Raw genomic sequence first — 109,057 nt, 5'->3', positions numbered from 1 at the left:
GACCACGACCGGGGCGGCCAGGGTCAGCGACAGCCACTGCCAGTAGTCGAACTGCCAGGCCGGCACCATCGCCAGCAGGATCACCGGCACGGACAGGGCGACCGACACCCAGAGCCGGGTACGCAGCCCGCGCAGCTCGTCGACCGGCGCGGCCGCGGGTTCCGTCCCCGCGGGCGCCGGCGGCGGCGGCACGACGGCCGTGTAGCCGGTCTTCTCCACCGTGGCGATCAACTCGGCCGGGCTGACCGCGTCGGCGTACCGGACGGTGGCCTTCTCGGTGGCGTAGTTGACGGTGGCCTCGACGCCGTCCATCCGGTTGAGCTTCTTCTCGATCCGGGCGGCGCAGGAGGCGCAGGTCATGCCGCCGATCGCGAGCTCGATCAGGTTCGGGGCGACCGGCAGGGACTTGGCGGTCGATGTCATCGCGGCACCTCCTGTCAGTTGTGCCCGTGCCCGGGCGTGCCGTGCCCGGCGTCGGCGGTCGGCGTGCTGGTCGGAGTTTGCGTCGGCGCGGCGGTCGGGGTGCCCGGCTCGCCCGCGACGACGGTGAACTCGGCGGTGTGCACGGCGTCGCCGTGCCGGAAGTCCAGGTAGAGGCGGTAGCTACCGGCCGAGGGGACCTCCGCGGAGAAGGTGACCGCCGGGCCGGCCGGGGTCCGCCCGTCGCCGGGTGCGCCGTGCGGGTGCACGTGCAGGTACGCCAGGTCGCCCTGCCGCAGCGCCACCAGGTGCCCGTACGCCCCCAGGTAGGGCTGGAGGTCGGTGACCGGCTGCCCGTCCCGGCTGACGGTCAGGGTCAGTTCGGTGGTGCGGCCCGGCTGCGGGACGCCGGCCAGGGTGACGGTGTATCCGTCGACCGTGACGCTGGTCGCCGGCGCGGGCAACGGCCGGGAGTCCAGCGGCCCGGGGACGGTCACGTCGACCCCGAGGGTCAGCGGCTCCCCGCCGGTCGGCGTGAAGTCGGCGAACGCCCGCCAGACGCCGGGGCCGGCGAGCGGCGAGCCGACCCGCCAGGTGCCGTCGGCGGCCAACTCCGGGTGGACGTGCTGGAAGCCGGAGAGGTCGCGGCGGGCGACGATCAGGTGCATCCGCTTGTCGTGCGCCACGTCGTAGCGGGTGACCGGCGCACCGTCCGGGCCGGTGATCCGGAAGGCGAACTCGCCGGTCGGCGCGGTCACCGGCTGCAGGGTGTAGCCGCGGTCGGAGACGAGCAGCCCGCCGGGCAGGTGCTCCGCCGTCGCGCCGGGGTCGGCGTCGTGACCGCCGTGGCCGGTGTCGGCGGGGTCGTGCCGGGCCTCGGCGGCGGGGGCGACGGGGCCGGCCACCTGGCCGACCCCGTACGCCGCGCCGAACACCGCCGCGAGCCCGAGGGCGAAGCCGCTCAGCTTCGTCGCCGTGTTCATGGTGTTACCTCGGTTTCTGTGGGTCGCCGGACCCGTCACGCCCCGACGAGGTCGTATCCGGCCTCGTCCACGGCGGCGCGCACGGTGTCCGTGTCCAACGGGCTCTCACTGGTGACGGTGACCCGACCGGAGGCCAGGTCCACCTGGACGTCGCTGACGCCCGCGATCGCGCCGACCTCGGCGCTCACCGAGTTGACGCAGTGCCCGCAGGTCATGCCCTGCACCTGGTACGTGGTGGTGACCATCGCAACTCCCCTTCCGCGCTTGCCATCCTACTCTTCGGTTACCTCTACCCCGTGGGGGTATCGGCGACACCGGAGGACCGTAGCATACCCCCGAGGGGTACGCTATCCTGGATCGCATGACCGCACCGACGACCCCGACCCGGGGCTACACCGCCAGCAAGGACCAGCTCCTCGCGCGGCTCCGCCGTATCGAGGGCCAGGTCCGCGGCATCGAGAAGATGGTCGACGACGACCGGTACTGCATCGACGTGCTGACCCAGATCTCCGCCATCCAGGCCGCCCTCGACAAGGTGGCGCTCGGCCTGCTCGACGGCCACGCCCGGCACTGCATGCACGAGGGCGCGGCCGAGGGACGCGCCGATGAGATGGCCTCCGAGATGATGGCCGCCGTCGGCCGGCTGATGAAGCGGGGCTGACCGGGACGGACGGCCCGCATGTCGGGTCTTCCGACCCGGCGCCGCCGGCCCCCGAGCGTCGTAGTTTCGGTGGTGGCGACCGGTACCGGCGCCCCCGGCGCACCGGACCGGCCGACCCTCGAACCGACGGGAGGGCGGCCATGATGGGGTACGGCCCGATGATGGGCTGGATGTGGATTTGGTCGCTGCTGGGGCTGGCGGTCCTGGTGGTGCTGGTCTGGCTGGTGGTCCGGCTGACCGGCGGGCGCCCGGACGGGGCTGACGGATCGTCGGCCCGGCGCATCCTCGACGACCGGTACGCCCGGGGCGAGATCGACGAGGAGGAGTACCGGCGCCGTCGCACCGGCCTGACCTGACCGGCGCCTCCGCGCCGGCAGCGCCCCCGTCGATCCGCTGCCCCGCTCACCGGCGCGGACCCGGCCGACGCCGCCGGGTACCCGGACCGCGCACGGTCCCGGCACCCGGCGGTCGGGCTCAAAGCCGGTCGAGGATCTTGTTCATGGTGTCGATCTCCGCCTGCTGGGCCGCGACGATCTGCTGGGCGAGCGCCTTCGCGTCCGGGTTGACGCCTTCGGCCAGCTCGTCCTTGGCCATGGTGATGGCGCCCTCGTGGTGGGCGATCATCATGGTCAGGAACTGCCTGTCGAAGTCGGCCCCGGTCGCCGCGGTGAGCTTGGCCATGTCCGCGGCCGACATCATGCCGGGCATGCCGTGCGCCATCCCCGGCATCCCGTGACCGGCGCCGGCCGACGGGGTCGGTCGGCCCCAGGCGGTGAGCCAGCCGGTCATGGTGGCGATCTCGGGCGCCTGGGCCGCCCTGATCTGCCCGGCCAGCTTCTTGAGCTCCGGGTCGGCAGCCCGGGTGTCGGCCAGCCCGGCCATCTCCACGGCCTGCTGGTGGTGCGGGATCATCAGCTGGGCGAACGTCACGTCGGCGGTGCCGAAGGACGCGGTCGCGCCGGCGGTGGGCGTGCCGGTGCCGCCCATGCCGGGCATGTCGTGGCCGGAGCCGGCGGTCGAGTGGTCGGTGCCGCCGCAGGCGGCCAGGGCGACGGCGACGAGAGCGGTCGCGCCGGCCAGGGCGGCACGGCGCGCGACGGTGCGAGTGAACATGTGGCAGACCTTTCGGTGTCGGAACGTACGCAGCGGACCCGGGACGCGGGTGACCGGAGCGGTCAGCCGCGCCAGGCGCGTCCTATCTGCGCAGCACCGACGCCGTCGCCAGGCGCAGTCCGAGCGGGCGGGGCGGCGGCGCCCGCGGCCCCGGGGAGAGCCGGACCGAGCCGCGGGCGGCCGGGCCGACGGGTCGCGACCCGAGCCGCAGCAGCACGGCGACGAGCAGCGCCACGGCGAACGTGCCGAGCACGGCCAGACACACGCTCCAGCCGGACAGCTCGCCGCCGAGGTGCCCGAGCGGGAGCACCGCGTCGGGCCGGCAGCCGTCGCCAGGGCAGCCGGCGGCCAGCGCCATGCCGGCCGGTGCGGCGACGTGCTCCGCCGCCGGGTGGCCCGTCCGGTGCCCGGCGGACCCGGGCCCGCCGGACCCGTGCGCGCCGTGGCCGAGGGTGTGCATGGCGGCCAGCCCGATCAGCGTGCAGAGCAGCAGCAGGAGCCGGACCCACCGCCCGGTCGTCACCGCCGCCGCCGTACGCACGACGACCACGGTAGCGGGCCAGGCCGTACCGTCCGGGGGGAAGCCCGATTCGCGGTGCGGCGGGCCTCGTCCCCGGCCATCCCACCGTCGCCTGGCTACCATTCGGGCGACGACCGCCGGCCACCGCGTCAGCGCGGGCGCCCGGTCCGGTGAACCGGCCGGCCCGGTGACACGTATCCCGCCTGAGAATCGTTGGGAGAATCGCCATGGGCGCCGACCACACCCGTCCCGCTCCGTCCGCCCCGCCGCGGGTGCGACGGATCCTCGTCGCCACGGTGGTCCCGCTCTTCGTCCTCACCGTGGTCGCCACCCTGCTGCTCTGGCCGCGGCACACCCCGGAGCCGGCACGCGCCGCCGACGTGCCCCGCTACCACGGCACGGTGACCCGGGTGGTGACCGAGCCGTGCCCGGCCGCCGCCGAGACGCCGGACGGGGCACCGGGCGGTTCGGCGGGTCCCTGCGGGACCGTCACGGTCCGGGCCGAGCAGGGTCCGGATGCCGGTCGCGAGGTGCCGGCGCCGGTGCCCGCCGGACCAGGCGCGCCCCGGGTCGAGGTCGGCGACAAGATCGTCCTGGTGGAGCTGGTGGATCCGGCCGACCCGGCGACGAAGAGCTACAACATCGCCGAGCACCAGCGCGGCACGCCGCTGATCTGGCTGGCGGCGCTCTTCGCCGTCGCGATCGTCGCGTTCGGCCGCTGGCGGGGGCTGGCCGCGCTCGGCGGCCTGGTTGCCAGCTTCGCCATCCTGCTGGGCTTCGTGCTGCCCGGGATCGGCGCGGGGCAGCCACCGCTGCTGGTGGCGATCGTCGGCTCGGCGTTGATCATGTTCGTGGTGCTGTACCTGACGCACGGAATCAGCGCGCAGACCTCGGTGGCGGTCCTCGGCACCCTCGGCAGCCTGGTGCTGACCGGCGTCCTCGGCACGATCGCCACGGCGGCCACCCACCTGACCGGGTTCGGCAGCGAGGACGCCACCACCCTGTCGATGTTCCAGCGCGACGTCGACCTGCACGGGCTGCTGCTGGCCGGGATCATCATCGGCTCGCTGGGTGTGCTGGACGACGTCACGGTCACCCAGGCGGCCACCGTCACCGAGCTGGCGCACGCGAATCCCGGGCTGTCCCGGCTCCAGCTCTACCGGGCGGCCACCCGGGTCGGCCGGGCGCACATCGCCTCCACGGTCAACACCATCGTGCTCGCGTACGCGGGCGCCTCGCTGCCCCTGCTGCTCCTGCTCGTCGCCGACTCGCGGGCGGTCAGCGAGATCCTCACGAGCGAGTTCCTGGCGCAGGAGATCGTCCGGAGCGCGGTGGCCACGCTCGGCCTGATCGCCGCCGTCCCCCTGACCACCGGCCTGGCCGCGCTGGTCACCACCGCGGGCCGGGGCGGGACGGCGCCGGCCGACGGGCCGCCGTCGCGTCCCCCCGCGGAGCCGGACGCCGCGCTGGCGGCACTCGGCACCCGCCGCACCGGCACCGACCCGGGCTGGACCGGACCGCGGAGGAGCACGGACACGGCATGGTGACACTCCGGAGCGTCACCGCCGGCGTCAGACGCGACGCTGGTCACGGAGCGGAACGGCGAATTACCGTTTTTAGTCGGCTTACGGACGTAGATCCCGGGGAGGACTCTCGGGTAACCTCGCTGCCGGTCACCGCCGAAGGCGCGCAGCGGCGCCTGCGGTACCGCCGCCCAATCGCCCCACGGCGAACCGGGGACCCAGGTACATGGGGTGAATCCGCGACAGCGGTAGGGACCACTTCCGTCCCGAACCCGTCAGCTAACCCGGTCGGCGGTCGACGGAAGGGACAACTGTGACGGCACCCCTGCGCCGCTGGCTGACGCCCGTGGTGGCCGTGCTCACCGCGTTCGCCATCGTCATCGGCCCGGCTCCGGCCAGCGCGGCGCCGACGACGCCGCCCACCCCCTCGGGGCACGCGGAGGACGGCGACGACAAGCTCATCACCGACGTCATCGAGGCCGCCAACCGCGGCTACCTCCAGGCGAAGACCCGGCTGGCGAAGTCGAAGCGGCGCCAGCTCCAGCTCGCGCTGGAGGTACGCGCCGCGCAGGCCCAACTGGACGCGCTACGTCCGCAGGTGACCCAGATCGCGGCGCAGTCGTACCGGACCGGCCGGATCGGCGCGATGGCGATGCTGCTGGAGAGCAACAGCCCGGACTCGTTCGTCCGGCGGGCCGCCGCGCTCGACGAGCTGAACACGGTCAACGCGCAGAAGCTCGCTGCGGTCACCGCGGCCAAGAACCGCGCCCAGCAGGCCAAGCTCGCGCTCGACACCGAGGTACGCGCGCAGCAGAAGCTGACCAACGCGATGGCCCGGGACAAGGTCGAGGCGGAGAGGGCGCTCGCCCTGGTCGGCGGCAAGGGCTTCACCGGCGGTCTGGTGTCGGCCACCTCGCCGGTCGCCCGGATGGGTCCGGGCCGCACCGCGGACGGCGACTGGAAGCCGGAGTCGTGCACCGAGAACGACCCCACCACCTCCGGCTGCATCACGCCCCGCACCCTGCACGCCTACAAGGAGGTCAAGCGGGCCGGCTTCAACCGCTTCGTCGGCTGCTACCGCCCCGGCGGGCCGTGGGAGCATCCGAAGGGCCGGGCCTGCGACTGGTCGTTGCAGAACAGCGGGTTCGCCCCCTGGCACAACAACGACACCCGGATGTACGGCAACAACGTCGCCGCCTTCCTGATCCGCAACGCCGACCGGCTCGGCATCTACTACGTGATCTGGAACCGGCAGATCTGGTTCCCGGCCACCGGCTGGAAGTCGTACAGCGGACCGTCCGACCACACCGATCACGTGCACATGTCGCTGCTCTGACCGATGACGTACCGGCCGAGGGGCCGCCCCGCCGAATCGCGGGACGGCCCCTCGGCCGTTGCTCGGGCGTTCGCCGGCGGTCAGCCGACGACGGTGGGGGCGGCGCGGTCGATCTGCGCGGGCGGCGCGGGTGGCGCGCCCGCCGGGACGGTGGCCACCGTCCGCGCCTCGCCCGCGCTGAGCCGGTACGACATGCCGGTCACCGCGCACCGCCCGGCTGCCACTGCGGCGGCCAGCACGGCGGAGTTGGCCAGCATCGCCTCGACGGTCTGCGCGATGTGGATGTCGACGATGGCGTCGATGTCCTCGACGCCCTCGGCCGCCGCCCGGCGCAGGCTGGGCACCACGGCGTCCACCACCGCCCCGAGGTGACCGGCGGGGGGCGTGCCGGTGCTGACCGCTTCCCGGGCGGCCTGCACGGCGCCGCACGAGTCGTGCCCGAGCACCACGACGAGCGGCGTGCCGAGCACCGTCACGGCGTACTCGACGCTGCCGAGCACCTCCGGGCCGACGGTGTGGCCGGCGGTGCGGACCACGAACAGGTCGCCGAGGCCGCGGTCGAAAATGATCTCCGCGGCGAGGCGGGAGTCGGAGCAGCCGACGATCACCGCGAAGGGGTGCTGGCCGTCGGCGACCGCGGCCCGGTGGCCGGCGTCCTGGTTGGGGTGGCGCGGGGCGCCGGTGACGAACCGGCGGTTCCCGGCGCGCAGCTCGGCGAGCGCCTGATCGGGAGTGGTCGGGGTCAATTCCCTCACCTCGTCCTCGCGCGAAACGACCTGGTCAGCCCGGCCGGCGGCGGAGGCGGCCTCGGCACCCACGGTCACACGCGGGGCAACGCACGTCAAGATTTACGTGATATGTACTTCATACGTTGAGCGGGGCTTGACCGGCGCACCAGCACGGCCACCGCCGCCCGGCCGGCCCGGCGCCGCCCGGCCGAGGGCAGGGCCGGAAAACCGAACGAAGGGCCATACGATGACGCACATGGCGACGACAGCAGGCGAGAACGGGAGCGGCCGGAACTGGACGTTTCTCACCAACCACGGGCACGTGCTGCTGGCCATCGCGCGCAACCCCACCGCGCGACTGCGCGACGTCGCCGACGAGGTCGGCGTGACCGAGCGGGCGGCCCAGGCCATCGTCGCCGACCTCGAAGCGGGCGGTTACCTGCGCCGCACCCGGGTCGGCCGGCGCAACGAGTACACGATCAACCCGAGCGGCCACTTCCGCCACCCGGCCGAGGCCGACCAGCAGGTCGGCGCGCTGCTCGCGCTGTTCACCCCGGAACCCGCCGGCAAGTCCTGACCCCGGCCCACCCGGGTGGCGGCGGGCCCGGCGCTCCTCCCGGGCAGCGATTTCAACCACCTGACCCCGCTGCGCGGGCAGTGCGACCTGGCCGGCCACGGCACCCTCGTGGCGGGCATCATCGCCGGCCAGGAGGGCACCGGGGCGCCGTACAGCGGCATCGCGCCCGAGGCCCGGATCCTGCCGGTACGGGTGCTGGCCTCCACCGAGCGCACCACCGACGAGGCGCTTCCCGGCGAGATCGCCAAGGCGATCCGGTGGGCGGTGAACCACCGGGCCGACGTGGTCAACCTGTCCCTGGTGACCCTGGACCGGCCGGAGCTGAAGGACGCCATCGACTACGCGCTCCGCAAGCGGGTCGTCGTGGTGGCCGCCGCCGGCAACCGGCAGGAGAACCAGCAGGAGCAGCCCCCGGCATCGCCGTGCTGGCCTCGGTCGGCAAGGGTGGACCGCCGGCGTGCGAGGGTGCACGAGGTCCCCGCTCTGTCCACAGCGCAGGGTGGGGCGGGTCACGTCCGCCGGAAAGATCGTCGAGCTGCATGAGGCGGACCTGACCGATAGGTTGAGGTGGTGCTGCCCGTAGCGTTCGCCCCGGCCCTGTGGGCCGCGACGCTGCGCACCCTGCGGCGGCTCACCCGGCTGGCGGTGACGGCCCTGGTGCTCGTCGTCGGGCTCGGCGGCACGACCGCCGGCCCGGCCGGGACGCCGCGCCCGGTCGCCGACTCCCATCAACCCGCCGCGGTCCGGTTCTCCCCGGCCGCCCCCGCTCCGGCACTCGCCGACCGGCCGGCCGCCGAGGCGGTCACCGGACCGGGCGGCACCCCCGCCGTCCTGCCGGTCACCGCCGCGCCGGCCGTCCTCCGGACGTCGAGCGGTGTCGTCGCAGGTGAGCGGGCCACCGTGCCGGCGGGCGGGCACCCGGCATCGGCCGTCGCCGAACCGGTCCGGCACGTCCCCGCTCCCCGACCAGTCGGCACGACCGACCCGGCGCCCGCCGACCCGGGCCGCGGCCTCGCCGGCCGGCGCGGTCCGCCGCAGGTCTGATCCGGCCGGCCGCCACCGCGCGGCCCGCCGGCTGCCCGCTGCGGCGCCGCTGGTTACCCGCCGACCCGATCGGGTACGGCCGGACAGGGGACCTCGCGCCGCAGCGCACCCCCTGCCCGTCGACCGGGCCACGCGCGTCCACTTCCGACCGATCCACCACGAGGTGCTGGTGATGCAGACCATGTTCTCCACCGTCCTGCCGGACGTCCCGCAGGCCGCCGGGATCTGGCTGGCCCTGCTCGCCGTGGCGGCGATCGCCGTCGCCGCGCTGATCGTGCGCCCAGACCGGTTCCGGTCGGTGTTCGGCGACCGGATCAGCGAGGCCGCGAGGCCGAGCAGCTTCGAGCTGGCCGAGGAGGCCCGGGAGCGGGCCCGGTACGCGCAGGAGGTGGCCGTGGCCGCGGAACGCGCGGTGACCACCGCCGAGCGGCGCCGCGCCGAGTGGCTCGCCGCCCAGGAGGAGGTCGAGCAGACCTGGCGGGCGTACGAGGCGGCGGAGGAGGACGTCCGCCGGCTGGCGGCCGCCGCCGCGCTGCCGCTGCCGCGTACCGTCCGGACGCCCGCCGAGTACGCGGACCGGGAGCGCTGGCTGCACCGGGCGGCGCTCGACGCCCAGTGGCGGCAGGAAATCACGGTCGAGCAGCTCAGCGATATCCTGGGCCACCGCGGGTGGGACCCGAGCCGGCACCCGGTGGAGCAGGAGCTGCTGCTGAAGCGGCTGGTCCGGGCCAACCTGCTCGCCCGGCAGCAGACCGCCCGGGAGCGCGAGCAGGCCGCCTGGCGGGCCGCCGAGCTGGCGACCGCCGCCGCGCGCAGCCTGCGCGACGAGGCGAATGCGGCGACCGGCCGGGTGCCGGAGGCGCAGTCGCTGCTCTCCACCGTGGACCTGTCGGGCGCCACCACCGGCCAGGAGATCGCGCCGGGCAGCCGGGCGGCGACGGAGACCACCCGGGAGACCGCGACCGTGGCCCGCGGCCGGGCCGCGGTGCCGGCGTACTGACCGGCGGCGGCGACCCGGTGGCCGCCACCCGACCGGCGCCTCGGGCCGCCCCGGATCACGCCTGACGGCCCTCGGGCCGCGCCGGTCGGGGGCGCGGTTGGCCGGTCTCCGATAGCGTGACCCTGTGTCCCGCGAGACGTGGATTCTGGTCGTGCTCGCCGCCATCGTCGCGCTGGCGACGCTGGTCGGCGCCGTGCTCCTCGCCGTCCGGCTGGTCCGGGCCCGCCGGCTGCTCGGCGCGCTCGGGGCCGGCGGCAAGGTCGCCTTCTACGGCGCGCTGATCTACACGATCCTGCCGGTCGACGTGCTGCCCGACCCGATCTACCTGGACGACATGGGCATCCTGGCCGGTGCCCTGCTCTACCTCGGCCGGCTGGCCCACCGGCACCGCGCGGCGCAGCGGCGACTGCCCGGTCAGCCGGAGTCTCCGCCGGAGCAGGGCCGGCTCCGCCGTCCCGTGCCATGATCGGGTCCGGGTCGGCGGCCGGCCCGGACCGGCGGACAGGGGGCGGGAGATGGCGGGCGACCACCGGTTGGACGCGTACGACGAACGGGTCATCGCGTTCTTCCGGGAGCGGCGCCTGGCCACGCTGACCACCCTGCGCGAAGACGGGACCCCGCACGTCGTACCGGTTGGGGTCACCTTCGATCCGGCGGCCGGGCTGGCCCGCGTGATCACCTCGGGGACCTCGGCCAAGGCCCGGCACGTCGCGGCGGCCGGCCCCGACGGCACCCCGGTCGCGGTCTGCCAGGTCGACGGCCGCTGGTGGCTGACCGTGGAGGGGCGGGCGGTGCTCCGCCGCGACCCGGAGTCGGTGGCGGAGGCCGAGCGCCGATACGCCGAGCGCTACCGCCAGCCGCGGCCCAACCCGGCGCGGGTGGTCATCGAGATCGCCGTCACGCACCTGCTGGGCAGCCTGCCCGCCGCCGAGGCGTCCGGCACCGCCTGATCGCTGCCCGGCACGCACCAGCTGGCCCCGACGGATCAGGTCCGCCACGAGCGGTATACCGGTCAGTCATAAATATGCCTCTGAGGTATATCGCCCATCAGGCACATCGGTCCGGGTCCGGGTCACCGGCGCGAGCAGTCCGCCTGGATGCCCGGTTTTCGGGCGGCCCGCGTCACGTCGGCGGCGGAATCATGGCAGGACCAGGGCCGTTACATCCTCAGTACGACCGAGCAGGACGGCCGAGCACGACGGCCGAGAAGCCGAGCGCCACTCCCGGTGCTGCGCCTCCGTATCCCGGAGCCGTCAACCCCCGAATGGAGCTTCGACATGAACACGATCATGCGTAACTGCATGCTGTCCGTCGCCGGCCTGATCATGTCCGGTGGTGTCATCGCCGGTCCCGCCGTGGCCGCGCAGGTCGCCCCGGCGCAGGCCAAGTCGGTCGGCTCGGTGACCGCCGACAAGAACAACGGCAAGGGCGAGCGCCGCGCCAACTATCAGTACGAGGCGCAGCCGAACTTCTACTACTGCGGCCCGACGTCGACCGCGATGGCGCTGTCGGCTGAGGGCAAGTTCGTCAGCCTGGACGAACTGGCGCAGAAGCTCGGCACGACCGAGAACGGCACCGATTCGGCCTTCGACATCACCCGGGTGCTGAACGATTACACCGGTGGCAAGTACAAGACCACCGAGATCCGGGACGACGTGGCCACCAAGGAGCAGGTCGAGCGCCTGCGGAACGACGTCAAGACGGCGGTGGACGCCGGTCGCCCGGTCGTCGCCAACGCGCTGGGTTACGCGGTGGACGTCGACGGCGTCCAGCACGGCTTCCCCGGTCACTACGTGACCGTCGTGGAGTACAAGGACGACGGCAACACCGTTATGATCGCCGACCCGGCCAGCCCGGCCGAGCCGGAGTACTGGATGGACGTGACCGAACTGGCCAACTGGGTTGCGGGCCGCGGTTACAGCTCCTGACCCACGAGCACGACCGCCGAAGGGCCGGTCTCCTTGAGCGGGAGACCGGCCCTTCGCCGTGTCCGGCTCAGGACCGTTTCGGGCCGGGCGCCTGGCGCGCAGGTCGACCAACGTCAAGGCCCTCGTGACGGCGGCGGTAGCCTGTGGAGGTGCCACGGCCGGTGATCTTCGACCTGTACCACACCCTCGTGCTCGGCGCCGACGACGAGCGAGACCGGGTGGTCGGCGAGATGGCCGTGCTGGTCGGGGTGGAGCCGGCCGCCCTGGTCGCCGCGTACCACGCCACCTGGCGGGACCGGCTGGTCCGCTGGGACGTGGAGGAGACCGTCCGGATCCTCGCCGGGCGGCTCGGCGGCACGCCCTCGGCCGAGGCGGTGGCCCGGGCCGGGGCACACCGGCGGGCGTTGGCCCGCCGCGTCCTGGCCTCGGTGTCACCGGTCACCCTGGACGCGCTCGACGCGCTGCGGGCCGCCGGCCACCCGCTGGCCCTGATCAGCAACGCCACGTCGGAGACCTGCGAGGCATGGCCGGCGAGCGCGCTCGCCCGCCGGCTGGACGTGGCGGTCTTCTCCTGCGAGATCGGCGTGGCCAAGCCCGATCCGGCGATCTACCGCACCGCCGCCGAGCGGCTGGGCGTCGCGCCGGCCGACTGCGTCTACGTGGGGGACGGCGCCGACGGCGAGCTGGCCGGCGCGTCCGGGGTCGGCATGACGGTGCTGCGGACCATCGAGCACAACGACAGCGACCCGGCCTGGAACGGCCCCGCGCTCGCCACTCTCGCCGAGCTGCCCGCCCTGCTGCGCGGCTGAGCTACCGCTGCCGGAGGCGCCCCGGCCTCCCGCCGGGTCGGGGCGGCGAGCCCGGTCCGGTCGGTAAGCCCCGGTCGGGGCGTCAGCGGGTGAGGATCCGGGCGAGCACGTCGTGCACGTGGGTGTTCGGGTGCTTGCCGGTGAACCGCTCCGCCAGCGGGCCGTAGGCGGTGACCGGGACGTCGACGCCGGTGTGGCCGCTGGTGGTCCAGTCCAGGGTGAAGGTCAGGCTGCTGCCCTTGATCGGGAAGGGGCCCTCGCCGGACTCGTCGGCGGTGCCGGTGTCCTCGATGGTCAGGCCGCCGCACTCGTGGTCACCGGTCACCACGACCAGGGTGTCCGGATGGGTGGCCGCATAGTCGCGGGCGACCGCGACGGCCCGGTCCAGCTCGCCGAGGGCCTGGAGCATCCCGACGCCGTCGTTGACGTGCGCGAACCCGTCGATGCCCTCCTCCTCGACGAGCAGGAAGAAGCCCCTGCTGTTGGTGGACAGGGCGGACAGTGCCTTGGCGGTCATCGTGGCGAGGCTGGCCGGCGGGTCGTAACGGCCGCCCGCACCCTCGCGGCGCGGCTGGAACAGCTCCTCGTTGGCGAAGAGCCCGAGCAACCTGCCGCCCTTGGCCGCCTGGAGCTGGTCGGCGGTGGAGACGTACTGGTAGCCCCTGGCCTCGGCCTCGGTGATCAGGTCACCCTTGGTGCCCCTGCTCGCCTCGGCCCGGTCCTCGGCCGGCCGGTCCGGGTACGCGCCGGCGACTCCCGCGGGCAGCCACCAGTCCTCGCCGCCGCCCAGGATGACGTCCGGCCTGGTCACCTCGAGGTACTGCCGGGCGATCTCGTCCTGGTCGGAGCGGTTCGCCGTGTTGGCGAAGAAGGCCGCCGGACTGGCGTCGGTCACCTGGGCGGTGGTGACCAGGCCGGTGGCCCTGCCGGCCGCCTTCGCCCGGGCGCCGAGGGTGGGCAGCGGGTTGCCGTCGACGTCCACGCTGATCGCGCCGTTGTACGTCCGCTCGCCGGTGGCCCAGGCGGTGGCCGCGGCGGCGGAGTCGGTGACCGGAGTCTTCGGGTCGTTCGGGCTCGTGGTGAGCTGGCCGGACACGGGCAGCTCGTCCATGGTGAGCTGACCGTCGAGGCCGACGAGGTGGAGGCGGGCGGCCTCGCGCTGGGCGGCGGCCATGCCGTCACCGTTGATCAGGATGACGTTGCGGGCCCGGCTCTCGTCCGGCCCGGCGTCCGCCTGCCTCATCCGGTTGGGCAGGATCAGTCCGGCGGCGGCCACCGCCCCGGCCACCGCCCCGGCGATCACCGGGGCGAGCAGCCTGCGGCTGGTACGGAAGGTCACATGTTCCTCCTGGCGGGTGGGGCGCGCTGCGCGCGTCCCACGCATCACCAGGCACCGCCCCGGGTCCTGACGCGCAGGTTAGCGCGAGGCGGTAGCGGCGCGCCGCCGGCTGCGGCTGGACCGAATTCACCAGTGGTCGTTGGTTCGACCGGCGAGCGAGGGGTAATGCCCCGGCAGGCCGAACCGACCGCACCGGTAAGGGGCAGAGATGACCGACGCACAAACCAGGACCGGCCAGGACGTCGTCGACGTTCTGATGACCGACCACCGCGAGGTGGAGGCGATCTTCGTCGAGCTGGAGAGCCGACAGGGGACGCCGGAGCACCGCCGCCAGCTCGCCGATGTGGTGATCGCCGAGCTGGTCCGCCACTCCGTCGCCGAGGAGGCGTACGTCTACCCGGCCGCCCGCAAGGCGCTGCCCGACGGGGACCAGGTCGCCGAGCACGAGATCTCGGAGCACGCCGACGCCGAGCGGACCATGAAGGAGCTGGAGTCGGTGGATCCCTCCGACTCCCGCTTCGACGAGCTGCTCAGCCACCTGACCGCCACCATCCGCCACCACGTGCAGGACGAGGAGGGGGATCTGTTCCCCCGGCTGCGCGCCGCCGTCGCCCGCGAGGAGCTGGTCGAGCTGGCCGGCAAGGTGGAGAAGGCGAAGAAGTCCGCCCCGACCCGACCCCACCCGGCCGCCCCGGACCACCCGCCGGCGAACAAGATGCTCGCCCCCGGCGCCGGCCTGGTGGACCGGATGCGGGACGCGCTGGCCGGCCGTCCCACCTCGATGGCGGAGCTGCGCAAGAAGTAGTCCCGATCTCCGGTCGTCCGATGGCCACGCCCGTCCAGGGGCGTGGCCACCGCCGCGTCAGGGGCTCGGCGGGCGCGGGTCGAGCGGCCGGTCGAAGAAGGTCTCCAGCACCACGATGGTCCGGGTGCCGGTGACGCCGTCCACCTGGAAGAGCCCGCGCAGGGTGGCCTGGAGTTGCTCGGGCGTACCGACCCGGATCTTGACAAGCAGCGAGGCGGGGCCAGCGAAGGCCGAACGACGTACAGCCACGGAGGCGTAGATGACCGAGCGGTTCAGGACGCGGTTCGAGGTGCTCGACGAGCGGTTCCGTCGGGTCAACGGCGACGAGTGGACGCAGTGCCTCTGGACGGGGGGCCGCTGGTTGGAGGGCCCGGCCTGGTTCCCTGCCGGCCGCTACCTGGTCTTCAGCGACATCCCCAACGACCGCCTGCTGCGCTGGGACGAGACCACCGGCCAGGTCGGAGTGTTCCGTCAGCCCGCCGGCTACGCCAACGGCCACACCGTCGACCGGCGGGGCCGGCTCGTGAGCTGTGAGCAGGGCAACCGGCGGGTCACCCGGACCGAGCCGGACGGCACCGACACCGTGCTCGCCGACCGCTGGCGAGGCCGCCGGCTCAACAGCCCCAACGACGTGGTCGAGCACTCCGACCGTTCGATCTGGTTCACCGACCCCAGCTACGGCATCGACAGCGACTACGAAGGGCACCGGGGCGAGAGCGAGATCGGCGGCAACCACGTCTACCGGGTGGACCCGCACGGCGGCGAGGTGCGGATGGTCGCCGACGACTTCGGGCAGCCCAACGGCCTCGCCTTCAGCGCCGACGAGTCGACCCTCTACGTGGTCGACACCCGGGCCCGGCACCTGCGCCGGTTCACGGTGACCGAGAGCGGCACGCTGCGCGGCGGGGAGGTCTTCGCCACCTGCGACGCCGGCTCCTTCGACGGCGTACGGCTCGACGAGGCCGGGCGGGTCTGGGTCGCCGCGCACGACGGGCTGCACTGCTTCGACCCGGACGGCACCCTGCTGGGCAAGCTGCACCTGCCCGAGGTGGTCGCCAACTTCACCTTCGGCGGCCCGAAGCGCAACCAGCTCTACATCTGCGCCTCCAGCTCGCTGTTCAGCCTGCGGGTGAACCTCAACGGGGTCCGCTACCCGGGCTGATGACCCGTCACCCCTCCGGCGCGATCCGGCGGAAACTCTCCACGTCGGACACCACGATGTGCCGGCGCAGATGCCCCGAGCCGATGCACCGCGTCGGATCCACGTGCAGCCGCCACTGCGCCCCGCCGGTCACGCCGTCGGCGTCCATCCGCCTCCCCGGTCCCCGATTGCCGGGGATGGAAACGGCGCTCCCGGACCACCGGGGTGCGGCGGTCCGGGAGCGCGGTGACGTCAGCGCTGGTCGGTGTCCCCCTCGCCGGTCCGCTGCTGCGCCATGTCGACGCCCTTGTCGGTCTGCTCGTCGTACTTGCCGCCGGTGCGCTGGTCGGCCATCTCGCCGGCCTTGTCCAGTCCCTGGTCGACCTGCTTGTCGTGCTTGTCGGCGAAGTCCTGGGCCTTGTCCGTGAAGTCACTCATGTTGGATCTCCCTTCGTTGCCGTCATGCCTTCCCTCGGGCCGAGAGCACAAACGCACCCCGAACCGCCCCGGGGACAAGCGGTCGATCCCTCCGACTCGCGCCGAAAGGGCTCACCCTGCCGTCACCTCGTCGCAGGTCGCCGCTCACCCCGGCCGCACCGACACTGCCCCCGCCTCCCCCCACCCCAAGACCCGCACACATTCACGAAATCAGTGGCTTTGCTGTGCGGGAAAGCCCCTCATTCATGGAAACTGCGGCGAGGTGGGGCGGCGGCTCGGTGAGGGGTGGGGTGTTGGATCGGGGCGGGGCGGGTATCGAGCGGCCACGATCGAGGAGGTCGACGTGATCGAGGACGATGCCGGGCTGAGGCCCGAGGCGACGGTGGAGCGCGCCCGCGCGGCGGGGCCCCGACAGGCGTGGGCCGGGCTGCCCTGGCCGGTCCGGACCGCGGTGACCTGGAGCGCCTGCCTGGTGGTGGTGATCGCCGGGCTGTGGCTGCTGGGCAAGGTGGCCGTGCTGCTGGCGCCGCTGGCCATCGCGCTGGCCGGGACGCTCTTCCTCACTGCGCTGCTCGACCCGGTGCTGCTCCTGCTGCGCCGGCTGCGGGTGCCGTCGGCGCTCGCCGCCCTGCTCAGCATCCTGCTGCTGCTCGGCGTGCTGGTCGGGGTGGGCGTGCTGGTGTGGAACCTGACCGCGAGCCAGTTCGGGGAGCTGAGCCAGCAGCTCGACCAGGGTATGGAACGCAGCCGCGACTTCGTCACCTCCACCCTGCCCATCACCGACGCCCAGCTGGACCGGCTGATCCAGCAGACCAGGGACGGGCTCAGCGGCAGCACCCCGGACCCGGTGGGCGGGGCGCGTACCGTCGCCGAGGTGGCCGGTTCGGTGCTGCTGGCGCTGGTGCTGCTCTTCTTCCTGCTCAAGGACGGCCGGTCGATGTGGCACTGGGTGCTGCGCCGGATGACCGGCCCGAACCGGGCGGTCACCGAGGAGGCGGGCCGGGTGGGCTGGCGGACCCTCGGCTCGTACAGCCGCGGCACGATGATCATCGCGGCGATCGACGCCCTCGGTATCGGGCTGGCGCTGGTGCTCCTCGGGGTGCCGCTGGCGCTGCCACTGGCCCTGATCACCTTCCTCGGCGGGTTCGTGCCGATCATCGGTGCGACGGTGGCCGGCGCGGTGGCGGTGCTGGTCGCCCTCGCCGCGAACGGCCCGACCACCGCGCTGCTCACCCTGGCCGCGGTGATCACCGTCCAGCAGATCGAGGGCAACCTGCTGGAGCCGTTGATCATGAAGCGTCAGGTGCAGCTGCATCCCGCCGTCATCCTGGTCGTGGTCACCGCCGGGACGCTGATCGGCGGCATCGCCGGCGCCTTCGTCTCGGTCCCGATCGCCGCCGTGACCTGGCGCGTCATCGACACCGTCCAGCGCCACCCGCAGCCGTCGCCGCCCACGCCGCCCGCCCAGCCCGCCGCCGGCTGAGCCGGCCCACCGCTGGTTGGCCGGCCCACCCGCCGCCCGAGCCGGCGCACCCCGAGCTGACCCGGCGCACCGCGGGCTGAGCCGGCGCACCCCGAGCTGACCCGGCGCACCGCGGGCTGAGCCGGGCCGGCAGCGGCCGGTCAGGCGGGGACGGCGAGTCGGGTGGCGAACCAGGTGGCGGCATGGTCGGCGACCTGTTCGAGGGTGCCGGGCTCCTCGAACAGGTGGGTGGCGCCCGGGACGATCCGCAGCTCCGCCACGTCGCCCAGCTCGGCCTGCGCCTGCTCGTTGAGCACGATCACCTGCTCGTCCAGGCCGCCCACCAGCAACAGCGTGGGCGCCCGGACCTGCGCCAGGGCGGCACCGGCCAGATCCGGCCGGCCGCCCCGGGAGACCACCGCCCGGACCCGGTCCGGCCGGACGGCGGCGGCGACCAGGGCGGCCGCGGCCCCGGTGCTGGCCCCGAACAACCCCACCGGCAGCGGGCCCAGATCCGGATCCGTCGCCATCCAGTCGACGATCGCGGCCAACCGGTTCGCGAGCAGCCCGATGTCGAAGCGCAGCTCGGCGGTCCGGGCGTCCACCGCGTCCTCGGCGGGGGTGAGCAGGTCGACCAGCACGGTGGCCAGCGACCGGTCGTTGAGCACGTGGGCGACCGCCACGTTGCGCGGACTGTGCCGGGAACTGCCGCTGCCGTGGGCGAAGAGCACCACCCCGGCCGGTCGGTCCGGCACGATCAGGTCGGCCGGGAGGCCTTCGTCGGCCACCGGAATCGTCACCTCACGCGTCTGCATCTTTGCCTCCGCCTCCGCCTCCGCAAACCGCCGGCCGGCACCGGCAACCGGCACCGCATACCCCGGCGGCATACCCCGGCGGCCGGCCCGCTCACCTGTTGCGTTGACGCCGACGGCAAGGTTTAGCGTGACGTCGAGGGCGGGCGAGGGAGGTCGGATGCTGATCGGTGAGCTGGCGGAACGCGCCGGCACGAGCACCCGCACCCTGCGGTACTACGAGACCCGGGGGCTGGTCCGGCCGCGCCGGTCGGCCAACGGCTACCGGGTCTACGACGAGGCGGAACTGCGCGTGGTGCACGAGATCCGGGCGCTGCTGGCGGTCGGCTTCGACCTCGACGACATCCGGCCGTTCGTGGCCTGCCTGCGGGCCGGCAACAGCTCCGGCGACGTCTGCCCGGACTCGGTCGCCGTACTGCGCCGCAAGCTCGCCGAGGTGGACGACTACCTCGACCGGCTCGGCACGGTGCGGCGGCAGCTGCACGACCAGTTGGCCCGCGCGATCGCCCACCGGGAGAAGACATGCCTCAGGACACGGAACAGGCCCGACTGACCACGGTCACCGACGCCACGTTCGCCGCGACGGTGCTGGCCAGCACCCGGCCGGTGGTGGTCGACTTCTGGGCGGAGTGGTGCCCGCCCTGCCGCGCGGTCTCCCGGCACCTGGCGGAGCTGGCCGAGGAGTTCGGCGACGCGCTGCTCTTCGCCGCGCTCAACTCCGACGAGAACCCGGCCACCACCCGCGCCTACGGGGTGATGTCCATGCCGACCATGCTGGTCTTCCGGGACGGCGAGGTGGTCGGCTCGATCGTCGGCGCCCGGCCGAAGAACCACCTCCGATTGAGCTTCGCCCGCCACCTGGAGCGCTGACCGGCCGTTTGCCGCCGGGCCGATCGGGAAGGCGATCAGGGACCGTAGATCGGCGCAGCCGCGCCCCGACGGATCGCGAGGATCGTCATGGCCCAGCAGCAGGACAGGTCCCGGCAGCAGACCACCGAACGGGAACGGCAGGAACGGGACGCCGAGCACGCCCGGAACTTCGGGGACGAAGCGGCCGACGCCCGGACGCCGGAGGATCCGCGGGCGGTGGCGCCCCGGGACGCGGGCGGCCGCCCGTCCAACGGCCGCCAGTTCTGATCGCCCTCGGCGCGTCCCGGCCCACGTGGGCCGGGACGCGCCGCCGCTCAGCTCGAGCTCTCCGGCAGGTGGAGCAGAGGCGCCCGGCCGGGCGGCTGCTCCGGTTGTGGGCCGGACGGGTGGGCCGGCGGCACCGGCACGGTGACCGGCTGGTTGGAGGTGACCCGGACCGGCTCGCCGTGGTGGCGCAGCTCCAGCACGGTGTCCGGTGCGCCGTGCCGCAGCGAGTAGGTCGTCTGGTGCGGCCGGACGTCGACCCGCAACCGCATCGACTGCCACTGGAGCGAGAACTCCAGCCGGCTGAGCCGGCTGGACAGGCGCGGCGAGAAGGACAGCGTCCCGTCGTGGTCGCGCAGGCCGCCGAAGCCGGCGACCAGGGCGATCCAGGCACCGGCCAGCGAGGCCATGTGCACGCCGTCGCGGGTGTTCTCGTTCAGGTCGTGCAGGTCCATCAAAGCGGCCTCGCGCAGGTAGCGGTGGGCCAGCTCCGGGTGGCCCACCTCGGCCGCCATCACCGCCTGGGTGCAGGCCGACAGGGAGGAGTCGCGGACCGTCCGGCGCTCGTAGTACTGGAAGTTGTGCAGCTTCTGCTCGCCGGTGAACGCGTCGCCCCGCCAGTGCATGGCCAGCACCAGGTCGGCCTGCTTGACCACCTGCTTGCGGTACAGGTCGAAGTACGGGTAGTGCAGCAGCAGCGGGTACTTCTCGGGCGGGGTGTGCTCGAAGTCCCATTCCTGCAACCGGGTGAAGCCCTCGACCTGCTCGTGCACGCCCAGTTCCTCGTCGTACGGGACGTGCATGGCGTTCGCGGCGTCCCGCCAGGCGGCAGCCTCCTCCTCGCTGACCCCGAGGTCGAACGCCTGGTCCCGCAGGCGCATGGCGCAGTCGGCGGCGGTCAGCAGGTTCCGCTGCGCCATCAGGTTGGTGTAGATGTTGTCGTTCTTCACCGCGGTGTACTCGTCCGGGCCGGTCACCCCGTCGATGTGGAACTGGCCGTTGCGGTCGTGGTGCCCCAGCGAGCGCCACAGCCGGGCCGTCTCCACCAGCAGCTCCAGGCCGATCTCCTGTTCCAGCCCCTGGTCGCCGGTGACCAGGATGTACCGGCGCAACGCGTCGGCGACGCCCGCGGCGATGTGGAACGCGGCCGTGCCGGCCGGCCAGTACGCCGACGACTCCGGCCCCTCGATGGTTCGCCAGGGGAAGGCGGCGCCCCGGAGGTTGAGGGTCCGGGCCCGCTCGTGCGCCTGGGCCAGGGTGGAGTGCCGCCAGAAGAGCGCGTCCCGGACCGCGGCCGGCTGGGTGTAGGTGAGCACCGGCAGCACGAACATCTCGGTGTCCCAGAACGCGTGCCCGTCGTAGCCCGGCCCGGTCAGCCCCTTGGCGGAGATCGGGCGCCGCTCGGCCCGGGCGCCGGCCTGGAGCACATGGAACAGCCCGAAGCGGACCGCCTGCTGCACCTCCGGGTCGCCCTCCACCCGGACGTCGGCGGCGTCCCAGAACTCGTCCAGGTACTCCCGCTGCGCCCGGCGCAGCCCGTCCCAGCCGTCGAGGCGGGCGGCGGCGAGCGCCGCGCCGACCTGGTCGCGCAGCGCCGGCAGCGAGCGCCGGCTGGACCAGCCGTACGTCAGGTACTTGACCACCCGCAGCGTCTGGCCGGGCTTGAGCACGCAGCCGATGGTGGTACGGACCCAGTCCTCGTACCCCTCGGACTCGATCGTGGTGCGGTCCGGGCCCGCCACGTCGTGCGCCATGGCGGCGCCGACCCGGAGGCCACTGACCTTGGTGCGGTGAATCAGCAACCCGCCGTCGTCGGTGGTCAGCTCCTCCTCGGCCTGCAACGGGGACTCCAGCACCGCGGCCACCCGGGGATCCTTGCTCTGCGCCGGCAGGGTCTCGTTGGCGACCAGCTCGGACTGGAGGATCAGCCGCAGCGGCCCGTCGATCGCCTCGACCTCGTACTGGATCGCGGCAACCGCGCGCTGGGTGAACGACACCAGCCGGGTGCTGCGGACCTTGACGTCCTGCCCGGCCGGCGAGCGCCAGTGCAACTCCCGGTGCAGGGTGCCGGCGCGCAGGTCGAGGACCCGCTCGTGGGAGAGCAGCTCGCCGTACCGGACGTCGAGCGGCTCGTCGTCGACCAGCAGCCGGATCAGCTTGCCGTTGGTGACGTTGACGATGGTCTGGCCGGACTCGGGGAAGCCGTAGCCGGCCTCCGCGTACGGCAGCGGGCGCAGCTCGTAGAACGAGTTGAGGTACGTGCCGGGCAGGCCGTGCGGCTCCCCCTCGTCCAGGTTGCCGCGCAGCCCGACGTGCCCGTTGGAGAGGGCGAAGACGGACTCGGACTGGGCGAGCACGTCCGTGTCCAGCCGCAACTCGCGGACGTGCCAGGGTTCAACCGGATAGGCGCGCTCCCGAATCATGCCGCGGACTCCTCCATCAGCTCGGCCAGGTCGGTGACCACGAGGTCGGCGCCGTGGGCTCGCAGCTCGTCGGCCTGGCCGACCCGGTCGACGCCGATCACGTAGCCGAAGCCGCCGGCCTTCCCGGCGGCCACCCCGGCCTGCGCGTCCTCGAACACGGCGGCGTGCTCCGGGGCGACGCCGAGCAGCTCGGCGCCGGCCAGGAAGGTGTCCGGGTACGGCTTGCCGCGCAGCCCCCGCTCCCGGGCGACCAACCCGTCGACCCGGGCCTCCAGCAACGGGTCCAGGCCGGCGGCGGCGACCACGTCCCGGCAGTTGGCGCTGGCCGAGACCACCGCCCGGCGCAGTCCCGCCGCCGCCGCGGCCTCCAGGTACGCCACCGAGCCCGGATACACCTCGACCCCGTCGGTGTGGATCCGCTTGAGCAGGACGACGTTCTTCCGGTTGCCCACGCCGTTGACCGTGTCCGCCTCCGGCGGGTCCTCCGGCGTGCCCTCGGGCAGCGTGATGCCGCGGGAGGCCAGGAAGGAACGCACCCCGTCGGCGCGTGGCTTGCCGTCCACGTACCGGTTGTAGTCCGGCCCCGGGTCGAACGGCCGGAACGACTCACCGGTGGCGGCCGCCCGCTTCCGCAGGAACGCGTCGAAGGTCTCGGTCCAGGCAGCGTTGTGCACCTTGGCGGTCTGCGTCAGCACACCGTCCAGATCGAAGAGACACGCGGTCACGTGAGCGGGTAGACCCAGCACGGTTCGAATCTATCCACCGAACCGTCCGGGCAAACCGGAATCGCCCGGCGCGTCAGCGGTTCGGGCGCAGTGTCCAGATCACCGTCATGGTCGCGGTGGGCGTCCCGTCCTCGGTGCTGATCTCCACCTCGACGGGGAACTCGGGCCGCTGACCGGCGTCCAGCTCGGCGATCACCTCGTCCGGAGTGCGCCCCAGCCGGGCGGTGGCCCGCACCGGCCCCAGGGCGAGCTTGCGGTACGCGATCTGCGCGGAGACGGCCAACGGCACCGCCCGGTCGAGCAGCTGCCCGAACGCGGCGAGCACCACCGCGCCGGAGGCCGTCTCCCCGAGGGTGAACATCGCGCCGGCGTGCGGGCCGCCGACGTGGTTGTGGGTGGCGGGCGAGTCGGGCAGCCGGACGACAGCCCGGACCCCGCCCGCCGCCTCGGGGGCGACCTCGACGAATTCGAAACCGAGAGTGCGGGCGAACGGCACGGCCTCGAGCATGCCGGCTGCCACCTGGCGCGAGTCGATGGACATACCCAGACGCTACTCGCCGGTAACTTCGCGGGCAAGGGGTTCCGCCCTGGCCGGAGCCTCACCGCCAGCCGACGTCGATCCGGTCGCCCCGCTCGTCGAAGAAGTGCAGCGCGTCCGTCCGGACCTGGACGGCCAGCGGGTGCCCCGCCGACACCGCCGGGTACGGGGCGAGCCGGACCGCCAGCTCCGCCGGGCGGCGGTGGTGCCGGCCCGGGTCGTTGAGCACGCTGGTCCGGTTGCCGCCATCGCTGCTCGGCGCCGAGACCGGTACGTCCGCCGCCCGGCCGGCCAGCCGCTGCATCACCTGACCGAACCGGCGCAGGCCGCGCTGGCCGTTCGCGCCGGGCTCGACCGGGCCGCCCATCTCGTCCACCATGATCGCGGTGGCGCCGATGTCGAGGAAGGCCAGCGACTCGTGCCCGTGGTGCTCCAGGTAGCGGATCCGTCCCTGGAGCACGGCACCCGCGGTGTCCGGGGCGACCGGGGTGAGCGCCTCGGCCCGCATCCCGACCACGATCCGCTCGCCGTGGTAGTGCGCCACCGCCCGGCTGCGGATGTCGTCCCAGGGCAGGTAGAGCGCCTGGTCGCCGAGGTTGAGGGTGACGTACCGGTCGAGGTGGACGTAGACCGAGGCCTCCAGCAGGTTCATCCGCGGGCTGCCGAGGAACGCGGCCACGTAGAGGGTGGCAGGGCGGCCGTACACCTGGGTCGGGGTCCCCACGTCCTGGAGCACGCCCTTGCGCATGATGGCGACCCGGTCGGCCATGGTCAGCGCCTCGGCCTGGTCGTGGGTGACGTAGATGGTGGTGACGCCCAACTCGCGGGTGAGCCCGGAGATCTCGGCGCGCAGTTCGGCGCGCAGCCCGCTGTCCAGGTTGGAGAGCGGCTCGTCCATCAGGAACAGCCCCGGACGGCGGACGATCGCCCGCCCCATCGCCACCCGCTGCCGCTGGCCGCCGGAGAGCTGGCTGGGCTTGCGGCCGAGCACGTCCCCGATGCCCAGGGCGCCGGCCACGTCCTGGATCCGCTCCCCGCGCGGGGCCGGCTCGACCCCGGCCAGCCGCAGCGGGAAGCCGATGTTGTCGCCCACGGTCATGTGCGGATAGAGCGCGAAGTCCTGGAAGACCATGGCGATCTTCCGCTCCCGGGGTGGCAGGTCGTTGGCCAGCTCGCCGTCGAGCATCACCGCGCCGGTGGATGGATCCTCCAGCCCGGCCACCATCCGCAGCACGGTGGACTTGCCGCAGCCCGAGGGCCCGAGCAGCACCATGAACTCGCCGTCGTTGACGTCCAGATTGATGGTGTCGACCGCAACTGTCCCGTCCGGGAACACCTTGGTCACATCCTTGAGTGCGACGGTGGTCACCGTCTCCTCCCCCAGCTCGTCGACCGAACCCGGCAATGACTGTGACCAGGATCATTCGATCAGCACATCGGGTAAACGTGCCATGTTGCACCCGTGACATACCTATTAACGTTCATCGACCACGCCGGATCGATCGAAGCGGCGGTTCGACCGCTCAGGCGGACTCGTCGAGGAAGACCCGGCGGACCACCCGCTCGGCGGCGTGCCCGTCGTCCAGCGCACAGAACCGGGCGCGGAACTGCCGCCGGCACTGCTCGGCCGCCGCCGACCGGACCGCGTCGGTGCGGAACAGGTCGAGCAGCGTGGGAAAGTCCTCAGCCACCGCCCCGGGCGGCTCGGCGAGCAGGTCGAAGTAGACCCCGCGGGCCACCCGGTACGCCGTCCAGTCCGGCGCGTAGACGACGATCGGCCGGTCCAGGACGGCGTAGTCGAACATCGCCGACGAGTAGTCGGTGACGAGCACGTCGGCGGCGAGGTAGAGATCCTCCACCCGGTCGTGGGCGCTGACGTCGAGCAGCTGGCCGACGGCCGGCCCTCGGGGTCGGCGGTCCCGGTCGTGGAAGTAGTGGCTGCGCATCAGCAACCGCCCGGCCGGGCCCAGCACGTCGAGCAGCCGCTCCGGGTCGAACGGCGGCCGCCACCCCGGCAGGTGCTCGCGGTGCGTCGGCGCGTAGAGCACCACCCGCTCGTCCGGGCCGATGCCCAGCTCCGCCCGGACCTTCTGCACCTCGTCCGGGGTGGCCAGCGCCAACCGGTCGTTACGCGGGTAGCCGACCTCCAGCGTGGTGTATTCGGCCGGGTACGCCCGCTCCCACATCTGGGTCGAGAAGCTGTTCGAGGTGACGCTGTAGTCCCACCGGTCCACCCGGCGCAGCAGCTTCGCGAAGTCCATCCCCATCGCGCCGACCGGGTACCGCTGCTGGTCCAGTCCCATCACCTTGACCGGGGTGCCGTGGTGGGTCTGCACGTGCACGGACCCGGGCCGCTTGCGGACGAAGTCCGGGAAGTTGACGTTGTTGACCAGCCAGCGGGCCCGGGCGAGGGCCCGGTAGTAGGCCGGGGTGCCGGCGACGACGTACTCCACGCCGGGCGGGAGCGTGCCGACCCGGTCCCGCCGGACGACCCACACCCCGCGCACGTGCGGGACGAGCCGGCGGGCGGCGGCGTACACGGCGGCCGGATTGCAGGCGTACCCCCGGTACCAGTAGGCGGCGTAGAGGGCGAGGGTCGGGTCGAGCGGCCGGTGCAGCTCGGCCCGGTAGTACTCGCGCAGCGCCGCCTCCCGCGACCGCCGGGCGACCCGGCGAGCCACCGGCAGCACCCGTCGGCGGACCCGCCGCACCGAGCGCCGGGCGGCCTCGCCGGTTTGGTTGGCACCGCGCAGCGCGGTGAAGGTACGCCACCGGCCGGCCGCCACCAGCCGGTGCTTCACCCCCTCGACGCCGGGCGGCACCGGGTACCCGCCGGGCGGCCGGAACCGGCCGTGATCGGCGTGCATCTGGGCGAAGAACGCCGGCCGCAACTCCGGCGCGATCCGGTCGCCGTTGCCGAGCACGGTCAGGTAGTGCCAGATCATCCGCTCGAAGACGGCCGGGCGCAGCTCGACCACCGCCGGCCCCCACCGGTCCATCAGCCGGAACACCCGGTGCCACTGGGCGAACACCTCGAAGTGCCGGTCACCCCGGGTCCGGGTGATCGCCCCGGTCCGCCGCTGCCGGTAGTTCAGGCAGACCCGGTCCAGCACCCCGATCCGCTCGGCGGCCATCAGGGCGGGATAGCTGAACGAGACGTCCTCGTACCAGCCGGGGGCGAAGCGCAGCCCCTGCTCGACGAGGAACCGCCGGCGGACCACCCGATTCCACGCGGTGTGCAGCAGCCGCATGGTCTCCGGCCGGTCCCGCAGCCGGAACGTCGCCTCGCCGGGCGGCTCGGGGAACACGTCGGCCATCGCACTGCGGGTGCCGACGTTGTTCCAGTGCGCCCGGACGTGGTCGACGATCAGCACGTCGGGGCGGGTGGCGAGCAGCCGGTCGGCGACGTGCGGCAGGCAGCCCGGGACCAGCCAGTCGTCGCCGTCGACGAACCAGACGTACTCGCCGACGGCCCGGTCCAGCCCGATGTTGCGGGCCGGACCGAGGCCGACGTTCTCGGTGAGCAGGACCGGGCGCACCCGCGGGTCGCGGGCCGCGTACTCGGTGAGGATCGCGCCGCTGTCGTCCGGGGAGGCGTCGTCGACCCCGATCACCTCGAGGCCGTCGAACGGCTGGTCGAGGATCGAGTCGAGGCACTCCCGCAGGTAGCTCTGCACCTTGAAGGCCGGTACGACGAAGCTGATCAGAGTCATCCCGGCCTGGCCCTCCGTCAGCCCGGCGAGCGGTCACCTCCGCCCACCGGGACCGGCGTCCGTCGGGCGCGGGCCGGCAGCACCACCCAGGCGAGGACCACACTCGCGACGAAAACCACGAGAAGGTACGTACCGAGTGTAGCCAGAGCGATACTCACAATTCCGGCGATTGACGCGACCGCCAGCAGCACCGAGCGCACCTCCCAGCCCAGCGTGGCGGCGTGCAACGGCGGTGCCGCCTGCCGCTTCTCCAGCCGCGCGGTCAGGTCGTAGTGATGCAGGATCAGCACGAAGACGTACCCGAAGATCAGCCACGCCGGCGCCCGGCCCGCCACCCCGACGGCGATCGCGAAGAGATACTCCGCGGCTCGCAGCGCGGCCGGCACCAGCCAGTCCAGCGACCCGGCGTGCGCCGCCCGCGCCCCCTGCGCCCCGCTCAACAGCACCACCAGCGCCGCGATCACCGCCCAGTCGGGCGGCCGGCGCCCGGCGTGGACCGCCCACAGCGCCCACAGCAACAGCACCACCGCGCCCGACGCGCTGACCATCGCCAGCGTCAGCGGCCGGCGCGACACCGGCAGGATCCGGGCCAGCGGGCCGTCGTCGCGGTACAGCGTGGTGTCGACCGTGGTCAGCACCGGCACCCGCATCCAGCGGGCCCGCAGCGTGCGCAGCGCCCCGGTGTACGCGAACGCCAGCGCTCCCCACACCAGCACCGCGCAGAGCGCCACCAGCGGACCGAGCAGCGCGGCGGCCAGCGCGATCAGCGCCCACCGCTCGCCGATCGGGAAGACCACCGTCCGCTTCAGCCAGTACGACACCGAGCCGGTGTCCGCCTGCACCTTCGTCGAGGCGGCGTTCAGCTTCCCGCCGATGCCGCCGGCCTCCCCGGTCGCCGGGCGGGGGCGCCGGGCGGCCTCGTCGTGCAGCACGCCGTACCAGGTGTCGGTCATGTGCCGGACGGTCTGCAGGGTCATCGCGGCGATGGCCAGCGCCCAGCCGTAGCGGAACCCGGCGTGGGTCGCCCCGTAGCCGAGGCCGGCGTAGACCAGGTACTCCTTCGCCCGGTCGGCCATGGTGTCCAGCCAGCCGCCCCAGGCGCTGAAGTGCCGGGTGTAGCGGGCCAGCTGGCCGTCCACGCAGTCGAGCACGAAGCCGAGGTAGAGCAGGACCGCCCCGGCGACCAGTGCGGGCCGCCCGCCGGCGCCGAAGAGCACCGCCGCGGCCACCGCGAAGAGCACCGAGATCAGGGTGACCCCGCTCGGCCCCAGCCCGAGCCGGGCCGCCGCCTTCGTCACGTACGGCGACCAGGTGCTGACGAAGAACGTGGTGAAGAAGTCGTCCCGCTCCTTCACCGAGAGCCGCAGCTCCGCCTTGTCCTCGTCGACCGCGGCCACCGCCGACTCGGCGGCGGTCAGCTCCGCGCCGGTGCTCACCCGGTGCGCCACGAGCAGGCGTACCCGGTGGGCGAAGATCAACGTGCCGCGCGCCGCGAGCTCCGCGAAGAGCCGGTCCACCGCGGACCCGGTCGCCGTTCCCGCGCGTCCGGCCGCCGCCCGGGCGGCGGCGGCCAGGGCCGGCAGGTCGTCGACGCTGACCCGCAGCGCGGCGCCGAACACCCCGGTGGGGTCGGCCAACTCGCCCGGCCGGCCGACCGCGACCACCTGGCCGCGCTCCTCCCGGACCGTGACCTGACCCACCGCCGGCGGGTCGGTGAGCACCAGCGCCACCGTCGGCCCCACCGGGCTGGTCGCCAGGTGCTTGAGTACGGCCGTGTGCGCCACCAGGTCCGCGCCGCTGACCAGCACCGGGCCGGTGGCGGCGGCCACCAGCGCCGCCAGCTCGCCCAGGTCGGCGGCGACCCGGACGTCGTCGCCGCCGGCCCCGCGCCACTGCCCGGCCAGCCGCTCGACCAGGTTCTCCCCGGCACCGGTCGTCAGGCCCGCCGCCGGCGGTTCGGCGGCGAGCACGATCGCGAGCGTCACCGTGGCGCCGCGCTCGCGTAGGCGCCGAGCGCCTCGTCGATCGTCCCGTCGACCACCAACCGGCCGCCGTCGAGGTAGAGCCCCCGACGACAGAACCGGGTGAGGTCCTTTTCGTTGTGTGACACCAGCACCAGCGTGCGCCCTTCCGCGAGAAGTCGCTCGATGGTCGCATAGCACTTCGCGCGGAACTCCGCGTCCCCGACCGCGGTCACCTCGTCCACCAGCAGGACGGGGTGCGGCAGGTGCGCGATCACCGCGAAGCCGAGCCGCACCTTCATCCCCGACGAGTAGTGCCGGACGGAGGTGTCGATGGACCGCTCGACCTGCTCCCCGGCGAACGACACGATCTCGTCGAAGTGCCGGCGCAGGTAGCCGGTGGACAACCCGTGCAGGCCGCCGACCAGGTAGAGGTTCTCCCGGCCGGTCAGGTCGTTGGAGAAACCGGCGGAGAGTTCCAGCAGCGGAGCCACGTCGCCGTGCACCCGGATCCGGCCCTCGTCCGGGATCAGCACCCCGGCGATCAACCGGAGCAGGGTGCTCTTTCCGGTGCCGTTGCGCCCGACCACCCCGACGGTCTCCCCCGCCTCGACCCGGAACGAGACGTCACGCAGCGGCCAGAACTGGCCGGCGGCCGCGCTCCGCCCACCCCGGTGGATGAGCAGTTCCCGCAGCCGGAGCTGACGGCGCCGGTTACGGACGAAGCGGATGCCGAGGCCCTCCGCCTCGATGATCGCCATTCACAGTTCCTTCAGCACGGCGGGTTCGAGCCGGCGGAACGACCACCAGCCGACCGTCAGCACCAGCAGGCTGCCCAGCACGGTGGTGGCGAGCAGCCGGGCGTCGGGGAACTCGTCCGGGTACCAGATCGCGTGGTGCAGCTGGAAGATGCCGACCAGCGGGTTCAGCTCGTAGGTCACCTTCAGCCAGGTGGGCATGCCGGAGTCCCGGACCAGGCTCAGCGGGTAGATGATCGGGGTGGCGTAGAAGAGCACGCGGATGATCAGCCGCATGAACCGCTCGATGTCCCGCATCAGCACGTTCCACGCCGACAGCAGCAGCGCGACCCCGACCAGCAGGACCAACTGAACCGCGACGGCCAGCGGCAGGGCGAGCAGGCTCCAGCCCGGGTGGACCTTCCCGTGCGCGGCGTAGACCGCGGCGATGGCGATCAGGATGGGCAGGCCGGCGGCGTACTCGGCGAACCGGCCGGCGACCCGGCCGATCGGGAAGACCTGCCGGGGTACGTTCATCGTGGTGATCAGCCGGGCCTGGCCGGTCAGCGCGTTCGTCGCCTCGTTGAGCGCCGAGCTGGCCCACATCCAGGCGAAGATGCCGGTGATCAGGAACAGCGGGTACGACTCCGCCGCGTCGCCCAGGTGGCGGCGGGTGGCCCCGGAGTAGAGCACCCCGAAGACGAACCAGTAGATCGCGCCCATGCCGAGCGGCTCGATCAGCGACCAGAGGTAGCCCAGGACCGACTGCTGGTACTTCACCGCGAGGTCCCGCTTCACCAGGATGCGCAGCGAGTTACGGGCCGACCAGAGCGCGCCGACGCCTGACGTCACCGGCCCCTCCTCGCTCGTCGTCGCCGTCCTCCGGGCCGCGGCGCGCGGGGCTCACCCCACCGGGGTCAGCATTCAATCACGTTGACCGCCAGGCCGCCCCGCGCCGTCTCCTTGTACTTGACCTTCATGTCGGCGCCCGTCTCCCGCATGGTCTTGATGACCTTGTCCAGCGAGACGGCGTGCACCCCGTCGCCGCGCAGCGCCAGCCGGGCGGCCGTGATCGCCTTGATGCTAGCCACCGCGTTCCGCTCGATGCATGGGATCTGCACCAGGCCACCGACCGGGTCGCAGGTGAGGCCGAGGTTGTGCTCCATGCCGATCTCGGCCGCGTTCTCCACCTGCTCCGGGGTGCCACCCAGCGCTTCGGCCAGCCCCGCGGCGGCCATCGAACAGGCCGAACCCACCTCGCCCTGGCAGCCGACCTCCGCGCCGGAGATCGACGCGTTCTCCTTGAACAGCACGCCGATCGCGCCCGCCGCCAGCAGGAAGCGGACCACCCCGTCGTCGGAGGCGCCCGGTACGAACCGGGTGTAGTAGTGCAGCACCGCCGGAATGATCCCGGCCGCCCCGTTCGTCGGCGCGGTGACCACCCGGCCGCCGGCCGCGTTCTCCTCGTTCACCGCCAGCGCGAAGAGGGTGACCCAGTCCATCGCCCGCAACGGATCGGTAAAGTCCGTCTCCGCCTCCAGGCTGCGCCGCAGCTCCGCGGCCCGACGCCGCACCTTCAGCCCGCCCGGCAGGGTGCCGTCCCGCTCGCAGCCCCGCTCCACGCACTCCCGCATGACCCGCCAGATCTCCAGCAGCCCGGCCCGCACCTCTGCCTCGGTACGCCAGGACAGCTCGTTGGCGAGCATCACCTCGCTGATCGACAGGCCGGTGGCGGTGGTGACCGCCAGCAGTTCACCGCCGGTGAGGAACGGGTACCGCACCCGGGTGGTGTCCGGGATGATCCGGTCCGCCCCGGCGGCCGCCTCGTCGACCACGAACCCGCCGCCCACGGAGTAGTACGTCCGAGCGCGGACCTGCTCGCCCGCAGAGTCGTACGCGGCGAAGGTCATCCCGTTCGGGTGGTACGGCAGCGACCGGCGGCGGTGCAGCACCAGATCCCGGTCCGGGTCGAAGTCGATCTCCTGGGCCCCGAGCAGGCTCAGCCGCCGCTCGGCGCGGATCCGCGCCACCCGGGACCCCACCGTGTCGGTGTCGACCGTCTCCGGGGACTCCCCCTCCAAGCCCAGCAGCACCGCCCGGTCGCTGCCGTGGCCGTGGCCGGTCGCGCCGAGCGAGCCGAACAGCTCGGCCTGCACCCGGGTGGTGTCGGCGAGGAGCCCGTCCGCCTTGAGCCCGGTGACGAAGGTCCGGGCCGCTCGCATCGGCCCGACGGTGTGCGAGCTGGACGGCCCGATGCCGACGCTGAAGAGGTCGAAAACACTGATCATGGCTGCACTTTCCTCGCCGTCGCACCCCGTTGTGCGGAGTCCGGCCCGGTCGTGCCGACCCTGGTCCGGGCCGGCTGGCAGGGTGCCCGGGGTGTGGGCGCCCGACCGGCCAGCCTACTCCGCCCAGGTCACCCCGCGTCCGCGCCCGCACCCGTCCCCGGTCTCGACCCGGCACATTCCGGCACGGCCCCGCGCCCCGCATCGGCGTGGACCCGGCGGGTATGCACCTACGGGTGCCCGGGTCGCCGATCCTCCTCGGGACCGAGGGCACGGTGGGCGCGCCTGCCTACCGTTGAGTGCAGCGCGGCGGACCGCCGCAGAGTGGAGTACGAGGATGAGTCGCAAACTGGTCCGACCCCGTCAGGGGCGCATGCTCGCTGGCGTCTGCGCCGGCCTGGCGCAGCGGTTCGGCACGTCGGCCGGCATGATCCGGCTGTTGTTCCTGCTGTCGCTGCTGCTGCCCGGCACGCAGGTGATCGTCTACCTGGTGCTGTGGATCCTGATGCCGAACGAGGACCGCTACGACACCCGCTACTGATCGCCCCGAACGCGACGCGCCCGTCCCGGGATCCGGGGCGGGCGCCGCGACGTTGCCGGTCAGGGGGCGGTGTAGGTGACGGTCACCTTCTCGTAGCCCAGCGAGCGGAGCAGCCCCTCCAGCATCTTGCGGGTGTTCTCCTCGGCGCGGGCGCTCAGCCCGCTGTCCCGCGCGGCGGCGGTGATCCGCTCCTCGGCCAGCTTGTACACCTGCTGCTGCCGGTTGGGGTCGCCCTGCACCAGGTCGTTCAGCCGGTTGAGCAGGCCGCGCTGCTCGGCGAAGACGTAGCTCTTCTCCAGGTCGAGGTTGGTCTCGCCGAGCTGCGGCGCGGGGAGCTTGATCTCCACCGACTTGCCGTCGGCGGACTCCACCACCGCCCCGTCGGCGATCTTGGCGAAGTCCACGTACGCCTCGATGCTGCCGGCCCCGACGAAGAGCGTCCGCTCGTTGAGCAGGAACTCCGGCACGTTCTGCCGGTCGTTCTGGAGGTCGACGACCACCTGGAAGTTGCCCTCGGCGGCCACGTACCGGCTGAGGTCGCGGATGGACTTGAGCAGTGGCGGCTGGCTGCGGTCGGTCTGCTCCTTGGCGAACGGGTTACGGAAGTCGGGCAGGATCCCGGTGGCCTGCACGCCGAGCAGCACCACCACCGCCAGCGCGACCGCGCCGAGCACCCCGAGCAGGCCGCGGGCCGGCCCACCGGGCGCCGGCCGGCCGTCGGGCGCCGGCTCGGGTGGGACGTCCGACCGGGCCCGGAGGTCGTCGCCGGTCGGGTAACCGGGAAACTCCCTGGTGGGCTCGTTGATGCCACCGTCGCGGGCCATCGCCCTCACCGTCCTCGTCAGACTTCTCGACTGATGATGACGGTACGTGCCCGGTACGACACCCGCTCGGCGAGCGACCCGAACGGGTGAACCCCCGGGTCAGGCGAACGCGGAAAGCCCGGTCAACCGCTGCCCGATGACCAGCTGGTGGATCTCCGAGGTGCCCTCGTAGGTGAGCACGCTCTCCAGGTTGTTGGCGTGCCGCATCACCGGGTACTCGCCGGAGACGCCGTTCGCGCCGAGGATCGTCCGGCACTCCCGGGCGATGGCGAGCGCCTCCCGGACATTGTTGAGCTTCCCGACGCTGACCTGCTCGGGGCGCAGCTTCCCGGCGTCGGCGAGCCGGCCCAGGTGCAGCGCGAGCAGCAGGCCCTTGTTCCACTCGACGGCCATGTCGGCGAGCTTGGCCTGGGTGAGCTGGAAGCCGGCCAGCGGCCGGCCGAACTGGGTCCGGGTGGTCGCGTAGGACAGCGCGGTCTCCAGGCAGTCGCGGGCCGCGCCGAGCGCGCCCCAGACGATGCCGTGCCGGGCCTCGGTCAGGCAGCTCAGCGGCGCCTTGAGCCCGACCGCCTCGGGCAGCCGGGCGTCCGCCGGCAGCCGGACGTCGTCGAGGGCGATCTCGCCGGTCAGCGAGGCACGCAGCGACATCTTGCGCCGGATCTCCCGAGCCGTCACCCCGGGCGTGTCCATCGGTACGGCGAAACCCCGCACGCCCTCGTCGGTGCGCGCCCAGATCACCCCCACGTCGGCGATCGGCGCGTTGGTGATCCACATCTTGGCGCCGCTGAGGATCCAGTCGTCGCCGTCGCGGCGGGCCCGGGTGGCCATCGACGCCGGGTCGGAGCCGTGGTCCGGCTCGGTCAGCCCGAAGCAGCCGATCGCCTCGCCGGCCGCCAGCGCCGGCAGCCAGCGCTGCTTCTGCTCCTCGCTGCCGAAGCGCCAGATGGCGTACATGGCCAGCGAGCCCTGCACCGACACCAGCGAGCGGATGCCGGAGTCGCCGGCCTCCAGCTCCAGGCAGGCCAGCCCGTACGCGACGGCGGAGGCGCCCGCGCAGCCGTACCCGGTCAGGTGCATGCCGAGCAGGCCGAGCTTGCCGAACTCCCGGGCCAGCTCGCGGGCCGGCACCTGGCCGTCCTCGTACCAGCCGGCGACGTGCGGGCGTACCCGGTCGTCGACGAGCTGGCGCACGACGGCCTGGATCTGCCGCTCCTCCTCGCCCAGCGACGCGTCGATGTCCAGCAGGTCGAGAGGGCTCATGGGGGCCACCTTAACGATTCTTCAGGCGGGCGTCACTCGGCCTGACCGCCGAGCACCAGCACCCGGGCGTGGATCTGGTTGCGCCCCTGGAGCGCCGCGCGCAGCGCCCGGTGCAGGCCGTCCTCCAGATAGAGGCCGCCGTTCCACTGCACCACGTGCGGGAAGAGGTCGCCGTAGAAGGTGGAGTCCTCGGCGAGGAGCTTGTCCAGCGCCAGCTCCCGCTTGGTGGTGATGAGCTGATCAAGCCGCAGCGGACGCGGCGGGATCTCCGCCCACTGCTTGAGCGTGAGGTTGTGCTCCGGGTAGGGACGCCCGTCCCGGACCGCTCTGAAGATCACGGCACGCTCCCCTCCCCCTGGCCCGGCCGGCCACCGGCGCCGCGCCGGGCGACGGCGTGGCACCGCGCGGCGTGGCGGTGATGTCCGTGCCAGCCTAGCCGCCGCCACCACACCGCGTTTTGCTCCCTCATGTCGGTTTCGCTACCGCCGGTACCCTCGGTCGACCGGACGAATCGCGCTCAACTCCACCGGCCCCGGCGGATCACCTCGCCGGCCGGGCGGCGGCCCCGGCGCAGCGACGCCGACCGGTGGTCCGGCGCCCGGTAGCCCACCGTCACCGCGCCGATCGGCTGGTACGCCTCGGGCACCCCGAACGCCTCCCGGTAGCTGGCGAGCCGCTCCGGCGGGATGCCGAAGAAGCACGCGCCCAGCCCCTCGTCGATCGCGGTGAGCAGCATCAGCAGGGCCGCGAAGCCGGTGTCGACGTACCAGTAGGGCACCGGCCAGCGGTCGGCCGAGCGGTCCGCCCACCCCTTGTCCGGCTCGGCATACCGCTCCAGGTACGCCGAGCGGTTCGCGTGCGGCACCACGATCAGCGGGGCCCGGCGCATCCCGGCCAGCCAGCGCTCCCGGCCGCCACCGCCCGGGGTGGCCGCCGTCCAGAACCGCTCCCGGTCCTCCGGCGCCTCCAGCACCAGGAATCCCCAGCCCTGCGCGAAGCCCGCCGACGGGGCCCGCACCGCGTGGTCCAGCAGCCGGTCCACCACGTCGGGCGGGACCGGACGGTCCGGGTCGTAGTTGCGCACCATCCGGCGACGCCGGACCACCTCGGCGAACTCCATGCCGCTGCCCCGCGCCGCTCAGCCGCCCGGCCGGACGCCCCAGGCGCCCCGCCAGCCCTGGCCCGGCTTCAGCACGATCACGTCCTTGCCGGAGCGGAACGCGTCCGCCGGGCAGGTCATCGGCTCCACCGCGACCGAACGGCGGTGCCGCTCCCGGGTGAGGGTGTCGCCGGTGAAGACCTGCCACCAGCCGAACTCCTGATCCGCCCAGATGTGCACGGCGGCCGAGCCGTCCGGCGCGGCGAGGGTCACCGCCGAGCCACCGTCGGCATCCCGGATGACGTCGCCGAAGGCCAGGTCGAGCACCGCGTCGCCGATCGCGCGGGGCTCGGTGAAGTCGTACTCGGTGCCGGCCACCGCGGTGGCGCCGACCGGCAGCAGCCGGCTGTCCAGCAGCACCCGGGTCCGGCCCGGCACCCGCATCCGCAGGTCGTCCACCGCCACCCCGGGCAGCTGGAGATAGGGGTGCATGGAGTAGCCGAACGGGCAGGGCTCCCCGCCGAGGTTGGTGGCCTCGTGCTCGACGCGCAGCCCCGCCGGCCCCACGCTCCACCGGGTGCGCAGCCGCAGCGGCCACGGGTACCCCGGGCTCGGCGGCAGGTCGTAACCGACCGTCACCGCGTCGGCGGTCTGCTCGAGCAGCTGCCAGCGGACCCAGTTGACCAGGCCGTGGATGGCGTTGTGTCGGGCCGGCTCGGTCAGGTCGAGCTGCAACGACCGCTCGCCGAAGGCGTACGCCCCGTCCCGGATCCGGTTCGGCCAGGGTGCCAGCACCTGCCCGGCCGAACCGGGGCAGAGCTCGTCCGCGGCGTACCCGTCGACGTAGTCCACCCCGTCGTGCCGGTACGTCCGCAGCCCACCGCCGACCTCGACGATGACCGCCTCGTGGCCGTCGGCGGCAATGGTCCACTGTGCACCAGATGGTGACCGGTTCGCGGCGTTCTCCATGCCGGCGACCTTAGTCGGTCGCACCCCGTCCCCCGCTGAGGCCCGATGCCCCGTCCCACCCGACGATCGCCCAGGTCATTCCCGGTCGGCACCCGGCGCGGCGGCGGCCCGGTACCGGAGCAGGGCCGGGAAGGCCACCACCAGCAGCACCGCGAGGGCCGCCGAGGCCAGGCCGCCGCCGACCCAGGCGACGCCGGTGCCGAAGCCACCGGCCATCGCGCCGGCCCGCAGGTCGCCCAGGCGCGGGCCGCCGGCGATCACCACGGTGTTCACTCCCTGGAGCCGGCCGCGCATCCGGTCCGGCGCGTAGACCAGCAGGATCGACTGCCGCAGCACCGCGCTGACCAGGTCGGCCGCGCCGGCCACCGCGAGCAGCAGCACCATCAGCCAGAGCTGGCCGGCCAGCCCGGCCGCCGCGACGGCCAGCCCCCAGCCGGCCACGGCCACCACCAGCACCAGGCCCTGCCGGCGCAGCCGCCCGATCCAGCCGGAGGTGAGTCCGCCGAGCATCGACCCGATGGCGATCGCGCTGTACAGCCAGCCGACCGCCGCGCCGCCGCCGAAGCGCTCCAGGGCCACCTCGGGGAAGAGCGCCCGGGGCATCGCCAGGATCATCGCGATCAGGTCGATGGCGAAGGAGAGCAGCAGCACCGGCGTGGTGGTCAGGTAGCGGAGGCCGTCGACGATGCTGGCCAACCCGGCCCGGCGCGGTGAGCCGTCGCCATCGGGATCCGGCTCCGGCGGCAGCGCCGGCATCCGGACCGTGGCCCAGACCGCGGCGCTGAAGAAGAGCATGTCCAGGCCGTACGCGATCGGCAGCGCCACCCCCAGCTGCCAGGTCGCGAAGATCAGCCCGGCGAAGAGCGGCCCGACCACCGAGGCGGCGGTGTAGGTGGTGAAGTTCAGCGTGCTGGCGGCCGGCACCAGGTGTGCCGGGACGAGCCGGGGAATGCTCGCGGTGCGGGCCGCCCCGCTGATCGCGAAGCCCGCCGACTGGAGCGCCACCAGGGCCAGCAGCAGCACCGGGCTGCCCACCCGGAACACGGCCTGGAGCAGCAGCGCCAGCATCGACGCCCAGAGCACCACCTGGCTGACCAGCAGCACGGCACGCCGGTCCCGGGCGTCGGCCGCGGCACCGCCCCAGAGCCCGAACACCAGCAGCGGCAGGAACCCGGCCACGCCCAGCAGCCCGACCCAGAACGAGTCCCGGGTCAGCGCGTACATCTCCACCGGCACGGCCACCGCGGTGAACTGGAAGCCGAGCATGGCGATGCTGCCGCCGAGCCAGATCCGCCGGTACGCGGGCACGCGCAGCGGGCTCAGGTCGATCGCCCAGCGGCGCGCCCCGCGCGGCCGGGCCTCCTGCACCCCCGTCACGGCGCCAGCCGCTCAATGACCCAGTCGCCCGCCTCGGTACGCCGGAACCGCAACCGGTCGTGCAGCCGACTGGCCCGGCCCTGCCAGAACTCCACCGACTCGGGGCGGACCCGCAGGCCACCCCAGTGCGGCGGCGGCGGTATCCGCTCGACGTCGGCGAAGCGCTCGGCCACCGCCTCGTACGCGGCGTCCAGCGCCGTCCGGTCCGGGATCACCCGGGACTGGGTGCTCGCCCAGGCCCCGAGCTGGGAGCCGCGCGGGCGGCTGGCGAAGTACGCCTCGGTCTCGGCCCGGTCGACCCGCTCCACCCGCCCGGCGACGACCACCTGGCGCTGCATCGCGAACCAGGGGAAGACCAGGCTGACCCACGGGTTGGCGGTCGCCTCGGCGCCCTTGCGCGAGCCGTAGTTGGTGTAGAAGACGAAGCCCTCGGGGTCGTACCCCTTGAGCAGGACGGTCCGGCCGCTGGGGCGCCCGGTGGCGTCGGCGGTGCCGACGACCATGGCGTTCGGCTCGGGAAGCGGGTACGCCACCGCGTCGGCGAACCAGCGGTCGAACTGGCGGTGCCAGTCCGGCGCCAGGTCGGCCTCGGAAAGGCCCTGGTCGGCGGTGTACTCGTTACGCATGGCCGCCGGAGCCGCTGTGTCGCCCGTCACGTTCCTCGTCCCCCTCGCCGGGCCGGCCGCGTCCCTGAGACGCTGGCCAGAGCCCATTGCCCAGTCTGGCCGAGCGCGCGAGCTTGTCCACCGCCGGGGATGTCGCGTGCGGCACAGTCGCAGCGGGTCGCGCACTCGGTTACCCAGCAGGCAAGATGTCACGAACACATCCCTGAGGGTCGCCTAAGGTGCGGGGCCTGATCGGCCCGCTCGGGCGCACCGAGCCGGAAGCCAGGAGACGACATGTCCGACTTCAAACCGGGCCTGGAGGGCGTCGTAGCCTTCGAGACCGAGATCGCCGAACCGGACCGGGAGGGCGGCGCGCTGCGCTATCGCGGCGTCGACATCGAGGATCTGATCGGCCAGGTCTCCTTCGGCAACGTCTGGGCGCTGCTGGTCGACGGGCGCTTCGGCCCGGGCCTGCCGCCGGCCGAGCCGTTCCCGGTGCCGGTGCACTCCGGCGACATCCGGGTCGACGTGCAGTCCGCGGTCGCCATGCTGGCCCCGTACTGGGGGCTCAGCCAGCTGCTCGACATCTCCGAGGAGCAGGCCCGCGAGGACCTGGCCCGGGTCTCGGTCACCGCGCTCTCCTTCGTCGCCCAGTCCGCCCGCGGCCTCGGCCTGCCGGCGGTGCCGCAGAAGGAGATCGACAAGGCGGAGACCATCGTCGAGCGGTTCATGAAGCGCTGGCGGGGTGAGCCCGACCCGCGGCACGTCAAGGCCGTCGACGCGTACTTCATCTCGGCCGCCGAGCACGGCCTGAACGCCTCCACCTTCACCGCCCGGATCGTCGCCTCCACCGGCGCCGACGCCGCGGCCTGCATCTCCTCCGGCATCGGCGCCCTCTCCGGCCCGCTGCACGGCGGGGCGCCGTCCCGGGTGCTCACCATGCTGGAGGCCGTCGAGCGCAGCGGCGACGCCGAGGGGTACGTCAAGGGCGTCCTCGACCGCGGCGAGCGGCTGATGGGCTTCGGCCACCGGGTCTACCGGGCCGAGGACCCGCGCGCCCGCGTGCTGCGCCGCACCGCCAAGGAGCTGGGCGCCCCCCGCTTCGAGGTCGCCGAGGCGCTGGAGAAGGCCGCCCTGGCCGAGCTCCAGGCCCGCCGCCCCGACCGGGTGCTCGCCACCAACGTCGAGTTCTGGTCGGCCGTGGTGCTGGACTTCGCCGAGGTGCCGGCGCACATGTTCACCTCGATGTTCACCTGCGCCCGGATGGGCGGCTGGTCCGCGCACATCCTGGAGCAGAAGAAGCTCCAGCGGCTGGTCCGCCCGTCGGCCCGCTACGTCGGCCCGGGCACCCGCAAGCCGCAGCAGGTCGAGGGTTGGAACGCCATCCCGCACGGCGTCTGATCCGCGTACCCGCCGAAGGGCCCCGTCCGCACGGACGGGGCCCTTCCCGCGTTCCTGTGGCGCACGCCTCACCCCAGCCCGCGGGACCAGCCGTCGACCGGACCGGCCAGGGTGCGAGGATGAAGGCCGGCAGTGTCGCCGGACCGGGCCGGATCCCGGTCGCGCCGCGCCCCGCGCATGTCGGCCGTCGATCCGTGTCCGCTGAACGGGCCCGCCCTCGCCCCTGCGGAAGGATCTCGACCACCGTGGCTGACGCACCGATCATCCGGATTCCCGACGACATCAAGCCCGCCGACGGGCGGTTCGGCTGCGGGCCGTCCAAGGTCCGCCCGGCGGCGGTCTCCGCTCTTGCCGACGTGGCCACCAGCTACCTGGGCACCTCGCACCGGCAGAAGACCGTCCGCGACCAGGTGGCCCGGCTCCGCCGCGGCATCGCCGAGTTCTTCGCCCTTCCCGAGGGTTACGAGGTGGTGATCGGCAACGGCGGCACCACCGCGTTCTGGGAGGTCGCCACCTTCGGCCTGGTCCGCGACCGGGCCCAGTTCGCCAGCTTCGGCGAGTTCGGCGCCAAGTTCGCCAAGTCGGTCTCCGATGCGCCGTTCCTGGGCGAGCCGACCGTCCGCAAGGCCGAGCCGGGCACCGCGCCGACCCTGGTCGCCGAGGCCGGGGTGGACGTCTACGCCACCCCGCACAACGAGACCTCCACCGGCGTGGCCGTGCCGATCAGCCGGGTGGCCGGCGCCGACGAGGGTTCCCTGCTGCTGGTCGACGCCACCTCCGGGGCCGGCGGCCTGGACGTCAACGTCGGCGAGACCGACGTCTACTACTTCGCCCCGCAGAAGTGCTTCGGCTCGGACGGCGGCCTCTGGCTGGCCCTGATGTCGCCGGCCGCGCTGGCCCGGGCGGCCGAGATCAAGTCCTCCGGCCGCTACATCCCGGCCTTCCTGGACCTGGTCACCGCGATCGACAACTCGCGGCTGGAGCAGACGTACAACACGCCCGCGCTGGCCACCATCTTCCTGGCGGCCGAGCAGACCGACTGGATGAACGGGCAGGGCGGCCTGTCCTGGGCGGCCAAGCGGACCGCGGAGAGCGCCGGCATCGTGTACGGCTGGGCCGAGCGTTCCGCGGTGGCCACCCCGTTCGTGGCCGACCCGGCGCTGCGCTCCAACGTGGTCGCCACCATCGACTTCGCCGACGAGGTGGACGCCTCGGCGATCGCCAGGGCGCTGCGCGCCAACGGCATCGTCGACACCGAGCCGTACCGGAAGCTGGGGCGCAACCAGCTCCGGGTCGCGCTCTTCCCGGCCGTCGAGCCGGCCGACGTGGAGGCGCTGACCGCCTCCATCGACTACGTGGTCGAGCGACTCTGACGACGCCGTCACGGTGGGTGGCCGCCGGGGCTCCTGCGACCACCCACCGTGATCATCGCCCCAGCTCAGTCGCGACATGCCGGGGTGTCGCATCCCCCACCTCCGGGTAGATGAGCGTACGGTGGTTCGAGACGCCCGGGTGGCCGGCTCGTGGCGTGACGGCCAGCGAAGCGGGACGGAGGCAACGCCATGCGCCCAGTACGCTTCGTCGCCCTCTCCGAGGACGGCCAGGCTCTGGTGCTCGCCGACGAGGTCGGGCGCCTGCTCGCCCTCCCCATCGACGAACGCATCGCCTCGGCGCTGCACGCCGAGCCCGGTGCGGCCCCCCTCGCGGTGGTGCCGACCGCCGCCGACCCGATGCCGTCGCTCTCTCCGCGGGACATCCAGGCCAAGATCCGCTCCGGTGAGTCCGCTGAGGACGTCGCCCGGATCGCCGGCGTGCCGGTCGACCGCGTCCTGCGCTATGCCGGCCCGGTGCTCCAGGAGCGGGCCATGCTCGCCCAGCACGCCCGCCGCACCCGGCTGAAGGGCGCGGAGAAGCCGACCCCGCTGGCCGAGGTGGTCAACGGCCGGCTGGCCCAGCACGGCATCGACACCGAGAAGATCTCCTGGGACGCGTACCGGCGCGACGACGGCACCTGGCGGATCATCGCCACCTGGCCGTCGGGCAAGGCCACCGCGCAGGCGGTCTGGGATCTCGACAAGCTCCGGCAGAACGTCACGCCGCACGACGACATGGCGCAGTACCTGTGCGCCGAGCGCCCCACCCCGATCCTCGGCCAGGAGCCGGCGGCCGAGCGGGGCGGCCACGCGCTGCCCGGCCCGTCGCGCGGCGAGCCCAGCCGCGGCGGGCACGGCCTGCCGGCAGCCGCCGAGCACGCCCGTCCGGGTCGGGACCCGATCCGGGCCGGGCGGGACGCGCTGCTCGCCTCGCTGGACCGGCCGCTCGGCGGCACCTCCGGGCGCGGGCTCGACCCCCGTTCACCGGCCGCTCAGGACGCGCCCCGGCAGCGGGCAGTCGGCGGCGGCGCGGCGGCGCTGCTCGGCGGCGGCCAGGGTTCGGCGTTCGACGACGACTCGGACGCGCCGAAGGAGGTCCCGGCCGTACCGTCGCTGGCGGTGCTGCGGCCCCGACGCACGGGCGCGGCGGCGGCCGCTGGCGGCACCGAGTCGACGGACGCCTCGGGCAAGCCACGCAAGCGGCTGCCGAGCTGGGACGACGTGCTCTTCGGCAGCGGCCCGGCGGCCCGCGAGTCATCCTGATCCAGCGGTCACCCTGGCAGCGCGAGGCACTCTAAGTCCGCGCGTGCCAGGGTGGACCGATGGAGTACACAAACCTAGGACGCACCGGTCTCTCGGTGAGCCGGCTCTGCCTCGGCACCATGAACTTCGGGCCGCAGACCAGTGAGCCGGACAGCTTCGCCATCATGGACCGGGCGCTGGAACACGGGATCAACTTCTTCGACACCGCGAACGTCTACGGCTGGCAGCTCGGTGAGGGCGTCACCGAGCAGATCATCGGCCGCTGGTTCGCCCAGGGCGGCGGCCGTCGCGACAAGGTCGTGCTGGCCACCAAGGTCTACGGCAAGATGGGCGACTGGCCCAACGACCAGGGCCTGAGCGCCCGGCACATCATCCGGGCCTGCGAGGAGTCGCTACGCCGGTTGCAGACCGACACCATCGACCTATACCAGATGCACCACGTCTCCCGAACCACACCGTGGGAGGAGATCTGGCAGGCGATGGAGACCCTGGTCGCCCAGGGCAAGGTCCTCTACGTTGGATCGTCCAACTTCGCCGGTTGGCACATCGCGCAGGCGCAGGCGGCGGCGGGCCGGCGCAACTTCCTCGGCCTCGTTTCCGAGCAGTCCATCTACAACCTGATGACCCGGCACGTCGAGCTGGAGGTGATTCCCGCCGCGCAGCACTACGGGCTGGGCATCATTCCCTGGTCGCCGCTGCACGGCGGGCTGCTCGCCGGGGTGCTGCGGAAGATGGCCGAGGGCGGCGCCGCGCGGGGCACCAGCGGCCGGGCCGCCGACGCGCTCGCCGAGCACCGGCCCACCATCGAGGCGTACGAGAAGCTCTGCGCCGACCTCGGCCACGACCCGGCCGACGTCGCGCTGGCCTGGCTGCTCTCCCGCCCCGGAGTCACCGCCCCGATCATCGGCCCCCGCACCCTGGACCAGCTCGACCGCAGCCTAGGTGCCCTGACCGTAGACCTCGACGAGGCGCCCCAGAAGCGCCTCGACGACCTCTTCCCCCCGATCGGCAACGGCGGCCCCGGCCCCGAAGCCTGGGCCTGGTAACCCTCCCTCCCCGTCCCCCCACCCCCACGCCGCGCCGATCTTGCAGTTTTGTGCCCCTGATTCGCGTCATTTGCCCTTTTTGCCCGGGCCCTAACTGCAAGATCGCGCGTTGGGAGGGCAGGGAGCCCCGGGGTGGGGTGGGTGGTTAGAGGGGCCAGGCGGCGAGGCGGTGGTAGGTGGGGTGGGGGCCCGGGTGGCTGCGGACCAGGACCAGCTCGGCGGCCGGCCACTCCGGGCCGAGGTAGTCGTGCAGGGCCTCCCGGTCGGCGAGGACATCGGCGCGGTCGATCCGGTCGCCGGGGCGGGCGACGGTCAGGTGCGCCCGGAACGGCTTCTCGTCGTGCGGCAACCGGGCCCGACGCAGTCCGAACCGGATCAGCCGGGCCAGCGTCGCCAGCGCCAAGACATCACCCTGGACGTCCACCCAGAGCACCGTGAACCGGCCCCGCCCGAAGCTGCCTCCGCCACCGAGGCGGAGCCGGGGGGAGCTGTCCCGCCCGTCCCGGAACGTCTCGGCGGCCAGGCCGAGCGCGCTCTCCACCTCCACCAGCCGCCCCTCCTCGACGTCACCGAGGAAGGCGAGGGTGAGGTGGGCGTGGGCCGGGTCGGCCAGCCGGACGTTGATCCCGGCGACGGAGGCGGCGCCCACCCGGAGCCGGGCCACCTGGGCGGTCAGGTCGTCGACCGCCAGCCGGGGCGGATAGACCGCGACGAAGAGTCGCACCGTTCAGCGGTGCCGCTGCCGGTCGCCGGGCCGCGCGGTGGGCAGGGCGATGCCGGCGGCGTGCAGCAGCCCTTCCACCCGGACCCGCTCGATCTCCCGGTCCACGCCGTCCAGCTCGGCCAGGTGCTCGGGAATGCCCAGCGCCCCGCAGGCGGCCCGCAGCCGTTCGTCGTACGCATCGATGACCGCGCCGTGCCAGACCACCGAGCGGTCGGCGGCGGCGAGCCGGTGACCGCCGAGCCGGCGCAGGTCGGCGGCGAGCTGTTCCAGCGGGCGCCGGCCGGCCCGGTCGAACCCGGTGAGGTCGATGTCGCGGGTGAGCGCGTCCGCCTCGATGGCCCGGTCCAGCCGGGCGATGGTGCGCCGCTCGCGCCGCTGCTCCCGCCACTCGGCCCACCGGCAGGCCACCCGATCGATGATCTCGTCGGCGCAGAAGATCAGCGCGAACGCGGCCGGCAGGCAGCAGACGGCGAGAATCGCCAACGCCAGCAGCAGACCCCGCCCTACTCCCACGCATCGACGCTAAGCCCCGCCGTGACCGCCCGCCACCCGATTGCCGGTATCCGGACGCGAATGCATGCGGAAAGACCGGCACCCGCAACGGGAACCGGTCTGTCCGGGGCGAATCCCCGAGGTCACTCGGCGGTGGGCGACACCACGTAGAACCGCGGCAGGGGCAGCACCCGCATCCGGAGCCGGGCGCCGGAGCGGCGCAACTGCCAGGTGAGCGCGAGCAGCGCGGCGGCCAGCGAGATCAGCCCGCCGACCCAGATGCTGGCCCCGGCGCCGAAGGTCTCGGCCACCCAGCCGATGATCGGCGCACCCACCGGGTTGGTGCCCAGGAACACCAGCACCCACAGCGCCATCACCCGGCCGCGGAAGGCCGCGTCGACGCCGAGCTGCACCCGCTGGTTGGCCGCCTGAGCGAAGAAGACCATGAAGAACCCGGTCGGCATCAGCAGCGCCACCACCAGCCAGTACGCCGAGGCGAGCCCGACCAGGGTGCCGAAGCTGGCACAGCCGACCGCCGCGCCGAGCACCAGCCAGACCGACGGACGGCTGCGCCGCCCGGTACCGGCCAGCGCTCCGACCAGCGCACCCGTCGCCAGCGCGGTGCTGAACAGGCCGAACGAGGCCGCACCGGTGTGGAACACGGTCTTGGCCAGCGCGGCGAGGGTGAGCTGGAAGTTGAACAAGGTCATGCCGACCACCGACATGAGCACCATCGGCAGCAGCAGGTCGGCGCGGCGCCACACGTAGCGCAGCCCGTCGACCACCTTCGCCTGGTCGCGTTCGCCGACCGGCGGCAGGTCCTTGCGGTGCAGCTCGGTCGGGCGCATCCGGACCACGTTGACCAGCGGGGCGATCGAGCTGAGCGCGGTGAAGAAGAAGACCGGGCCGACGTCGAAGGCGGCGATGGCCAGGCCGGCGACGGCGGGGCCGATGATCCGGGCCGAGTTGAAGGTGGCCGCGTTGAGCGAGAGCGCGTTGGGCAGCAACGGCATGCCGACCAACTCGGAGACGAAGGCCTGCCGGACCGGGGTCTCCACCGCGTTGGCCACGCCCAGCAGGGCGGCGAACGTGAAGACGTGCCAGAGCTGCACCAGCCCGGTGAGCACCAGGATGCTCATCACCAGCGCCAGCACCGTCCAGAAGGCGTTGGCGACGAAGAGCAGCATCCGCTTGTCGTACCGGTCGGCGAGGCGGCCGGAGAGCAGGGTAAGGAGCAGTACGGGGGTGAACTGCAGCGCGGTGACCACGCCGAGCGCGGTCGCGGAGTTGTGGGAGAGCTCGAGGACGAGCCAGTCCTGGGCGATGAACATCATCCAGACGCCGATCAGTTTGATCAGCTGTCCGGTGGCGAAGAGTCGGTAGTTGCGGACTCGTAGGGACTGGAACATCGTGCTCAGCTTCGACCGCACTCTTGGTGCGCCTCCTCGCGTTCGGGTACGCCTCATCCACCATGGACGGGGCGGACCGCACGACGCGGGCGGCCTCAGGCGCGAGCGAGCTGCTGGAGGATCTCCGCGGCCCGCCGCAGCGTGTCGCGTTCCTCCTCGGTGAGCGCGGCCAGCCGGCTGGCCAGCCACTCGTTGCGGGCCCGCTCGAACTGGTCGAGCACCGCAAGTCCCCCCGCGGTCGCCGCCAGGATGACCTGCCGACCGTCGGTCGGATGGGGGGTGCGCTGCACGAGGCCGCGCTCCTCCAACTTTGCGACGATCTTGGTCATCGTCGGCGGCTGCACCCGCTCGATGTCGGCCAGTTCCCGAGGCGTCAGCGCACCCGCCAGCTTGAGGCTGGTGAGCGCGGAGAGCTGGGTGACCGTCAGGTCGCCGACCGGTCGGGCCCGTCGGACCCGCCGGTTGAACCGGGTGATCGCATCACGCAGCTGAGGGGCCAGCTGCGCCGGTGGCACGCGTTTCGCCGTCACCGTCCGCTCCGTCACAATCGTTAGCTTAACTAATGAGCCTGGCTAACGACATGCGATATGACCAGGCTCACCAGGAGGTTTGTCGAACGCGCCATCGTCCCAGATCACCGGCCGGCGGGAAAGGTCGATCGCGTACCCTTTCCCCGTGCCAGAAGAGCAACCGCCGCGGCCCGAGCCGCTCGACCCCCCGATGGTCCCCATCGCCGTCGCCGGGCTGGCCGTCTGGGCGCTGGTCGGGCTGTTCCTGCTGATCTTCTGCCGCGGTTGGCTCACCGAGCACGGGCACCAGAACTGGCTCTGGACCTGCCTGGCCGGCTTCCTGTGGGGCTTCCCCGGTCTCGCGGTGATGATGCGGCACGACGCCAACCGGCGCCGCCGCCGGGAGGCCGCCCGGCAGGGCTGACCGGTCAGGGCTGACCGGTCAGGGGTGGCCGTACGGCTCCGCCGGCTCGGCGGACTCCACCGAGCCCGGGGCCCGGCTGACCGACATGGCCTCGACCGCGCTGTCGTCGTAGATCGTGGGCAGCTCGTCGACCGGGGTCTCGGTCGCCTCGACCAGCGTCTCGGAGTGGGCACCGCAGCCGTGGTCGGCGCTCACCACCCGGCCGTCGTCCGGCGCGTAGAAGTTGCCGCAGGCGCCGAAGGACTGCCGCAGCGCGCCGGCGAGCGGCAGGTAGAACCCGCAGGTGCCACACCGGGCGGCGGCCGGCGCGGCCATCGAGATCGGGGCGGACGGGCCGTGGTCGCCGTCGTACCAGCGCTGGGCGGCCTCGGTGCGGCCCTCCCGGGACAGCACCCGGGCCCGGCCCAGGCCGAGCTCCCAGGCGGTCTCCTCCACGGCGGGGTCGTCGGAGAGCAGGTAGCCCGGGGCGAGCCGCTCGTCGTCGGCCGGGGTGGGCAGCAGGTCGCCGGGGCCGAGGTCGCCCGGCTTGAGCCGCTCCTGCCAGGGCAGCCAACCCGGGGCGAGCAGCGCGTCGGGGCCGGGCAACAGGACGGTCTCGCAGATGGTGACGGTCCGGCTGCGGGGGACCCGGGTCACCGTGACGGCCCACCGCCAGCCGCGGTAGCCGGCCAGCCGGCACTCGAAATAGTGCGTGACGAGCCGATCGCCTTCGGCGACGGCCTGCAGGTGGTCGCCGATGTCGGCGGGGTCCACCTCGGTGATGCCGGCGCGGGCCACCTCGACGGCGGCGGCGCAGACCTGGTCGAGGCGGGCGGCACGGGCGGAGGCGGGCCTGGTCACTCGCCCATTGTTCCCCATGCCCACGGCCGAATGACAGGCACTCCCCGGAGTAGTTGTCACCGGGTGGTGCGGCACACGTGGATCAGATGGGCGAGGATGGTGGACATGCCGCTGTCCTCCCGCTCCGGGCGGTCCGTCCTCGGGCGGACCGTCGGCACGGGCATCCGCGCCACCCGCCTGCTGGTGCGCGGCTCGGTCACCGGCGGACGCTGGATGACCCGCCGGGCCGGGCGGGCCCGGGCCCGCAGCGCCGGCAACGAGGTGGGCATGGTCCGCCTCTTCGACCTGCACGCCCTCTCCTGCGCCGGGGACACCCTCATTGCGATCGGCCTGGCCGGGACGATCTTCTTCGAGGTGCCGCTCGGCGAGGCCCGCAACAAGGTGGCGCTCTACCTGCTCGTGACGATGGTGCCGTTCGCCATGCTGGCGCCGGTGGTCGGGCCGCTGCTCGACCACTTCCGGCACGGCCGCCGGTACGCGCTGGCCGCGACGATGCTGGGCCGAGCCTTCCTCGCCTGGTTGATCTCCGACTACATCGGCAGCTTCGGTCTGTACCCGGCGGCGTTCGGCGTGCTCGCCCTCTCCCGCGCGTACGGGGTGGCCCGCTCGGCGGCCGTGCCCCGGCTGCTGCCGGAGGGGATCGGGCTCTCCCAGGTCGGTGCCCGGGCCAGCGTCTACGGCACGGTGGCCGGGGCGCTGGTGGCGCCGATCGGACTGGCCGCGTTCTGGTTCGGGGCGCAGTGGCCGCTCCGGGTCGCCTCGCTGATCTTCCTGATCGGCATGGTGATCTCGCTGCGCCTGCCGCCGCGCGCCGACTCGGAGCCGCCGGAGCGGGTGCCGCAGCCGCTGCGGGCGTTGCGCCGGCGGGACGGGGAGCGGCCGCTGGGCCGGGGCCGCCCGGCGGGCCGGCTGGTGATCGCCACGCTGATCGGGGCGGCGGCCCTGCGCGGGTTGTACGGCTTCCTGCTGCTCTTCCTCGCCTTCGCCATCAAGGCGGGCGACCTGACCACCGACTTCTTCGGCCGCACCCTGGGGGGCCAGGCCGCGCTGGGCCTGGTCGGCGGCGCCCTGGTGGTGGGCAGCTTCCTGGCCACCGCGGTCGGTACCCGACTGCGCATCCACCGGCCGGCCGCGATCCAGTCCAGCGGCACGATCATCGTGGCCGGCGTGGCGGTGCTCGCCGCGCTGAAGTTCTCCCTGCCCATGGTGGCACTGCTCTGCCTGGTGGCCGCCCTGATCAGCGGGATCTCCAAGCTGGCCGTGGACGCGTCGATCCAGGAGCGGATCCCGGAGCGGCTGCGGGCGAGCTCCTTCGCCCACTCGGAGACCGCGCTGATGCTCGCCTTCGTGGCCGGCGGCGGGCTCGGCCTGGTGCCGTTCACCGGCCGGATCGGGGTCGCGGTGGCGGCCGGGGTCGCGACCCTGGTGGCCGTGCGCGGGCTGCTGGTCGCCGGGCGGCTGCGCGACGAGCGACTGATCGGCCGGCCGCTCGGCGACGACGAACTGGCCGCCGAGCAGAACGACCAGCTCAAGACGGACGAAGCGGCCGACTTCGCCGACCCCACGCCCACCTCGCCCGCCCCCTCCCAGAACGGCACGCCGGCACCGGTCGACGACGAGGGGCTGGCGCCGCCGGGCTACCACATCTACCGCCCGTCCTCCTCGGTCGGCGGTCCGGGCGGGGCCGAGGACGAGAACCGGCGGGAACCGCGCGGACCGATCGGGTGACCGGCCTGCTGGTGGTGACCGCCGTGCCCGCCGAGGCGGAGGCGATCCGGGCGGGCCTCACCGATCCCACCGTGACCGTCACCCCGGTCGGGGTGGGTCCGGCCGTCGCGGGCGCCGCCACCGCCCGACTGCTCGCGCTGGCCGAGGCGGCCGGGCGGCCGTACCGGGCGGTGGTGAGCGCGGGCATCGCCGGCGGCTTCGCCGGTCGGGTGCCGATCGGCGGCACAGTGCTGGCCACCCGCAGCGTGGCGGCGGACCTGGGCGCGGAGTCACCGGACGGCTTCATCCCGGTCGACGAGCTCGGCATGCCGCCGGAGCTGCTGGGCGGCGCCGTGGCCGTCCCCGCCGACCCCGGCCTGCTCGGCGCCCTGCGCGCGGCGCTGCCGGCGGCGACGGTCGGCGCGGTGCTCACGGTCAACACGGTGACGGGCACGGCCGCGAGCACCGAGGCGTTGGCCGCCCGGCACCCTGACGCGGTGGCCGAGGCCATGGAGGGGTACGGCGTCGCCGTCGCCGCCGCGCAGGCCGGCCTGCCCTTCGCCGAGCTCCGCACGGTGTCGAACCCGATCGGACCGCGGGACCGGGGCGCCTGGCGGATGAGGAAGGCCTTCGCCGCTCTCACCGAAGCGGCGGCGGCCCTGCGCTGACCGGCCCGACCGGCCCGACCGGCCCGACCAGCCCGACCGGCCCGACCGGCCCGACCGGCCTGATCGGCCCGACCGGCCTGACCGGCCTGACCAGCTGCAGCGCCGCCGGACGGGGCGCCGTCACCGCGAATCCGCACGCGGTCAGAAAGGCCATCCCGTGCTGCTCGGTCAGCACGCGGGCGGTCCGGATCCCGGCCTCGTCCAATTGTGTGACCAACGCCCCCACCAGCCGGCGCCCGATGCCCAGCCGCCGATGTTCGGCGGCCACCAGGACGTCGTCGAGCACGACCTCGCGCTCCCAGTCCCGCTCGTCGCCGCCCCATCGCAGGTGCGGACTCTGCTCGTGGGCCCGCAGCTCGCCGACCAGCTCACCGCCGGGCAGCTCGGCCACGAACCGCCACGAGGTCGCCGGCAGCCCACCCCCGGTCACCCGCCGCACCACCACCGCGCCGCGCACCTGCTCTCGCTGGCGCCGTTGGTCCCGGTAGACCCGGCTCAGCTCGTACGTCGCCAGTGGCACCGGCCGGGGCCACCGTTCCGGGGGCAGGTTGTACCACTCCGCCCACCAGGCTCCGGGCCAGTCCCTCGGTTCCCGCACCTCCCACACGTCCAGGTGCGCCGGATAACGACGCCCCGACTCGTCCCGCAGGTCGTCGTGCGGCACCGCCGCCGGCAGGCCGGAGTGGGGCCGCTCGCCGGGCTCATCGCCCACGAGGCCGACCCGAAGGTCACCGCCCGCCGCCCGGACGAGCCGCTCCACTGTCCGGAACCTCGGGTCGGTGGCACGGCCCGACTCGATCCGGGCCAACGTCGGCTGCGGGACGCCGGCCAGCTCGGCCAGCTCCCGCTGGCTCAAATCCGCCCTCCGGCGCAGCCGTCGGAGCACGTCACCCAGATCTGTCGCCCGGTCGATCCCCGGAGTCAGGTCAGCCACACCACGATGCTTCAGCCTGACGACACAACCTTCAACAGGCACCGTCAGCCTGTGGAAAACCCTGTGGATAACTCGGCTCCGCGCGCGCAGGGGTGTGGACGGCACGACGCTTTGGAGCTGAATCGTTTGTGATATCGGCTGCGCCGGGCGCCATCTGCCGCAGGCGGCCAGCACGGGCGACCAGCACCGGCGGGCAGCACGACCGGCCAGCACGGGCGGCCAGCACGACCGGCCAGCACGAGCCAGCACGACCCGCCAGCACGACCGACCAGCACGGGCAGCCAGCACGACCCGCCAGCACGACCGACCAGCACGACCGGCCAGCACGACTGACCGGCACGACCGGCCAGTGCAGGCGGCCAGCGCGACCGGCGAATGTGAACCGCGAGCCCAGGTGCGAGCACGAGCCGCAGGCGACTTGCCGCCTGCGTCCGACAGCCGATTCGTTTACGACATCAGCTCCAAAGCGCGCGCTGAGGGACTCCGGCACCAGGAGCGACGCCCGGCGGGAACTACGCCCGGCAGGAGCCACGCCCGGCAGGAGCCACGCCCGGCAGGAGCCACGCCCGGCAGGAGCGACACCGCGGCGGGAGCGAGCGGCGCAGCACCGAACCTCAGCGGGCGCACCGACCTTCAGGACCGGACCGGGCCGCCCGGGTCACATCCGGTGGCCCGGAGTGAAAGGTCAGGACGGGGCCGGGGCTAGCGTGGGGGTGTGGCGCTCTCTCTCGCGATCTCGCCCTGCCCCAACGACACGTTCGTGTTCGACGCCCTGGTGCACGGGCGGGTGCCCGGCGCCCCGCCGATCGAGGTGACCTACGCCGACGTGGACGTCACCAACACGGCCGCCGAGCGTGGGGCGTTCGACCTGGTCAAGGTGAGTTACGCGGCGCTGCCGTGGCTGCTGGACGACTACCACCTGCTGCCGTGCGGCGGGGCGCTCGGGCGCGGCTGCGGGCCGCTCGTGCTGACCCGGGGCGACCGGACCGACCTCACCGGCGCGACCGTGGCGGTGCCCGGCGAGCGGACCACGGCGTACCTGCTCTTCCGGCTCTGGTCGGCGGAGCAGCCGCCGGCGCGGATCGTGGTGGTGCCGTTCCACGAGATCATGCCGGGCGTGGCCGCCGGCCGGTACGACGCCGGGCTGGTGATCCACGAGGCCCGGTTCACCTATCCGCGGCACGGGCTGACCGCCCTGGTCGACCTCGGCGAGTGGTGGGAGGGCGACACCGGCCTGCCGATCCCGCTCGGCGCGATCCTGGCCCGTAAGGGCGCGGTCGACCCGGTCGAGGCGGCCGGCTGGATCCGCGAGTCGGTACGTCAGGCGTGGGCCGACCCGGAGGCCAGCCGGGAGTACGTGCTCTCGCACGCGCAGGAGATGGAGCCCGACGTGGTGGACCGGCACATCGGCCTCTACGTCAACGAGTTCACCGCCGACCTGGGAGAGGCCGGCTTCGCCGCCGTGGAGGCGCTGCTGGGCCGGGCCACCGACGCCGGGCTCGTCCCTCAGACCTCCAGCTCGCGGGCGACCGCGTGGACCAGCTGAGCGACCTTCTGCGCGGTCTTCTTGTCGGGGAAACGGCCCCGGCGCAGGTCCGGCTGGACCCTCGCCTCCAGCACCTTGATCATGTCCTCGACCAGGCCGTGCAGCTCCTCGGCCGGCCGGCGACGTAGCTCCGCCACGGACGGCGGCGCCTCCAGCAGCTTGACCCCCATCGCCTGGGCACCCCGGCGGCTGTCGACCACGCTGAAGTCGACCCGCTGACCACCCTTCAGGTCGCTGACGCCCGCCGGCAGCGCGCCCTTGGGCAGGAACACGTCGCCACCCTCGTCACTGGTGACGAACCCGTAACCCTTGGCCGCGTCATACCACTTCACTCGACCCGTCGGCACCTGAAAACCCCTGCTTCGCTCGAGATGTCTACCCCTCCAAGGCTAGCCCGATGATCCGGTCCAGCGCCCCCGAGAATCCACCGAGATCGTCCAGCACCAGGTGTGCACCGGCGGCCCTCAGCTCGTCCGCGGTGCACGGTCCGGTCGCCACGCCCACTCCCGGGATCTCCGCCGCGCCCGCCGCCACCATGTCCGCCACGTGGTCCCCGACGTACAGGGTGGCCCCGTGCTCCCGCAGCGCGGTCGCCTTCTCCTCCGCGAACAGGTCCCCGGCCAGCTCGTCGACCGCCAGGCCGAGGTGGTCCAGGTGCAGCTTCGCCAGCCGGCCGATCTTCGAGGTCACCACCATGACCCGGCCGCCGCGCGCGTGCACGGCCTCGATCGCCGCCTGCGCGCCGGGCATCGGCAGGGTCGGTGTGATCGCGTACGCCGGATAGAGCTCCCGGTACGCGGTCACCGCCGCCTCCACCCGCTCTGGTGGGAACCAGCGGGCGATCTCGGTACGCAGCGGCGGGCCCAGCCGGGACACCGCCGCATCGGCATCCACGTACACCCCCGTCTGCGCGGTCAGGGCCCGGTAGGCCGCCGCGATACCGGGGCGCGAGTCGACCAAAGTCATGTCGAGGTCGAATCCGACCATCAGTGGGGGCATGCCGCCAACGTACCTACCCACCCAACCCCGGCCGAGCCGGACGTCCGAGGGGCGGGACGGCCCTCGGCCGGGCTAGCGTGGAACGACGATGACCACCTCACTCGCCGACCAGCTGCGGACGCTCCCCGACGAGTCCCTCGCCGCCCTGCTCCAACTGCGGCCGGACCTCGTCGTGCCGGTACCGGCCGACGTCTCCGCGCTGGCCACTCGCGCCCAGTCCCGGGTCTCCGTGGCCCGCGCCCTCGACGGGCTGGACCAGTTCACCCTCCAGATGCTCGACGCCGCCCGGCTCACCCGGGACCCCGAACAGGGGGGCACCGCCACCGAGGCGATCCTGGCCATGGCCACCGCCGGCCCGCATCCGCCCGCCCCGACCGCCGTCCGCGGCGCGGTGAACAAGCTCCGCGCGCTCTTCCTGCTGTACGGCCCCGAGCACGACCTGCACGTGGTGGGCGGCGTGGACGAGGTGTCCCCGTACCCGGCGGGCCTGGGCCGACCGGCGGCGGAGCTGGACCCGCGGACGGCGGCCCTCTGCGCGGACCCGGCGAAGCTGCGGCGGACCCTGCTCGCCGCTCCCCCCTCCGCGCGGGCGATCCTGGACCGGCTCGCGGCCGGGCCACCGGTCGGCAGCGTGCCCCCGGGTGCGCTCGAGGCGCCCGCGGTCGGCGCGGAGGACATCCTCCCCCCGGACGCCACCAACGGTGGCGCGCCGACCGGCTCACCGATCCGCTGGCTGGTCGACAACCGGTTGCTCGTGCGGGTGTCGGGTGGCAAGGGCGGTGGCACCGTGGAGCTGCCCCGCGAGGTGGGGCTGCTGCTGCGCCGGGACAGCGGCCCGCTCGGGCCGCTGCGCACCAGCCCGCCCCTCGTGGCGACCCCGCCGCGCGAGCCGAAGGCCGTCGACTCCGCCGGGGCCGGGCAGACCATGGAGGTGGTACGCCACACCGAGGCGCTGCTGGAATCCCTCGCCGCCGAGCCGGCCCCGATGCTCCGCTCCGGCGGCGTCGGCGTCCGTGACCTGCGCCGGCTGGCCCGGGCTCTCGGGCAGGACGATGCGCTCACCGCGCTGCTCTTCGAGGTGGCGTACGCGGCCGGGCTGCTGGGCGAGCTGGACCTGACCGGCAGCGCCACCACCCGGTACGGCGGCGACCAGCAGGTGCTGCCGACCGGCGGGTACGAGGTGTGGCGGGCCAGCTCGCTGGCCCAGCGCTGGGAGCAGCTGGCCCGGGCCTGGCTGACCATGACCCGCCAGGTGGGCCTGGTCGGGCAGCGGGACGACCGGGACCGACCGATCTCGGTGCTCTCCGCCGAGGCGGAACGGGCCGGCGCGCCGGCCGCCCGCCGGGCCGTGCTCGGGGTGCTGGCCGACCTGGAGCCGGCCGCCGCGCCCACCCCTGATGAGGTGCTGGAGCTGCTGGACTGGCGGGCGCCCCGGCGCAGCCGGGGCCGGGAGAGTGCGCACCGGGAGGTGCTGGCCGAGGCGGCCCAGCTCGGCGTGACCGGGCTCGGCGCGCTCACCTCGTACGGGCGGCTGCTGCTGGCCGACGTCACCGAGGCCGACGAGCGGGGCGCCGACGACCCGCTGGGGCTGCGCTCGGACGCCGAGTCGGGCGAGCCGTCCACCGCGGTACGCGCGCTGGACGCCCTGCTCCCCGCCCCGGTCGACCACTTCCTGGTGCAGGCCGACCTGACCGTGGTGGTGCCCGGCCCGCCCGACCCGGCGCTCGCCGGCGAGCTGGAGGTGGTGGCCGAGCACGAGTCGGCGGGCGGCGCCAGCGTGCACCGGGTCACCACGGCCAGCATCCGGCGTGCCCTGGACGCCGGCTACTCCGCCGCCGACCTGCACAAGCTGTTCCGCCGCCGGTCCCGGACGCCGGTCCCGCAGGGGTTGACCTACCTGGTGGACGACGTGGCCCGCAAGCACGGCGGGCTCCGGGTCGGCTCCGCCGGTGGGTACGTGCGCAGCGACGACGAGGCGCTGCTCACCGAGGTGCTGGCCGACCGCCGGCTGGAGCCGCTGGCGTTCCGCCGGCTGGCCTCGACGGTGCTCGCTACCCCGTACCAGGTGCAGCGCATGCTGATCGCGCTCCGCGACGCCGGCTATGCGCCGGTGCCGGAGGACGCCAGCGGCGCGACGGTGCTGGCCCGGCCGAAGACCCGGCGGGCGCCGGCCGGGGTGCCGGCCTCCACCCGCACCTTCGACCCGCTGGCCGCGCCGAAGCTGGCCCTGCCCCGGCTGCTCGGCGTGGTCGAGCAGATCCGGCGCGGCGAGGCGGCGGCGCGGGCGGCCCGGCGGGCCCCGGCGGTGGTGCGGGGCGATGCGGTGCGCACCGGGCCGGCACCCGTGCCCGGGCACAGCGACGCCCTCGCCGTGCTCCAGCAGGCGGTCCGCGACAAGGCGCTGGTCTGGGTGGGGTACGTCGACGCGCACGGGGCGACCGCGTCCCGGCTGCTCCGGCCGGTGTCGATCGGGGCGGGCTACCTGCGCGCCGAGGACGAGCGGACGGAGATGCTGCACACCTTCGCGCTGCACCGGATCACCGCGGCGGTGCGGGAGGACTGAGGCGAGCGGTCAGCGCCGGTTGCTGCGCACCGTGCCGACCACCGAGACGGCCAGCAGCAGCGCGAACCCGGCGCCGGCGGACTCACCGAAGGAGTCGACGAAGCCCTGCCGCTGGACCAGCAGCCCGAAGAGGAACCAGCCGACCAGGGCCACGGCGGCCGCCGCGTAGCCGACCAGGGCGGCCGTGGAGACTTCGTGGGCGGGCGCTCGGTCGTCGTCGGGGATCGCGTCCTGGTCGACCGTCATCTCCCACCCCCGTCCGGTCCGGACCTGACCTCCAGCGTGTCACCCGGCGGGCGGCGGTGACAGGGGATAAAACCCCGATCCGGCTCAGGTGCCGGGTCGGCGGCCGAGGACGACCACCCGGGTACCGATCCGGCCCAGCTCCCAGAGCCGGACGGCGTCGGCGTGCAGCAGGTTGACGCAGCCGTGCGAGCCGATCGCGCCGTTGTGCAGGTACGTGGTGGTCTCGTGGAAGCCGATCCCGCCGTTGAACTGCTGCCAGTACGGCAGCCACACCTCGTACGGGTTGGACCACTCCCGCAGGTTCCGCCCGCCGACGGAGTAGGTGCCGGCCGGCGTGGCGTATCCCGCCATGCCGGTCCGGGTGACGGTGGGCTTCACCACCACCGTGCCGCCACGCATCGCCCAGACCGTCTGCCGGGTCAGATCGACGCAGAAGGTCAGCCCGGAGCCGGCCCGGCAGCGGCGTACGTCGGTGGTGGCGAGCCGGCGGGCCACGTCGTACGTGGTGGGGCCGGCGCGGCCCTCGGCCGGGCTGATGCCGTACCGGCGCTGGAACCGCTTGATGGCGGCGCAGTCGGCGGCGGACTGCTTACCGTCCACGGTCACGGTGCCGAACCCGCCCAGCCGGGCCAGGTACGCCTCCACGCCCCGCTGCTGGTCCCCCTGCGGGCAGCCGGTGTACGCCACCGACGCGCCGGTGGGTCGCGGGGTGGCGCTCGGCTTCGGCGTGGCGGTCCGGCTCGGCCGCGGCGTGGCCGTCCGGACAGTCGCGGGACCGGTCGTCCGGGCCGGCGCGGGCGTCGCGCTCGCCCCCGATGCCCGTTCCGTCACGCCGACGGGGGCCGGCGCGACCGCGCCGGATCCGTCGCCCTGCGGATCGAGCGCGCACGCACCGACACCGACCAACACGACCGCTGCCAGGGCGACGACCCGAGCGACGAACCGGACACGCGGCATGGGCCCTCCCCCGAACAGTTGTCCCGCTTGCTAGACGTACGGGAGGTCCGTCACGTTGCCTGTGGCGCGTGACTTTTTCCCGACACCCTCGCGCGTGCAACACTGGATGGTCCGCCTTCGGCAGGTCAGTCGGCCGACGGGCGCGGAAATCCGGCAATGGAGAGGACGCTGGCGTGAGCGGTGGACCACTGATCGTGCAGTCGGACAAGACCCTGCTGCTGGAGATCGACCACCCGGACGCGCAGGCCTGCCGGATGGCGATCGCGCCGTTCGCCGAGCTGGAGCGCTCCCCCGAGCACGTGCACACCTACCGGCTCACCCCGCTGGGGCTGTGGAACGCCCGGGCCGCCGGCCACGACGCCGAGGGTGTGGTGGACACCCTGATCAAGTACTCCCGCTATCCGGTGCCACACGGGCTGCTGGTCGACGTGGCCGAGACCATGGACCGGTACGGCCGGCTCCAGCTCGCCAACGACCCGGCGCACGGCCTGGTCCTGCGCGCGCTGGACCGACTGGTGTTGATCGAGGTCGCCAAGAGCAAGAAGCTCGCCGGCATGCTCGGCGACAAGATCGACGACGACACCATCCAGGTGCACCCGTCCGAGCGGGGCCGGCTCAAGCAGGCGCTGCTCAAGCTGGGCTGGCCGGCGGAGGACCTGGCCGGGTACGTCGACGGCGAGGCGCACCCGATCGAGCTGGCCGAGGCCGGCAAGGACGGGCGCAAGCCGTGGACGCTGCGGTCGTACCAGCGGGAGGCCGTGGAGGCGTTCTGGGCCGGCGGGTCGGGCGTGGTGGTGCTGCCCTGCGGCGCGGGCAAGACGCTGGTCGGGGCGGCGGCGATGGCCGAGGCGAAGGCGACCACGCTGATCCTGGTGACGAACACGGTCGCCGGCCGGCAGTGGAAGCGGGAGCTGATCGCGCGCACTTCGCTGACCGAGGACGAGATCGGCGAGTACTCGGGCGAGCGCAAGGAGATCCGCCCGGTCACCATCGCCACGTACCAGGTGCTCACCTCGCGCAAGAAGGGCGCGTTCACCCACCTGGACCTGTTCGGCGCCCGCGACTGGGGCCTGGTCGTCTACGACGAGGTGCACCTGCTGCCCGCGCCGATCTTCCGGTTCACCGCGGACCTCCAGGCCCGCCGCCGGCTAGGGCTCACCGCCACGCTGGTCCGCGAGGACGGCCGGGAGGGCGACGTGTTCAGCCTGATCGGCCCGAAGCGGTACGACGCGCCGTGGAAGGACATCGAGTCGCAGGGCTGGATCGCCCCGGCCGAGTGCACCGAGGTACGGGTCACGCTGACCGACGCCGAGCGGATGACGTACGCGACGGCGGAGGCCGAGGAGCGGTACCGGATGGCGGCGACCGCCCGCACCAAGCTGCCCGTGGTTCGCGCGCTGGTGGACCGGCACAAGGACGACCAGGTGCTGGTGATCGGGGCCTACATCGACCAGCTGCACCAGCTCGGCGAGTACCTGGACGCGCCGATCGTGCAGGGCTCGACCACCAACAAGGAACGGGAACGGCTCTTCGACGCGTTCCGCTCGGGCGAGCTGCGCACCCTGGTCCTCTCCAAGGTCGGCAACTTCTCCATCGACCTGCCCGAGGCGGCGGTGGCGATCCAGGTGTCGGGGACGTTCGGGTCGCGGCAGGAAGAGGCGCAGCGGCTGGGGCGGGTGCTCCGGCCGAAGTCCGACGGCCGGCAGGCGCACTTCTACACGGTGGTCTCCCGGGACACCATCGACACGGAGTACGCCGCCCACCGGCAGCGGTTCCTGGCGGAGCAGGGGTACGCGTACACCATCGTCGACGCCGACGACGTCCTCGGCCCGAAGCTGCCCACGGTCGACTGACCCCGCGTGATCGGCTCCGCTTGCCGGATGTGGCGCGATCCGGTCACCAACACCCCCACGTCCCGTAAACGGAGTCGATCACTGTGGGAGTCTCGGGGAGACCGCGCCGGGACCGGCTGTCCTTCGTGCTCCCCACGGACCTGATGTCGTAAACGACTCAGCCGTCAGCGCTTTCTCGACTCGACAACGAACACCCCGAGCCTACGCGGCTAAGGCCGCCGATCCGGGCGAGGTGAAGATCGCCCTGGAGTGCCCCGGCCAGCGACTGAACGGGTGCGGTCCACGGCGACGGCGCCATAGTCAAGATCCCGGAGTGCTGGGCGTTTTGCCGCGACAAACTGCCGCTCACGGTCGAAGTGCTCCGGTGCCTGGACCGCCCCGCAGTACAGGTGCAGATCCGGTGGGACAGCCTCCGTCACTGTGTTGCTTTTAGAGTTGCTGTAGACAGCGTCCACGCCGCCGCTCCGGCCGGACCTGACCCCCGCCGGGGGGAGGCGGGTACGGCGAGTCGACAGCTGCATTGGGTATCGGCCGCCACCGACGAGGGCATGTCATCGCCTGTCGGCCGACATCTGCTCGCAGATGTCGCTACAGGGCTCGCTGCCTTATCGCTGCCTCTCACAAATCAACAGCCGCGAACCACTGTCGCCCGGCGTCGCCGCTGTCGACGGCTACACGGCTCCATCACGTGCGGCACGGAGGCAGTGATGCCCACCGCTCACCGGCGCTCCGTCGCGCCATCGGGCAGCAGGTGCCGCAACCGAACCTCGCCCAGAGCAGCATCTACGGGGATTGAGACATGCTGGGCCAGCAATTCCAGCATCGCGTCATGCAGTTCCACAACCGCCTTCAGCACCAGTCGTGCATCCCGAAACGTGCCCTTCCCACGGTGAGACAAATTCGAACGAACCGCGTAGTAGTACTTGGCGCCGCCGGCGCCGTCCGGCCTCAACTCGATCTTGACGCTGGGATTTCTGCTGTCCACGACACTGTCGACCCCGGCGCCCACGGTCTTTAGGGCAGCTTGAAACGCAGCGTCCTTGTCTAGTCGGACAACCCGGGGCCAGGGATCTAGCGCTGGCCCGTAGCGGAGCGCCGTGTATCGTTCAACGACGCTCCACAGAAGAAGGTAGGACGCCTGGAGGCGGAAAAACTGACGCCAGAACGGGGGGCTATCCGGTTGCGCCTGCACGCCACGAGGCGCAGCCTCCAACACGAGCCGCCGGACCTCCGCCAGTCCCTCACCAAACACTGGATCATGACCGGCCGACCATTCCGGCACTGGATCTCCAGAGACCCCGCGGCACAGCTTCTCGCCGGCGAGAACGTTGGCACTGATACTCCGGCCATCTGCAATCGTGGCCTCCGTCGTGTTCCACCTGTACTGGGTACGCGGCTCAAACTCAGCCACCTTCTGCAAGGCCTCATCGGCCTTGCCTGGGGGAAAGAAGAGGAGAGAGCCATGGACACGCCCGGCAGCCGAGGAATCGAGCAACGGCAGTCCATCACGCAGCCTGATCACGCCGGCAACGGTCGCATCCTCGTCCCGGGTGACATGGCGCTCGAGCAGACTGAAGGCCAGCTCACCGGGCTTCAGCGAACCATAGACAAACAGCGGCAGATCTCGGTCCTGCGGCAACCCCAGTGATGGCATGCGGCGATTGTGCCTCCTGGTACCAAGCGCTGCCTGCCTGGGACTGTCAGTGGGACGATCGGCGCCTCACGGGGGCAGCCGCGGGACCGGCAGACCGTGCTCGCTGGCGCCAGCGCCGCGCGCAGCCTGACGAGCTGACCCCGCTACCGCCTACCCGCCGGCTCGCCGGCGTAAGCGCGATGGCGGGGCGGAGCTGATGGGATTTGAACCCCTTACACCCACGGTAGTGAGAGAACATCATCAATCGGACCGTTCGACCCTGTGACCAGGGCGGAGCCTGCCGCCGCTTGCCAACGTCTGCCACCGTTGGTTGCTCTCGGTTGTAGTGGATCTGTACCCGATGATCTTGTTGTCTGTCGGTGGCTGTTCGTCCGCCCCGAAGCCTGCCTCTCAGCATCTCGTCGGCCTCACCCCGGCTGGTACGCATAATCCGGTCGCTGGGCCCGCATCCGCTTCGCTATGGTCCGCCGCATGCGGCTGGAGAGGATCACCCCGGAGAACTACGAGGCGGCTCTCGCGCTGTCCGTGCGCCCCGATCAGGAGGATCTGGTCGCGCCGGTGGTCAAGTCGCTGGCCGAGGCGTACGTCTTCCCCGGCAACGCCTGGCCGAGGCTGATCTATGACGGCGACCGACTGGTCGGCTTTCTGATGGCTTTCCTCGACATCCCATGGGGCAGCAAGCCCGACGACCTGCGCTCCGGCCTCTGGCGGCTGAACATCGCGGCCGATGCTCAGGGAAACGGATACGGCCGGTTCGCCGTCGAGGCCGTTTGCGGGGAGATCCAGGCCCGCGGCAGCACTCGGGCATACGTCACCTGGGCGCCCCGCGCAGGAGGGCCGGAGATGTTCTACCTGAAGCTGGGCTTCAGGCCGACAGGCGAGCAGAGTGGTGACCAGACCGTCGGCGTCCTGGACCTTTGAGGATGCGTCGCGGCCGTGGCCCGGTTAATCATCCACTCGGCCCGCGCCGGCTCTCCCCCGCTACGCCTCCTAGCCATCCCGTCGGCCTTCGTTCGCACACCGTGGAGCGGGTGGGGCCTGCCCGGTCAAGGTGGAGCACCCAGCGGCTGAACGACCTTGACCGGGCAGGCCCCGCCCGCTCGGCTCTGCCCGAGCGGAGGCTGTCGGGATGGCGCCAACCATCCCGGAGTGCCCGAGCGCCCCGCCGGAGGCACGCCCTTTCGCGATGGCCAGGCTCCGAGCGCCCGGACGGGCGAGCTACGCTGGACACAGACCTTTATCGACTGATCAACCCGGGGCACCGTGCCCCACCGGGGATTCCTCCCGGACCAAGATCGCGTAGTTCCGAGGCCGACGGGCACCAGGTCGCCCACCTACATGCTTCAGGACGCGCCGAGCCCCTTAGGAGGGGTGTTCGGTGTTGCCTGAAATCAGTTCGACCGGCCATTGGGCTCTCATCGCCCTAGTGGCCGCCGGCCAGCTCGCATGGCCGTTGCTTGGCTTTTATCTAGTGCGGAAGGCACGGCCGGAGGATATACCGAAGGTTGCCGATGCCTTGGCGCGCTGGCGCGGCCTCTTCCGCAGACGCTAGCTATGAACGTCGGAAGCCCCGGTCTGCCTGACGATGTCAGGCGGCCGGGGCTTCCTCGTATGTCGCGCCGCCGGCGGGCTGCAACCGACGCGCTGGCGGCCGAAGGCCAGAGGCGCGGCGCGGGCCGCCTTGATCCCGTACAGAAATTGCTCACACGTCAGCCGACACAGAGCCGGCAACCCGTCGCGTCCTGTCACGTACATGCTTGGCGCTTGGCTCCCGCAGATGCGTGGCACGATCGCACGGCCAGCGGCCATGAGTGAGCCTTAGGCGAGGAAGATCAGCAGCGCGATTGAACGCCGGTTGTTCCCGTTCAGATCTCGGGAGCGCCGGCCGACTGAGGTTCTGATCTTCCAGTCCAAAGGTTGGAACCGCTGTGTGCCGACAGCCGTGGACCAGCTCACCGCCTGCCAGCGCGGGTCAGCGCCGGCTGGACTCCGCGACGAAGACGCCGCGACCCGGGCGGCCGACCAGCACACCCTGCTCCCGCAACGTCGCGATCGCCCGCTGAATTGTCGAGTGCGAGACGTCGTAGGAGTCGGCAAGCGCGCGACCCGAGGGCAACTGGGTGCCCGGCGGATAGGTCCCGTCCTTGATCTTGCTCCGCAGGTCGTCCAGCAGTTCGTCCATGGTGGGTGGGATAGGCACGATGCGGCCCCTTGCAGTCGGTTGGCCCACCCAGTATTGATCCACCTCCTCAACGTAGGCAATGCATCTACTGAAAGAGGTGATGGTGGTGACATAGCTGATGGTGATGGTGGTTCGGCAGAAGAGGACAGAGCGGTACTTGACGTAGGTGATGCTGCATCGGTAGCGTCGCTCTCGGTGATGCGGTGCTGCTGCGGTCGGTTGGCGCCTCTCGTACCGGTCTCGCATCGCCGCCGAGACCTCACCCTCCGCGCTCCCCCGGCGCGGCCCTGCTGTCGTACCGCCGATCGCGGCTGCGGCGGCAGGGCGGGGCGGTCTCCGCCGGCCACAACCGGCGGAGGCCGCCCCCTCCACTTCGACGCGACCCGACGAAGGGCGGTCACCCGTGCGCAGCCTGATCCGCCGGCTGGCGAGCCGACGCGAGGAACGACGTCCGATGGAAGACGCCGGCCCAGCCCGAGGTCGGCCTCCCCTCCGGCCCTGGCAGATCCGCGAGCGGTGCTTCAACGTCCGCCGGCGCGGCCTCGACCCGGTTGAGATCCGCGCCTTCCTGCACCAGGTGGCCGACGAACTCACGGTCGCGCAGACCGCCCTGGTCGCGGTGCAGGAGGAGAACGTACGGATCAAGAACGCCCTGCGCGTTTGGCAGAGCGCCCAGTCGGCGAACCACCGCTACCGATGACCGACCGCTGGGTGATCCACCTGCCGGTCACCGCACCCGACCTGCACCGCGCCCGGATCTTCGCCCGGACCGCCGCCCGGGTGCTGGCCCGGCTCAGCGCCCGCGTTGAGCCGGGCGGGGTGACCGTCTCGCCCGAGGACCAGCAGAACGTACGACACTGGGTCTTCTGCGACCGGCGACTACCCGGCGGCGCGCGGTGTGCCCTGCCGGCCGACCACACCGCGCCCTGTTCGCGGCGCGCGCCCTGGCTCAACCGGCGGTGAAAACCGCCGGGAGGCGGGCAGGTGGGCACCCTGCCGAGCGCGCCCCGCAACAGGAAGGGGGTTGGCGGGCCGCTGAGCGCGGCCCGCCAACCCCCGGCAAGGCTTGATTAGCCGAGGCCGCCGGCCCGGAACGCCACCCAGGCGTCGCTCATCCGGTCCGCCTGTCCCGCGGTGAACATGTCCATGCAGGAGTCCTGCGAGTAGTCCATGAAGTTGTGGATCGGGTCCACCCCGGGTGCGGTGCAGGTGTCCGCTCCCACCGGGCAGTTGAACTGCGGGTGAGCTTCACGCGGGGTGTCCGCGACGTAGTCGCCGGAAGCGGAGCAGCCGTGCGCGAAGGTGTGCTCCAGCATCAGCCAGTGCCCGACCTCGTGCGTCAGCGTGTCACCCAGCGCGTACTTGCCGGCAGTGCCGCCCGGCATCGACTCGTCGAGCATCACCACGCCGTCGATGTAGTCGCGGCCGTTGTTGTAACCCTTCGGGAAGTACGCCCAGCCGAGCAGCCCGCCGCCGATGTTTGCCGCGTACACGTTCAGGGTACGGGCGTCGCCGGTGTACAGCGCCTGCTTCATGTCCCGCTCGTTCTTGCCCGGCACGACCGTGTACCAGTCGCTGTTCACCGTCCACGTCGTGTCGACGAGGTCGAACCGGAACGGCGTGTCCGCGGCGTTCGCGGCGGTGCGGCCCGCGTACGAGTCGTTGAGCACCTTCATCTGCGCCGCGATCAGGGTGTTCCACCTGGTCGTCTCCGCCGCGCTGAGGGGGTGGTCGGAGACCATGTGGAAGACCGTCGGCACGGTGACGCTGCCGTTGGGCAGGCGCGGGGAGTCCTTGATCACGCCGTAGGCGTTCGCCTCGTTCTTCGAATACAGCTCCGGCTCCTGGGCGGTGGCGCCCTCGCTGACCCGGGCCGCGCTGTGCCCCTCGGCACCCGGCTCACAGGCCGCGGCCCCCGGGGAGGCGGTCGCGGGCGCTGCCATGCCCACCGCGCCGTAGGCGCCACCGGACGTCAGGAACGTCGCAGCGGTGGCGGTGAGGACTGCCATTCGGAAGGCCGATCTCCTGTGCATCGTTGCACCTTTCAGGGAGTGGAGCGGTGCGGAATCGACGCGGGCTGCCATGACCAGGTCAATGACGTCGTCGCCCCGGTATAAGACCACGTCAGTTGCGCTCCGACAACAGTCCTGGGGACAGTCGTGCCGGCATCGCCCTGTCCGCGCTCGCCGTCGCGACCGTACTTCCGTCATCCACCGCCGTCGCGGCGGAGACCACACCCCTCGCCGACCTCCGGCTCAATTTGACGGCGACTGCGAGTCGGATCCCCGGTGCCGACTTACCGCATAGCCAATCGTCTTATTCGTACCCTCGCCGAGGCGCAGACGACATCGATTCGTGCACCCATCGGGAGGTCCAGCCGTGCTAGCTTCGCTCGATGACTTGTTTACGGGGCAGGGCCCGGCTCCGCCGGATGAGCTGGGCGTTTGCGGCGCTAGGATTGTCTACTGTGCTGGTCGCACCGGGGACGGCAAGCGCCATCGCCAACGGAACTCCCGTGGCCGACGGTCAATACCAGTTCTCAACCAAACTGACCATGACCAACGTCCCGCGTGCCGACGGCACCGTCTACGACAGCGCATGCTCCGGCGCGCTGGTCGCCCCGCAGTGGATCATCACCGCCGGGCACTGCTTCCACGACGCCTCTGGCACCAGGGTCAGCGGTCCTGTGCCGTACGCGACCACCGCGACCGTCGGCCGGACGGACATCAACGCCACCAACGGGTACGTCGTTAACGTGACGGAGGTGCGGCAGGCATCCCGCCACGACGTGGCGCTGGCCAAGCTCGCTACACCGATCACGGACATCACGCCGCTGCCGATCAGCGCCAGCTCGCCAAAGACCGGCACCATCCTGCGGATGACCGGCTGGGGCGCCACCGGTTCCGTCAACCCCACGCCCGCTACCCACCTGCAGACCGGCCAGTTCAAAATCACCCGAGTCGCCGGCTCGTCCGTCATGGTCATCGGCTACGCCCCGGCCGCCGACACCAGCGCCTGCCTCTGGGACTCCGGCGCCCCCTACTTCACCGAGACCGCGGACGGCACCCGAACCCTCGTCTCGGTCGAATCCGACGGACCGTCCTGCCCCCACTCACAGGATGAGACGACCGCGCGGGTAGACCGGATCGCTGACTGGATCCAGCAAACCAGCGGCGCCACCATCGTTGCCGCGCGCGCTGGCGGCCGTGGTTGATGCACCAGGCGTGATGATCGAGCATCCGCGCCAGCTCAAGGGAGCGGCCTAACAATCAATGACGTCGTCGTCCTAGGATGAGACCACGTCCAGTGGCCCGACAACAGACCTGGGGACAGGGCTCATGTCCCGTAACGGCAGGGGCCGACGAGTGAGGCGCTGATCCCGCGTGAGTCAGGCCGCCCTGAGCTTCCGTAGGACGTACTGGTTGAGGCTCATGCCATCCTCGGCGGCCTGGATGGCGAGCTCGCGGTGCAGGCTCTCTCCTACGCGGAGGTTGAACTTGCCTGAGTAGCTGCGCTCAGCGAACGGCTGCGGCACCTGCTCGCCCTGCTCCTCCATGTCCGCGATCACTTCACGCAACAGGTCCTGGAGCCCCTGCAGAGCCTCGATTTGGGAGGACGCCAGCCACGAGAGGGACGGAAACTCGGCGCAGGTAGCGACGAACTCGTTGTCCTGGGCTGACCACGTAACGCGGTAGGTGTAGTGGGACACCTCAGGAAGAGGATCGGTCTGCATCACATGGCCTCCTTCTTGTCGATCGCCTTGAGCACCTGCCGGACCTGGTACGCCTTGGCCTTGCCCTTGTCGTTCTGGATATTGACCCGTGGGTCGCCCGCCCAAGGCATCCTGAACACCGCATGGGACGTGCCGGCTTGCCGCGGCTTCCCGAAGTAGTGCTCGCACACCCCGTAGAGATCGTTGTAGGCGATGTTCTGCTGGTTCTTCCGCATCGCTTCAACAAGCTTGTCTATGGACGGCACACGTTGATGGTACTGTCAGCGGTACCATAGCCGCAACACTTCGCCGGGCAGGTCGATCGCGAATCGAGCTCTTGGTCCGCATCATCGGTAGCCAAGCTGGTTCAGCAAGCTGAGAGGGGTTCGTCGGCTGCCCGCGCCGATCTTCCGGTTCACCGCGGACCTCCAGGCCCCCGCCGGTTGTTTCGGGATTTCCTTGAATCCGTTACCGATGAGGTTCAGTTGATCCGTTACGGTTCCGGCTAAATGATCTCTGCGCTAGTTCGTCGGTATCGAACAGGGTGCGATCAAGCTAGGGGTGGCGGCGCGCGAAGAGGACGGCCCCTGGAACGCTCTCGTCCAGATCGAGCAGCATCTGAGCCTCGACCGTGAATCCGGCATCGCGCAGCCAGGCTGCCACTTGGCCAGGCTGGCGGCGGTGGACGTACACCTTCATCGGGTGGCCACCGTAGCCCTGTGTTTTCAGCCGCGATTCGTCGCCGACGTGAAAGCCGAGCAGCAGCAGTCCCCCGGGACGCAACGCCCGCCGGAAGTGACCGAAAACCCTGGAGACCGCGTCGTCGGGGACGTGGATCAGCGACCACCAGGCGAGCAGGCCGGCAACCGAGGCGTCGGCGAGGTCCAGGTCCGTCATCGAGCCCACCTCGAACCGCAGGCCGGGGTGGTCACGCCGAGCCACGTCGACCATCGCGGGGGAAAGGTCGATGCCAAACGCGTCGACGCCCAACTTGCGCAGGTGGGCGGTGACGTGTCCTGATCCGCAGCCCACGTCCGCCACCGATCCGCCGCCGGCGGCGTGCACCATGTCGGCGAACAACGCCAGACTCCCTCGTAGGTAGGGCTCGCCAGCGAGAGCGTCGCGCATTTGGTCGGCATAGCTGACCGCGACTGTGTCGTAGGAGGTCCGGGTGTCCACCAACCAGTCTTGATCGCTCATCCCGGACAGGGTAGTGACTCGACGGGATACTGGGTTGCCTGCTCCCCACCCCTGCGGCAGCCTTCCCGGCATGATCGAGACGCGTGTGCTCACCGAGGGCGATTGGCAGATGTGGCGGCAACTGCGGCTCGCTGCGCTAGCGGAGGCGGCGTACGCCTTCGGTTCCCAACTGGCGGACTGGCAGGGCGACGGCGACCGTGAGGAACGCTGGCGCGGTCGGCTGGCCATCCCCGGCTCCTACAACATCCTGGCGATGCTCGATGGGCAGCCCGTCGGGATGGCCAGCGGGGTGCCGACTGATCAGGAGGGCGTCGTCGAGCTGATCTCGATGTACGTGGCGCCGGTGGGACGTGGCCGGAGCGTGGGCGACCACCTCGTGCGGGCGGTCGAGCGGTGGGCTCGGCAGGTGGGCGCGGGGACGCTGCGGCTGGCCGTGGTGGAGGGCAACAAGAACGCTTGGGCGCTCTACCAACGGAACGGCTTCCGTGACACAGGTGAGCTCGGCGACCTCATGCCCGACGGCGTGCGTCGGGAGCACGTCATGACCAAGAGTCTCGTGGGTTAGCGGTCGGCCGTCGCGGACGCCGGGGCGGGCCAGTCGCTAGGCCAGCGCGATCGTCTGTTCGCGTACCGGTGGCAGACAGGTGCTCGCGCTGCAGGCCCCGTACGTGACCACCACCTCGGCCGGACCATCCCCGGTGGAGCGGACCGGCAGCGTGACGGTGACCGGGCCGTCCGGGTACACGGGCAGGGTCACGCCCAGCTCCTCGATCCGCAGCTCGCTGACCGGCTTGTCGGCGGTGGGCGCACCGATCGCGTCGAGGCTGCCCCGGACGGCGACGACCGTCGGGATGCCGAGCCCCTGCACCCCGTAGGGTGGCAGGTCGGTGCTGTAGAGGTGGAAACCGGGCCGCTGCGGGCGGAAGGTCGCCCGCAGCCGCGCGCCGTTTGGCCCGTCGGTCAAGGTGGCCTCGACGGACACGCCGCCGGCCTCCAGCCGGCCGCTGCGGTCGGCCGTGGTCGGAGGCCCGCCGGAGCGGGTGCAACCCGCCGTCAGAAGCACGCCGACGAGCACCCCGACCAGCAGCCTGCCGTGACCGGTCAATGCTTCGGCGCCCACTTGGTCAGGAAGGCGTTGACCTGCTTGCTGTCCATGCTGCGGGCGTTGGCGAAGGAACCGTCGTTGGTGGCCACCTGGACCTTGCCCTCGGGCGTCAGCACCACCAGCGCAGGGATCCCGCTGCGGTTCAGGTTGAGGTACTTACCGGCGAACTTCAGGTTGTGGTCGAATTCGCCGACGTCCACCGCCAGCAGGTGGTAGTTCCGCTCCAGCAGCGGCCTGGTCTCCGCCGACTGGAACAGCTCGTGCAGCACGTGGCAGTCCGGGCACCAGTCCGCGCCGAAGTCGATCAGCACCGCCTTGCCGTCCGCCCTGGCCAGTGCGAGAGCGGTCTTCAGGTCGGCGGCCGGATTCCGCTTCGGGTCGTACCGGTCCGGCAGCGTCACCTTCGGGGCGGTCGGGGACGCGGCGGGCTTCACGGCCGCCGTGGTGGCGGGTGTCGCTCCCGCTGTCGGTCGGCTGTCCTGGCTGGCGCAGGCCACCAGAAGCAGTGCCGTACCAGCCGCGGCCGCGAGACCGACGCGTTGCAGCATCACCACAAGCACCCCCGTGAATTGGTCAGGCGCCGGAGGATAACGCACAACGACCTCGTGCCGCTGCCCGGACGATCAGTCGAGGTGGAACACCCACGGACGGAGCTGGGCGGGCAGGTGGTCGCGCGGCAGTGGCCGGACGAAGACCAGGCCGTGATCTCACCGCACATCGTCGCCGGCAGCCGCGATCACGGCTGCACGAGCCGGATCAAGCATCGTGGCCTTCCTGTCTTGACGGTCGACGGCGCAGGTAGCGGGCGCGGCGGCCGGCGTCGCGGAACCCGAGCCGCCGGTACAGCGCGGCCGCGGTGTTGTCGTCGTTCACACAGAGCCACGCCTGTCGGGCACCATTCCCGGCCAGCGCCCGCAACGCGGTCGCCACCAGGTACGCGCCGACCCGTCGGTGCCGCCAGCCGGGGACGACGCCCACCTGGTCGACCCAGTTGTCGATGACGTTGAGGAACCCGACGGCAGTGCCGTCGGGACCGCGAGCGATCATCGACAGGTCCGGCCGGTACTCGTCGTCCTCCCACAGCTCAGCCAACCAGTCCTCGGCGCTGGGCGCGGCGAAGCCGGGTCGGTCGGCGAAGGACGCGCGGTAGGTCTCGAACAGTTCGGGGCCGATCTCCCAGGTCACCGGCTCGGTGTGCACGCCGTCGGGGCGCGCGACCTCCGGGAGGACGTTGAGGTCGTGCCGCAGCACCGACTCGGCGAAGGTCCGCTCGAAGCCGCGCGCCGTGAAGAGGTCCTCCGCGCCCGGGCTCCAGGACTCGGTGGTCACGAGCAGGTCGCCGTTGCCGGCCTGCTCGTCCGCCCAGCTCAACAGCCGGCTGCCGAGACCCCGCTCCCGCCAGGCCGGATGCACCAGGCCGGTGCTGGTCGCCGGCTGGCCGGCGGTGCCGACGCCCACGGCCGCGACCAGGCTGCCCTCGTGCCAGACGCCGAGGGTACGGTCCTGGAGCAGCCGCGCCCTCAGCAGCGGACGGCTTGCAAACAGCGGCAGCCCACCGTCGGCGGCCAGGCACGCCTCAGCCAGTTCCGTCAGCGCCGCGAGGTGCCCTTCGCCGAACTCTTTCCAGGTCAGCGCGTCCCCGCCCGGCTCCGTCCGGTTCACCATCATCCTTCGCCCCTGTCGCCTGCCGCCGATCGCCCGACGGCCGGCCGTGGCGGCTGATGCCGGGCCGGCGCGACGACGTCCGGTGGCAGTAGGCACCCCGGCCCGGGCCAGCGTCAACCGGTTTCAGTCCGTCCGCGCCCGGGATCAGCGGCGTCAGAGGACGCGGGTGATCTGCTCGGCGGCGATGCGGGCGTCCCGCCGAGCGGGGTCGAGGTTCCCGCAGATCACCACGGATGCGCCGGCGGAGAGCGGTGCCAGCAGCCACTTCAACGGCTGCTCGTGCTCGGTGGCGTCGACCAGCAGCCGGTCCCCGGCCCGCAGGTCGAGCCGCTCGGCGAGCCCGTGGGCGATGCTCCCCCAGGCCCCGTAGCTGGTGCCGTCCGGGCTGGCGGGGTCCGAGGCGTGGACGGCGGTGTAATCGGGTGGGGTGGCCGGGTGGCGAAGCACCTCGGCGGACCAGTCGAGCCAGCCGACGGGCACGTCGGTCAGCGGCTCCGGCCCGGTGCCGACGAGGTAGCGGTGCCGCCCCTCGGGTACGTCCTCCAGCCAGTCGTCGAGGCGCTCCGGGGTCACGAAGACCGCGTCGTACGGCAGGTCGGCGCCCGGTTCCAGGACCGGCAGCCCGGCGGTGGCCCGCGGCCGGAACGACACCGCCATCCCGACCGACCAGGCCCCGAGCAGCATCGCGGCGGTACGCCAGTGCGGCGGCAGCAACACCGCGACCCGGCTGCCAGGCGCGAGCCCGCAGCCGTCGCGCAGCAGTCCCGCGCTGCGCGCCGCCCAGCCGCCGAGCTGGCTCGCGGTCAGCGCGGTCCGCTCGCCGGTCGCGTCGTCGTAGCAGGTCAACAGCGGTCGGTCGACTTCGTCGACCCCACCGACCAGCGTGGACGTCGCACCATTCGGGCCCATCTGGCACCCCTCTCCGCCGGCCAGGATCCCGGCCCACCCTATCGACCGGTGACCGGTCGCGGCGCTCCCGACGCAGCTCGTGGTCCGGAAGACGCTCCCGCAGCGATGTCGGCACCGCGTCGGCCCGTGCCGGGCCGACTAAACTCGCGGGCACACCCGCTCGGGAACGGGGCCAGCGCATGGGCGAGCTGCTGTCGACGGTCGTCGGGATCGTCAGCTCCTACGTCGCTCGCCTGCTCGACCGCCGGGTGGTGTCCCAGGACGCGAAGGTCGCCGCCGAACTGATGGCGGTCGTCCTCACCCTGCAGGAGCTGTGCCTCACCGGTGACCGGATCCTCGCCCTCGCCGGCTCGATGGTCTCGGGTACCGCGCAAGCCGACGATCTGACGGAGTTCGCCGCCCTGCTGCGCCGGCAGTCCACGCTCGTCGATCAGCTCAGGAGCCGGGTCGAGGGTTCGCGTGCTCTGCTCGCCACCGTCGAGGTGGAGTTCGCCTTCGCGGTGGCGCCGTTCCTCGACGGCAAGTCGGGGCTGTTGACCCGTTGGCAGCAGCAGGCCGCCCTGAGTCAGTTCTCCACCAGCACCCTGTTCTTCCTGTCCGGCGAGAGCGTCACCCGGGCGGTGGCGGCGAGCCGGCCCGGCCCCTCCGGCGCCGCGCTCGACCTCGACCGGACGGATTTCGTGCTGGTGGTGGCGGACGAGGTGCGGAGCGTACGCCGGCAGGAGGTGCGGGACATCCGTAACGCCGCCGACGACGAGCGCGACCGGTTGCTGCGGGACATCACCGACGCCCGGGCCGCGCTGGACAACGCCCGGGCGCTGTGCACCCGGCTGGTCACGGCCACTCAGCAGACCGTCGGGACCGAGGCCATCGCCCAGTTGCGCCGGACGCTGGCCGGCCGGGATCAGCGGCGCTGATCCCGACCCGACCGGTGCAACTCGGGGTCGGTGGGATAGGTGCCCTGCCGTGGGAAGGCGTACGATCCCACGCCGGTTGCCAGCAGGCTGATCGACTCCATGCCGAGTTCCCTGCTGAGTTCCTCCGCGTTGAACATGAGTCGCTGGAACAGCCCGGTGCCCGCAACCTCGTCGGTGAGCCGGATCTCATCGAGCCACGCGCGCCGCTCCGGGAACGAGAAGCGCAGTTCGAGGAGGGCGTGCAGCCGCCCGTTCGGCGCGATCCGCAGGTCGACACCGCAGCCACCGTCGGGGTAGAGCGAGACCTCGAACGTGGCCTCCGGCAGACCCGCCGAGATCAGCTCGCGGAACCGGCGCGGTGGAACGGGCACCCACCGCCGCCACGAGGCGAGGAACTCCTCGTCCGCCCGGGCCACCGTCATCACCGGCTCCATCGCCCTCAGCTCGGCGGTCGTCAGGGCGGCGAGCCCGGCCCCGACATCCTGCGGTGCGGGCTCCACCGGGCGGAGCAGCCGCACCCGGCGCGCCTCCGCCAGCAGGTCGTCCCATTCCCGGTCCGGCCGGAACCGCCCGAGGTGGAAGTCGTCGCCGAGGCGGGACGAGAGGTGTTGCCACCAGGCCGCGGCGCGTACCGGCCGCATCCCGAACCGCATGGCGCCCGCGATGAAGCAGCGGTGCAGCAGGAGCGCGGCGCTGGCGGCGCCGACATCGACCATGGGCCGGTCCATGGCGCGGGCCGCGGCGACGCCGCCGCGTTCCATCTCGGTGTACGCCACCAGTGCCGGCATGTCCGCGATCCGCACCGGGATCCTGCCGTCGAGCTGGGAGTCGGTGTCGACCGGCGCCCACACCACGTCGTCGTCGAGGACGATCAGCGGCCGTGGCCCGTCGTCGTGCCGCACCACGAGTTCCAGGGCAGGCTCGCCCCGCGGCGAGAAGATCCGGTGCGCCCGGAGCACCGCGTCGGGGTGCAGCCGAAGGCCGTCGTCGATCGCCGGCACGGCCACGTGCACCTGCGCGCCGCTCGTCCGGACGCGAAGCGCCGGCAGGCTGCCCAACTCACGAACGAGTTCAGCTGCGTCCATGGGCAACTGTATCGGGACCTCGGCGCGGATGGATGCCCCGTCCTCCTCCGCAGGGGAGTTCCAGAAGGAACGAACTGCCCGGGCCGCTCAGGGCCCGGGCAGTTCGGCGTGAGGATTACTCCTTGACCATGACGACGTCCGCCGGGCGCTTCACCTTCACCGCGACGCCGTAGTCGTACAGTTCGAGCGTCGAGGCAAACGTGCCCTTGTCGAGCCGGCCCTTGGCCGTCGACTGCCAGGTGCCGGTGAGTGCCACCTTCGCGATCCGACCGTTGCCGTCGAGCGTGACGTCACCGGACGTGGTGGTCGACCCCTTCTCCTCCGACGTCGTGTAGCCGAAATGCAACGTCCCGTCGGGGTTCTCCGAGATGGTCGCGTTCGCGCTTTTCAACGCCGTGAACAGCGCCGCCGGGTCGGGTGCCGCCGCGCCCAGGACACTACGCCCGTCGCCGTAGAGGGACAGCCTGTCGTACGTGCCCGGGTACTGACCGTAGCGGCCGTACGTCTCGCCCCGGCCCTTGTCGGCCGGCAACTTGCCGAGCGGTCGTTCCCCACCGATGTACCGGGTGCCGTTGAGCAGCAGCTCGGTCATGACCGAGTCGTCCTGCGGCACACGGACGTACCCGGTGGCCGTCTTCGGGTCGAACGCGCCCTCGTACGTCAGTCCTTGCGGCCCCGAGTTGGTCAGCCGCATCCGGTAACTGATGTTCTGGCTGGCGGTGACGGCCGAGACCAGTTCCATCGCCGGCGAGGCCGGCTCGGGTCGGGACGACGCCTCGGCGGTGACGCCCGGACGGCCCGACGTCGGCATCGCCGCCACGGTTGCCGCCGTGGCGACGCCCAGCGCCACCAGCGCGCACGTCGCACTGACCATCGTGGTCGTCCGGCGTCGGCGTGCCTGCCGGCCGCGATCGAGGAGCGCCCCCACCGGGGGTACAGAGTCCGGTTCGCCGTCGACGATGCCGTGCAGCCGGTGGGCGAGCTGCTCACCAAGTGTGTTCATGACTGGTCACCTGCTTACCGTGTAGGAGGGTTCATCGAGGAGGTGGCGAAGCTTGTCCAGCGCCCGCGCGTTCTGGCTCTTGACCGTGCCCACCGAGCAGCCCAGAACCTGAGCGACCTCGCGCTCGGTCAGGTCCTCGTAGTGGCGGAGCACTACGACCGCGCGCTGCTTCGCTGGTAGCGACAGCAGCGCCCGGCGCAGGACGACGGCGTCGGGGCCGACGTCGCCAGCCGGGGTGGCCCGCTCGGGGACGTCCGCGACGAGGCTCTCCCGGCGACGCCGTCGCCAGATGGACGTGTGGTTGTTGATCAGGGCGCGGCGCAGGTAGGCGTGCGGGTCGTCGAGCCGGGACAGCCGCCGCCACCGCTCGTACACCTTGACCAGGCTGTCCTGGAGCAGTTCCTCGGCCCGCCACCGGTCACCGGTCAGCAGCATGGCCAGCCGGATTTGTCGCTGCCAGGCCACCTCGACGAATGCGACGTACGACCGGTCCGCCGCGGAGAGGGATTGCGTTTGGTCGGTCACGCCCCTAACACGTGGCGGTGTCACAAAAGGTTGTCACGGGCTGCAGACGTATCCGAAGGGCCTACGAGGCGGCCGGGAGCTCCGGGCCGCCGTCCAGCAGCGGGGCGAGCAGGTCGCCCTGCTTCTCCACCCGCTTGAGCACCTCACCGGCCGTGTACGGCTTCGCCGACGGCCGCTTCCCCGCCGCGCCCGCCTCGACCTCGTCCCAGGTCAGTGGCGTCGACACCGACGGCACCGACTGGGCGCGCAGCGAGTACGGCGCCACCGTGGTCTTCGCCGCGTTGTTCTGGCTCCAGTCGATGAAGATCTTCCCCGGGCGCAGGTTCTTCGCCATCTTCGACACGATCAGCTTCGGGTGCGCCTTCTCCAGCTCCTGCGCGATCCGCTTCGCATAGGCCGACACGTCATCCGAGGACTGGGTGCCGGCGATCGGGCAGCAGAGCTGCATGCCCTTCTTCCCCGACGTCTTCGGGTAGCTGTCGATGCCGTCCTCAGCCAGCCGTTCCCGCATCAGCAGCGCCACCTGGCAGCACTGCTTCAGCGCCGCCGGAGCGCCCGGGTCCAGGTCGACCACCATCATGTCCGGGTGCGCGCCGACCTTCCACTGCGGCGTGTGCAGCTCCAAGGCGGCGAGGTTGGCCAGCCAGACCAGGGTGGGCAGGTCGTCGGCGACCACGTAGTCGATGGTCTCCCGGCCCTTGGTGGAACCGGGGGCGGGCAGCGTCTCGGTGCGTACCCAGGCTGGGGTGGCGGCCGGGGCGTTCTTCTCGAAGAACGAGCCGCCGCCCACGCCGTTGGGGAAGCGGATCCGGGTGAGCGCCCGGTCGGTCAGGTGCGGCAGCAGCACCGGGGCGATCCGGGTGTAGTAGTCGATCACCTCGCCCTTGGTGAAGCCGGCCTCCGGATAGAGCACCTTGTCCAGGTTGGACAGTTCCAGCGGGCGTCCCTCGACGTCCACCTTGAGCCGGTCAGCTGGCATCGTCGACCTCCTCGGGCGGCTTGTCCGGGCGCAGCCGCAGGATGCGGGGGAAGCGCAGCCGCCCGTCGGGCGTGCGCTGGCCGTACTTCACCTCCACCACCACCTGCCGTGTTACCCAGATCGCGCCCCGGGCATCCTCGCGCGGCACGTCCCCGGCGAACGGCGACGCGCCGGTGCGCAGCGGTTCCAGCTCGCGCAGCAGCTCCCGTTCGAGCGCGGCGCCGATCCCGCCGCCGACCCGGCCCCGGTAGATGAGCCGGCCGTCCGGCCCGGGCACCCCGACCAGCAGCCCGCCGATCTTCCGCGCCCCGGGCCGCCAGCCGCCCACCACGAAGTCGCCGGTGACCTCCAGCTTGACCTTCAGCCAGTCCGGCGAGCGCACCCCGGGCCGGTAGACCGAGTCGACCCGCTTGGCCATCACCCCCTCCAGGCCGTGCTCACCGGCCGCCGCGTAGGTGGCCCGGCCGTCGCCGAAGGTCGGCGGGACGGCCCAGCGCGCGGCCCCCAACCCGAGCGACTCCAGCGCCGCCCGCCGCTCCCGGTAGCTGCGCCCGATCAGGTCCTCGCCGGCCAGTCGGAGCAGGTCAAAGATCATGTACGTCACCGGCACGGTCGCCGCCAGCCGGGCCGCCTTCGCGGGGTCCCGGACGTGCATCCGCTCGGCCAGGGCGGTGAACGAGGGTTGCCCGCTGGCGCTGAAGAGCACCACCTCGCCGTCGAGCAGCGCGTCGTCGACCTGCTCGGCCAGGGTGATCAGTTCGGGGTACGCGGCGGTGATCTCCACGCCGGAGCGGGCGAACAGGTGCTGCCGGCCGCCGGCGATGTTCGCCAGCACCCGGACCCCGTCCCACTTGAACTCGTACGCCCAGCCGGCATCGGCCGGGAGCTGCCCGGTCATCGCGAGCATCGGCTTCAACGGCGCGCCGGGCACCTCCTGACTGTAGTTGCGCCGCGAAGAGCGTGCGTGGAGTTCGATCCTTTGCGATTCTGGTCAGAACCGGGGAGAGGAGCGCGGGATGCGGGCGATCTGGAAAGGAGCCGTGTCGTTCGGCCTGGTGTCGATCGGGGTGAAGCTCTACTCGGCCACCGAGGAGAAGGACATCCGCTTCCACCAAGTGCACCGGGACGACGGCGGCCGCATCCGTTACAAGCGCACCTGCTCGGTCTGTGGCGAGGAGGTCACCTACGACGACATCGCCAAGGGGTACGACATCGGCGGCGGCGAAATGGTGATCCTCACCGACGAGGACTTCGCCGACCTGCCGCTGACCAGCTCGCGCGCGATCGACGTGCTGGAGTTCGTCCCGGCGGAGCAGGTCGACCCGATCCTCTACAACAAGGCGTACTTCCTGGAGCCGGAGGGGACGGCCACCAAGCCGTACGTGCTGCTGCGGGACGCGCTCGCCGACTCCGAGCGGGTGGCCATCGTCAAGGTGGCGCTGCGCCAGCGGGAGCAGCTCGCCACCCTGCGGGTCCGCGAGGGGGTGCTGCTGCTCAACACGATGCTCTGGCCGGACGAGGTGCGTACCCCCGACTTCGGCTTCCTGGACGAGGACCTCAAGGTCCGGCCGCCGGAGCTGGCGATGGCCAGCTCGCTGATCGACTCGATGGCCGGCGAGTTCGCGCCGGACGCCTTCACCGACGACTACCGGGCGGCGTTGCAGGAGGTCATCGACGCGAAGGTCGAGGGGCGCGAGGTGGTCCAGCCGGAGGAGGTGGAGGCCGCGCCGGCCGCCGCGGTGGACCTGATGGCCGCGCTGAAGGCCTCCGTCGAGCGGGCTCGGGCGGCCCGGGGCGAGGAGCCGGCCGGCGGGGCGGCCGAGCCGACCCCGATCTCGTCGGCCCGCTCGGCCCAGAAGGCCGCCAAGGCACCCGCGAAGAAGGCGGCCGAGAAGAAGGCACCGGCGAAGAAGGCCGCCGCCGCGAAGAAGGCGGAACCGGCGAAGAAGGCGGGGGCCAAGAAGACCGCGGAGAAGAAGGCGGCCAAGGCCCCGGCGAAGAAGGCCGCCGAGAAGAAGGCGGCCCCCCGCAAGACCGCCTGAGCCGCCGCAATGGCCGTGCCCCCTGCCGGCGCGCGGCCGGCAGGAGGCAGCCGACGTCAGCCCCGGCCCAGCTTCTCGGTCGGGGTGATGCGGACGATGACCCGCTCCTCGCCCGGCTGGCGGAACGGGTAGGTCTCCTGCCCGAGGTACTTCTGCGCCATCCGGTCGATGTGCTCGTCCGCGCCCTCGGCGACGAACTCGGCGGTGCCCTTCACCCACAGCGTGCGGAAGTCGTTCGCCTTGTCGACGACCGAGACCGCGACCATCGGGTTGCGCGCGATGTTGACGTACTTCTGCCGGCCCTTGGCGGTGTTGAACACGATGTGATCGCCGTCCGTGTCCACCCACACCGGGGTCACGTGCGGCGTGCCGTCGGCCTCGATGGTTGCCACGTGCGCGAGCTGCGGCTCGGAGAGCAGGGCCACGTCTTCTTCGGTGAGGATCGCCATGGACGAGAACCTACCGCCGGAAGCCGTCCGCCACCGGCTATCGCGCCCGCCGGTCCACCCGGTAAGGGACCCCACCGGTACGCTCTCGCCGGCCGCCCCGGCCCGAGAGGAACCTCTGATGCCGTACGCCCCTGACTTCGCCCGGCTGCTCACCGCCGGCACCCGCTTCACCGACGAGTGCGGTGAGCACGTGCTGGAGGTGCACCCGGCCGGCGAGGTGGTCCTGCCGACCGGCCGGGTGGTGGGCTGCGATCCGCTGACCGGCGCGGAGAACGACCCGTACACCGCCTCCGTCGACCCCGGGCGGTACCCGGCACGGGCCTGGGTGTCGTCGATCCGTGCGGAGGACGGCGGCACCGACCGGCGGGTGGCGGCGCTGGAGCTGGTGATCCGGGACGAGCCGGTGGCCCGCTGGGAGATGGCCCTGGTCGCCGGCCAGGATCCGGCGGAGCTGGGCGCCGACGACTTCTTCGGGTACGGCGTGGACGCCGGCACCGGCACCCTGGCCGACCCGGTGGCGCTCGCCGCCCTGGAGGAGTGGGAGTACGACCACCTCGAGGACGTCTTCCTCGCGGAAGACCCGGACGCCGAGCGCGGCCCGGTCCCGGGGCTGGTCAGCGCGGTCACCGACGAGACCACCGGGGCGAACGTGCTGACGGTCTGGTCGGGCTGGGGCGACGGCTGCTACGGCACCTGGGTCGGCCGCGCCGCCGACGGCCGGATCGCGTCCTTCGTCACGGACTTCATGGTGCTGCCCGCCAAGGGCTGACCTGTCGGAATCGGAGCCGGCCGAGGGGGCACCGAGGGCGTCGGGCCGGGTACCGTGTGCGCTGGCCTCGGCAGCGGCCGCCGGGCCGCACCCACCACCCAGCAGGGGAGTTCGACGTGAGCGAGCGTGTGCAGAACCGGTCGGCGGGCCAGGGCCCGGGCACCAAGGCGGAGCGGCGGCTGGCCGCCCAGCTGGCGGCGAAGAAGGCGGCCGAGGCGAAGCGCCGCCGGCAGTCGCTGCTCGGCGCGCTCGCCGGTGTCGCCGTCGTCGCGGTGCTGATCGGTGTCTTCGTCGTCGTGAACAACGGGGACGATGACAAGCAGGACGCCGCCGGCACCCCCTCGGCCAGCGCCACCGCCCCGGCCACCGACGCCGCCGCGCCCGCCGCGCCGCAGCAGCAGCTCCCCGCGGGCGCGGATCCGGCGCTCGCCAGCAAGCCGCAGGTCGGCCCGGGCAAGGGCGAGCTGACCAAGCTCACCGTCACCCCGCTGATCAAGGGCAAGGGCCCGGCGGTGAAGGCCGGCCAGACCATCACCACCAACTACGTCGGCGTCTTCTACAAGGACGGCAAGGAGTTCGACGCCTCCTGGAACAACGGCCAGCCGGCCAGCTTCCCGATCGGCGTCGGTCAGGTCATCAAGGGCTGGGACCAGGGCCTGGTCGGGGTGACCGTGGGCAGCCGGGTGCAGCTCGACATCCCCGCCGAGCTGGCGTACGGCAACGACGCCTCCGGCGGCCGGCCCGCCGGCCCGCTGCGCTTCGTCGTCGACGTGCTCGCCGCGCAGTAGATCACAACGGTCTTCCGCCCGGTCACCGACCGGCAGTAGGTTCACAGTCACCGTCAGCGGCGCCCGCCGACGGTGACCGGGCCACCCAACCGGAGGTGCACGTGGCGGCGCTGGACGACCCCGGGCCGACCCGGGTGATGTGGACACACTTCGAGCCGGTCCACGCGGTGACCTACTTCCACCCGCGCGCCCGGGCCGCGTACGAGGCGGTCGGGCTGCGCGGCTACTGGCGGGGTTACTTCGCCGGCCGGGCCGCCCCGCTCGGCGCGACGGACGCCCCGCCGGTGATCGCCGCGTTCTTCAGCTTCGCGCCCCGGATGGTGGCCCGGGCGCTGCCCTCGGTGTGGCGGCTGGCCACTCCGCAGGAGGCGCTGCGGGCCCGGCTCACCGGTGCCGTGCAGGCGCTCGCCGAGTTCACCTACGAGCTGCCCGAGGCGCACCTCGTCGAGGCGGCGGACCTGCTGGAGGAGGCGGCCGGCCGGGTGGAGATCGCCGGCCGGGTGCTGGGCGCGGTCAACGCCGCCCTGCCCCGGGGCGAGTACCCGCTGGCCCGGCTCTGGCAGGCGGCCACCACGCTGCGCGAGCACCGCGGTGACGGGCACGTCGCCGCCCTGGTCGGCACCGGGCTGGACCCGGTCGAGGTGCTGGCCTGGCGCTGCCGGGTGAACCAGTCCCGGGAGTTCCACCAGGCGGCCCGGGGGTGGACCGACGAGGAGTGGGTCGCCGCCGAGGAGCGGTTGGTCGACCGCGGCTGGCTGACCGCCGACCGGGGGCCGACGGCGCACGGCATCGACACGTTCCGGGCGGTCGAGGAGGCCACCGACCGGGCCGCCGCCGGCCCGTGGCGGGCGCTCGGCGCCGAGCGCACCGATCGGCTGCGCGAGTTGCTCGACCCGATCGCCCGCCGGTGCCGGACCATCATCCCGAGGCAGAGCCCGATCGGCCTGCCGGCGACCCAGCCGAGCTGACCACCGGACGTTTCTGCCGGGGGCGGCCCGACGGTGGCGCCGGGCGGCGTAGCGTGCCCGGCATGTGGATCGTGGAACTCGCCTTCACCGACGGGCCCGAACGGCTCGCCGCCCGACCCGCCCACCGGAAGCGGCTCACCGCCCTGCACGCCGAGGGCAAGGTACGGATCACCGGGCCGCTGGCCGACGAATCGGGCGCGGTACTGGTCTTCGACGTGCCGGACCGGCCGGAGTTGGACCGGCTGCTCGCCGCCGACCCGTACTACACCACGCCGGGCGTGGAGATCGTCCGGGTCCGGGAGTGGGCGCCCTTCCTGACCTGAGCCGGCCCGCCGGCGGGCGGGTCGGGCAGGATGGGCTCATGGTGGACGCGGTGATCTTCGACCTGGACGGCGTGATCGTGGACTCCGAGCCGGTCTGGGAGGAGGTCCGGCGGGCGTACGTGGCCGCGCACGGCGGGACGTGGCAGCCGGACACCCAGCGCCGGCTGATGGGGATGAGCACCGGCGAGTGGGCCGGCTACCTCAGCGGCGAACTGGGCGTGGACCGCAGCGCCGAGCAGGTCGCCACCGAGGTGGTCGCGGAGATGACCCGGCGGTACGCGGAGCGCGTACCGCTGATCGACGACGCCGACGCGGTGGTGCGCCGGATGGCCGCGCGGTGGCCGCTGGGGCTGGCCAGTTCCTCCCCCACCCGGCTGATCGCGGCGGCGCTGGCGGCCACCGGCCTGACCGACGCCTTCGGCGCGACGCTGTCCACCGAGGAGACCGCGCGGGGCAAGCCGGCGCCGGACGTCTGGCTCGCCGTCGCCGCCCGGCTCGGCGTCGACCCGGCGCGCTGCGTGGCGATCGAGGACTCCTCGAACGGGGTGCGGTCGGCGGCCGCCGCCGGGATGCGGGTGGTGGCGATCCCGCACGGGTCGTATCCGCTGGACGAGGACGCGCGGGCCCTCGCAGCGGTGCTGCTGCCGTCGGTCGACGCGCTCACCCCGGAGGTGGTGGACCGCCCTGGCTGAGCCGCGGCGGGCGGGCGGCCGAACCACCACCGGTATGTCCCGCATGGCCCCTCTTCTGCCGCCGACTGCCTGGTTGTACGGTTTCCGGAGTGGCGCGGATCGGAATGATCAGGGATCGGCCGGGTACCGCAGGCCGCGGTGCCGGCATCCGGCGGGGAGGAGACGGCGATGAGGTCGATCGTGTACGAGCAGAGCGGCGACGCCTCGGTGCTCCAACTGGTGGACCGGCCGGTGCCGGAGCCGGGCCGCGGCGAGGTGCTGGTGCGGATGGCCGTGTCGGGGGTGAACCCGACGGACTGGAAGGCCCGGCGGGCCTCGCCGCTCCCGGCCGGTTGGCAGATCCCCGGGCAGGACGGCGCCGGGGTGGTCGAGGCGGTCGGCGAGGGGGTCGACCAGATCCTGATCGGCGCGCGGGTCTGGATCTGGGAGGCGGCCTGGCAGCGCCCCTGGGGCACCGCCAGCGAGTACACGGTGGTCCCGGTCCGGCACACGGTGCGCCTCGGCTCCGCCTCCTTCGACCTGGGGGCCGCACTGGGCATCCCCTTCATGACCGCGCACCGCTGCCTCACCGCCGGCGAGTTCATGCCGAAGAAGCTGCACGCCGGCGCCCTGAGCGGCCACGTGGTGCTCGTGCAGGGTGGGGCCGGGGCGGTGGGCAACGCCGCGATCCAGCTCGCCCGCTGGGCGGACGCCTGCGTGGTCGCCACGGTGAGCAGCCCGGAGAAGGCGCAGCTCGCGGCGGCGGCCGGCGCCTCCGTCGTGGTCAACTACCGAGAGCAGGACGTGGTCCAGGAGGTCCGCAAGATCGCCCCCGACGGGGTGCACACGATCGTCGAGGTCTCGCCGGCGCGCAACGCCGCCGCGGACGTCCAGCTGCTGCGCCCCGGCGGCGCGGTCTGCGTGTACGCCGACGACGGCGGCGACGAGGTGACCCTGCCGATCCGGCCGCTGATGGTGCCGAACGCCCGCTGGCAGTTCGTGCTGATCTACACCGCGCCGAAGGCGGCCAAGGCGCAGGCGGTGACGGACCTGGCGGCGGCGGTGGCCCAGGGCGCGGTGCGGGTGGGCGAGGAGGCCGGCCTGCCGCTGCACCACTACTCGCTGGAGGCGACGGCGGCGGCGCACCAGGCCGTGGAGAACTCGGTGGTCGGTAAGGTGCTCATCACCACGAGCGAGACGTAGGACCACGAAACGGATTTCTCCGTCATCGAGACAGAGGCGAACAAGTTTCGCGACAATTGTCGTGCGGGTCGCCCCCATGGACGGGCGGCCCCGGCGCGGTGCGAACGCCGGGGCCGCCCCTGGGGAGGGATGCCTTCTCTCGAATCACGCCCCTACCCGTGCAGGCGACGGTACGCCGGAAAGTGTTACGACGCGGTCAGTTCCCGCACCTCAAGGCCGCCGTCCGCGTACCGGGAACGGACCACCTTCTTGTCGAACTTGCCGACGCTGGTCTTCGGCACCGCGTCGATGAACGCCCACCGCTCGGGCAACTGCCAGCGGGCCACCGACTTCGCCAGGAAGTCGCGCAACTCCTCGGCCGTCACCGACGCGCCCTCCCGGACCACCACCGTCGCCAGCGGCCGCTCGTCCCACCGCTCGTCGGGCACGCCGACCACGCACGCCTCCAGCACCGCGGGGTGCGCCATCAGGGCGTTCTCCAGCTCGACCGAGGAGATCCACTCCCCGCCCGACTTGATCACGTCCTTGGCCCGGTCGGTGAGGGTGATGTAGCCGTCCGGCGAGAGCATGCCGACGTCACCCGTCCGCAGCCAGCCGTCGCGGAACTTCTCCTCGTCCGGGGTCTCGTCACCGACGTACCGGGCGGTCACCCACGGCCCGCGGACCTCCAGCTCGCCGACGGACGTCCCGTCGGCGGGCAGCGGCTCGCCGAGCGGACCGACGATCCGGGCCTCGACCCCGGCCGGCACCCGGCCCTGCGTGTAGCGGTACCGCCAGGCATCCTCGCCGGTCGCGCCGGCCGGCGGCCGGGAGACCGAGCCGAGCGGGGACATCTCGGTCATCCCCCAGGCGTGGATCACCTCGATGTGGTGCCGCTCGTGGAACGCGTGCATCAGCGCCGGCGGGCAGGCCGAGCCGCCGATGATCACCTCCTTCAGCGAGGAGGTGTCCACGTCGTGGCTGTCCAGGTAGGCCAGCAGGTCCGTCCAGATGGTCGGCACCGCGCCGGCCAGGGTGGGCCGCTCGGCGGCGATCATCTCGGCGATCGGCGCGGCCTGGAGGAAGCGGTCGGGCATGATCAGCGACGCACCGGAGAGGAACGCCGCGTACGGCAGGCCCCAGGACATCGCGTGGAACATCGGCACGATGGCAAGCTCCCGCACCTGGGGGCCGAGCCCGAAGCTCTCCGGCATGCACACCTGCAGCGAGTGCAGGTAGATCGAGCGGTGCGAGTAGGCGACCCCCTTGGGGTTGCCGGTGGTCCCGGAGGTGTAGCAGAGGGCGGCGGCGTCCCGCTCGTCCACCTCCGGCCAGTCGTACGTCTCCGGCCGGCCCGCCAGCAGGGCGTCCCAGTGGTGGAAGGTGATCCGGTCGCCGGCCGCGGCCACCAGCGGCGCCGGGTCGCCGCCGCCGACCACCACCACGTGCCGCACCGTGGTCAGCTCGCCGATCACCCGGGCGAGCAGCGGGATCAGGGTCGAGTCGACCAGCACCACCCGGTCCTCGGCGTGATTGGCGATGTAGGCGACCTGGTCGGGGAAGAGTCGGAGGTTGAGGGTGTGCAGCACCGCGCCCATGCTGGGCACGGCGAAGTACGCCGCCAGGTGCTCGTTGTTGTTCCACATGAACGTGGCGACCCGCTCGTCACCGGTCACCCCGCACTCGTCGCGCAGCGCGTGCGCCAGCCGGGCGGCGGTCCGCCCGACCTCCGCGTACGACATCCGGCGGGGCTCGGCACCGGTCCAGGTGACGACCTCCGCCGTGCCGTGCACGGTGGAGCCGTGTTCGAGGATCCGGGCGACCTGAAGGGGGGCGTCCATCATCGTGCTACGCATGGGTAACAAGCTAGTGTCGGCGGTCACACGTTGGGAAGCCCCGTAAATTGTCGCAGGTGAGCATCTCCTGGGCCGATTCGTACGTGGGGCAGCTGCGCGCCCTCGCCGGTGACCGCACCCTGATGTTCGTCGGCGCCCGCGCCGTGGTCCGCGACAACGCCGCCCGGGTGCTGCTGATCCAGCGCTCGGACAACGGCCAGTGGGCGATGCCGGCCGGCGCGATGGAACTGGGCGAGTCGATCGCCGACTGCGCCGTCCGCGAGGTGCGTGAGGAGACCGGGCTGCGCGCCTTGCGGGTCAGCGCGTTCGCCCTCTACACCGGCCCGGACCGCACCCACACCAACATGTACGGCCACCGGTACCAGATCTTCACCACCGCGTTCCGGGTCGACGAGTGGGACGGCGAACTGGCCCGGGTGACCGACGAGACCACCGACGCCGACTTCTTCCACCGGGCGGAGTTCCCCGCCCCGCTCTCCGCCAGCGTCAACGAAACCCTCGCCGACCTGGACGTCTTTGAGCAGACCAACCGGCTGATCCTCAAGTAGGCACCCGAGGACCAGCCGGTCCGACGGTCAGATCTCGGCGTAGCGGAACCAGGCGTCCGCGACGTTGTTCGAGTCCGTCTGCCACTCCGGACCCGAGGTGGTCACCGAGCCGTGGACGGCGATCCGCTGGTCGAGCGTGCCGGCCGGGAACGTCAGCGGGATGTAGATCCCCGCGGTCGAGCCCGGCGCGAGCGGTCCGGCCGTGCAGACGACCGAGGTGGCGGCGAACTCGCACTGCCAGTTCGTGGTACCGGCGACGGGAGCGATGTTCCGGGTGACGCCCTCCGGCCACTCGATGACCAGCCGCAGGTCCTGGGCGGTGCCCGTACCGTCGTTCCGGACAGTGAACGTGACCGCCCGGTCGCCGCCCGAGATGGGCAGCTCGACTTCCGGGTACACCCCGCCGGCGTCGCCGGGGAGCAGGGTGAGGTCGGCGATCGGCTGGTAGGTGACGCTCACCCGGTCGGTGTTGTTGGTCCGGGAGGCCTCGCGGGCGCTGGTGGCGGCGGTCGCGCTGACGGTCGCGACCGTGCCCGCCGCACCGGCCGGAAGTGACAGGTAGATGCTGAGCGGCTCGGCGGTGCCACCGGCCGGCACCGGCCCGTAGATGTTCACGCAGACGAAGGTGGTGTAGTCGCACTGCCAGCTCGGGTCGCCGACGATCCGGCTGCCGGCCGGCGGCTTCAGCGTGACGGTGAGATCGTCCACCCCGGCCGCGCCGATGTTGTTGACGGCGGCGCGCAGGTGCACCAGCGCGCCGTCCGGCTGGATCATGGCGACCGGGGTCACGGCGGTCAGGTCGAGCTGGAGGTCCGCCCGGGGCGGCGGGGCGGCGAGGGCCGGGCCGGACGGCAGGACGGCGGCCGGCGCGACGGTGAGAGCGAGGATGGCGAGGCCGGTACGGATGATCCGGCGGGTGCGGTACTGGAGCATGGACGTCCCCCGGTCGAAGGAGGGCCGCTCCGCAGACGGCTCGGAGGCGGCGCCGGCCACCCGGGCGGACCCGCCCGGGTTCGGCCGCGGACCACCACGAGGCGGTCCCATCTCCTTTGGACGCCGCCCACCGCGATTTCGTTACGCCCGTCGATGCTGATCACCAGCCTGGCACCCCGGCCCGGCGGGCCGCCCGACCGCCGCCGTTCCGTCGGGTGACTAGAGCATCGTCTGGCTCTTGGACTCCATCTCGGCGGCGGCTTCCGCCCTGGACTCCTTCGACAGGGGCTTGCCGCCGGGGGCGGCGGCCTTGCCGCCCAGCGGGTCGGCGCCGCCGGTGGCGCCCTGCGGGCCGGTGCCGCGCAACTGGTGGTCGGGCAGCGCCAGGGTGACCAGGACGGCCAGGATGGCGATCAGGCCGGTGGTCAGGAAGACCAGGTGCAGCGAATCGGTGAACGCGGTCTGGATGGCGGCCCGGACCGGGCCGGGCAGGGCGAGGATGGTCGCCGGGTCGTTGATCGAGATGTCCGCGCCGCCACTGGCCGCCACCGCGGCTCGCTGGTCGGGCGGAAGCTGCGCGATGGCGCCCGGCAGCCGGTCGGCCAGGTGGCGGGTGAGCTGCGACGACAGCACCGCACCGAGGATGGCCACCCCGAACGAGCCGCCCAACGACCGGAAGAAGGTCGCCGAGGACGTGCCGGCCCCCAGGTCGCGGACGTCCACCGCGTTCTGCACCGCCAGGATCAGCGACTGCATGCACAGGCCCAGGCCGACGCCGATCACCACCATGAACCCGAACGCCACCCAGAGCGAGGTGTCCACCTGGAGCCGGGTGAAGAGAAGCATGCCGGTCAGCAGCACCACGGAGCCGGACACCGGGAACCACTTGTACCGCCCGATCCGGCTCATCGCCCGCCCGGTCAGCACCGAGGTGACGATGATGCCGGCCATCATCGGCAGCATCAGCAGACCGCTGGCGGTCGGCGAGGCCCCCTTGACGATCTGCAGGTAGAGCGGGATGAAGATGATCGACCCGAACATCACCAGGCCGAGCACGAAGCCGGCCGAGTTGGCCAGCGCGAAGGTGGGCGTGCGGAACAGTCGCAGCGGCAGGATCGGCTCGGCCACCCGGGCCTCCTGGAGCACGAAGGCCACCCCGAGCACCGCGCCGACCACGAAGAGCCCGATGATCACGCCGGAGCCCCAGGCGTACTGGTTGCCGCCCCAGCTCAGCGCGAGCAGCAGGCTGCTCACCCCGGTGACCAGCAGCCCCGCGCCGAGCCAGTCGATGGCGTGCTCCCGGCGCTGGAACGGGATCAGCCGCATGACGTGGTAGCAGACCACGATCGCCAGGATCCCCAGCGGCACGTTGATGTAGAAGATCCACCGCCAGTTGTTCTCCGCGAAGTACCCGCCGACCAGCGGCCCGGCCACCGACGACACCCCGAAGACCGCGCCGAACAGCCCCTGGTAGCGACCGCGCTCCCGGGGCGACACCACGTCCGAGATGATGGTGAACGCCAGCGTCAGCAGGCCGCCCGCGCCGAGCCCCTGCACGCCCCGGGTGAGGATCAGCTGGGTCATGTTCTGCGACAGGCCGGCCAGCAGCGAGCCGAGCAGGAACGTGCCGATCGAGAAGAGGAACACCGGGCGGCGCCCGTACAGGTCGGCCATCTTGCCATACAGCGGGGTGGAGGCGGTGGAGGCGAGCAGATATGCGGTCACCACCCACGAGTAGTGGTTGATCCCGCCCAGCTCGCCGACGATGGTGGGCAGCGCCGTACCCACGATGGTCTGGTCCAGGGCGGCCAGCAGCATCCCGGTCATCAGCCCGACCATCAGCAGGCGGATCTGGCGGGCGTGCAGCACCGGCCCGGCTTGGGCTTCGGTCGTCATCCCGCCTTCTTTCCCGCGCCTCCCGGAACATGCCCGGACGGCGAGGGAAATCCGAAGGTCGGTGCCCGAAGCGCGGCCCGGACCGGCGCACCGGCACCACGGACCCGCCCAGCGGCGCGGACGCCAGGTTTGACGGGCATGGCTGAGGGGACCCCGGAAGGCATGGCAGGAGCAGCAGCGCAAGAGCGCCGGCTCGCCACCGTCGTGGCGGACTGGCAGGGACGTCCCGTGCTGGTCGTCGGCGACGCCATGCTGGACGAGTGGCGGTTCGCGGAGTCCGAGAGGCTCTGCCGCGAGGCCCCCGCCCCGGTCCTCAGCCTGCGCCGGCGCATCTCCGCGGCGGGTGGGGCGGCGAACACGGCGGTCAACGTCGCCACCCTCGGCGGCCGGGCGGTGCTGGTGGCGCCGGTCGGCGCCGACGTGGCCGGCGACGAACTGCACGACTGCCTCGACCGCGCCGCCGTCTGGGACCGGACGGTCAACCAGCCCGGCCGGCCGACCCCGGTCAAGCGGCGGATGCTCGCCGGGAACCAGATCCTGCTGCGCGAGGACTCCGGCAACCCGGAGGACGCGCTCGACGACGGCGGCGTGGCGCGCCTGCTCACCGCGCTCGACTGCGCGACCGAGGAGCTGAAGGCCGCCACGGGCAGCCGGCCGACGCTGGTGGTCTGCGACTACGGCCTGGGCGCGCTGCCCCCGGCCGTACGCGCCTGGCTGGTCACCAACCGGGACCGCTACGCCACGGTCGCCCTCGACGCGCACGACCTGGCCGACTGGCGCGGCCTCAACCCGACCGTGGTGACCCCGAGCTTCGCCGAGGCGGCCCGGCTGCTGGCCCGCGCCGCGGTCGGCTTCACCGTCGGCCCGCGCCCGGCACCTCGCGAGCACACCGGCCCCGAGCTGCATCTCGACCATCCGGCCGCCGACCCGGCGGACGGCCCGTCGGAGCTCAGCGTCGGCGCGGCCCCCGGTGGGGCGGGCGAGCGCCCGCACGACGCCGACCCGCACCCGGCGGCCGGGGAGGGCCACCTCCCGGGCACTGGCCCCGGCCCGGCCGGGTCCGGCATCGGCGCGCGGACGGCCGGCGGGCCGACCGGGGAGCCGACGCCCGGGGAGGACCGGGTGGCGATGACCGGCGACGGGCTCAGCGTCACCGGCACCGGCGTCACCGTGAACGCCGCCGCCGGCGAGGGGGTCGACCGGGCGGTGCTGGCCGAGTCCCGGCTGGAGGAGCTGCGCGCGCACACCGGTGCCGACGTGGTGGCCGTCACCCTGGACACCGAGGGCGCGGTGGTCGGCGGCGCCGACGGGGAACCGCGGCGCAGCCACAGCACGCCGGTGCCGGCCAGCCACGCGGTCGGTGCGGGGGACGCGTACCTGGCGGCGATGACGCTGGCGCTGGCCGCCGACGCGTCGCTGCCCACCGCCGCCCAGCTCGCCCAGCTCGCCGCCACCGTCACCGTCTCCGACACCGGCACCTGCGTGTGCCGGCGGGAGGACCTGCTGGCGGCGCTGGGCGCCGGGACCGACGAGACCGGCCACCCGACCCTGGTCGACGCCGACGAGCTGACCGCGATCGTGGAGGACCACCGCCGCTCCGGGCGCTCGGTCGTCTTCACCAACGGCTGCTTCGACGTGCTGCACCCGGGGCACGTCCGCTACCTGACCCAGGCCCGCGCGCTCGGCGACCTGCTGGTCGTGGCGGTCAATTCCGACGGCAGCGTACGCCGGCTCAAGGGGCCGGACCGGCCGGTCAACCCGGTGGAGGACCGGACAACGCTGCTTGCGGCGCTGGAGTGCGTCGACCACGTGGTGGTCTTCGAGGAGGACTCCCCGGCGCCGCTGATCGAGGCGGTCCGCCCGGACGTCTACGTCAAGGGCGGCGACTACCCGCCGGAGATGGTCCCGGAGGCGCCGCTGGTGCGGCGGCTGGGCGGCCAGGTCCGCACGCTCGGCTACGTGCCGGACCGGTCCACCTCGGCGATCATCGAACGGATCCGGGCGCAGTCGGTCGCCGGCAACGGCGCCACGCCGCGGCCCTCCACGGTCACCGAGGGCGTGCCGGGCGGGCCGGCGTGAATCGACCGCTCGACCCCGGCACGACCGAGCAGTTCCGCCGGCCGCGGCAGCTCGACGTGTTGATCCCCACCCGCAACCGCCCGGCCGAACTGGCGGTCACCCTCTCCGGGCTGGCCGGCCAAGAGGGCGTGGCCGACTTCGGGGTGGTGGTCAGCGACCAGTCCGACGACGAGCCGGCGTACCGGCACCCGGCGGCCGCCACCATGGCCCGGGTGCTGCGCCACCGGGGCCACCCGGTGCTGCTGACCCAGCGGCTACCCCGACGCGGCCTGGCCGAGCACCGGGCCTCCCTGCTGGACCGGTCCGTCGCCCGGTACGTCCTCTGCCTCGACGACGACGTCTGGCTCGAACCGGGCACCCTCTCCCGGCTGGTCACCGCGATCCGCGAGCTGGGCTGCGGCTTCGTGGGCAACGCCGTGCACGGCCTGTCGTACGCCGACGATGTCCGGCCGGAGACCCACGCGCACTACGAGGAGTGGGACGGCCCGCCCGTCCCCGAGCGGGTCCGCCCCGGCACCCCGCAGTGGCAGCGGGCATCCATCCACCCGGCGGCGAACCTGCTGCACGTCACCGAGAAGCTGCGGCTGCCGGCGGGCGCGTGGCGGGCGTACAAGGTCTCCTGGATCGGCGGCTGCGTGCTCTACGACCGGGCCAAGCTGGTCGACGCCGGCGGCTTCGAGTTCTGGCGGCGGCTGCCCGAGCGGCACCAGGGCGAGGACGTGGCTGCGCAGCTCGCGGTGATGGCCCGGCACGGCGGCGCGGGCGTGCTGCCCAGCGGGGCCTACCACCTGGAGGCGCCGACCACGGTGACCGAGCGGGACGTGGAGGCCTGGGAGGTCGTGTTCACCGAGTCCGACACCCCACAGCCGGCCTGACCGCCGGGTCAGCCGGCGAGCAGCTCGCGGGCGGCCTCGACCACCTCGACCACCGGCACGTCGGCGACGAACGAGTCCCGGTGCGGGCATTCGCCGCCGCCGGGACGGTGCGGGTAGATGTCCCGGGTGCAGTCCATGCCGCAGGCCGGGCATTGCGTCGTCCAGGAGGCGATCGGCCGGTGCCGGGCGCGCAGCGGGGTGGCCCCGTTGATCAGGTTGCCGATCCAGTAGACGCCGACCGTCGGGGTGCCGACGGCGGCGGCCAGGTGCAGCGGGCCGGTGTCGTTGGAGACCATCAGCGCGCAGCCGGCGTAGCAGGCGGCCAGCCCGCCGAGACTGAGCGTGCCGACCTGCGGGCGCACCGGTGCCCCGGCCGCCGCCACCACCGCCTCGACCACCTCGCGCTCGGCCGGCGTGCCGGTGACCAGCACCTCGTACCCGTCGCCGGCCAGGGCACGGGCGACCTCCCCGAAGCGCTCCGGCGGCCAGCGCCGCCGGGTGTCGGTGGCCCCCGGATGCAGCGCCACCCGGGGTCGCCCCGGCTCGCCGAGCACCTGCCGGGCCTCCGCGCGATCGGCGTCGGTGACCGCGAGCGCCGGGATGATCGTGGCGGCGGGCGCCCCGACCAGGGCGACCACCTCCAGGTAGCGGATCACCTCGTGCTGGTAGTAGACGTACCGGATCCAGCGGTCCAGCGGCGGGGCGTCCTCGGCCCGCAGCCCGGCGGTGACCCGGGCGCCCAGCCCGGTGACGATCGGGTTGGAGTTGCCGCCCCCACCATGCAGCTGCACGGCCAGGTCGAAGCGCTCCTTCCGGGCCACCGCCAGGAAGTCGTCCATCGGGGACTCCGGCTCGTCCGGACCGGGGTCGCGGATGCCGGGCGCGGGCGGCACGACGAGCACCCGGTCCACCGGGCCGGGCCGGTCGCGCCAGAGCTTCGCGTGCCAGGGGGCGCCGAGCAGCACGATCTCCGCCGCCGGGTACGCGGCCCGCAGCGACTCCAACGCGGGCAGGATGAAGATGAAGTCGCCGAGCGCGTTCGCCCGGAGCACGGCGATCCGTTCGACGTCGGGGACACGCTCGCCGACCGGGCCGAGCAGGGACGGGGTGTCCACGCGCCGCTACGGCCGGTCGATCTCGTCGACCGTGGTGTCCGGGTGGTGCATCTCCCGGTCTGCCGCCGGATCGGCCAGGGTGCGCGTACCGGTGGGCGGGCCGGCCTGCTGGAAGCCGGTGCGGCCGACGGTGATGGTGCGCGGCGCGGGCCGGGCCGCCCGGGGCAGCCGCACCCGGAGCAGACCGTGGTCCATCACCGCGTCGATCCGGTCCGGGTCCACCCGCGACGGCAGGTCGACCCGGTACTCAAAGCCGCGCGTCTCGAAGCCGCCCGGGATGCCCTGGTCGGCGTTGACCTCGGCCTCCGAGCGCGCCCGGACGCAGAGCTCCCGGTCGTCCAGCTCGACGGCCACCTCCTCCGGCGCCACCCCGGGCAGCCGGACCACGACCTCCCACCCGTCGGCGATCTCGGTCAGCTCGACGTCCGGGTTCCCCGACCGGCCGCCGACCAGGCGGCTCAGCTCGGCGCGCAGCGACTGCAGTTCGCCCATCGGATCCCACCCCTGCTGCCGGCCGCGCCAGCCCCGGCCGAAGCCACCACCGCTGGACTGTTCCGTCATCGCACGTCTCCGATCCGCTGGTTCGCCGTGGGGGGTCGCAGCGAGCTGGGGGCGTTCAGGTCGGCCTGCGGGTAGACCCCGACGCCGAGCCGGTCGACCAGCTCCCCGCCGAGCCAGGCGCTGATGCCGAGGATCGCCACGGCCACCACCTCGATGGCGATCAGGGCACCCCCGGCAGCCCGCGAGTCGGCGTTGAGCCGGACCACCCAGACCGCGGCGAAGAGCAGGATGACCGCGAGGTTGGCGGCGGCGTGGGTGAGACCCACCCGCTTCGCCCGGGTGCCGGTGGGAAGGGCGAGCAGGTCGACGCTGCCGGCCGCCGCGGCCAGCAGGCCGACGACCAGACCGACGGTGATGTTCCAGTACGCCACCTCGCCGAGGAAGTCCGGCCCGCCGACGGTGTCCACCACGTCGAAGATGACCGCGGTGACCAGGAGCCCCACCGGAAACATCACCAGCATCGGGTGCACGGGATGACCGAGCACCTTCAGTCGGCTCTCCATGGGGCCTCCATCGGTCGCGTCCGAGCGCGCTGCGGGTTACGCGGTACCCGTCGGCTGGACGGGCAAACCTCGCGATCGACGCGCTCGCCTAGGCTGGCGGCGACGGGCCGGGCGGTCCGCACCGGCCGTCACCAGGGTCAACGGACGGGGGAGGCGCACGTGACGGTGGAGATCACTTCGCACGAGGAGCTGCGCGAGCTGCTGGGGGCGCCGCTGCCCCGGGCCGCCGCCAAGGAGCGGACGTTGCTGCACGAGCGGGACCGGCAGTGGCTGGCCGCCTCGCCGTTCTGCCTGGTCGCCACCGCGGGCGCGGACGGCAGCTGCGACGTCTCGCCGAAGGGTGACCCGCCCGGCTTCACGCTGGTGCTGGACGGGACGACCATCGCGATCCCGGAGCGGCCGGGCAACCGCCGGGCGGACGGCTACCGCAACATCCTGGACAACCCGCACGTCGGGCTGATCTACCTGATCCCCGGGCGCACCGACACGCTGCGGATCAACGGCCGGGCGCGGCTGGTCCGGGACGCGCCGTTCTTCGACGACATGGTGGTCAAGGGGCATCGCCCGGTGCTGGCCGTGGTGGTGGAGATCGAGCAGATCTTCTATCACTGCGCGAAGGCGTTCCTCCGCTCCCAGCTGTGGCAGCCGGAGACCTGGCAGCCGGACGCGCTGCCGTCCCGGCCTCGGCTGATCAAGGAGGTGGAGGCCCCGGCGGAGAGCCTCGCCGACCTGGAACGCCACTACGGCCCGGACTACGCCCGGCGCATCTACTCCTGACCCGCCCCACTCCTTCCCGGCCCACCGGCGGCGCGGGCCGCCCCGCCAGCAGCGGCTGACGTTTGGGCGGTCGGCTGAGGGTACAGATCAAAGGACGGCCCACCGCGTCACGCGGCGCTGTACCCCCAGGACACGGGTCGAGGAAGGATGATGTGCGATGCCCACGAAGAGCAGCTCCGGGCGCGGCAGTGGTTCGACCGCGACCAAGAACCCGCCGGGCAACCAGACCCCGAACACCCCCGACATCAGCGAGAGCGAGATCGCCCGACTCAAGGTCGACGAGCTGCGCAGCCGGCTACGCAGCCACGGCGTCACCGACACCGCCGACATGCACAAGGACGACCTCGTCAAGGCTCTGCTCAAGAACATGAAGGACGGTCCGAAGAAGAGCACCTCCGCGTCGCGGGGCTGCTCGTCGGCCAACCCGCCCGGCAACCAGACCCCGAACACGCCGGAGATCAACGAGAGCGAGCTCGCCCGGCTCAAGGTCGACGAGCTGCGCGGCCGACTGCGCAGCCGCGGCGTCACCGACACCGCCGACATGCACAAGGACGACCTCGTCAAGGCCCTAGTCAAGAGCCTGCGCGCGGACTCCGGCACCGGCTCGCGGGGCGGCTCGGGCTCGTCCGACGGCGGCGGCGTCCGTACCGGTCAGCACACCTCGAAGTCGATCAGGTACTCCCAGGAGGTCACCTCGGTCGACGACGAGCCGGAGCGCCCGGGGCGCAGCCTGGTCACCACGGACCACGACGTGATCCGGCGCTGGGCCGAGGCGCGCGGCGGCGTACCGACCACGGTCGACGGCAGCGAGCACGACGGGCACGCCGGGGTGCTGCGCTTCGACTTCCCCGCCAACGGCCGGGAGGCCCGGCTGCGCGAGATCAGCTGGGAGGAGTGGTTCCGCGCCTTCGACGAGCGCCGGCTCAACTTCATCTACCAGGAGGAGCGCTCCGACGGTAAGCAGAGCAACTTCTTCCGGCTGGAGAGCCCGGACCGCGAGGACGGCTGAGACGTACGCGGAAACCCCGCGTCGCTCCGGAGGCCCAGGTCAGCGCGTTGACCTGGGCCTCCGGTCCGTCATCCCGCATCGACCGGCATGTTTGGGCAGGTGGCGGGCTGGCTATCAGGAAGCTTCCAGGCACCACTCACTTTGGAGGGTCCGATGAGTCAGCCGTCGTACGCCGACCACCCGCACACCGCCGCGGCGCCCGCCGTCCGCGGCACCAACGTCATGGCGATCCTGTCCCTGGTCTTCGCCTTCGTCTTCTCCCCCATCGGCATCGTCTTCGGCCACATCGCGCGAAAGCAGATCCGGCGGACCGGGGAGCAGGGCAGCGGCCTGGCCACCGCCGGCCTCGTGCTGAGCTACGTCTTCACGATCCTCGGCATCCTCTGGATCGTGTTCGTCTTCGTCGTGGCCACCAGCTCCGGCAGCACCACCGCCTGATCCTCTCCCGACGGCTGGGCACGGAGCTGGCGGGGGAGGCACCGAGCGAGGGTCAGGTCGGCGCGGGCCCGAGACCGGGAACACCCGGTCGCGGGCCCGTCCCGTCTGCACTCCCGACATCCCGGTTGAGCGCCCCCGACGCGGGTACGAACTTCTGTGGACGAAGCAAGACGACTCACCGACAAGGAGTGCCCATGACCACGAAGGTCGAGAAGTCCATCGAAGTCAACGTTCCGGTCAGCACCGCGTACAACCAGTGGACACAGTTCGAGGAGTTCCCCCGCTTCATGGGGGGCGTCCAGGAGGTGCGCCAGCTCGACGACAAGCGGATGCACTGGGTTGCCGAGATCGCGGGCGTGAAGCGCGAGTGGGATGCCAAGGTCCTGGAGCAGGTTCCGGACCGCAAGGTGGCCTGGGCGGCCACCGAGGGTGCCACCAACGCCGGCGCGGTCTACTTCCAGCCGGTCGGCGTCGACCGCACCCAGGTCCGGCTCTCCCTTGAGTACGAGCCCGAGGGGATGGTCGAGAAGGCCGGCGACAAGCTGCACATCGTCGAGAAGCGGGCCGAGGCGGACCTGGAGAAGTTCAAGTCGTACATCGAGAGCCGAGGCATCGAGACCGGCGCCTGGCGCGGCACCATCGACGAGGGCCGCAACCTCGGCACCCCAGGCGTGGAGCACGCCGCCTCCTCCCGGGGCGACGACGGCAAGGCCGGTGTCTCGGGCAAGGCCGTGGCGGCCGGCGCCGCCGCCGCCGGCGCGGCTGCGGCGGGCGCCGCGGCGCTGGCCAAGCACCGGTCGAGCGACAACGACACCACTCGGGAGACCGAGACGGACTACCTGGTGACCGAGGTCGAGGTCGTCCCCGAACCCGGTACGACGGCATACCCGACCGATCCGCGCCGCACCATCTGACGTACGTCATCTCCCCTGCCGACGAAGCCCGGCGGGCCGGCCCCGGCCGCGCCCCGCCGGGCTCCTGGCGTTCATTCGGGCAGGATGAGCCAGGTCCGGCCGTCGATGAGCTCGCGTACGGCGTCGAGGTGCCCCGCGTGACAGGCGGTCTCGGTGATCATGTGCAGGATGACCTGCCGCACGTCGTCGAGCCGCCAGTCCCCGAACAGGCCGGTGGGCCACCAGGCCGGCGGGGCGTCCAGCCGGGCCCCCGCGAGGATCGCGTTGGCCCGCTCGACCTCCTGCCGGTACAGGTCCAGCACGGCCCTGGCCGGCACGTCCGGGCTGATCCGCCAGGCGTTGCCGACGTCGCCCAGCCCGCTGATCGGGTTCGGCTCGCCGGCCACCACGCAGCGGAACCAGAACCGCTCCCCGTCGAGCGCGAGGTGCCGGACCAGGCCGAGGCAGCTCCACCCGGTCGGCAGCACCGGCCGGCGCAGGGCCTCGTCGTCCAGGCCGGCGAGAATGCCCAGCACGTGCTCGCGCTGGGCGTCCAGCGTTGCGCGCAGCGCGTCGGTGGTGGGATGCGGCATCTCGTCCTCCGGTGGGTCGGCGTCACCGGGATGACGATCGGCCGGCCCCATTTCGGACCGCCGCTCACGCCGCCGGCGGGGCCGACCATCAACCGAGCCGGTCGGTGCGGTCGGTTTCGAGGATCACCTGGTACGCGCTGATCCGTACCGGCGACAGGGTCAGCCGCTCGTGGGCGAGCAGTTCGCCGGTACGTGGGTCGAAGATCAGCAGGGACTGCGCGTTGTGCGCCCGATCATCGAAGGTGATGGCCAGGCCCTTCCGGCCCGCCCGGTCGGTCACCTCGCCCCGCCACCGGAACCCCGGCACGTCGGCGAGGACCCGCAGGATCTCCGCGCGGGTCCGGCGCGGGACCGCGTACCGCCCGTACACCGTGCTGACCTCCTTGCTCGCCGCGCCCGCCCCGAACCTGACCTTCAGCAGCTCCCGCAGCCCGGCCTGGCCGGACGGCAGCGGCGCCAGCTCCATCGGCGGTAGCGGCATGGCACCGGGGGTGCCCTGGGGGCCGCTCGTCAACTTGCCCCGCCAGTAGTCCCGGGACGCCTGGTCGGGGTACTGAGGTTCCAGTTGGACGGTGACCTGTCGACCGGTCCCGTCGAGGGGCTGCCAGACCTTCGTCTCGTCGGCGAAGGCGACGGTGTGGCGGCCATCGTCGGACGTCATCACCGGGTCACCCCACGTCTTCGTGTGGTGGTACAGGTAGCGGCCGGCGCGGGTGTCGTACCCGGTCGCCGTGAGCCGGCCCGCCAGCGCGCGCAGCGGGGCGCCGGCGGGCAGTGCGCCGGCGTCGAACTGGTACGCGACCGGCACGAGCACCATCCCCGGCTCGGCATTCGACGGGCCGGCGGTGGTCGAGCCGCCCGGGGCCGTCGGCGCGAAGGGATGGACGACCGCCGCGATGCCGGCCGCCGCGGCCACCGCCCCGGCCGCCAGGACCAGCCGCCGGGTGGGGCGCGCAGGGCGGCGCGGAAGGACCGGCGCGGCGGTGACTCCGGCGCGCGCCATCAGGTCGTACGCGAAAAACCGGGGCGGTGCGACGGGCGTGTTCCGGGCCGGGTCGGCCGGCCCGAGGAGGGTACGGGTCCGCTCTTCTCCGAACATCACGAATCCTTTCGCGCGTAGGCGAGCGTGGTGGGACCGGGCACCGGCAGGGCCGTCCCGGCGGACATCGCCGCGGTGAGCCGCCTGCGGGCGCGGTGCAGGCGTACCGCCGCAGCGGTACGGGAACAGCCGAGCACCCCGGCGGCCTCGGCGACCGTCAGCTCCTCCCAACCGACCAGCCGAAGAATCTCCTGGTCGAGCTCGGTGAGGGTGGCCAGGGCGGTCCGGAGGTCGGCGACCCCCACGGTGGCGTCGGCACCCGACGAACTCACCTGCCGTGGGAGATCCGCGTCGACGAGCGGCACCACGTCCGGAGCGGTCCGCCGGGCCCGCCACTGGTTGGCCAGCAGGCGCCGGGCCACCCCGTACAGCCAGGGCAGGCTGCGGTCCGGCACCTCGCGGCGGCGCCGCCAGGCGACGACGAACACCTCCTGGGCCAGCTCAGCCGACGCGTCGGCATCGACGAGCCGACGCTGGCCGTACCTCACCACGTGTGCGTACTCGGCGGCGTAGAGCCGGGTGAACCAGTCCTCGTCGCGTCTTCCTGGTGGACCCATCCGAACTCCCGCCTGTGTGGGCAACTCTCACCCTGGTATGTGTCACCGCGGGGAAGATGATTACCGGGATGAAACCGCCCCGGCGTCGCCCGGCCGGCCCGGGCCACTACGCGGGTGCGGACGCGGCCGGAGCGGGTCACCGTTACCAGCTTCCTCGGACTCCGGCTTCCCCCTTTCTCGCTAGGCGGCGTCAAGAACGGGGCGTGGGGCCGCATAGCCCGGCGAGACGTCTGGCTTGTTCCGATGGTCGGCTCTGGCGGGTGCGGGGCCGCCTCGGTGGTGACGAAGGGCGGGAGGTCTCGTACGACTTCACCAACGACGGATCCGCGCGAGCGATGGCCGACCGGATGATGAAGACCTCCGCCAGCACCTGGCGCGATCTCATTGATCTCGCTGAAGCGGTCCGGCAGGAGTCCAGCCGCCGGCGTCTCGCCGAGCCTCGAATTCGCGGGCGGTGCCGTAAGCTGCGCGCCGTGGCGCGCCGGGTTCTGGCGCCGAGAGCGCCACCGACGACGGGGAGGTCGGCGGATGCGACGGTGGCTCAGGACGGTCGCGCTCGGTGCGGTGGCGGTGCTTGCACTGGCCGGATACAGCGGCCCCGCCGGCCTCGACGGGAACCTGGTCGACGACTGGCCGGCGATGAGCGCCCCACAGGGCTTCGTGCCGGAGGCCGGGACCTGCCACGTCCACACCGACGCGAGTCTCACCGCCTACGCTCCGGTGCCCTGCGAATCGGCCCACCGGCTGGAGACCATGCACGTCGGCACGTTGACCGGCAGCCACGCCGGCCGCGGCACGCCACCGACCGCCAGCTCGGCGGCGACGCGGGCGGCCCGCGCCGAGTGCGACCGCGAAGTGAACGAGGCGCTCGGCGCGGACTGGCACTCCGGGCGGCTCACCCTCGACGTGACGTTTCCGACTCCGCCGGCCTGGCGGGGCGGTGCCCGCTGGTTTCGCTGCGATCTAGCCGAGCTCAACAGCGTCGACGACTGGACCGTCATCACCCGGACCGCGAGTCTCACCGGCGCGCTGCGGAGCAACTCCACACTGGCGCACCGATGCTTCAACCCAAGGTTGACGGAGGGCCCTTTCCGTGCCGAACTGGCCAAGGGTGACCTCCAAGGTATGGACGCTGTCCCCTGCACGACGGGCCATCACGCCGAGTTCGTCGGCGTCTACCAGGCACCACCCGACACCGACCTAGCCACGTACGGCAGGTTCACCGAACCCATCCGCCGGCAGTGCCTCGCGCTCATCGCCAGGTTCGCCAAGGTGCCGAACGACGGCGACCTCAAGTACCGCACCGGCTGGCTGTACTGGCTGCCCGGCGCGCGGTCGTGGACCGACGGCAACCGGTCGGTGCAGTGCTTCCTCTGGCTCGACGACCGCAAGCTGACCCGCTCGGTCAAGGGGGCCGGCCCCAAGGCACTGCCGGCCCGGTGACGTTGCGCGGCGCTGGTACGCCGCCTGGTTCCCGTGCTCCACGCGCTGTTCCAGTCCGCGATCGTCCGCCGGTTATCGCCGATTTGGCTGCTTTCTCGGCTGCTCGCGCAGCCGCTAGGTTCCCCGCCCGATGTAGCCGCGGGTCCACGCCTCCATGAATCGACCCCGGGTGATCGGCCCGGCCCGGCGCAGGTAGGCCACCATCAGCGCCAGTCCGCCACCGCCCATCGAGAGAAGCAGCCAACGCGGCAACTCGCGCGATACCGGGGCTGGGGCACAGGCGGTGGGCGTGTAGTCCACGGTCAGACGCGTCTGCGGCGGCGGGACGTGCTCTCCGGGAAACGCCTTCCGGTCGATGCCGCAAAAGACCGGTCCGTCGGTGGCATCGATCCGTACCAGGGCCAAGGCAGGTCGGCCGCTGCGGTCGGCCTCGACGGAGACCACGGTGCCTCGGACCAACTCGCCGGCCGGCGGTGGCGGTCCCAAATCGGCAAACAGACCCGCCAGGAGAAGCGCGGTCGAGGCCATGACGCCACCTATGGTGAACCTGGGCCATAGCGGTAAGCCAGACGCTCGCCGCCGAGCGCCGCCGGAGAGAGGCATGGCCGACACCTTAGTCAGATCGATCAAGGCCCCTCCTCACGTCGTACCACGGCCCGCAGGCGCCGGCGTTCGGTGGCTGGTACTTGCTGCCTCACTGCTGCCCGACAGCTCGCTTACAAGCTCTGCGCAGCACATCCGTCCGGCCCCAGCCCTGAACGGACCGGGGAAAGTTCTTCGGCAGGACTGCAACCCGCCGGTGCGCTCGTCCGTCCCCATTGCATGTCGGTCGGCAGAACGGGGAGAGGTGGATGAGGGACGCAGAGAGCTTCGACGATTTCTACCGGAGCAGCAGGAAGCGGATGCTGCGCTACGGGTACGCGGTGGTCGGGGATCACACCGAGGCGCAGGACCTCGTGCAGGAGGCGTTCGCCCGGGCCTGGCGGCACTGGCGGAAGCTCTCCGACCACCCCGCACCCGAGGCGTGGGTCCGTCTGGTCGTGGCCCGGCTGGCGGCGGATCGGTGGCGTCGGCTCCGCGGTTGGCGGGCGGCGATCGCCCGCGCCGGTCCACCGGACGTGGTTCGTCCGCCGGGTGAGGACACCGTCCTGCTGGTGGGTGCGCTCCGGCAGTTGCCCGCGGCGCAGCGCCAAGCACTGGCGCTGCACTACCTGTTCGACATGTCCGTGGAGGACATCGCGCGGGAGACGAGTGTGCCGACCGGAACTGTCAAGTCGTGGTTGTCACGTGGCCGGTCGCGGCTCGCCGCCCTGCTGCCCGATGTCTCGACCGAGGAAATGGAGGCCACTGGTGTCGCGTGAACTGGGCAGTTTCTACCGCTCGCTGGCCGAGGACGCCGACGAGCAGGTGCTCACCCCTCCGGATGCCCTGCGGCGCCGGGCCGACCGGCGTGCCCGTGCCCGGGGGACGGTCACGGCGCTGGCCGCGGCGGTCCTGGTGGTTGGTACGGCGGCCGGCAGCCAGTTGGTGCTGGCGGCGAACGAGCGCACCCATGTCGTCACCCCGGGCAGCACGCCGTCAGTGAACACGACATCGCCCCCGACGGTGGACACAACGCCGTCCCCGGCGGCCACCACCTCGCCGTCGCCGGTGGGCCCCAGCGGGCCGGCGACCACGCCGAGCACCGGGAAGTCGACGACCCGGAGCGGAGCTCCCGACACGCCGACCAGCATTTCCGACCGGGCCTTCTTCACCCAGCCGGCCGGAACCGTCGCCGCGCCACCCGCCTTCGTCCCCGAGGAGGCGCTGCCGAAACTCTGCGGCGCCCGTTACCCCAGCGACGAGTCCCTGGTGCAGCGCCGGACCAGGAAACTGGTCTACCGGAACCTGGACACCCCCGAGGGGCAGGTGCCAGACGGCAGCTACCTGCACAGCGTCACCATCTACCGGCCCGGGAAGGCCGCGGCCTGGCTGGCCGACCTCCGCCGAGCCGTGCAGAACTGCCCCGAGCAGGAGCGCGTCGAGGGGGTTGTCTCCCGGCAGCGGCTGTTGGACAGCGGCGACTTCGGCGACGACTCGGTGCTGTTCGAGATGAGCGAACCGGCTCGGGACGTCAACGGTGACCCGACCGGCGGCAACGATGTGCGGTTGATCCGGGCGATCCGGATCGGTGACGTGGTGACCGTGCTCTGGGAGCAGGGGTGGGAAGGCACCTCGAGCGAGCGTTCCCAGGTTGACGACTACAGCCGTCGGGCGGTGACCGCGATCCGGCGCTGGCTCGGCTGAACGCCGAGCGGCCGGGTGCTGGTAGCCGGAGCAACGTCGAAGGCCCTGGCTGGGACTGACGTCCTGACCAGGGCCTTCGTACGTGTCTTCCGGCCGGCGGCGGCGTCGTTCGGGCTGGCCAGGGTGACCCCGAAGGCGCTTCCGGCATGAGTCATGGCGTCCGCAGACGTTCGACTCCGGATCCTGGCGTGACACAGTCTCGTCCGACCACTCCTCATTGACCCCAGCGTTGCAGCAACCGTTTTCGCAAATCACTGAATGAGATGCACCTGGCCGCCGCCAGTCATGTTGGTGCGCCCGGTGGCAACGGCGGCTCAGGTGGGTGTCCTCGGGAGCGGGCCGCGTCGCAGATGGCGCGTGCCGGACGACAAGACCACGCAGCAGACATACTTCCGTTCGACTCAGCCGCAGATCAGGCCGTGGTCCTAGGGCAATGGCTGCGCGATCTGACCGAAGGCGGCAGGCCATCGCGCGACGAAACCGTCTGGGTGCCGTTGCGCCGGATCGGTGAAGCCATCGAGAGGAAAGGTATCGACGGCATCAGTCTGCCGGCAGCTCGTAGGCGATTGCTCGGCACGATGGGCAAAAACCAGGACGGGATCCCGTTCGAGGAACTATCGGGCTACCAGCCCGCATGCGATACGACCAAGCGCCGACTGCGGCTTCCCTCGGTACTTCGTGACGGAGACGCCGCGCAAGCGGACCCCGTCAATCCCGAGCCCTGATCGGCTTGTAGCCCGCGAAGGCCCGGCGTCTAGCCAACCTTCGCCATCCCGTCCGCGGCTTCGCGTGCCTGGCGATTTGGCCTGATCTTCCGCACGCCGTGGCTGACGCCGACGCAGGCCGCCGTAGGACCGAGCACGGCGAGCACCCCGAGCAAGCTCGCCAGCACCGACTTGACGATAGGCACATCGGTGGCCACCGCCACAAGGAACACGTAGATCATGGACAGCACTGCGGCAACGGCGGAGGCAACCAGCAACTTGGCGAGCAGACGCCCGCTTTTCGCGGCGACCTCCCCGACAACGCTGGCGGGCAGAAACAGCAGTGGCACCAAGGCGACGCCCACTACGCCGGCAAGCAGCACCAGCACCGGCCCCGCCAAGGGACCGCCGGTGTCCGCGTTGGCCATGATCGCGTACGCGAGTAGGCCGAGGTAGACGACGGCGCCCTGCACGACGAATACCAAGCAGGCGACAGCCGCACCAGCAAGATGCCTGGCAATCTTTACGAACATGACGCCCTTCCCCGTGATCACGACTCTGAGCCTATGCCAAGCCGCACAAAGGTGGATGCCGCGACATCTACGGTTGCTGTGCAGAGGAGCTATCAGCCTTTGAGCTTGGTCACCATTTGCCCATACTTCAGCCCGAACGGGTACCGCGTACCGCGCTCGTTCAGGCCGACGAGCTTGATGCCGGGTATCCGGTGTTGCACAGCGATCAATCGAACTTGCAGGCCGCTTCCATTTGGGAAGGTGTGCCGGACAACGTCACCGACCCGCAGACTCCCGAGCTGCCTGACGGAATCGAACCGTCGACCTACGCATTACGAGTCAGTCCCCGGCTCCTGCTCCCAGGGGCGCTCGTCGCGCGTCACATGGTGTCCAGGTCCGTCATCGTCCGCGCCGGTCCGCCGGTTTGGCTGCTCGCTTGGCTGCTCATTGCAGGCTGAGAGGCTCAGCGCTGTCCAACATCTCCGAGGGCGCGTGCTGTCCTCTTGAGAATGTCGTCACGTTGCGATGCCAGATCCTCGGGCAGTCTGGATCTCTCACGACGAGTCCGGTCAAGCAGTCGCCCAACGTTGGTCAGGATCTCACCACTGGTACCGCCGTACAGCACAACATCCTCCAGCGACTGCGCAAGCTGCCCCAGGCCGGCTCGCCGCAGGCTGCGGACAAACTCTTCGATGTCGCCGTAGAGGTCGCTCATCGACTCTGCGGGCTCCGGCTAGAGGACATGCCTGAGTCTACGAAGCAGCTCACCGCGGGATCCAGAGCCGCTGTCGCCTCGTCAGCCCAATTCTCTCGACCTCGGTCGGCGGCTAGGACGTCTCGCTTACAAGCTCTGTGCGTTTCGTCCGGCGGCGTCCGTCCGCGTCTGTGACCTCGGGCTACGATCCGTGCCCGGTCGCTGCTGGCTGTCCTCATCTTGGGCGGTTGCTGTCGACGTTGCTGTCGACGGCGGTTATGGGAAAGCGCGACTCGTCCTTCGGATCCTAGAGTTGGCGTCCATGTCGGGCCGGCGGGAACGCATACGCCGAGAGCTGGGTGGCTTCCTCAAGGAGTATGGCCGCAGCTCTCGATCTCGCAACGGCATGGATCCGAACGATCGCCAGTACAGCCGCAAACTGGAGAACCAGATCAAGCGGATGCGCCCTGAGGACCTCGACCGCCTGATGCGGGACGACGAAGACGACGACCAGTAGCGGTGGACTGCCAGCTTGGGAATCGGGTTGAGTCACGGTCCCGGGCGTGGTGCGGGCTGGTACCGCAAGCACGGGCGACCCGGCCAAGCTCCGCGACGAGCCTCTGCTGGCCGATGTTGACCGCTGTATCGGGCACGGATCGGGCACGGACCTGGGAAGGCTGAGGCTCGACCCCTAACCCCTGGCCTTGCAAAGGCGGCACCGGATGCTGAGCTAGACCCGTCGGGTGTCGTTGGGCATCGTCGTGTGCGCAGACCCCGCCGTCTCGTGTTGATGGTTACTGGGGCTTGTCGGACGTCTCGCTGACTTCCTCGCTGACACGGCAGTCGCCCCCGGCCTTGGCTAGGTCGAGGGCGAATCGCCATACCGGTACTGCCTGCCCTGCCGGGTGGCCTGCTGCTCGAACCGCCCCACCTGCCGAAGCCGTGGCCAGCCAGCGTGGCCTCGCCGGATTACAACAGCATTCCGCCGAGACCAGTGCGGGGTCAACAGCGCGATGCCGGGCTGTGGATAACGACGGTACCCCTCCAATTTAGCTGGACAACACCGTCGCATCTGCCGCGCTGACATCCTTGCGGAACTTGGCGTGGACCCACGTCTTCTCGTCGCCGACGTTGACTTGGCTCCAGATCCCCTTCGTAGGACCGAGCTGCGTCTCTCGCGGAAGCCGGCGCAATACCTCGGTCGGCTTGCCGCCATTGAACGTAGCCCCGAAGACAACCACTGCCTGGTCGGTCACGGCAACGATGCGTCGCTTCACCAGGGACTGGCCCACTAATCCGAACATATTGCCGATCCACGGATTCACACCCGCCTGTGCCATGAACACCTGCCGTACCTGCTCCCCGGGCAGCAGTGGCTGTACCCGTTCAGTCAGTCTCTCGCGCAGCCCCATGACGTCCGCCTCCTTGTTGATCAGAACGGCCGGAGCGTACGCGATCACATGAGACTGGGGCTACCCATTGAGGTGATCTCAGTAAGGATCGCCATCTGATCCAGGACGACACCGGCATCTCGTCCAGCTCGTACCGGTCAACGTCGTACAGGCGGTAATGGGAGCCGTTGCGGATGAGTCAGGTGTCGGGTCGGCTTGGCCTCAGCCCGGTCATCCTGAGGTCACTAGCGCCAACACCACGGAGAGCAGCCCCAGCTCCGAAGAACGTGGTTCCTCTCCGCTAGCGAGACGCCATCCCGTCGCCGTCGACCCGCCCTGCTGGGGAGCGGGCCGCCGCCCGGCCCGCCACGTCAGGCGGACCTTGACACAGGTTCGGACGCTGGCGGGTCGGGCGGTGGTCTGCTCGGCTTGCCCGGGTCGATGGCGGCGGGATCGCCTACCGCAACCACCCACGGACCGCGACTCGCCGACGATCTTCGGCCATCCTGGAGCCGGAGCGCCCCCGCCGGAGGCGTAGTAGCCGCAACCCCGCGGCCGCCGCCAGCTCGCCGACGCGGCCGGCGTGCGCTCCCCTACGCCGCGCGGGATGCTGGCCGCGCGGCCCGGCCGGCTGCCGGCCCACCACTTCACCGCTCAACGGTCTGTCGCTCTGTGGCGGCCCTCTGGGCTTTCCGCCCTCCGCGCCAGCCGCCGGGCGTCCGGCGTGACAGCCGCAGAGCGACAGCGGCGCGGCTGGCGCGCGCCCTGGCGGCGGCGCGTGCGGCCCGTTGCGGACCGCCTTGAAGACGTACAGAAACTTTGAACACATCGCCGGCAGCCGGCCCTGTCGTACTCCGCTTGATGCGTTACACGGTGACTCCGGTTGACGGGTTACACGGGCCTTGAGCATGCCGGATACGGACGGGTGACGCCCATGGTCCGCGACGCTGGTGTGCCAGTCATCCGCTCTGGCGAGAAGGGTTCACTCGGTCATGCGATGGACCTCCGATGCTTGGGAAACAGCCCGCGAACGCTCATGGGTCTCACATGCGACGGATGGGTGGGCGGGCGCTCGTCACACAGGCCGCAGCGCCCAGATCAGGGTGGTAACCCTGGTTAGTGGCCGAGAGGGCGGTAACGGAGGTGAACGACGCCGTTTTGGAACCGGCGCTCGTCGAGGAGCGCGAAGTCGGCGCGCACGCCAGTAGGCAGCCCCGGCTTGCCGCCTCCGACGGCCGTGGGCCAGACGAATAACTGGCACTCGTCAACCAGTCCAGCCCGCATGGCTTGCGCCGCCAGGTTGGCGCCTCCAACGGTGATATCACTGCCGGCCGTGGCCTTCAGCTGGTGTACGACGGCGGGGTCGAAACCGGACTGACGGTCCCTCATGCGCGCGGTCAGCGGCAGATTACGGCATTTGATTCTCCACGCAGTGTCATGTCCCGCACATTCTGTTGTTGATCACAACAACTGAATGAGGTGCTCGACACTTCACACCCCTTGCGGCGGTCGCTTGTACTGAAGCTGTACTTGTTGATCAAGGGCGACAGGGCGTCTGCGGCCGCGCGCCCGATCGGCGGCTCAAGCGGTCCGACAGGACCGCCTGCGCGAACTACTACTACGGCTCAATGATGCGGACTTCGCTCTGCCCGTTCAGGACGAGCGCGACGTCAACTCGCGACGGTGGCAGATCGCCCTGGTCTGTGCGCAGCGCCCACGCCGGTTCGGCACCATCATGATCGGGGGTGACCCATCGCGCGGTGGTGAACGCTGGCAGCTCCCAGGAAGCCAACAACCGCTGGCCACTGGTGGCCATCACCCCAAGCTGAACCCAAGCCACTTCCTCGTTCTCGTTACGAAAGCCGTTGGGGACTGTGGCGGGGTCGAGTTGGAAGGCGAACCGCCCGTCCTCATCTGTGCGGGTGGTTCCGACGGTATGCAGCGGGAGCGGTTCGCCTTCCTTGCGTTCCACGTCATTGGCTGGCCACAGCTGCGCGACCACCTCGACCCCATCGGCCGCTCGCCCGCTGGCATCCAGGACGTGACCCTGGACCACCGTTGAACTCGTGATCTCGATCGGGCTCGGTTGGGTCAATCCCCGGACCGTCACGAATACCGCAGCCGCCGCCACCAGGACGGCAGCGCTAGCAATGACCAGAAATGCTCGCCGCATGGGTTCCTCGTACGTGTACCTGCCTAGGTCGCCGTACGGTACGGCCAAACTTCATGTGGCGCTAGAGCCAAGCCAGATAGGGGGCCATCGCATGGTTCACTGTCGCGCATGACGTGGCGAAGGACCGGGCCGGTGGTGGCGGTCATCATGGCGGTGGTGGCCCTTGCTGGCTGGCGCTGGTGGCACAACCACCCGCCGTACGGCCCGGAA

General features: G+C 72.3%; 120 protein-coding genes, 2 pseudogenes and 1 riboswitch (1 of these 123 cut by a window edge). Of the genes and pseudogenes, 54 read left to right on the top strand and 68 right to left on the bottom strand.

Annotated elements, in window-relative coordinates:
* The 3 genes in view from I8N68_RS22660 to I8N68_RS22650 are tightly spaced (at most 35 nt apart) and all read right to left on the bottom strand, a layout consistent with a single transcriptional unit that may run on beyond the window.
* Positions 1-423 carry the start of a heavy metal translocating P-type ATPase gene (locus I8N68_RS22660; protein ID WP_200213705.1) on the bottom strand. Its footprint begins 1,833 nt before the window's first position, so only the first 423 of its 2,256 coding nucleotides appear in the window; its start codon is at positions 421-423; its stop codon lies off the left edge, out of view.
* A gap of 14 nt (positions 424-437) precedes the next feature.
* Positions 438-1,403 (bottom strand): DUF8832 domain-containing protein, encoded by a 966-nt coding sequence (locus tag I8N68_RS22655; RefSeq protein WP_200213703.1) that lies wholly within the window; start codon positions 1,401-1,403, stop codon positions 438-440.
* A gap of 35 nt (positions 1,404-1,438) precedes the next feature.
* Positions 1,439-1,648: a heavy-metal-associated domain-containing protein gene (locus tag I8N68_RS22650; protein ID WP_200213701.1), complete on the bottom strand. Its 210-nt coding sequence runs from the start codon at positions 1,646-1,648 to the stop codon at positions 1,439-1,441.
* A gap of 116 nt (positions 1,649-1,764) precedes the next feature.
* Between I8N68_RS22650 and I8N68_RS22645 the strand changes: the two genes are divergently transcribed.
* Complete coding sequence (locus I8N68_RS22645; protein ID WP_130331164.1) at positions 1,765-2,064, top strand: metal-sensitive transcriptional regulator; 300 nt, start codon at positions 1,765-1,767, stop codon at positions 2,062-2,064.
* 140 nt (positions 2,065-2,204) lie between these two features.
* Positions 2,205-2,420, top strand: coding sequence for an SHOCT domain-containing protein (locus I8N68_RS22640; protein ID WP_200213698.1), 216 nt, complete (start codon positions 2,205-2,207; stop codon positions 2,418-2,420).
* A 118-nt stretch (positions 2,421-2,538) separates the two neighbouring features.
* Here the strand turns inward: I8N68_RS22640 and I8N68_RS22635 are convergent, their stop codons facing one another.
* Both I8N68_RS22635 and I8N68_RS22630 read right to left on the bottom strand, forming a co-directional pair.
* On the bottom strand, positions 2,539-3,177 hold the full coding sequence (locus tag I8N68_RS22635) for a DUF305 domain-containing protein (protein WP_200213696.1): 639 nt from the start codon (positions 3,175-3,177) through the stop codon (positions 2,539-2,541).
* 82 nt (positions 3,178-3,259) lie between these two features.
* Positions 3,260-3,718 carry a DUF6153 family protein gene (locus I8N68_RS22630; RefSeq protein ID WP_200213693.1) on the bottom strand — a complete coding sequence of 153 codons (459 nt, stop codon included), beginning with the start codon at positions 3,716-3,718 and terminating at the stop codon, positions 3,260-3,262.
* Between the two features lie 206 nt (positions 3,719-3,924).
* Between I8N68_RS22630 and I8N68_RS22625 the strand changes: the two genes are divergently transcribed.
* Both I8N68_RS22625 and I8N68_RS22620 read left to right on the top strand, forming a co-directional pair.
* Positions 3,925-5,244: a YibE/F family protein gene (locus I8N68_RS22625; RefSeq protein WP_200213691.1), complete on the top strand. Its 1,320-nt coding sequence runs from the start codon at positions 3,925-3,927 to the stop codon at positions 5,242-5,244.
* Positions 5,245-5,398: 154 nt separating this feature from the next.
* Positions 5,399-5,530, top strand: a riboswitch (cyclic di-AMP (ydaO/yuaA leader).
* Between the two features lie 3 nt (positions 5,531-5,533).
* Positions 5,534-6,556, top strand: a complete 1,023-nt coding sequence (locus I8N68_RS22620; protein WP_200213689.1) for a coiled-coil domain-containing protein — start codon at positions 5,534-5,536, stop codon at positions 6,554-6,556.
* Positions 6,557-6,636: 80 nt separating this feature from the next.
* Here I8N68_RS22620 and I8N68_RS22615 read toward each other — a convergent pair whose 3' ends face one another.
* Entirely contained in the window at positions 6,637-7,302 is a 666-nt protein-coding gene (locus I8N68_RS22615; RefSeq protein ID WP_200213686.1) for a carbonic anhydrase, read from the bottom strand.
* Positions 7,303-7,531: 229 nt separating this feature from the next.
* Here I8N68_RS22615 and I8N68_RS22610 point away from each other — a divergent pair, with 229 nt between their 5' ends.
* The 8 genes from I8N68_RS22610 to I8N68_RS22575 all read left to right on the top strand — a co-directional run bounded on the left by I8N68_RS22610 (position 7,532) and on the right by I8N68_RS22575 (position 12,642).
* Entirely contained in the window at positions 7,532-7,861 is a 330-nt protein-coding gene (locus I8N68_RS22610; protein WP_200213684.1) for a helix-turn-helix transcriptional regulator, read from the top strand.
* 15 nt (positions 7,862-7,876) lie between these two features.
* Positions 7,877-8,404: a S8 family serine peptidase gene (locus I8N68_RS22605; protein ID WP_200213682.1), complete on the top strand. Its 528-nt coding sequence runs from the start codon at positions 7,877-7,879 to the stop codon at positions 8,402-8,404.
* Positions 8,405-8,431: 27 nt separating this feature from the next.
* Complete coding sequence (locus I8N68_RS22600) at positions 8,432-8,905, top strand: hypothetical protein (RefSeq protein WP_200213680.1); 474 nt, start codon at positions 8,432-8,434, stop codon at positions 8,903-8,905.
* A gap of 172 nt (positions 8,906-9,077) precedes the next feature.
* Positions 9,078-9,905 carry a hypothetical protein gene (locus I8N68_RS22595; protein WP_200213678.1) on the top strand — a complete coding sequence of 276 codons (828 nt, stop codon included), beginning with the start codon at positions 9,078-9,080 and terminating at the stop codon, positions 9,903-9,905.
* 124 nt (positions 9,906-10,029) lie between these two features.
* Positions 10,030-10,371, top strand: coding sequence for a YkvA family protein (locus I8N68_RS22590; RefSeq protein ID WP_200213676.1), 342 nt, complete (start codon positions 10,030-10,032; stop codon positions 10,369-10,371).
* Positions 10,372-10,420: 49 nt separating this feature from the next.
* Positions 10,421-10,855, top strand: coding sequence for a pyridoxamine 5'-phosphate oxidase family protein (locus I8N68_RS22585; protein WP_200213674.1), 435 nt, complete (start codon positions 10,421-10,423; stop codon positions 10,853-10,855).
* Positions 10,856-11,182: 327 nt separating this feature from the next.
* Complete coding sequence (locus tag I8N68_RS22580; protein WP_200213672.1) at positions 11,183-11,833, top strand: C39 family peptidase; 651 nt, start codon at positions 11,183-11,185, stop codon at positions 11,831-11,833.
* Between the two features lie 149 nt (positions 11,834-11,982).
* The gene (locus I8N68_RS22575) at positions 11,983-12,642 is read left to right on the top strand and encodes an HAD family hydrolase (protein ID WP_200213670.1); all 660 of its coding nucleotides are present in this window, start codon (positions 11,983-11,985) and stop codon (positions 12,640-12,642) included.
* An 82-nt stretch (positions 12,643-12,724) separates the two neighbouring features.
* Here I8N68_RS22575 and I8N68_RS22570 read toward each other — a convergent pair whose 3' ends face one another.
* The gene (locus I8N68_RS22570; RefSeq protein ID WP_307812930.1) at positions 12,725-13,981 is read right to left on the bottom strand and encodes an alkaline phosphatase; all 1,257 of its coding nucleotides are present in this window, start codon (positions 13,979-13,981) and stop codon (positions 12,725-12,727) included.
* Between the two features lie 208 nt (positions 13,982-14,189).
* On the opposite strand from I8N68_RS22570, the gene I8N68_RS22565 reads away from it, so the two are divergent.
* Positions 14,190-14,786, top strand: coding sequence for a hemerythrin domain-containing protein (locus tag I8N68_RS22565; protein WP_200213666.1), 597 nt, complete (start codon positions 14,190-14,192; stop codon positions 14,784-14,786).
* Between the two features lie 57 nt (positions 14,787-14,843).
* Here the strand turns inward: I8N68_RS22565 and I8N68_RS33070 are convergent.
* A pseudogene (locus I8N68_RS33070) lies at positions 14,844-15,011 on the bottom strand (Lrp/AsnC ligand binding domain-containing protein); the annotation flags it as partial.
* Positions 15,012-15,045: 34 nt separating this feature from the next.
* Here I8N68_RS33070 and I8N68_RS22555 point away from each other — a divergent pair.
* On the top strand, positions 15,046-15,948 hold the full coding sequence (locus I8N68_RS22555) for an SMP-30/gluconolactonase/LRE family protein (RefSeq protein WP_200213664.1): 903 nt from the start codon (positions 15,046-15,048) through the stop codon (positions 15,946-15,948).
* Positions 15,949-15,955: 7 nt separating this feature from the next.
* Here I8N68_RS22555 and I8N68_RS22550 read toward each other — a convergent pair whose 3' ends face one another.
* Both I8N68_RS22550 and I8N68_RS22545 read right to left on the bottom strand, forming a co-directional pair.
* Complete coding sequence (locus I8N68_RS22550; RefSeq protein ID WP_200213663.1) at positions 15,956-16,096, bottom strand: hypothetical protein; 141 nt, start codon at positions 16,094-16,096, stop codon at positions 15,956-15,958.
* A gap of 83 nt (positions 16,097-16,179) precedes the next feature.
* On the bottom strand, positions 16,180-16,365 hold the full coding sequence (locus I8N68_RS22545) for an antitoxin (RefSeq protein WP_200213662.1): 186 nt from the start codon (positions 16,363-16,365) through the stop codon (positions 16,180-16,182).
* A gap of 343 nt (positions 16,366-16,708) precedes the next feature.
* Between I8N68_RS22545 and I8N68_RS22540 the strand changes: the two genes are divergently transcribed.
* On the top strand, positions 16,709-17,848 hold the full coding sequence (locus tag I8N68_RS22540) for an AI-2E family transporter (RefSeq protein ID WP_307812929.1): 1,140 nt from the start codon (positions 16,709-16,711) through the stop codon (positions 17,846-17,848).
* A gap of 140 nt (positions 17,849-17,988) precedes the next feature.
* Here I8N68_RS22540 and I8N68_RS22535 read toward each other — a convergent pair whose 3' ends face one another.
* On the bottom strand, positions 17,989-18,642 hold the full coding sequence (locus I8N68_RS22535; RefSeq protein WP_200213659.1) for a dienelactone hydrolase family protein: 654 nt from the start codon (positions 18,640-18,642) through the stop codon (positions 17,989-17,991).
* Between the two features lie 157 nt (positions 18,643-18,799).
* On the opposite strand from I8N68_RS22535, the gene I8N68_RS22530 reads away from it, so the two are divergent.
* From I8N68_RS22530 to I8N68_RS22520, 3 genes are all read left to right on the top strand, one after another.
* Positions 18,800-19,192: a MerR family transcriptional regulator gene (locus tag I8N68_RS22530; protein WP_200213657.1), complete on the top strand. Its 393-nt coding sequence runs from the start codon at positions 18,800-18,802 to the stop codon at positions 19,190-19,192.
* Positions 19,162-19,509, top strand: coding sequence for a thioredoxin (gene trxA, locus I8N68_RS22525; RefSeq protein ID WP_307812928.1), 348 nt, complete (start codon positions 19,162-19,164; stop codon positions 19,507-19,509). The genes I8N68_RS22530 and trxA overlap by 31 nt, the downstream gene beginning before the upstream one ends.
* Before the next feature lie 87 nt (positions 19,510-19,596).
* A complete protein-coding gene (locus tag I8N68_RS22520; protein WP_200213655.1) occupies positions 19,597-19,776 on the top strand; it encodes a hypothetical protein in 180 nt (59 codons plus the stop codon).
* 47 nt (positions 19,777-19,823) lie between these two features.
* Here the strand turns inward: I8N68_RS22520 and I8N68_RS22515 are convergent, their stop codons facing one another.
* The 9 genes from I8N68_RS22515 to I8N68_RS22475 all read right to left on the bottom strand — a co-directional run bounded on the left by I8N68_RS22515 (position 19,824) and on the right by I8N68_RS22475 (position 32,158).
* Positions 19,824-22,196 (bottom strand): glycoside hydrolase family 65 protein, encoded by a 2,373-nt coding sequence (locus tag I8N68_RS22515; protein WP_200213653.1) that lies wholly within the window; start codon positions 22,194-22,196, stop codon positions 19,824-19,826.
* Positions 22,193-22,942 (bottom strand): beta-phosphoglucomutase family hydrolase, encoded by a 750-nt coding sequence (locus tag I8N68_RS22510; protein WP_200213651.1) that lies wholly within the window; start codon positions 22,940-22,942, stop codon positions 22,193-22,195. The genes I8N68_RS22515 and I8N68_RS22510 overlap by 4 nt, the downstream gene beginning before the upstream one ends.
* Positions 22,943-22,994: 52 nt before the next feature.
* On the bottom strand, positions 22,995-23,462 hold the full coding sequence (locus I8N68_RS22505; RefSeq protein ID WP_200213649.1) for a DUF4442 domain-containing protein: 468 nt from the start codon (positions 23,460-23,462) through the stop codon (positions 22,995-22,997).
* Between the two features lie 58 nt (positions 23,463-23,520).
* The gene (locus I8N68_RS22500; RefSeq protein WP_200213647.1) at positions 23,521-24,828 is read right to left on the bottom strand and encodes an ABC transporter ATP-binding protein; all 1,308 of its coding nucleotides are present in this window, start codon (positions 24,826-24,828) and stop codon (positions 23,521-23,523) included.
* Positions 24,829-24,982: 154 nt separating this feature from the next.
* Entirely contained in the window at positions 24,983-27,172 is a 2,190-nt protein-coding gene (locus I8N68_RS22495; RefSeq protein WP_200213645.1) for a bifunctional glycosyltransferase/CDP-glycerol:glycerophosphate glycerophosphotransferase, read from the bottom strand.
* Between the two features lie 17 nt (positions 27,173-27,189).
* Positions 27,190-29,157 (bottom strand): DUF5941 domain-containing protein, encoded by a 1,968-nt coding sequence (locus I8N68_RS22490; RefSeq protein ID WP_200213643.1) that lies wholly within the window; start codon positions 29,155-29,157, stop codon positions 27,190-27,192.
* The gene (locus I8N68_RS22485) at positions 29,154-29,894 is read right to left on the bottom strand and encodes an ABC transporter ATP-binding protein (protein WP_200213641.1); all 741 of its coding nucleotides are present in this window, start codon (positions 29,892-29,894) and stop codon (positions 29,154-29,156) included. Before I8N68_RS22485 ends, I8N68_RS22490 begins: the two co-directional genes overlap by 4 nt.
* The gene (locus I8N68_RS22480) at positions 29,895-30,722 is read right to left on the bottom strand and encodes an ABC transporter permease (RefSeq protein WP_200213639.1); all 828 of its coding nucleotides are present in this window, start codon (positions 30,720-30,722) and stop codon (positions 29,895-29,897) included. It abuts the gene before it with no gap.
* 65 nt (positions 30,723-30,787) lie between these two features.
* A complete protein-coding gene (locus I8N68_RS22475) occupies positions 30,788-32,158 on the bottom strand; it encodes an L-serine ammonia-lyase (protein ID WP_200213636.1) in 1,371 nt (456 codons plus the stop codon).
* 334 nt (positions 32,159-32,492) lie between these two features.
* Between I8N68_RS22475 and I8N68_RS22470 the strand changes: the two genes are divergently transcribed.
* The gene (locus I8N68_RS22470; protein ID WP_200213634.1) at positions 32,493-32,696 is read left to right on the top strand and encodes a PspC domain-containing protein; all 204 of its coding nucleotides are present in this window, start codon (positions 32,493-32,495) and stop codon (positions 32,694-32,696) included.
* A gap of 59 nt (positions 32,697-32,755) precedes the next feature.
* Here I8N68_RS22470 and I8N68_RS22465 read toward each other — a convergent pair whose 3' ends face one another.
* From I8N68_RS22465 to pdxH, 7 genes are all read right to left on the bottom strand, one after another.
* Complete coding sequence (locus tag I8N68_RS22465) at positions 32,756-33,520, bottom strand: DUF4230 domain-containing protein (RefSeq protein ID WP_200213631.1); 765 nt, start codon at positions 33,518-33,520, stop codon at positions 32,756-32,758.
* A 99-nt stretch (positions 33,521-33,619) separates the two neighbouring features.
* The gene (locus I8N68_RS22460) at positions 33,620-34,780 is read right to left on the bottom strand and encodes an acyl-CoA dehydrogenase family protein (protein ID WP_200213629.1); all 1,161 of its coding nucleotides are present in this window, start codon (positions 34,778-34,780) and stop codon (positions 33,620-33,622) included.
* A gap of 32 nt (positions 34,781-34,812) precedes the next feature.
* Entirely contained in the window at positions 34,813-35,118 is a 306-nt protein-coding gene (locus I8N68_RS22455; RefSeq protein WP_200213626.1) for a type II toxin-antitoxin system VapB family antitoxin, read from the bottom strand.
* Positions 35,119-35,297: 179 nt separating this feature from the next.
* Positions 35,298-35,900, bottom strand: coding sequence for a nitroreductase family protein (locus tag I8N68_RS22450; RefSeq protein ID WP_200213624.1), 603 nt, complete (start codon positions 35,898-35,900; stop codon positions 35,298-35,300).
* Between the two features lie 18 nt (positions 35,901-35,918).
* Entirely contained in the window at positions 35,919-36,848 is a 930-nt protein-coding gene (locus tag I8N68_RS22445; RefSeq protein ID WP_200213621.1) for an aldose 1-epimerase family protein, read from the bottom strand.
* 75 nt (positions 36,849-36,923) lie between these two features.
* The gene (locus I8N68_RS22440) at positions 36,924-38,225 is read right to left on the bottom strand and encodes an MFS transporter (protein WP_200213618.1); all 1,302 of its coding nucleotides are present in this window, start codon (positions 38,223-38,225) and stop codon (positions 36,924-36,926) included.
* Positions 38,222-38,851 carry a pyridoxamine 5'-phosphate oxidase gene (gene pdxH / locus I8N68_RS22435; protein ID WP_234040399.1) on the bottom strand — a complete coding sequence of 210 codons (630 nt, stop codon included), beginning with the start codon at positions 38,849-38,851 and terminating at the stop codon, positions 38,222-38,224. The genes I8N68_RS22440 and pdxH overlap by 4 nt, the downstream gene beginning before the upstream one ends.
* Positions 38,852-39,124: 273 nt before the next feature.
* Here pdxH and I8N68_RS22430 point away from each other — a divergent pair, with 273 nt between their 5' ends.
* The 4 genes from I8N68_RS22430 to I8N68_RS22415 all read left to right on the top strand — a co-directional run bounded on the left by I8N68_RS22430 (position 39,125) and on the right by I8N68_RS22415 (position 43,913).
* Entirely contained in the window at positions 39,125-40,231 is a 1,107-nt protein-coding gene (locus I8N68_RS22430; RefSeq protein WP_200213614.1) for a citrate synthase 2, read from the top strand.
* Positions 40,232-40,476: 245 nt separating this feature from the next.
* Positions 40,477-41,604: a phosphoserine transaminase gene (serC, locus tag I8N68_RS22425; protein WP_200213612.1), complete on the top strand. Its 1,128-nt coding sequence runs from the start codon at positions 40,477-40,479 to the stop codon at positions 41,602-41,604.
* A 189-nt stretch (positions 41,605-41,793) separates the two neighbouring features.
* On the top strand, positions 41,794-42,867 hold the full coding sequence (sepH, locus tag I8N68_RS22420; protein WP_200213610.1) for a septation protein SepH: 1,074 nt from the start codon (positions 41,794-41,796) through the stop codon (positions 42,865-42,867).
* A gap of 59 nt (positions 42,868-42,926) precedes the next feature.
* A complete protein-coding gene (locus tag I8N68_RS22415) occupies positions 42,927-43,913 on the top strand; it encodes an aldo/keto reductase (RefSeq protein WP_200213608.1) in 987 nt (328 codons plus the stop codon).
* Positions 43,914-44,058: 145 nt separating this feature from the next.
* Here I8N68_RS22415 and thpR read toward each other — a convergent pair whose 3' ends face one another.
* The 4 genes from thpR to I8N68_RS22395 all read right to left on the bottom strand — a co-directional run bounded on the left by thpR (position 44,059) and on the right by I8N68_RS22395 (position 47,083).
* On the bottom strand, positions 44,059-44,637 hold the full coding sequence (gene thpR / locus I8N68_RS22410; protein ID WP_200213606.1) for an RNA 2',3'-cyclic phosphodiesterase: 579 nt from the start codon (positions 44,635-44,637) through the stop codon (positions 44,059-44,061).
* Positions 44,638-44,640: 3 nt separating this feature from the next.
* Positions 44,641-45,150 (bottom strand): hypothetical protein, encoded by a 510-nt coding sequence (locus tag I8N68_RS22405; RefSeq protein WP_200213603.1) that lies wholly within the window; start codon positions 45,148-45,150, stop codon positions 44,641-44,643.
* A 122-nt stretch (positions 45,151-45,272) separates the two neighbouring features.
* A complete protein-coding gene (locus I8N68_RS22400) occupies positions 45,273-46,559 on the bottom strand; it encodes an MFS transporter (protein WP_200213601.1) in 1,287 nt (428 codons plus the stop codon).
* Between the two features lie 74 nt (positions 46,560-46,633).
* Complete coding sequence (locus I8N68_RS22395) at positions 46,634-47,083, bottom strand: MarR family winged helix-turn-helix transcriptional regulator (protein ID WP_200213599.1); 450 nt, start codon at positions 47,081-47,083, stop codon at positions 46,634-46,636.
* A gap of 130 nt (positions 47,084-47,213) precedes the next feature.
* On the opposite strand from I8N68_RS22395, the gene I8N68_RS22390 reads away from it, so the two are divergent.
* Entirely contained in the window at positions 47,214-47,471 is a 258-nt protein-coding gene (locus I8N68_RS22390) for a DUF2530 domain-containing protein (protein WP_200213596.1), read from the top strand.
* Positions 47,472-47,489: 18 nt separating this feature from the next.
* Here I8N68_RS22390 and I8N68_RS22385 read toward each other — a convergent pair whose 3' ends face one another.
* A complete protein-coding gene (locus I8N68_RS22385) occupies positions 47,490-48,329 on the bottom strand; it encodes a DUF3027 domain-containing protein (protein ID WP_200213842.1) in 840 nt (279 codons plus the stop codon).
* Positions 48,330-48,416: 87 nt separating this feature from the next.
* Between I8N68_RS22385 and I8N68_RS22380 the strand changes: the two genes are divergently transcribed.
* Entirely contained in the window at positions 48,417-50,039 is a 1,623-nt protein-coding gene (locus I8N68_RS22380; RefSeq protein WP_200213593.1) for an MFS transporter, read from the top strand.
* The gene (locus I8N68_RS22375) at positions 50,036-50,686 is read left to right on the top strand and encodes a futalosine hydrolase (protein WP_200213591.1); all 651 of its coding nucleotides are present in this window, start codon (positions 50,036-50,038) and stop codon (positions 50,684-50,686) included. The genes I8N68_RS22380 and I8N68_RS22375 overlap by 4 nt, the downstream gene beginning before the upstream one ends.
* Here the strand turns inward: I8N68_RS22375 and I8N68_RS22370 are convergent.
* Complete coding sequence (locus tag I8N68_RS22370; protein WP_307812927.1) at positions 50,658-51,620, bottom strand: GNAT family N-acetyltransferase; 963 nt, start codon at positions 51,618-51,620, stop codon at positions 50,658-50,660. The genes I8N68_RS22375 and I8N68_RS22370 overlap by 29 nt on opposite strands.
* A gap of 715 nt (positions 51,621-52,335) precedes the next feature.
* Here I8N68_RS22370 and I8N68_RS22365 point away from each other — a divergent pair.
* Positions 52,336-53,166: a 1,4-dihydroxy-6-naphtoate synthase gene (locus I8N68_RS22365; protein WP_200213588.1), complete on the top strand. Its 831-nt coding sequence runs from the start codon at positions 52,336-52,338 to the stop codon at positions 53,164-53,166.
* Here the strand turns inward: I8N68_RS22365 and I8N68_RS22360 are convergent.
* Together I8N68_RS22360 and I8N68_RS22355 are read right to left on the bottom strand one after the other, a co-directional pair.
* A complete protein-coding gene (locus I8N68_RS22360; RefSeq protein WP_200213586.1) occupies positions 53,127-53,513 on the bottom strand; it encodes a cold-shock protein in 387 nt (128 codons plus the stop codon). The two genes, I8N68_RS22365 and I8N68_RS22360, sit on opposite strands and share 40 nt — an antisense overlap.
* 28 nt (positions 53,514-53,541) lie before the next feature.
* Entirely contained in the window at positions 53,542-54,165 is a 624-nt protein-coding gene (locus I8N68_RS22355) for an HAD family hydrolase (RefSeq protein ID WP_200213583.1), read from the bottom strand.
* Between the two features lie 88 nt (positions 54,166-54,253).
* Between I8N68_RS22355 and I8N68_RS22350 the strand changes: the two genes are divergently transcribed.
* Positions 54,254-56,728, top strand: coding sequence for a helicase-associated domain-containing protein (locus I8N68_RS22350; protein ID WP_200213581.1), 2,475 nt, complete (start codon positions 54,254-54,256; stop codon positions 56,726-56,728).
* A gap of 9 nt (positions 56,729-56,737) precedes the next feature.
* Here I8N68_RS22350 and I8N68_RS22345 read toward each other — a convergent pair whose 3' ends face one another.
* Complete coding sequence (locus I8N68_RS22345) at positions 56,738-56,974, bottom strand: hypothetical protein (RefSeq protein WP_200213579.1); 237 nt, start codon at positions 56,972-56,974, stop codon at positions 56,738-56,740.
* 84 nt (positions 56,975-57,058) lie between these two features.
* A complete protein-coding gene (locus I8N68_RS22340) occupies positions 57,059-57,931 on the bottom strand; it encodes a L,D-transpeptidase family protein (protein ID WP_200213577.1) in 873 nt (290 codons plus the stop codon).
* A gap of 173 nt (positions 57,932-58,104) precedes the next feature.
* Between I8N68_RS22340 and I8N68_RS22335 the strand changes: the two genes are divergently transcribed.
* Complete coding sequence (locus I8N68_RS22335) at positions 58,105-59,784, top strand: DNA repair helicase XPB (RefSeq protein ID WP_200213575.1); 1,680 nt, start codon at positions 58,105-58,107, stop codon at positions 59,782-59,784.
* 718 nt (positions 59,785-60,502) lie between these two features.
* Here I8N68_RS22335 and I8N68_RS22330 read toward each other — a convergent pair.
* On the bottom strand, positions 60,503-61,438 hold the full coding sequence (locus I8N68_RS22330) for a gamma-glutamylcyclotransferase (RefSeq protein ID WP_200213572.1): 936 nt from the start codon (positions 61,436-61,438) through the stop codon (positions 60,503-60,505).
* Positions 61,439-61,909: 471 nt separating this feature from the next.
* On the opposite strand from I8N68_RS22330, the gene I8N68_RS22325 reads away from it, so the two are divergent.
* Positions 61,910-62,359: a GNAT family N-acetyltransferase gene (locus tag I8N68_RS22325; protein ID WP_200213565.1), complete on the top strand. Its 450-nt coding sequence runs from the start codon at positions 61,910-61,912 to the stop codon at positions 62,357-62,359.
* Between the two features lie 1,051 nt (positions 62,360-63,410).
* Here I8N68_RS22325 and I8N68_RS22320 read toward each other — a convergent pair.
* Positions 63,411-63,620, bottom strand: a complete 210-nt coding sequence (locus I8N68_RS22320; RefSeq protein WP_200213838.1) for a winged helix-turn-helix domain-containing protein — start codon at positions 63,618-63,620, stop codon at positions 63,411-63,413.
* Positions 63,621-64,074: 454 nt separating this feature from the next.
* On the opposite strand from I8N68_RS22320, the gene I8N68_RS22315 reads away from it, so the two are divergent.
* Together I8N68_RS22315 and I8N68_RS22310 are read left to right on the top strand one after the other, a co-directional pair.
* On the top strand, positions 64,075-64,320 hold the full coding sequence (locus I8N68_RS22315) for a DivIVA domain-containing protein (RefSeq protein ID WP_200213562.1): 246 nt from the start codon (positions 64,075-64,077) through the stop codon (positions 64,318-64,320).
* Complete coding sequence (locus I8N68_RS22310) at positions 64,317-64,583, top strand: hypothetical protein (RefSeq protein WP_200213560.1); 267 nt, start codon at positions 64,317-64,319, stop codon at positions 64,581-64,583. The genes I8N68_RS22315 and I8N68_RS22310 overlap by 4 nt, the downstream gene beginning before the upstream one ends.
* Positions 64,584-64,690: 107 nt before the next feature.
* Here the strand turns inward: I8N68_RS22310 and I8N68_RS22305 are convergent, their stop codons facing one another.
* The gene (locus tag I8N68_RS22305) at positions 64,691-65,653 is read right to left on the bottom strand and encodes a zinc metalloprotease (RefSeq protein ID WP_200213558.1); all 963 of its coding nucleotides are present in this window, start codon (positions 65,651-65,653) and stop codon (positions 64,691-64,693) included.
* Positions 65,654-66,051: 398 nt separating this feature from the next.
* Between I8N68_RS22305 and I8N68_RS22300 the strand changes: the two genes are divergently transcribed.
* The gene (locus I8N68_RS22300; protein WP_234040373.1) at positions 66,052-66,834 is read left to right on the top strand and encodes a S1 family peptidase; all 783 of its coding nucleotides are present in this window, start codon (positions 66,052-66,054) and stop codon (positions 66,832-66,834) included.
* Positions 66,835-67,008: 174 nt separating this feature from the next.
* On the opposite strand, the gene I8N68_RS22295 is transcribed toward I8N68_RS22300, so the two are convergent.
* The 3 genes from I8N68_RS22295 to I8N68_RS22285 form a co-directional block, all read right to left on the bottom strand.
* Entirely contained in the window at positions 67,009-67,353 is a 345-nt protein-coding gene (locus I8N68_RS22295) for a type II toxin-antitoxin system HicB family antitoxin (RefSeq protein ID WP_200213836.1), read from the bottom strand.
* Positions 67,353-67,598, bottom strand: a complete 246-nt coding sequence (locus I8N68_RS22290; protein ID WP_307812926.1) for a toxin HicA — start codon at positions 67,596-67,598, stop codon at positions 67,353-67,355. Before I8N68_RS22290 ends, I8N68_RS22295 begins: the two co-directional genes overlap by 1 nt.
* Before the next feature lie 289 nt (positions 67,599-67,887).
* Positions 67,888-68,532, bottom strand: coding sequence for a class I SAM-dependent methyltransferase (locus tag I8N68_RS22285; RefSeq protein WP_200213553.1), 645 nt, complete (start codon positions 68,530-68,532; stop codon positions 67,888-67,890).
* Between the two features lie 70 nt (positions 68,533-68,602).
* Between I8N68_RS22285 and I8N68_RS22280 the strand changes: the two genes are divergently transcribed.
* Complete coding sequence (locus I8N68_RS22280; protein WP_200213547.1) at positions 68,603-69,097, top strand: GNAT family N-acetyltransferase; 495 nt, start codon at positions 68,603-68,605, stop codon at positions 69,095-69,097.
* Positions 69,098-69,133: 36 nt separating this feature from the next.
* Here the strand turns inward: I8N68_RS22280 and I8N68_RS22275 are convergent, their stop codons facing one another.
* The 4 genes from I8N68_RS22275 to I8N68_RS22260 form a co-directional block, all read right to left on the bottom strand.
* Positions 69,134-69,652 carry a protein-disulfide reductase DsbD domain-containing protein gene (locus I8N68_RS22275; RefSeq protein ID WP_200213545.1) on the bottom strand — a complete coding sequence of 173 codons (519 nt, stop codon included), beginning with the start codon at positions 69,650-69,652 and terminating at the stop codon, positions 69,134-69,136.
* Positions 69,634-70,071, bottom strand: coding sequence for a thioredoxin family protein (locus I8N68_RS22270; RefSeq protein WP_200213543.1), 438 nt, complete (start codon positions 70,069-70,071; stop codon positions 69,634-69,636). The genes I8N68_RS22275 and I8N68_RS22270 overlap by 19 nt, the downstream gene beginning before the upstream one ends.
* Positions 70,072-70,393: 322 nt before the next feature.
* A complete protein-coding gene (locus I8N68_RS22265) occupies positions 70,394-71,299 on the bottom strand; it encodes a GNAT family N-acetyltransferase (protein WP_307812925.1) in 906 nt (301 codons plus the stop codon).
* 156 nt (positions 71,300-71,455) lie between these two features.
* Complete coding sequence (locus I8N68_RS22260) at positions 71,456-72,211, bottom strand: TIGR03089 family protein (protein ID WP_200213540.1); 756 nt, start codon at positions 72,209-72,211, stop codon at positions 71,456-71,458.
* 179 nt (positions 72,212-72,390) lie between these two features.
* Here I8N68_RS22260 and I8N68_RS22255 point away from each other — a divergent pair, with 179 nt between their 5' ends.
* On the top strand, positions 72,391-73,128 hold the full coding sequence (locus I8N68_RS22255; protein WP_200213537.1) for a hypothetical protein: 738 nt from the start codon (positions 72,391-72,393) through the stop codon (positions 73,126-73,128).
* Here the strand turns inward: I8N68_RS22255 and I8N68_RS22250 are convergent.
* The 5 genes from I8N68_RS22250 to ligD (I8N68_RS22230) form a co-directional block, all read right to left on the bottom strand.
* Positions 73,116-74,213 carry a hypothetical protein gene (locus I8N68_RS22250; RefSeq protein WP_200213534.1) on the bottom strand — a complete coding sequence of 366 codons (1,098 nt, stop codon included), beginning with the start codon at positions 74,211-74,213 and terminating at the stop codon, positions 73,116-73,118. The two genes, I8N68_RS22255 and I8N68_RS22250, sit on opposite strands and share 13 nt — an antisense overlap.
* Before the next feature lie 115 nt (positions 74,214-74,328).
* On the bottom strand, positions 74,329-75,216 hold the full coding sequence (locus tag I8N68_RS22245) for a hypothetical protein (protein WP_200213532.1): 888 nt from the start codon (positions 75,214-75,216) through the stop codon (positions 74,329-74,331).
* Between the two features lie 6 nt (positions 75,217-75,222).
* Complete coding sequence (locus tag I8N68_RS22240) at positions 75,223-75,741, bottom strand: SigE family RNA polymerase sigma factor (protein ID WP_200213530.1); 519 nt, start codon at positions 75,739-75,741, stop codon at positions 75,223-75,225.
* 61 nt (positions 75,742-75,802) lie between these two features.
* Positions 75,803-76,720: a non-homologous end-joining DNA ligase gene (ligD, locus tag I8N68_RS22235; protein ID WP_200213527.1), complete on the bottom strand. Its 918-nt coding sequence runs from the start codon at positions 76,718-76,720 to the stop codon at positions 75,803-75,805.
* Positions 76,710-77,651: a non-homologous end-joining DNA ligase gene (gene ligD, locus I8N68_RS22230; protein WP_200213525.1), complete on the bottom strand. Its 942-nt coding sequence runs from the start codon at positions 77,649-77,651 to the stop codon at positions 76,710-76,712. Before ligD (I8N68_RS22230) ends, ligD (I8N68_RS22235) begins: the two co-directional genes overlap by 11 nt.
* Positions 77,652-77,736: 85 nt before the next feature.
* On the opposite strand from ligD (I8N68_RS22230), the gene ku reads away from it, so the two are divergent.
* Positions 77,737-78,762, top strand: a complete 1,026-nt coding sequence (ku, locus tag I8N68_RS22225) for a non-homologous end joining protein Ku (RefSeq protein ID WP_200213515.1) — start codon at positions 77,737-77,739, stop codon at positions 78,760-78,762.
* Positions 78,763-78,818: 56 nt separating this feature from the next.
* Here the strand turns inward: ku and I8N68_RS22220 are convergent, their stop codons facing one another.
* A complete protein-coding gene (locus tag I8N68_RS22220; RefSeq protein WP_200213506.1) occupies positions 78,819-79,211 on the bottom strand; it encodes a PPOX class F420-dependent oxidoreductase in 393 nt (130 codons plus the stop codon).
* Positions 79,212-79,329: 118 nt separating this feature from the next.
* On the opposite strand from I8N68_RS22220, the gene I8N68_RS22215 reads away from it, so the two are divergent.
* The 6 genes from I8N68_RS22215 (at position 79,330) to I8N68_RS22190 (ending at position 83,933) form a co-directional block, all read left to right on the top strand.
* A complete protein-coding gene (locus tag I8N68_RS22215; RefSeq protein ID WP_200213504.1) occupies positions 79,330-79,980 on the top strand; it encodes a DUF4241 domain-containing protein in 651 nt (216 codons plus the stop codon).
* Between the two features lie 116 nt (positions 79,981-80,096).
* A complete protein-coding gene (locus I8N68_RS22210) occupies positions 80,097-80,768 on the top strand; it encodes an FKBP-type peptidyl-prolyl cis-trans isomerase (RefSeq protein WP_200213501.1) in 672 nt (223 codons plus the stop codon).
* A 137-nt stretch (positions 80,769-80,905) separates the two neighbouring features.
* Positions 80,906-81,736: an SCO6745 family protein gene (locus tag I8N68_RS22205; protein WP_200213827.1), complete on the top strand. Its 831-nt coding sequence runs from the start codon at positions 80,906-80,908 to the stop codon at positions 81,734-81,736.
* A gap of 62 nt (positions 81,737-81,798) precedes the next feature.
* Positions 81,799-82,059, top strand: a complete 261-nt coding sequence (locus I8N68_RS22200) for a YciI family protein (RefSeq protein WP_200213498.1) — start codon at positions 81,799-81,801, stop codon at positions 82,057-82,059.
* A 38-nt stretch (positions 82,060-82,097) separates the two neighbouring features.
* Complete coding sequence (locus tag I8N68_RS22195) at positions 82,098-82,751, top strand: HAD family hydrolase (RefSeq protein ID WP_200213496.1); 654 nt, start codon at positions 82,098-82,100, stop codon at positions 82,749-82,751.
* A 168-nt stretch (positions 82,752-82,919) separates the two neighbouring features.
* Positions 82,920-83,933, top strand: a complete 1,014-nt coding sequence (locus tag I8N68_RS22190) for an NADPH:quinone reductase (RefSeq protein WP_200213493.1) — start codon at positions 82,920-82,922, stop codon at positions 83,931-83,933.
* Positions 83,934-84,118: 185 nt separating this feature from the next.
* Here I8N68_RS22190 and I8N68_RS22185 read toward each other — a convergent pair whose 3' ends face one another.
* The gene (locus I8N68_RS22185) at positions 84,119-85,753 is read right to left on the bottom strand and encodes a fatty acid--CoA ligase (RefSeq protein WP_200213824.1); all 1,635 of its coding nucleotides are present in this window, start codon (positions 85,751-85,753) and stop codon (positions 84,119-84,121) included.
* 71 nt (positions 85,754-85,824) lie between these two features.
* On the opposite strand from I8N68_RS22185, the gene I8N68_RS22180 reads away from it, so the two are divergent.
* Complete coding sequence (locus tag I8N68_RS22180) at positions 85,825-86,316, top strand: NUDIX domain-containing protein (protein ID WP_200213491.1); 492 nt, start codon at positions 85,825-85,827, stop codon at positions 86,314-86,316.
* 27 nt (positions 86,317-86,343) lie between these two features.
* Here I8N68_RS22180 and I8N68_RS22175 read toward each other — a convergent pair whose 3' ends face one another.
* Together I8N68_RS22175 and I8N68_RS22170 are read right to left on the bottom strand one after the other, a co-directional pair.
* Positions 86,344-87,360 (bottom strand): COG1361 family protein, encoded by a 1,017-nt coding sequence (locus tag I8N68_RS22175; RefSeq protein WP_200213490.1) that lies wholly within the window; start codon positions 87,358-87,360, stop codon positions 86,344-86,346.
* Positions 87,361-87,468: 108 nt separating this feature from the next.
* Complete coding sequence (locus I8N68_RS22170; RefSeq protein ID WP_200213489.1) at positions 87,469-89,145, bottom strand: MDR family MFS transporter; 1,677 nt, start codon at positions 89,143-89,145, stop codon at positions 87,469-87,471.
* A gap of 162 nt (positions 89,146-89,307) precedes the next feature.
* On the opposite strand from I8N68_RS22170, the gene rfaE2 reads away from it, so the two are divergent.
* Together rfaE2 and I8N68_RS22160 are read left to right on the top strand one after the other, a co-directional pair.
* Positions 89,308-91,224, top strand: coding sequence for a D-glycero-beta-D-manno-heptose 1-phosphate adenylyltransferase (gene rfaE2, locus I8N68_RS22165; protein ID WP_200213488.1), 1,917 nt, complete (start codon positions 89,308-89,310; stop codon positions 91,222-91,224).
* Positions 91,221-92,099, top strand: a complete 879-nt coding sequence (locus I8N68_RS22160; RefSeq protein ID WP_200213486.1) for a glycosyltransferase family 2 protein — start codon at positions 91,221-91,223, stop codon at positions 92,097-92,099. The genes rfaE2 and I8N68_RS22160 overlap by 4 nt, the downstream gene beginning before the upstream one ends.
* Before the next feature lie 8 nt (positions 92,100-92,107).
* Here I8N68_RS22160 and I8N68_RS22155 read toward each other — a convergent pair whose 3' ends face one another.
* From I8N68_RS22155 to I8N68_RS22145, 3 genes are read right to left on the bottom strand one after another with little or no spacing between them, the layout of a single operon-like run.
* On the bottom strand, positions 92,108-93,214 hold the full coding sequence (locus tag I8N68_RS22155) for a glycosyltransferase family 9 protein (RefSeq protein WP_200213484.1): 1,107 nt from the start codon (positions 93,212-93,214) through the stop codon (positions 92,108-92,110).
* Positions 93,215-93,220: 6 nt separating this feature from the next.
* On the bottom strand, positions 93,221-93,775 hold the full coding sequence (locus I8N68_RS22150; protein ID WP_200213482.1) for an Hsp20/alpha crystallin family protein: 555 nt from the start codon (positions 93,773-93,775) through the stop codon (positions 93,221-93,223).
* The gene (locus I8N68_RS22145; RefSeq protein ID WP_200213480.1) at positions 93,772-94,278 is read right to left on the bottom strand and encodes a DUF2231 domain-containing protein; all 507 of its coding nucleotides are present in this window, start codon (positions 94,276-94,278) and stop codon (positions 93,772-93,774) included. Before I8N68_RS22145 ends, I8N68_RS22150 begins: the two co-directional genes overlap by 4 nt.
* A gap of 159 nt (positions 94,279-94,437) precedes the next feature.
* Here I8N68_RS22145 and I8N68_RS22140 point away from each other — a divergent pair, with 159 nt between their 5' ends.
* The 4 genes and pseudogenes from I8N68_RS22140 to I8N68_RS33055 form a co-directional block, all read left to right on the top strand.
* A complete protein-coding gene (locus tag I8N68_RS22140; protein ID WP_200213478.1) occupies positions 94,438-95,055 on the top strand; it encodes a pyridoxamine 5'-phosphate oxidase family protein in 618 nt (205 codons plus the stop codon).
* A 157-nt stretch (positions 95,056-95,212) separates the two neighbouring features.
* Positions 95,213-96,064, top strand: a complete 852-nt coding sequence (locus I8N68_RS33065) for a hypothetical protein (RefSeq protein WP_234040372.1) — start codon at positions 95,213-95,215, stop codon at positions 96,062-96,064.
* A gap of 153 nt (positions 96,065-96,217) precedes the next feature.
* The gene (locus I8N68_RS33060) at positions 96,218-96,502 is read left to right on the top strand and encodes a DUF4190 domain-containing protein (RefSeq protein WP_372433793.1); all 285 of its coding nucleotides are present in this window, start codon (positions 96,218-96,220) and stop codon (positions 96,500-96,502) included.
* Positions 96,503-96,696: 194 nt separating this feature from the next.
* Positions 96,697-97,146, top strand: a pseudogene (locus I8N68_RS33055) (SRPBCC family protein); the annotation flags it as partial.
* Between the two features lie 341 nt (positions 97,147-97,487).
* Here the strand turns inward: I8N68_RS33055 and I8N68_RS22120 are convergent.
* From I8N68_RS22120 to I8N68_RS22110, 3 genes are all read right to left on the bottom strand, one after another.
* Positions 97,488-97,988 (bottom strand): DinB family protein, encoded by a 501-nt coding sequence (locus I8N68_RS22120; protein WP_200213470.1) that lies wholly within the window; start codon positions 97,986-97,988, stop codon positions 97,488-97,490.
* A gap of 88 nt (positions 97,989-98,076) precedes the next feature.
* Complete coding sequence (locus tag I8N68_RS22115) at positions 98,077-99,087, bottom strand: CU044_5270 family protein (RefSeq protein WP_200213468.1); 1,011 nt, start codon at positions 99,085-99,087, stop codon at positions 98,077-98,079.
* Complete coding sequence (locus I8N68_RS22110; protein WP_200213465.1) at positions 99,087-99,644, bottom strand: RNA polymerase sigma factor; 558 nt, start codon at positions 99,642-99,644, stop codon at positions 99,087-99,089. The genes I8N68_RS22115 and I8N68_RS22110 overlap by 1 nt, the downstream gene beginning before the upstream one ends.
* A 528-nt stretch (positions 99,645-100,172) precedes the next feature.
* Here I8N68_RS22110 and I8N68_RS22105 point away from each other — a divergent pair.
* Complete coding sequence (locus I8N68_RS22105; protein ID WP_200213463.1) at positions 100,173-101,087, top strand: septum formation family protein; 915 nt, start codon at positions 100,173-100,175, stop codon at positions 101,085-101,087.
* A 114-nt stretch (positions 101,088-101,201) separates the two neighbouring features.
* Here the strand turns inward: I8N68_RS22105 and I8N68_RS22100 are convergent, their stop codons facing one another.
* Positions 101,202-101,615: a hypothetical protein gene (locus I8N68_RS22100; protein WP_200213461.1), complete on the bottom strand. Its 414-nt coding sequence runs from the start codon at positions 101,613-101,615 to the stop codon at positions 101,202-101,204.
* A 323-nt stretch (positions 101,616-101,938) separates the two neighbouring features.
* On the opposite strand from I8N68_RS22100, the gene I8N68_RS22095 reads away from it, so the two are divergent.
* The 3 genes from I8N68_RS22095 to I8N68_RS22085 all read left to right on the top strand — a co-directional run bounded on the left by I8N68_RS22095 (position 101,939) and on the right by I8N68_RS22085 (position 104,098).
* Positions 101,939-102,448, top strand: coding sequence for a SigE family RNA polymerase sigma factor (locus I8N68_RS22095; RefSeq protein WP_200213459.1), 510 nt, complete (start codon positions 101,939-101,941; stop codon positions 102,446-102,448).
* Positions 102,438-103,373, top strand: a complete 936-nt coding sequence (locus I8N68_RS22090) for a hypothetical protein (RefSeq protein WP_200213456.1) — start codon at positions 102,438-102,440, stop codon at positions 103,371-103,373. Before I8N68_RS22095 ends, I8N68_RS22090 begins: the two co-directional genes overlap by 11 nt.
* 419 nt (positions 103,374-103,792) lie before the next feature.
* Complete coding sequence (locus I8N68_RS22085; RefSeq protein WP_200213454.1) at positions 103,793-104,098, top strand: hypothetical protein; 306 nt, start codon at positions 103,793-103,795, stop codon at positions 104,096-104,098.
* A 29-nt stretch (positions 104,099-104,127) separates the two neighbouring features.
* On the opposite strand, the gene I8N68_RS22080 is transcribed toward I8N68_RS22085, so the two are convergent.
* Complete coding sequence (locus tag I8N68_RS22080) at positions 104,128-104,610, bottom strand: hypothetical protein (RefSeq protein ID WP_200213820.1); 483 nt, start codon at positions 104,608-104,610, stop codon at positions 104,128-104,130.
* A gap of 442 nt (positions 104,611-105,052) precedes the next feature.
* Positions 105,053-105,304 carry a hypothetical protein gene (locus I8N68_RS22075; protein WP_200213451.1) on the bottom strand — a complete coding sequence of 84 codons (252 nt, stop codon included), beginning with the start codon at positions 105,302-105,304 and terminating at the stop codon, positions 105,053-105,055.
* A gap of 301 nt (positions 105,305-105,605) precedes the next feature.
* Between I8N68_RS22075 and I8N68_RS22070 the strand changes: the two genes are divergently transcribed.
* The gene (locus tag I8N68_RS22070; protein WP_200213449.1) at positions 105,606-105,800 is read left to right on the top strand and encodes a hypothetical protein; all 195 of its coding nucleotides are present in this window, start codon (positions 105,606-105,608) and stop codon (positions 105,798-105,800) included.
* A 532-nt stretch (positions 105,801-106,332) separates the two neighbouring features.
* On the opposite strand, the gene I8N68_RS22065 is transcribed toward I8N68_RS22070, so the two are convergent.
* The 3 genes from I8N68_RS22065 to I8N68_RS22055 form a co-directional block, all read right to left on the bottom strand.
* Positions 106,333-106,743 (bottom strand): hypothetical protein, encoded by a 411-nt coding sequence (locus I8N68_RS22065; protein WP_200213447.1) that lies wholly within the window; start codon positions 106,741-106,743, stop codon positions 106,333-106,335.
* Positions 106,744-107,790: 1,047 nt separating this feature from the next.
* Positions 107,791-108,063: a dihydrofolate reductase family protein gene (locus tag I8N68_RS22060; protein WP_234040371.1), complete on the bottom strand. Its 273-nt coding sequence runs from the start codon at positions 108,061-108,063 to the stop codon at positions 107,791-107,793.
* Between the two features lie 229 nt (positions 108,064-108,292).
* Entirely contained in the window at positions 108,293-108,847 is a 555-nt protein-coding gene (locus I8N68_RS22055) for a hypothetical protein (protein ID WP_200213445.1), read from the bottom strand.
* Positions 108,848-109,057 lie beyond the last annotated feature (210 nt).

This window comes from Micromonospora coerulea, from assembly GCF_016598485.1.
GTDB lineage: Bacteria > Actinomycetota > Actinomycetes > Mycobacteriales > Micromonosporaceae > Micromonospora > Micromonospora coerulea.
This window is presented reverse-complemented; position numbering and strand designations above follow the sequence as displayed.

Excerpts from the sequence above, each read along its gene's own strand:
- I8N68_RS22215 (WP_200213504.1), top strand. The coding sequence starts at position 79,330 with ATGCCGTACGCCCCTGACTTCGCCCGGCTGCTCACCGCCGGCACCCGC.
- I8N68_RS22460 (WP_200213629.1), bottom strand. The coding sequence starts at position 34,780 with ATGAGCCCTCTCGACCTGCTGGACATCGACGCGTCGCTGGGCGAGGAG.
- pdxH (WP_234040399.1), bottom strand. The coding sequence starts at position 38,851 with ATGCGTAACGAGTACACCGCCGACCAGGGCCTTTCCGAGGCCGACCTG.
- I8N68_RS22305 (WP_200213558.1), bottom strand. The coding sequence starts at position 65,653 with ATGCACAGGAGATCGGCCTTCCGAATGGCAGTCCTCACCGCCACCGCT.
- I8N68_RS22315 (WP_200213562.1), top strand. The coding sequence starts at position 64,075 with ATGGAAGACGCCGGCCCAGCCCGAGGTCGGCCTCCCCTCCGGCCCTGG.
- I8N68_RS22550 (WP_200213663.1), bottom strand. The coding sequence starts at position 16,096 with ATGGACGCCGACGGCGTGACCGGCGGGGCGCAGTGGCGGCTGCACGTG.
- I8N68_RS22650 (WP_200213701.1), bottom strand. The coding sequence starts at position 1,648 with ATGGTCACCACCACGTACCAGGTGCAGGGCATGACCTGCGGGCACTGC.
- I8N68_RS22280 (WP_200213547.1), top strand. The coding sequence starts at position 68,603 with ATGATCGAGACGCGTGTGCTCACCGAGGGCGATTGGCAGATGTGGCGG.
- I8N68_RS22320 (WP_200213838.1), bottom strand. The coding sequence starts at position 63,620 with ATGGACGAACTGCTGGACGACCTGCGGAGCAAGATCAAGGACGGGACC.
- I8N68_RS22205 (WP_200213827.1), top strand. The coding sequence starts at position 80,906 with ATGTGGACACACTTCGAGCCGGTCCACGCGGTGACCTACTTCCACCCG.
- I8N68_RS22555 (WP_200213664.1), top strand. The coding sequence starts at position 15,046 with ATGACCGAGCGGTTCAGGACGCGGTTCGAGGTGCTCGACGAGCGGTTC.
- I8N68_RS22095 (WP_200213459.1), top strand. The coding sequence starts at position 101,939 with ATGAGGGACGCAGAGAGCTTCGACGATTTCTACCGGAGCAGCAGGAAG.
- I8N68_RS22415 (WP_200213608.1), top strand. The coding sequence starts at position 42,927 with ATGGAGTACACAAACCTAGGACGCACCGGTCTCTCGGTGAGCCGGCTC.
- I8N68_RS22120 (WP_200213470.1), bottom strand. The coding sequence starts at position 97,988 with ATGCCGCATCCCACCACCGACGCGCTGCGCGCAACGCTGGACGCCCAG.
- I8N68_RS22200 (WP_200213498.1), top strand. The coding sequence starts at position 81,799 with ATGTGGATCGTGGAACTCGCCTTCACCGACGGGCCCGAACGGCTCGCC.
- I8N68_RS22475 (WP_200213636.1), bottom strand. The coding sequence starts at position 32,158 with ATGATCAGTGTTTTCGACCTCTTCAGCGTCGGCATCGGGCCGTCCAGC.
- I8N68_RS22430 (WP_200213614.1), top strand. The coding sequence starts at position 39,125 with ATGTCCGACTTCAAACCGGGCCTGGAGGGCGTCGTAGCCTTCGAGACC.
- I8N68_RS22635 (WP_200213696.1), bottom strand. The coding sequence starts at position 3,177 with ATGTTCACTCGCACCGTCGCGCGCCGTGCCGCCCTGGCCGGCGCGACC.
- I8N68_RS22185 (WP_200213824.1), bottom strand. The coding sequence starts at position 85,753 with ATGGACGCCCCCCTTCAGGTCGCCCGGATCCTCGAACACGGCTCCACC.
- I8N68_RS22100 (WP_200213461.1), bottom strand. The coding sequence starts at position 101,615 with ATGGCCTCGACCGCGCTTCTCCTGGCGGGTCTGTTTGCCGATTTGGGA.
- sepH (WP_200213610.1), top strand. The coding sequence starts at position 41,794 with ATGCGCCCAGTACGCTTCGTCGCCCTCTCCGAGGACGGCCAGGCTCTG.
- I8N68_RS22190 (WP_200213493.1), top strand. The coding sequence starts at position 82,920 with ATGAGGTCGATCGTGTACGAGCAGAGCGGCGACGCCTCGGTGCTCCAA.
- I8N68_RS22300 (WP_234040373.1), top strand. The coding sequence starts at position 66,052 with ATGAGCTGGGCGTTTGCGGCGCTAGGATTGTCTACTGTGCTGGTCGCA.
- I8N68_RS22450 (WP_200213624.1), bottom strand. The coding sequence starts at position 35,900 with ATGGAGTTCGCCGAGGTGGTCCGGCGTCGCCGGATGGTGCGCAACTAC.
- I8N68_RS22170 (WP_200213489.1), bottom strand. The coding sequence starts at position 89,145 with ATGACGACCGAAGCCCAAGCCGGGCCGGTGCTGCACGCCCGCCAGATC.
- I8N68_RS22535 (WP_200213659.1), bottom strand. The coding sequence starts at position 18,642 with ATGCAGACGCGTGAGGTGACGATTCCGGTGGCCGACGAAGGCCTCCCG.
- I8N68_RS22055 (WP_200213445.1), bottom strand. The coding sequence starts at position 108,847 with ATGCGGCGAGCATTTCTGGTCATTGCTAGCGCTGCCGTCCTGGTGGCG.
- I8N68_RS22350 (WP_200213581.1), top strand. The coding sequence starts at position 54,254 with ATGACCACCTCACTCGCCGACCAGCTGCGGACGCTCCCCGACGAGTCC.
- I8N68_RS22260 (WP_200213540.1), bottom strand. The coding sequence starts at position 72,211 with ATGGGCCCGAATGGTGCGACGTCCACGCTGGTCGGTGGGGTCGACGAA.
- I8N68_RS22595 (WP_200213678.1), top strand. The coding sequence starts at position 9,078 with ATGCAGACCATGTTCTCCACCGTCCTGCCGGACGTCCCGCAGGCCGCC.
- I8N68_RS22110 (WP_200213465.1), bottom strand. The coding sequence starts at position 99,644 with ATGGGTCCACCAGGAAGACGCGACGAGGACTGGTTCACCCGGCTCTAC.
- I8N68_RS22355 (WP_200213583.1), bottom strand. The coding sequence starts at position 54,165 with ATGCCCCCACTGATGGTCGGATTCGACCTCGACATGACTTTGGTCGAC.
- I8N68_RS22495 (WP_200213645.1), bottom strand. The coding sequence starts at position 27,172 with ATGACTCTGATCAGCTTCGTCGTACCGGCCTTCAAGGTGCAGAGCTAC.
- I8N68_RS22645 (WP_130331164.1), top strand. The coding sequence starts at position 1,765 with ATGACCGCACCGACGACCCCGACCCGGGGCTACACCGCCAGCAAGGAC.
- I8N68_RS22105 (WP_200213463.1), top strand. The coding sequence starts at position 100,173 with ATGCGACGGTGGCTCAGGACGGTCGCGCTCGGTGCGGTGGCGGTGCTT.
- I8N68_RS33065 (WP_234040372.1), top strand. The coding sequence starts at position 95,213 with ATGCCCACGAAGAGCAGCTCCGGGCGCGGCAGTGGTTCGACCGCGACC.
- I8N68_RS22285 (WP_200213553.1), bottom strand. The coding sequence starts at position 68,532 with ATGAGCGATCAAGACTGGTTGGTGGACACCCGGACCTCCTACGACACA.
- I8N68_RS22195 (WP_200213496.1), top strand. The coding sequence starts at position 82,098 with ATGGTGGACGCGGTGATCTTCGACCTGGACGGCGTGATCGTGGACTCC.
- I8N68_RS22150 (WP_200213482.1), bottom strand. The coding sequence starts at position 93,775 with ATGACGGAACAGTCCAGCGGTGGTGGCTTCGGCCGGGGCTGGCGCGGC.
- I8N68_RS22255 (WP_200213537.1), top strand. The coding sequence starts at position 72,391 with ATGGGCGAGCTGCTGTCGACGGTCGTCGGGATCGTCAGCTCCTACGTC.
- I8N68_RS22075 (WP_200213451.1), bottom strand. The coding sequence starts at position 105,304 with ATGAGCGACCTCTACGGCGACATCGAAGAGTTTGTCCGCAGCCTGCGG.
- I8N68_RS22520 (WP_200213655.1), top strand. The coding sequence starts at position 19,597 with ATGGCCCAGCAGCAGGACAGGTCCCGGCAGCAGACCACCGAACGGGAA.
- I8N68_RS22115 (WP_200213468.1), bottom strand. The coding sequence starts at position 99,087 with ATGTTCGGAGAAGAGCGGACCCGTACCCTCCTCGGGCCGGCCGACCCG.
- I8N68_RS22580 (WP_200213672.1), top strand. The coding sequence starts at position 11,183 with ATGAACACGATCATGCGTAACTGCATGCTGTCCGTCGCCGGCCTGATC.
- I8N68_RS22515 (WP_200213653.1), bottom strand. The coding sequence starts at position 22,196 with ATGATTCGGGAGCGCGCCTATCCGGTTGAACCCTGGCACGTCCGCGAG.
- I8N68_RS22310 (WP_200213560.1), top strand. The coding sequence starts at position 64,317 with ATGACCGACCGCTGGGTGATCCACCTGCCGGTCACCGCACCCGACCTG.
- I8N68_RS22465 (WP_200213631.1), bottom strand. The coding sequence starts at position 33,520 with ATGGCCCGCGACGGTGGCATCAACGAGCCCACCAGGGAGTTTCCCGGT.
- I8N68_RS22145 (WP_200213480.1), bottom strand. The coding sequence starts at position 94,278 with ATGGAGAGCCGACTGAAGGTGCTCGGTCATCCCGTGCACCCGATGCTG.
- I8N68_RS22655 (WP_200213703.1), bottom strand. The coding sequence starts at position 1,403 with ATGAACACGGCGACGAAGCTGAGCGGCTTCGCCCTCGGGCTCGCGGCG.
- I8N68_RS33060 (WP_372433793.1), top strand. The coding sequence starts at position 96,218 with ATGAGTCAGCCGTCGTACGCCGACCACCCGCACACCGCCGCGGCGCCC.
- I8N68_RS22220 (WP_200213506.1), bottom strand. The coding sequence starts at position 79,211 with ATGGCGATCCTCACCGAAGAAGACGTGGCCCTGCTCTCCGAGCCGCAG.
- trxA (WP_307812928.1), top strand. The coding sequence starts at position 19,162 with ATGCCTCAGGACACGGAACAGGCCCGACTGACCACGGTCACCGACGCC.
- I8N68_RS22080 (WP_200213820.1), bottom strand. The coding sequence starts at position 104,610 with ATGTTCGTAAAGATTGCCAGGCATCTTGCTGGTGCGGCTGTCGCCTGC.
- I8N68_RS22295 (WP_200213836.1), bottom strand. The coding sequence starts at position 67,353 with ATGCAGACCGATCCTCTTCCTGAGGTGTCCCACTACACCTACCGCGTT.
- I8N68_RS22245 (WP_200213532.1), bottom strand. The coding sequence starts at position 75,216 with ATGAACACACTTGGTGAGCAGCTCGCCCACCGGCTGCACGGCATCGTC.
- I8N68_RS22175 (WP_200213490.1), bottom strand. The coding sequence starts at position 87,360 with ATGGGACCGCCTCGTGGTGGTCCGCGGCCGAACCCGGGCGGGTCCGCC.
- I8N68_RS22545 (WP_200213662.1), bottom strand. The coding sequence starts at position 16,365 with ATGAGTGACTTCACGGACAAGGCCCAGGACTTCGCCGACAAGCACGAC.
- ku (WP_200213515.1), top strand. The coding sequence starts at position 77,737 with ATGCGGGCGATCTGGAAAGGAGCCGTGTCGTTCGGCCTGGTGTCGATC.
- I8N68_RS22070 (WP_200213449.1), top strand. The coding sequence starts at position 105,606 with ATGTCGGGCCGGCGGGAACGCATACGCCGAGAGCTGGGTGGCTTCCTC.
- I8N68_RS22505 (WP_200213649.1), bottom strand. The coding sequence starts at position 23,462 with ATGTCCATCGACTCGCGCCAGGTGGCAGCCGGCATGCTCGAGGCCGTG.
- I8N68_RS22325 (WP_200213565.1), top strand. The coding sequence starts at position 61,910 with ATGCGGCTGGAGAGGATCACCCCGGAGAACTACGAGGCGGCTCTCGCG.
- I8N68_RS22610 (WP_200213684.1), top strand. The coding sequence starts at position 7,532 with ATGACGCACATGGCGACGACAGCAGGCGAGAACGGGAGCGGCCGGAAC.
- I8N68_RS22445 (WP_200213621.1), bottom strand. The coding sequence starts at position 36,848 with ATGGAGAACGCCGCGAACCGGTCACCATCTGGTGCACAGTGGACCATT.
- I8N68_RS22330 (WP_200213572.1), bottom strand. The coding sequence starts at position 61,438 with ATGCCATCACTGGGGTTGCCGCAGGACCGAGATCTGCCGCTGTTTGTC.
- I8N68_RS22470 (WP_200213634.1), top strand. The coding sequence starts at position 32,493 with ATGAGTCGCAAACTGGTCCGACCCCGTCAGGGGCGCATGCTCGCTGGC.
- I8N68_RS22640 (WP_200213698.1), top strand. The coding sequence starts at position 2,205 with ATGATGGGGTACGGCCCGATGATGGGCTGGATGTGGATTTGGTCGCTG.
- rfaE2 (WP_200213488.1), top strand. The coding sequence starts at position 89,308 with ATGGCAGGAGCAGCAGCGCAAGAGCGCCGGCTCGCCACCGTCGTGGCG.
- I8N68_RS22345 (WP_200213579.1), bottom strand. The coding sequence starts at position 56,974 with ATGACGGTCGACCAGGACGCGATCCCCGACGACGACCGAGCGCCCGCC.
- I8N68_RS22250 (WP_200213534.1), bottom strand. The coding sequence starts at position 74,213 with ATGGACGCAGCTGAACTCGTTCGTGAGTTGGGCAGCCTGCCGGCGCTT.
- I8N68_RS22485 (WP_200213641.1), bottom strand. The coding sequence starts at position 29,894 with ATGGCGATCATCGAGGCGGAGGGCCTCGGCATCCGCTTCGTCCGTAAC.
- I8N68_RS22380 (WP_200213593.1), top strand. The coding sequence starts at position 48,417 with ATGCCGCTGTCCTCCCGCTCCGGGCGGTCCGTCCTCGGGCGGACCGTC.
- I8N68_RS22585 (WP_200213674.1), top strand. The coding sequence starts at position 10,421 with ATGGCGGGCGACCACCGGTTGGACGCGTACGACGAACGGGTCATCGCG.
- ligD (WP_200213527.1), bottom strand. The coding sequence starts at position 76,720 with ATGCCAGCTGACCGGCTCAAGGTGGACGTCGAGGGACGCCCGCTGGAA.
- I8N68_RS22060 (WP_234040371.1), bottom strand. The coding sequence starts at position 108,063 with ATGAGGGACCGTCAGTCCGGTTTCGACCCCGCCGTCGTACACCAGCTG.
- I8N68_RS22565 (WP_200213666.1), top strand. The coding sequence starts at position 14,190 with ATGACCGACGCACAAACCAGGACCGGCCAGGACGTCGTCGACGTTCTG.
- I8N68_RS22530 (WP_200213657.1), top strand. The coding sequence starts at position 18,800 with ATGCTGATCGGTGAGCTGGCGGAACGCGCCGGCACGAGCACCCGCACC.
- I8N68_RS22385 (WP_200213842.1), bottom strand. The coding sequence starts at position 48,329 with ATGGGGAACAATGGGCGAGTGACCAGGCCCGCCTCCGCCCGTGCCGCC.
- I8N68_RS22340 (WP_200213577.1), bottom strand. The coding sequence starts at position 57,931 with ATGCCGCGTGTCCGGTTCGTCGCTCGGGTCGTCGCCCTGGCAGCGGTC.
- I8N68_RS22625 (WP_200213691.1), top strand. The coding sequence starts at position 3,925 with ATGGGCGCCGACCACACCCGTCCCGCTCCGTCCGCCCCGCCGCGGGTG.